General features: G+C 69.3%; 124 protein-coding genes (2 of these 124 cut by a window edge). 12 read left to right on the forward strand and 112 right to left on the reverse strand.

All coding sequences use genetic code 11. The features are described 5' to 3' along the window. The 30 genes from ACZ518_RS23135 to ACZ518_RS23280 form a co-directional block, all read right to left on the reverse strand. Positions 1–422, reverse strand: partial view of a DNA polymerase gene (locus ACZ518_RS23135; RefSeq protein ID WP_469114896.1) — the 5' portion only. The gene continues 1,507 nt to the left of window position 1, outside the view; the window shows 422 of its 1,929 coding nt (coding positions 1–422); the start codon lies at positions 420–422; its stop codon lies off the left edge, out of view. Continuing rightward, a complete protein-coding gene (locus tag ACZ518_RS23140) occupies positions 419–2,917 on the reverse strand; it encodes a phage/plasmid primase, P4 family (protein ID WP_469114897.1) in 2,499 nt (832 codons plus the stop codon). Before ACZ518_RS23140 ends, ACZ518_RS23135 begins: the two co-directional genes overlap by 4 nt. 78 nt (positions 2,918–2,995) lie before the next feature. Then, entirely contained in the window at positions 2,996–3,484 is a 489-nt protein-coding gene (locus ACZ518_RS23145; protein ID WP_469114898.1) for a hypothetical protein, read from the reverse strand. Further along, complete coding sequence (locus ACZ518_RS23150) at positions 3,481–3,855, reverse strand: DUF6915 family protein (RefSeq protein ID WP_469114899.1); 375 nt, start codon at positions 3,853–3,855, stop codon at positions 3,481–3,483. The genes ACZ518_RS23145 and ACZ518_RS23150 overlap by 4 nt, the downstream gene beginning before the upstream one ends. Continuing rightward, positions 3,852–4,259 (reverse strand): hypothetical protein, encoded by a 408-nt coding sequence (locus ACZ518_RS23155; protein WP_469114900.1) that lies wholly within the window; start codon positions 4,257–4,259, stop codon positions 3,852–3,854. The genes ACZ518_RS23150 and ACZ518_RS23155 overlap by 4 nt, the downstream gene beginning before the upstream one ends. Then, positions 4,259–4,459, reverse strand: a complete 201-nt coding sequence (locus ACZ518_RS23160) for a hypothetical protein (RefSeq protein ID WP_469114901.1) — start codon at positions 4,457–4,459, stop codon at positions 4,259–4,261. The genes ACZ518_RS23155 and ACZ518_RS23160 overlap by 1 nt, the downstream gene beginning before the upstream one ends. Positions 4,460–4,727: 268 nt before the next feature. Next, positions 4,728–5,456, reverse strand: coding sequence for a phiSA1p31-related protein (locus ACZ518_RS23165; protein WP_469114902.1), 729 nt, complete (start codon positions 5,454–5,456; stop codon positions 4,728–4,730). After that, positions 5,453–5,725: a hypothetical protein gene (locus tag ACZ518_RS23170; protein WP_469114903.1), complete on the reverse strand. Its 273-nt coding sequence runs from the start codon at positions 5,723–5,725 to the stop codon at positions 5,453–5,455. The genes ACZ518_RS23165 and ACZ518_RS23170 overlap by 4 nt, the downstream gene beginning before the upstream one ends. Next, the gene (locus tag ACZ518_RS23175) at positions 5,718–6,215 is read right to left on the reverse strand and encodes a DNA (cytosine-5-)-methyltransferase (RefSeq protein ID WP_469114904.1); all 498 of its coding nucleotides are present in this window, start codon (positions 6,213–6,215) and stop codon (positions 5,718–5,720) included. The genes ACZ518_RS23170 and ACZ518_RS23175 overlap by 8 nt, the downstream gene beginning before the upstream one ends. Before the next feature lie 61 nt (positions 6,216–6,276). Beyond that, on the reverse strand, positions 6,277–6,780 hold the full coding sequence (locus ACZ518_RS23180) for a DNA cytosine methyltransferase (RefSeq protein ID WP_469114905.1): 504 nt from the start codon (positions 6,778–6,780) through the stop codon (positions 6,277–6,279). 87 nt (positions 6,781–6,867) lie between these two features. Then, complete coding sequence (locus tag ACZ518_RS23185) at positions 6,868–7,608, reverse strand: recombination directionality factor (RefSeq protein WP_469114906.1); 741 nt, start codon at positions 7,606–7,608, stop codon at positions 6,868–6,870. Positions 7,609–7,704: 96 nt separating this feature from the next. After that, on the reverse strand, positions 7,705–8,031 hold the full coding sequence (locus ACZ518_RS23190) for a hypothetical protein (RefSeq protein WP_469114907.1): 327 nt from the start codon (positions 8,029–8,031) through the stop codon (positions 7,705–7,707). Then, positions 8,024–8,464, reverse strand: coding sequence for a hypothetical protein (locus ACZ518_RS23195; RefSeq protein ID WP_469114908.1), 441 nt, complete (start codon positions 8,462–8,464; stop codon positions 8,024–8,026). The genes ACZ518_RS23190 and ACZ518_RS23195 overlap by 8 nt, the downstream gene beginning before the upstream one ends. Beyond that, on the reverse strand, positions 8,461–8,952 hold the full coding sequence (locus ACZ518_RS23200) for a C40 family peptidase (RefSeq protein WP_469114909.1): 492 nt from the start codon (positions 8,950–8,952) through the stop codon (positions 8,461–8,463). The genes ACZ518_RS23195 and ACZ518_RS23200 overlap by 4 nt, the downstream gene beginning before the upstream one ends. Next, positions 8,949–9,158 (reverse strand): hypothetical protein, encoded by a 210-nt coding sequence (locus tag ACZ518_RS23205; RefSeq protein ID WP_469114910.1) that lies wholly within the window; start codon positions 9,156–9,158, stop codon positions 8,949–8,951. The genes ACZ518_RS23200 and ACZ518_RS23205 overlap by 4 nt, the downstream gene beginning before the upstream one ends. A gap of 386 nt (positions 9,159–9,544) precedes the next feature. After that, on the reverse strand, positions 9,545–9,814 hold the full coding sequence (locus tag ACZ518_RS23210) for a hypothetical protein (protein WP_469114911.1): 270 nt from the start codon (positions 9,812–9,814) through the stop codon (positions 9,545–9,547). 8 nt (positions 9,815–9,822) lie between these two features. Further along, complete coding sequence (locus ACZ518_RS23215; protein ID WP_469114912.1) at positions 9,823–10,152, reverse strand: hypothetical protein; 330 nt, start codon at positions 10,150–10,152, stop codon at positions 9,823–9,825. After that, entirely contained in the window at positions 10,152–10,394 is a 243-nt protein-coding gene (locus ACZ518_RS23220) for a hypothetical protein (protein WP_469114913.1), read from the reverse strand. The genes ACZ518_RS23215 and ACZ518_RS23220 overlap by 1 nt, the downstream gene beginning before the upstream one ends. Continuing rightward, positions 10,391–10,573 (reverse strand): hypothetical protein, encoded by a 183-nt coding sequence (locus ACZ518_RS23225; RefSeq protein WP_469114914.1) that lies wholly within the window; start codon positions 10,571–10,573, stop codon positions 10,391–10,393. Before ACZ518_RS23225 ends, ACZ518_RS23220 begins: the two co-directional genes overlap by 4 nt. 85 nt (positions 10,574–10,658) lie before the next feature. Beyond that, positions 10,659–10,826 carry a hypothetical protein gene (locus ACZ518_RS23230; protein ID WP_469114915.1) on the reverse strand — a complete coding sequence of 56 codons (168 nt, stop codon included), beginning with the start codon at positions 10,824–10,826 and terminating at the stop codon, positions 10,659–10,661. Positions 10,827–10,909: 83 nt separating this feature from the next. Next, positions 10,910–11,284 (reverse strand): hypothetical protein, encoded by a 375-nt coding sequence (locus ACZ518_RS23235; RefSeq protein WP_469114916.1) that lies wholly within the window; start codon positions 11,282–11,284, stop codon positions 10,910–10,912. After that, positions 11,281–11,700, reverse strand: a complete 420-nt coding sequence (locus ACZ518_RS23240; protein ID WP_469114917.1) for a DUF7448 domain-containing protein — start codon at positions 11,698–11,700, stop codon at positions 11,281–11,283. The genes ACZ518_RS23235 and ACZ518_RS23240 overlap by 4 nt, the downstream gene beginning before the upstream one ends. A gap of 73 nt (positions 11,701–11,773) precedes the next feature. Further along, on the reverse strand, positions 11,774–12,016 hold the full coding sequence (locus tag ACZ518_RS23245) for a hypothetical protein (protein WP_469114918.1): 243 nt from the start codon (positions 12,014–12,016) through the stop codon (positions 11,774–11,776). Further along, positions 12,013–12,696, reverse strand: a complete 684-nt coding sequence (locus tag ACZ518_RS23250; RefSeq protein WP_469114919.1) for a hypothetical protein — start codon at positions 12,694–12,696, stop codon at positions 12,013–12,015. The genes ACZ518_RS23245 and ACZ518_RS23250 overlap by 4 nt, the downstream gene beginning before the upstream one ends. Continuing rightward, positions 12,693–13,499, reverse strand: coding sequence for a hypothetical protein (locus ACZ518_RS23255; protein ID WP_469114920.1), 807 nt, complete (start codon positions 13,497–13,499; stop codon positions 12,693–12,695). The genes ACZ518_RS23250 and ACZ518_RS23255 overlap by 4 nt, the downstream gene beginning before the upstream one ends. Positions 13,500–13,736: 237 nt before the next feature. After that, complete coding sequence (locus ACZ518_RS23260; RefSeq protein WP_469114921.1) at positions 13,737–14,483, reverse strand: hypothetical protein; 747 nt, start codon at positions 14,481–14,483, stop codon at positions 13,737–13,739. Between the two features lie 77 nt (positions 14,484–14,560). After that, entirely contained in the window at positions 14,561–14,998 is a 438-nt protein-coding gene (locus tag ACZ518_RS23265) for a hypothetical protein (protein ID WP_469114922.1), read from the reverse strand. A gap of 419 nt (positions 14,999–15,417) precedes the next feature. Then, positions 15,418–15,678, reverse strand: a complete 261-nt coding sequence (locus ACZ518_RS23270) for a hypothetical protein (protein ID WP_469114923.1) — start codon at positions 15,676–15,678, stop codon at positions 15,418–15,420. 9 nt (positions 15,679–15,687) lie between these two features. Continuing rightward, positions 15,688–16,290: a deoxynucleotide monophosphate kinase family protein gene (locus tag ACZ518_RS23275; protein ID WP_469114924.1), complete on the reverse strand. Its 603-nt coding sequence runs from the start codon at positions 16,288–16,290 to the stop codon at positions 15,688–15,690. 72 nt (positions 16,291–16,362) lie between these two features. Beyond that, positions 16,363–18,324: an SGNH/GDSL hydrolase family protein gene (locus ACZ518_RS23280; RefSeq protein ID WP_469114925.1), complete on the reverse strand. Its 1,962-nt coding sequence runs from the start codon at positions 18,322–18,324 to the stop codon at positions 16,363–16,365. A gap of 44 nt (positions 18,325–18,368) precedes the next feature. Between ACZ518_RS23280 and ACZ518_RS23285 the strand changes: the two genes are divergently transcribed. Then, positions 18,369–18,530, forward strand: coding sequence for a hypothetical protein (locus ACZ518_RS23285; RefSeq protein ID WP_469114926.1), 162 nt, complete (start codon positions 18,369–18,371; stop codon positions 18,528–18,530). A gap of 80 nt (positions 18,531–18,610) precedes the next feature. Here the strand turns inward: ACZ518_RS23285 and ACZ518_RS23290 are convergent, their stop codons facing one another. The 21 genes from ACZ518_RS23290 to ACZ518_RS23390 form a co-directional block, all read right to left on the reverse strand. Further along, the gene (locus tag ACZ518_RS23290; protein ID WP_469114927.1) at positions 18,611–19,516 is read right to left on the reverse strand and encodes a peptidoglycan-binding protein LysM; all 906 of its coding nucleotides are present in this window, start codon (positions 19,514–19,516) and stop codon (positions 18,611–18,613) included. A 68-nt stretch (positions 19,517–19,584) separates the two neighbouring features. Beyond that, entirely contained in the window at positions 19,585–20,169 is a 585-nt protein-coding gene (locus tag ACZ518_RS23295) for a hypothetical protein (protein WP_469114928.1), read from the reverse strand. A 315-nt stretch (positions 20,170–20,484) separates the two neighbouring features. Further along, complete coding sequence (locus ACZ518_RS23300; protein WP_469114929.1) at positions 20,485–21,591, reverse strand: DUF5047 domain-containing protein; 1,107 nt, start codon at positions 21,589–21,591, stop codon at positions 20,485–20,487. Next, positions 21,591–23,813, reverse strand: coding sequence for a hypothetical protein (locus ACZ518_RS23305; RefSeq protein WP_469114930.1), 2,223 nt, complete (start codon positions 23,811–23,813; stop codon positions 21,591–21,593). The genes ACZ518_RS23300 and ACZ518_RS23305 overlap by 1 nt, the downstream gene beginning before the upstream one ends. 162 nt (positions 23,814–23,975) lie before the next feature. After that, positions 23,976–28,997 (reverse strand): peptidoglycan DD-metalloendopeptidase family protein, encoded by a 5,022-nt coding sequence (locus ACZ518_RS23310; protein ID WP_469114931.1) that lies wholly within the window; start codon positions 28,995–28,997, stop codon positions 23,976–23,978. Positions 28,998–29,400: 403 nt separating this feature from the next. Next, a complete protein-coding gene (locus ACZ518_RS23315; protein ID WP_469114932.1) occupies positions 29,401–29,721 on the reverse strand; it encodes a hypothetical protein in 321 nt (106 codons plus the stop codon). A 111-nt stretch (positions 29,722–29,832) separates the two neighbouring features. Next, complete coding sequence (locus ACZ518_RS23320) at positions 29,833–30,420, reverse strand: phage tail tube protein (protein WP_469114933.1); 588 nt, start codon at positions 30,418–30,420, stop codon at positions 29,833–29,835. Between the two features lie 63 nt (positions 30,421–30,483). Beyond that, entirely contained in the window at positions 30,484–30,852 is a 369-nt protein-coding gene (locus tag ACZ518_RS23325; protein ID WP_469114934.1) for a hypothetical protein, read from the reverse strand. After that, positions 30,842–31,201 (reverse strand): hypothetical protein, encoded by a 360-nt coding sequence (locus ACZ518_RS23330; RefSeq protein WP_469114935.1) that lies wholly within the window; start codon positions 31,199–31,201, stop codon positions 30,842–30,844. The genes ACZ518_RS23325 and ACZ518_RS23330 overlap by 11 nt, the downstream gene beginning before the upstream one ends. Further along, entirely contained in the window at positions 31,201–31,554 is a 354-nt protein-coding gene (locus ACZ518_RS23335) for a hypothetical protein (RefSeq protein ID WP_469114936.1), read from the reverse strand. Before ACZ518_RS23335 ends, ACZ518_RS23330 begins: the two co-directional genes overlap by 1 nt. Next, positions 31,545–31,904, reverse strand: a complete 360-nt coding sequence (locus tag ACZ518_RS23340) for a hypothetical protein (RefSeq protein WP_469114937.1) — start codon at positions 31,902–31,904, stop codon at positions 31,545–31,547. Before ACZ518_RS23340 ends, ACZ518_RS23335 begins: the two co-directional genes overlap by 10 nt. 237 nt (positions 31,905–32,141) lie before the next feature. Further along, complete coding sequence (locus ACZ518_RS23345) at positions 32,142–33,167, reverse strand: major capsid protein (protein ID WP_469114938.1); 1,026 nt, start codon at positions 33,165–33,167, stop codon at positions 32,142–32,144. Positions 33,168–33,182: 15 nt separating this feature from the next. Then, positions 33,183–33,581 carry a head decoration protein gene (locus tag ACZ518_RS23350; protein WP_469114939.1) on the reverse strand — a complete coding sequence of 133 codons (399 nt, stop codon included), beginning with the start codon at positions 33,579–33,581 and terminating at the stop codon, positions 33,183–33,185. A gap of 23 nt (positions 33,582–33,604) precedes the next feature. Further along, a complete protein-coding gene (locus ACZ518_RS23355) occupies positions 33,605–34,228 on the reverse strand; it encodes a hypothetical protein (RefSeq protein ID WP_469114940.1) in 624 nt (207 codons plus the stop codon). 40 nt (positions 34,229–34,268) lie between these two features. Continuing rightward, positions 34,269–35,078 (reverse strand): hypothetical protein, encoded by an 810-nt coding sequence (locus ACZ518_RS23360; RefSeq protein WP_469114941.1) that lies wholly within the window; start codon positions 35,076–35,078, stop codon positions 34,269–34,271. After that, positions 35,059–36,582 (reverse strand): phage portal protein, encoded by a 1,524-nt coding sequence (locus ACZ518_RS23365; RefSeq protein WP_469114942.1) that lies wholly within the window; start codon positions 36,580–36,582, stop codon positions 35,059–35,061. Before ACZ518_RS23365 ends, ACZ518_RS23360 begins: the two co-directional genes overlap by 20 nt. Positions 36,583–36,595: 13 nt before the next feature. Next, positions 36,596–38,248, reverse strand: coding sequence for a terminase (locus tag ACZ518_RS23370; RefSeq protein WP_469114943.1), 1,653 nt, complete (start codon positions 38,246–38,248; stop codon positions 36,596–36,598). Between the two features lie 65 nt (positions 38,249–38,313). Then, the gene (locus tag ACZ518_RS23375; RefSeq protein WP_469114944.1) at positions 38,314–38,778 is read right to left on the reverse strand and encodes a phage terminase small subunit; all 465 of its coding nucleotides are present in this window, start codon (positions 38,776–38,778) and stop codon (positions 38,314–38,316) included. Positions 38,779–38,976: 198 nt separating this feature from the next. After that, positions 38,977–39,576 (reverse strand): bifunctional DNA primase/polymerase, encoded by a 600-nt coding sequence (locus ACZ518_RS23380; protein WP_469114945.1) that lies wholly within the window; start codon positions 39,574–39,576, stop codon positions 38,977–38,979. A 236-nt stretch (positions 39,577–39,812) separates the two neighbouring features. Beyond that, positions 39,813–40,085 carry a hypothetical protein gene (locus ACZ518_RS23385; RefSeq protein ID WP_469114946.1) on the reverse strand — a complete coding sequence of 91 codons (273 nt, stop codon included), beginning with the start codon at positions 40,083–40,085 and terminating at the stop codon, positions 39,813–39,815. Then, positions 40,082–40,798 (reverse strand): spherulation-specific family 4 protein, encoded by a 717-nt coding sequence (locus ACZ518_RS23390; protein ID WP_469114947.1) that lies wholly within the window; start codon positions 40,796–40,798, stop codon positions 40,082–40,084. Before ACZ518_RS23390 ends, ACZ518_RS23385 begins: the two co-directional genes overlap by 4 nt. Positions 40,799–41,119: 321 nt before the next feature. Between ACZ518_RS23390 and ACZ518_RS23395 the strand changes: the two genes are divergently transcribed. Next, complete coding sequence (locus ACZ518_RS23395; protein ID WP_469114948.1) at positions 41,120–41,389, forward strand: hypothetical protein; 270 nt, start codon at positions 41,120–41,122, stop codon at positions 41,387–41,389. Positions 41,390–41,436: 47 nt separating this feature from the next. On the opposite strand, the gene ACZ518_RS23400 is transcribed toward ACZ518_RS23395, so the two are convergent. Together ACZ518_RS23400 and ACZ518_RS23405 are read right to left on the reverse strand one after the other, a co-directional pair. Beyond that, complete coding sequence (locus ACZ518_RS23400) at positions 41,437–42,195, reverse strand: hypothetical protein (protein WP_469114949.1); 759 nt, start codon at positions 42,193–42,195, stop codon at positions 41,437–41,439. Positions 42,196–42,746: 551 nt separating this feature from the next. Continuing rightward, entirely contained in the window at positions 42,747–44,252 is a 1,506-nt protein-coding gene (locus ACZ518_RS23405; RefSeq protein ID WP_469114950.1) for a recombinase family protein, read from the reverse strand. A 327-nt stretch (positions 44,253–44,579) separates the two neighbouring features. Here ACZ518_RS23405 and ACZ518_RS23410 point away from each other — a divergent pair, with 327 nt between their 5' ends. Further along, positions 44,580–44,945, forward strand: coding sequence for a cupin domain-containing protein (locus tag ACZ518_RS23410; protein WP_469114951.1), 366 nt, complete (start codon positions 44,580–44,582; stop codon positions 44,943–44,945). Positions 44,946–45,047: 102 nt separating this feature from the next. Here ACZ518_RS23410 and ACZ518_RS23415 read toward each other — a convergent pair whose 3' ends face one another. The 27 genes from ACZ518_RS23415 to ACZ518_RS23545 all read right to left on the reverse strand — a co-directional run bounded on the left by ACZ518_RS23415 (position 45,048) and on the right by ACZ518_RS23545 (position 70,947). Then, positions 45,048–46,337, reverse strand: coding sequence for an IS701 family transposase (locus ACZ518_RS23415; RefSeq protein WP_469114952.1), 1,290 nt, complete (start codon positions 46,335–46,337; stop codon positions 45,048–45,050). Between the two features lie 73 nt (positions 46,338–46,410). Next, entirely contained in the window at positions 46,411–47,055 is a 645-nt protein-coding gene (locus ACZ518_RS23420; RefSeq protein WP_469114953.1) for a TMEM175 family protein, read from the reverse strand. Between the two features lie 85 nt (positions 47,056–47,140). Beyond that, positions 47,141–47,482: a nuclear transport factor 2 family protein gene (locus ACZ518_RS23425; protein WP_266578305.1), complete on the reverse strand. Its 342-nt coding sequence runs from the start codon at positions 47,480–47,482 to the stop codon at positions 47,141–47,143. A 13-nt stretch (positions 47,483–47,495) separates the two neighbouring features. After that, positions 47,496–48,989, reverse strand: coding sequence for an ATP-binding protein (locus tag ACZ518_RS23430; RefSeq protein WP_469114954.1), 1,494 nt, complete (start codon positions 48,987–48,989; stop codon positions 47,496–47,498). Beyond that, positions 48,986–50,239, reverse strand: a complete 1,254-nt coding sequence (locus ACZ518_RS23435; RefSeq protein ID WP_469114955.1) for an MFS transporter — start codon at positions 50,237–50,239, stop codon at positions 48,986–48,988. The genes ACZ518_RS23430 and ACZ518_RS23435 overlap by 4 nt, the downstream gene beginning before the upstream one ends. Before the next feature lie 38 nt (positions 50,240–50,277). Then, complete coding sequence (locus tag ACZ518_RS23440; RefSeq protein ID WP_469114956.1) at positions 50,278–51,099, reverse strand: FAD binding domain-containing protein; 822 nt, start codon at positions 51,097–51,099, stop codon at positions 50,278–50,280. Further along, complete coding sequence (locus ACZ518_RS23445) at positions 51,096–53,507, reverse strand: xanthine dehydrogenase family protein molybdopterin-binding subunit (protein WP_469114957.1); 2,412 nt, start codon at positions 53,505–53,507, stop codon at positions 51,096–51,098. The genes ACZ518_RS23440 and ACZ518_RS23445 overlap by 4 nt, the downstream gene beginning before the upstream one ends. A gap of 5 nt (positions 53,508–53,512) precedes the next feature. Continuing rightward, a complete protein-coding gene (locus tag ACZ518_RS23450) occupies positions 53,513–54,013 on the reverse strand; it encodes a (2Fe-2S)-binding protein (RefSeq protein WP_469114958.1) in 501 nt (166 codons plus the stop codon). Then, positions 54,004–54,627: an NADPH-dependent F420 reductase gene (locus ACZ518_RS23455; protein ID WP_469114959.1), complete on the reverse strand. Its 624-nt coding sequence runs from the start codon at positions 54,625–54,627 to the stop codon at positions 54,004–54,006. Before ACZ518_RS23455 ends, ACZ518_RS23450 begins: the two co-directional genes overlap by 10 nt. Before the next feature lie 24 nt (positions 54,628–54,651). Next, positions 54,652–56,136 carry an aldehyde dehydrogenase family protein gene (locus ACZ518_RS23460; protein ID WP_469114960.1) on the reverse strand — a complete coding sequence of 495 codons (1,485 nt, stop codon included), beginning with the start codon at positions 56,134–56,136 and terminating at the stop codon, positions 54,652–54,654. Between the two features lie 36 nt (positions 56,137–56,172). After that, a complete protein-coding gene (locus ACZ518_RS23465) occupies positions 56,173–56,913 on the reverse strand; it encodes a type 1 glutamine amidotransferase domain-containing protein (RefSeq protein WP_469114961.1) in 741 nt (246 codons plus the stop codon). Between the two features lie 69 nt (positions 56,914–56,982). Continuing rightward, positions 56,983–57,729 (reverse strand): MinD/ParA family ATP-binding protein, encoded by a 747-nt coding sequence (locus tag ACZ518_RS23470; protein ID WP_469114962.1) that lies wholly within the window; start codon positions 57,727–57,729, stop codon positions 56,983–56,985. Next, positions 57,729–58,988: a PP2C family protein-serine/threonine phosphatase gene (locus ACZ518_RS23475; RefSeq protein WP_469114963.1), complete on the reverse strand. Its 1,260-nt coding sequence runs from the start codon at positions 58,986–58,988 to the stop codon at positions 57,729–57,731. Before ACZ518_RS23475 ends, ACZ518_RS23470 begins: the two co-directional genes overlap by 1 nt. Continuing rightward, positions 58,970–59,428, reverse strand: a complete 459-nt coding sequence (locus ACZ518_RS23480) for an ATP-binding protein (RefSeq protein WP_469115137.1) — start codon at positions 59,426–59,428, stop codon at positions 58,970–58,972. The genes ACZ518_RS23475 and ACZ518_RS23480 overlap by 19 nt, the downstream gene beginning before the upstream one ends. Before the next feature lie 26 nt (positions 59,429–59,454). Continuing rightward, the gene (locus ACZ518_RS23485) at positions 59,455–59,766 is read right to left on the reverse strand and encodes an STAS domain-containing protein (RefSeq protein WP_362468245.1); all 312 of its coding nucleotides are present in this window, start codon (positions 59,764–59,766) and stop codon (positions 59,455–59,457) included. 27 nt (positions 59,767–59,793) lie between these two features. Continuing rightward, positions 59,794–61,938: a glycogen debranching protein GlgX gene (gene glgX / locus ACZ518_RS23490; protein ID WP_469114964.1), complete on the reverse strand. Its 2,145-nt coding sequence runs from the start codon at positions 61,936–61,938 to the stop codon at positions 59,794–59,796. Then, positions 61,935–62,273 (reverse strand): STAS domain-containing protein, encoded by a 339-nt coding sequence (locus ACZ518_RS23495; RefSeq protein ID WP_469114965.1) that lies wholly within the window; start codon positions 62,271–62,273, stop codon positions 61,935–61,937. The genes glgX and ACZ518_RS23495 overlap by 4 nt, the downstream gene beginning before the upstream one ends. Before the next feature lie 41 nt (positions 62,274–62,314). After that, complete coding sequence (locus ACZ518_RS23500) at positions 62,315–64,138, reverse strand: AGE family epimerase/isomerase (RefSeq protein WP_469114966.1); 1,824 nt, start codon at positions 64,136–64,138, stop codon at positions 62,315–62,317. Between the two features lies 1 nt (position 64,139). Continuing rightward, positions 64,140–64,571: a VOC family protein gene (locus tag ACZ518_RS23505; RefSeq protein ID WP_469114967.1), complete on the reverse strand. Its 432-nt coding sequence runs from the start codon at positions 64,569–64,571 to the stop codon at positions 64,140–64,142. Next, positions 64,571–65,182: a DJ-1/PfpI family protein gene (locus ACZ518_RS23510; RefSeq protein WP_469114968.1), complete on the reverse strand. Its 612-nt coding sequence runs from the start codon at positions 65,180–65,182 to the stop codon at positions 64,571–64,573. Before ACZ518_RS23510 ends, ACZ518_RS23505 begins: the two co-directional genes overlap by 1 nt. Then, a complete protein-coding gene (locus ACZ518_RS23515; RefSeq protein ID WP_469114969.1) occupies positions 65,175–66,779 on the reverse strand; it encodes a GMC family oxidoreductase in 1,605 nt (534 codons plus the stop codon). The genes ACZ518_RS23510 and ACZ518_RS23515 overlap by 8 nt, the downstream gene beginning before the upstream one ends. Positions 66,780–66,792: 13 nt before the next feature. Then, entirely contained in the window at positions 66,793–67,188 is a 396-nt protein-coding gene (locus ACZ518_RS23520; protein ID WP_469114970.1) for a nuclear transport factor 2 family protein, read from the reverse strand. Between the two features lie 4 nt (positions 67,189–67,192). Then, positions 67,193–67,648: a nuclear transport factor 2 family protein gene (locus ACZ518_RS23525; RefSeq protein WP_469114971.1), complete on the reverse strand. Its 456-nt coding sequence runs from the start codon at positions 67,646–67,648 to the stop codon at positions 67,193–67,195. A gap of 13 nt (positions 67,649–67,661) precedes the next feature. Then, positions 67,662–68,093 carry a nuclear transport factor 2 family protein gene (locus ACZ518_RS23530; protein WP_125595779.1) on the reverse strand — a complete coding sequence of 144 codons (432 nt, stop codon included), beginning with the start codon at positions 68,091–68,093 and terminating at the stop codon, positions 67,662–67,664. A gap of 66 nt (positions 68,094–68,159) precedes the next feature. Next, on the reverse strand, positions 68,160–69,803 hold the full coding sequence (locus ACZ518_RS23535; protein ID WP_469114972.1) for a thiamine pyrophosphate-binding protein: 1,644 nt from the start codon (positions 69,801–69,803) through the stop codon (positions 68,160–68,162). A 19-nt stretch (positions 69,804–69,822) separates the two neighbouring features. Then, positions 69,823–70,647: a type 1 glutamine amidotransferase domain-containing protein gene (locus ACZ518_RS23540; protein ID WP_469114973.1), complete on the reverse strand. Its 825-nt coding sequence runs from the start codon at positions 70,645–70,647 to the stop codon at positions 69,823–69,825. A gap of 123 nt (positions 70,648–70,770) precedes the next feature. Beyond that, complete coding sequence (locus ACZ518_RS23545) at positions 70,771–70,947, reverse strand: hypothetical protein (protein ID WP_469115145.1); 177 nt, start codon at positions 70,945–70,947, stop codon at positions 70,771–70,773. Here ACZ518_RS23545 and ACZ518_RS23550 point away from each other — a divergent pair. The 6 genes from ACZ518_RS23550 (at position 70,931) to ACZ518_RS23575 (ending at position 75,289) form a co-directional block, all read left to right on the forward strand. Beyond that, positions 70,931–71,197 carry a UBP-type zinc finger domain-containing protein gene (locus ACZ518_RS23550; protein ID WP_469115138.1) on the forward strand — a complete coding sequence of 89 codons (267 nt, stop codon included), beginning with the start codon at positions 70,931–70,933 and terminating at the stop codon, positions 71,195–71,197. The genes ACZ518_RS23545 and ACZ518_RS23550 overlap by 17 nt on opposite strands. 119 nt (positions 71,198–71,316) lie before the next feature. Further along, positions 71,317–72,960, forward strand: a complete 1,644-nt coding sequence (locus ACZ518_RS23555) for an FAD-dependent oxidoreductase (RefSeq protein ID WP_469115139.1) — start codon at positions 71,317–71,319, stop codon at positions 72,958–72,960. A 55-nt stretch (positions 72,961–73,015) separates the two neighbouring features. After that, a complete protein-coding gene (locus ACZ518_RS23560; RefSeq protein WP_469114974.1) occupies positions 73,016–73,507 on the forward strand; it encodes a hypothetical protein in 492 nt (163 codons plus the stop codon). 77 nt (positions 73,508–73,584) lie between these two features. Further along, positions 73,585–73,914: a putative quinol monooxygenase gene (locus ACZ518_RS23565; protein WP_042800626.1), complete on the forward strand. Its 330-nt coding sequence runs from the start codon at positions 73,585–73,587 to the stop codon at positions 73,912–73,914. Next, positions 73,911–74,390, forward strand: coding sequence for a group II truncated hemoglobin (locus ACZ518_RS23570; RefSeq protein WP_469114975.1), 480 nt, complete (start codon positions 73,911–73,913; stop codon positions 74,388–74,390). Before ACZ518_RS23565 ends, ACZ518_RS23570 begins: the two co-directional genes overlap by 4 nt. A gap of 188 nt (positions 74,391–74,578) precedes the next feature. Then, positions 74,579–75,289 (forward strand): DUF4232 domain-containing protein, encoded by a 711-nt coding sequence (locus tag ACZ518_RS23575; protein WP_469114976.1) that lies wholly within the window; start codon positions 74,579–74,581, stop codon positions 75,287–75,289. Between the two features lie 32 nt (positions 75,290–75,321). On the opposite strand, the gene ACZ518_RS23580 is transcribed toward ACZ518_RS23575, so the two are convergent. The 5 genes from ACZ518_RS23580 to rpe form a co-directional block, all read right to left on the reverse strand. Then, positions 75,322–75,693 (reverse strand): barstar family protein, encoded by a 372-nt coding sequence (locus tag ACZ518_RS23580; RefSeq protein ID WP_469114977.1) that lies wholly within the window; start codon positions 75,691–75,693, stop codon positions 75,322–75,324. Continuing rightward, entirely contained in the window at positions 75,690–76,130 is a 441-nt protein-coding gene (locus ACZ518_RS23585; protein ID WP_469114978.1) for a guanyl-specific ribonuclease, read from the reverse strand. Before ACZ518_RS23585 ends, ACZ518_RS23580 begins: the two co-directional genes overlap by 4 nt. Positions 76,131–76,179: 49 nt before the next feature. Next, positions 76,180–76,398 carry a hypothetical protein gene (locus tag ACZ518_RS23590; RefSeq protein WP_469114979.1) on the reverse strand — a complete coding sequence of 73 codons (219 nt, stop codon included), beginning with the start codon at positions 76,396–76,398 and terminating at the stop codon, positions 76,180–76,182. Between the two features lie 127 nt (positions 76,399–76,525). Then, positions 76,526–77,539, reverse strand: coding sequence for a sugar-binding transcriptional regulator (locus tag ACZ518_RS23595; protein WP_042800630.1), 1,014 nt, complete (start codon positions 77,537–77,539; stop codon positions 76,526–76,528). 138 nt (positions 77,540–77,677) lie between these two features. After that, positions 77,678–78,364: a ribulose-phosphate 3-epimerase gene (gene rpe / locus ACZ518_RS23600; protein WP_469114980.1), complete on the reverse strand. Its 687-nt coding sequence runs from the start codon at positions 78,362–78,364 to the stop codon at positions 77,678–77,680. Between the two features lie 134 nt (positions 78,365–78,498). On the opposite strand from rpe, the gene ACZ518_RS23605 reads away from it, so the two are divergent. Continuing rightward, positions 78,499–79,749 carry an MFS transporter gene (locus tag ACZ518_RS23605; RefSeq protein WP_469114981.1) on the forward strand — a complete coding sequence of 417 codons (1,251 nt, stop codon included), beginning with the start codon at positions 78,499–78,501 and terminating at the stop codon, positions 79,747–79,749. 54 nt (positions 79,750–79,803) lie between these two features. Here ACZ518_RS23605 and ACZ518_RS23610 read toward each other — a convergent pair whose 3' ends face one another. Further along, positions 79,804–81,270, reverse strand: a complete 1,467-nt coding sequence (locus ACZ518_RS23610; RefSeq protein ID WP_469114982.1) for an RsmB/NOP family class I SAM-dependent RNA methyltransferase — start codon at positions 81,268–81,270, stop codon at positions 79,804–79,806. A gap of 77 nt (positions 81,271–81,347) precedes the next feature. Next, entirely contained in the window at positions 81,348–82,292 is a 945-nt protein-coding gene (gene fmt / locus ACZ518_RS23615; protein WP_469114983.1) for a methionyl-tRNA formyltransferase, read from the reverse strand. Between the two features lie 247 nt (positions 82,293–82,539). Between fmt and ACZ518_RS23620 the strand changes: the two genes are divergently transcribed. Then, the gene (locus ACZ518_RS23620; protein WP_469114984.1) at positions 82,540–83,061 is read left to right on the forward strand and encodes a hypothetical protein; all 522 of its coding nucleotides are present in this window, start codon (positions 82,540–82,542) and stop codon (positions 83,059–83,061) included. Positions 83,062–83,221: 160 nt separating this feature from the next. On the opposite strand, the gene ACZ518_RS23625 is transcribed toward ACZ518_RS23620, so the two are convergent. From ACZ518_RS23625 to pyrR, 14 genes are all read right to left on the reverse strand, one after another. Then, entirely contained in the window at positions 83,222–85,321 is a 2,100-nt protein-coding gene (locus ACZ518_RS23625; protein WP_469114985.1) for a primosomal protein N', read from the reverse strand. Positions 85,322–85,404: 83 nt separating this feature from the next. Then, positions 85,405–86,613 (reverse strand): methionine adenosyltransferase, encoded by a 1,209-nt coding sequence (gene metK, locus ACZ518_RS23630; protein ID WP_125817760.1) that lies wholly within the window; start codon positions 86,611–86,613, stop codon positions 85,405–85,407. A 194-nt stretch (positions 86,614–86,807) separates the two neighbouring features. Further along, positions 86,808–88,034: a bifunctional phosphopantothenoylcysteine decarboxylase/phosphopantothenate--cysteine ligase CoaBC gene (coaBC, locus tag ACZ518_RS23635; RefSeq protein WP_469114986.1), complete on the reverse strand. Its 1,227-nt coding sequence runs from the start codon at positions 88,032–88,034 to the stop codon at positions 86,808–86,810. Between the two features lie 112 nt (positions 88,035–88,146). Further along, positions 88,147–88,419: a DNA-directed RNA polymerase subunit omega gene (gene rpoZ / locus ACZ518_RS23640; RefSeq protein ID WP_004948662.1), complete on the reverse strand. Its 273-nt coding sequence runs from the start codon at positions 88,417–88,419 to the stop codon at positions 88,147–88,149. Between the two features lie 42 nt (positions 88,420–88,461). After that, positions 88,462–89,025, reverse strand: coding sequence for a guanylate kinase (gmk, locus tag ACZ518_RS23645; RefSeq protein ID WP_266578270.1), 564 nt, complete (start codon positions 89,023–89,025; stop codon positions 88,462–88,464). A 61-nt stretch (positions 89,026–89,086) separates the two neighbouring features. Further along, entirely contained in the window at positions 89,087–89,410 is a 324-nt protein-coding gene (locus tag ACZ518_RS23650) for an integration host factor (protein WP_030234009.1), read from the reverse strand. Positions 89,411–89,693: 283 nt separating this feature from the next. After that, positions 89,694–90,536 carry an orotidine-5'-phosphate decarboxylase gene (gene pyrF / locus ACZ518_RS23655; RefSeq protein ID WP_469114987.1) on the reverse strand — a complete coding sequence of 281 codons (843 nt, stop codon included), beginning with the start codon at positions 90,534–90,536 and terminating at the stop codon, positions 89,694–89,696. After that, positions 90,533–91,657, reverse strand: coding sequence for a quinone-dependent dihydroorotate dehydrogenase (locus tag ACZ518_RS23660; RefSeq protein WP_469114988.1), 1,125 nt, complete (start codon positions 91,655–91,657; stop codon positions 90,533–90,535). Before ACZ518_RS23660 ends, pyrF begins: the two co-directional genes overlap by 4 nt. 87 nt (positions 91,658–91,744) lie before the next feature. Continuing rightward, complete coding sequence (carB, locus tag ACZ518_RS23665) at positions 91,745–95,053, reverse strand: carbamoyl-phosphate synthase large subunit (RefSeq protein ID WP_469114989.1); 3,309 nt, start codon at positions 95,051–95,053, stop codon at positions 91,745–91,747. Beyond that, entirely contained in the window at positions 95,046–96,203 is a 1,158-nt protein-coding gene (gene carA / locus ACZ518_RS23670; RefSeq protein WP_469114990.1) for a glutamine-hydrolyzing carbamoyl-phosphate synthase small subunit, read from the reverse strand. Before carA ends, carB begins: the two co-directional genes overlap by 8 nt. After that, a complete protein-coding gene (locus ACZ518_RS23675; RefSeq protein ID WP_469114991.1) occupies positions 96,200–96,781 on the reverse strand; it encodes a PH-like domain-containing protein in 582 nt (193 codons plus the stop codon). The genes carA and ACZ518_RS23675 overlap by 4 nt, the downstream gene beginning before the upstream one ends. After that, on the reverse strand, positions 96,778–98,064 hold the full coding sequence (locus tag ACZ518_RS23680) for a dihydroorotase (protein WP_469114992.1): 1,287 nt from the start codon (positions 98,062–98,064) through the stop codon (positions 96,778–96,780). Before ACZ518_RS23680 ends, ACZ518_RS23675 begins: the two co-directional genes overlap by 4 nt. 2 nt (positions 98,065–98,066) lie before the next feature. Then, positions 98,067–99,056, reverse strand: coding sequence for an aspartate carbamoyltransferase catalytic subunit (locus ACZ518_RS23685; protein WP_469114993.1), 990 nt, complete (start codon positions 99,054–99,056; stop codon positions 98,067–98,069). 105 nt (positions 99,057–99,161) lie between these two features. Beyond that, a complete protein-coding gene (gene pyrR / locus ACZ518_RS23690) occupies positions 99,162–99,749 on the reverse strand; it encodes a bifunctional pyr operon transcriptional regulator/uracil phosphoribosyltransferase PyrR (RefSeq protein WP_469114994.1) in 588 nt (195 codons plus the stop codon). A 249-nt stretch (positions 99,750–99,998) separates the two neighbouring features. On the opposite strand from pyrR, the gene bldD reads away from it, so the two are divergent. Next, positions 99,999–100,499 carry a transcriptional regulator BldD gene (gene bldD, locus ACZ518_RS23695; RefSeq protein ID WP_007263032.1) on the forward strand — a complete coding sequence of 167 codons (501 nt, stop codon included), beginning with the start codon at positions 99,999–100,001 and terminating at the stop codon, positions 100,497–100,499. Between the two features lie 187 nt (positions 100,500–100,686). Here bldD and nusB read toward each other — a convergent pair whose 3' ends face one another. From nusB to ruvX, 11 genes are all read right to left on the reverse strand, one after another. Beyond that, positions 100,687–101,118, reverse strand: a complete 432-nt coding sequence (gene nusB / locus ACZ518_RS23700) for a transcription antitermination factor NusB (protein ID WP_469114995.1) — start codon at positions 101,116–101,118, stop codon at positions 100,687–100,689. Between the two features lie 2 nt (positions 101,119–101,120). Then, on the reverse strand, positions 101,121–101,687 hold the full coding sequence (gene efp / locus ACZ518_RS23705; protein ID WP_469114996.1) for an elongation factor P: 567 nt from the start codon (positions 101,685–101,687) through the stop codon (positions 101,121–101,123). A 59-nt stretch (positions 101,688–101,746) separates the two neighbouring features. Next, positions 101,747–102,853 carry an aminopeptidase P family protein gene (locus ACZ518_RS23710; RefSeq protein ID WP_469114997.1) on the reverse strand — a complete coding sequence of 369 codons (1,107 nt, stop codon included), beginning with the start codon at positions 102,851–102,853 and terminating at the stop codon, positions 101,747–101,749. A 78-nt stretch (positions 102,854–102,931) separates the two neighbouring features. Then, on the reverse strand, positions 102,932–103,666 hold the full coding sequence (locus tag ACZ518_RS23715) for an AAA family ATPase (protein ID WP_469114998.1): 735 nt from the start codon (positions 103,664–103,666) through the stop codon (positions 102,932–102,934). A 46-nt stretch (positions 103,667–103,712) separates the two neighbouring features. Beyond that, on the reverse strand, positions 103,713–104,153 hold the full coding sequence (gene aroQ, locus ACZ518_RS23720; protein WP_125594202.1) for a type II 3-dehydroquinate dehydratase: 441 nt from the start codon (positions 104,151–104,153) through the stop codon (positions 103,713–103,715). Continuing rightward, positions 104,150–105,241, reverse strand: a complete 1,092-nt coding sequence (gene aroB / locus ACZ518_RS23725; protein ID WP_469114999.1) for a 3-dehydroquinate synthase — start codon at positions 105,239–105,241, stop codon at positions 104,150–104,152. The genes aroQ and aroB overlap by 4 nt, the downstream gene beginning before the upstream one ends. Beyond that, positions 105,238–105,756 (reverse strand): shikimate kinase, encoded by a 519-nt coding sequence (locus ACZ518_RS23730; protein WP_469115000.1) that lies wholly within the window; start codon positions 105,754–105,756, stop codon positions 105,238–105,240. Before ACZ518_RS23730 ends, aroB begins: the two co-directional genes overlap by 4 nt. Continuing rightward, complete coding sequence (gene aroC / locus ACZ518_RS23735) at positions 105,753–106,937, reverse strand: chorismate synthase (protein ID WP_469115001.1); 1,185 nt, start codon at positions 106,935–106,937, stop codon at positions 105,753–105,755. Before aroC ends, ACZ518_RS23730 begins: the two co-directional genes overlap by 4 nt. 187 nt (positions 106,938–107,124) lie before the next feature. Then, positions 107,125–107,952 (reverse strand): shikimate dehydrogenase, encoded by an 828-nt coding sequence (locus tag ACZ518_RS23740; protein WP_469115002.1) that lies wholly within the window; start codon positions 107,950–107,952, stop codon positions 107,125–107,127. Positions 107,953–107,958: 6 nt separating this feature from the next. Then, positions 107,959–109,698, reverse strand: coding sequence for an endolytic transglycosylase MltG (gene mltG / locus ACZ518_RS23745; RefSeq protein WP_469115003.1), 1,740 nt, complete (start codon positions 109,696–109,698; stop codon positions 107,959–107,961). A gap of 128 nt (positions 109,699–109,826) precedes the next feature. Then, a protein-coding gene (ruvX, locus tag ACZ518_RS23750; protein ID WP_030028999.1) for a Holliday junction resolvase RuvX crosses the window boundary here: on the reverse strand, positions 109,827–109,918 show its final stretch. It continues 379 nt past the right edge of the window; 92 of the gene's 471 nt are visible here — the last part of the coding sequence; its start codon lies off the right edge, out of view; it ends in the stop codon at positions 109,827–109,829.

A 109,918-nucleotide genomic window follows, 5' to 3' on the forward strand; every position in this document is an offset into this window, starting at 1 on the left:
CCGCCTTCGTGTCGAGGTCGCGGATCGAACAGGTGAGCGATAATCTTCGAGTCCGTCGTCTTCGGCCCCAGCACTTCCAGTGGGGTCCGCAGGTGCCTGTCCAAGACCAGAAGATCGAAGGTCGCGTTGTGGAAAACGAGGTGCGGCAGCGTCAGAAGTGCCCGCCGTGCGGCGTCCTGAACCGCCGGTCGGCCTTCGACCTGGAGCACCCACGCGTCCCGCGGGTCGCCGAACTGGACGGTCCGCAGGCCGTAGGACGGGCTGAAGGTGTCCAGGCCCGTCGTCTCCGTGTCCGCGCCGACGGTCTCACCCGACCGTGCCTTGCGCTCCACCCAACGGGCGAATGCATCCAGGTCTGCGGACGTCTCAGGCACGTGCGTCAGGGTCTCTTCGCCCGCGACTGTGTACGGGAAGAACTTCATGCTGCTGCCTCCTCTCGTGGCTGCCCGAAGATGTCCGCGGGGCCGGTCCCTTCAGTCCCTGCCGCCGGTACTGCTTCCGCATCCCGCTGTGCCGCCTGCACCTCTGCGTCAGACGCAAGACGGATCCCGTCGAATCCCCACTTCCCGCCGGCTCCAGCACGTCGCTTCGTGAACCCGCGGCTCTCCAACTCCACGCCCAGGGCCCACCCGGACAGCACTTCCTTACGGCTGAGCCCCGCGTCCTCCGTCCACTCCGCGTAAGCCCGTCGGACAGCCATGGGAGCAACTCGCGCATCTGGCTCCTGAACCAGACGCGCGGCGATGAACTCGGCAAGGCGGTCTTCGCTCTCGCGGTAGTCCTGCGTCGCGGTCGACACGGATCCAGGCTCCTGGAGCCCGTGCTCGTACCACTCCTGAGCGCCCCGCACGGCCCATGCGAGGATCCCTTCCGCCTCCGCGCGAAGCTGGGCGGGAAGGGTCTTGTCCGCCTTCGCGCCGCGGAACGTCGCTTCGAACGGCACCAATTTCACGCGTCGCCAGACGCCAAGATCCTGTGACAGAATCGCCGGCTTGTAGTTGCCCGCCACCATCAGCAGGAAGTTCGGAACGTAGGTGAACGGCTGCCCGTACAGCCTCCGCGCCGTCACCGGGTCCCCGCCGGTCAGTTGCTTGACGAGGGCTTCGGCCAGGCGGCTGTACTTCTCCGTCTCGCTCGCCGTCACGAGCCGCGCACCGCGGAGTTCGGCAAGCTCCGGCGAAGCCTGCCCGACGGCTGTGCGCTGCTCGAACGTGCTGAATTCCGTCGACTTCGTGACACCCTTGAAGACGTTGAGGAGCGCATCCAGAAACACGCTCTTCCCGTTCGCCCCCTGCCCATGCATGAAGGCGAAACACTGCTCAGCCGTCGAGCCCGTCACGCCGTAGCCGACGAGACGCCGCATGAACGCGGGCATCTCCGGGTGATGCGGGAAGACCTCCGTGAGGAAGGATTCCCACCTAGTCGCCTGTGCCTCCGGGTGGTAAGCGACGTCGAGGCGCTTCGTGATCATGTCCTCCGGCCGGTGCGGGTGAAGCCGCCCCGTGCGCAGGTCGATGGTTCCGTTCGCGACACTCAGCAGCTCCTCCCGCGCGTCGAAGTCGGCCGCCCGCGCGGGCACTCCGGGAACGGAGGGAAGCTCTTTGATCACTGCCTCGATGCTCTTGTTGGTCAGCGCCTTCAACGCCAGCCGACGGTTCGCTTCCTCGCCGGTCGCGATCAGCTCCGCGCCCATCAGGTGAAGCTGACGCCGTACCTCCGCGTCTCCCGACGCCCAGATGGTGCCGTCCCAGACGAGGAAGCCAAGGCCGTTTGCGTGCCTCACTCCCCCGCCGGAGCGGGCCATGAAGTCGCGAAGGCGGACCGCCAAGCCGACGTCCGTGTTGTCGAACATCTGGCGCGCGCTCTCGCTCATCGTAGAGAGAGCGGCGTCCGTGGCGGGGACGTCAGGGGCGGCCGGCGGTACGGGGAGCTTGGCCTCCAACTCGACGACAGGAGCCGACCGGACCGCACGGTGAAGCTCTGCGGGGAAGGTGTCCGGCGTGCGCTCACGCCAGGCGGTGAGATCCTCCTTGGCGTTGGGGAAGGAGAGGCGCCGTACCGTCTGCCCGTCCGCCATCAGAGCCGCAGCAAAAGCGTTGTTGCCGCGCTCCCCCGCCGTGTCCGGGTCAAACGCCAGAATGACATCTCGCCCACGGAGGCCAACGACGAGTTCAGCAACGAGCGCCGCGTTATTCGCCAGTCCTGCCCCCCGGATGATCAACGCGTCGTACCCGACGCCGACCGACGTCAGGCCGTCTCCCGGCCCCTCCGTGATCAAGATGGTGTCGTATCCCGTACCGGCGGAGAGAACGCCGTACTTGGCCCACACCTTCGTGCCGACATTGGTCAGGCTCATCCACCGGGCCCGGCATCCTCCCGCAATGTCCCGCCCCTGGAGTCCCCGCACGACGCCATCGAACCCAGCGAGCGGCACCGTCAGCCGCGGGTGCCGGTTGAACCCCCGGGACAGCCACGGCTGTGAACGGTCGGCAGGGTGGGCATACCCCACGCCGAGATCCTCCGCCGTCTCCGGGGAGAGTCCGAACCGGTCACTCATGTACGTCCGCGCCGCCGTTGCGCCAGGAGTTTCGCTCATCAGCTGCGCGGCGCACTCGTCGACGAACATCCGCAGCCCGGCAATCTCCGCCACGCCAACGGATTCCACCGGAGCCGACGAAACAGTCCGCGCGCCGTCGCCCTGGACGTCGAAGAGGTCGCCAGGACCGATGCCGGTCTTCCTCAGGATGTCGATCGTCGGGCACCCAGTGCGGCACACCATGAGAAGCCGCCCGTCATCCTTCAGCGTCAGCTTCAGCGACGGGTGCGCACGGTCATTGTGCGCCGGGCAAAGGGCAAGGTAGCCGTCATGGTCCTCCTCCACGCCCTTCAGCCGCGCAAGGATGTCGGTCAGTCGCAAGGCCTCTCCCCTCGTGAGTTGTGCATGTCGAAGGGGCGCCCCGGAGGACGCCCCTTCATGCGGTGTTTGGTTGTGGTGCTAGTCGTGCGAGTAATAGTCGACCGCGATACCGTCCCGGCGGACGATCACCTGTGCATGATCTCCGAACGCGTCCATCAGTACGTTCTCGAATTCTCCGGACTCGACCACACCTCGAAGTGCCTGGACCCGGTCGTATCGTGCCTTGTCCGGCCCTTCGTACGGCAGATACTCCCTGGTCTCCCACTGATAGGGTCGGTATCCGAGGGAGGGATGCGAGCTGTTCTCGGCCTCCAGCTCGTAGAGGTCTTCGACCTCCGCGTCCGCGTCAGTGCGTACCCACAGTCCGTACGCGGAGAATTCGCACGGGTCGCCGTCGTTGAAGTATGGCGTGTACTGCTTCCACCCGAACTCAATAATCGTGGGATCGTCGAGGACAGCCTGTATGACGGGCTGAAGCTCCTCAATCGGCCTCTGAGTCACGCGAGTGCTCGCTTCGGAGTAATCTCCTTCGACGGGAATGCCTAGGAAGTTTCGTGCACTGGTCACGCTGCGCCTCCTTCAGGCGTACTAAGCAGCAGGTGCGAGAGCGGTACGGCCTTGCGGCGGGTTCCGGACATCCACGGAGAGATGGTCATACCAGCGATGTAATCCGTCGGCGAGGGGAGCCAGCCGAGGTCCTCCAGGATGTGCCGTTCGGCGATCAGGCGGACGGGAATCTTCCTTCGCCCAACCGTCAGGGTGTCTCCGAAAATGCGCTGACAAAGGTAGACACCTGCCGTGTGGTGGTACAGCGACCTGTGCCGGACGTCGCCGATTATCTGCTTGGAGCTGTCGATGAACTCCTCTATCGGGAGGTAGTCCTCCGGCGTGCCTCCCCACTTACGGGCGGCTGACTGCGCGTGGTGCCAAGAATTCACGCGGCCTCCCGGTGTTCAGCGTCCATGAGCGCATACGCCGCCGGAGCGACACCCTGAAAGGCCGTCTCCATGGCCCGCAGCCTGTTCATCAGCCGCACGTCGGTCGCAAGGTCCCGCACGACGTACGCGTCCGCGGCCCCCTTCATCCGCCGCTTGACGACCGCGCAGCCGAACGGCTGTCCAGCATGGGCCGCCTCCCGGTTGGCCTGCGCGATGTAGTCGGCGAGTGTGATCGTCTTCTCCGCCTTCGCCTCGACGGCATGAAGGTAGTAGCCGTCTATGTCGCCGATGTCGAGCCGCCCCATCTGTACGTTGCGGCGTGCGGCAGGGTTGTGGTGGTCGCGTAGATAGGCGACGAGGGCGGACTCCCACGTGGTGCCCTTGGCTTTGGAGGGGTTAGCCATCAGACCATCCCCTCTCGGTTCATCACGTGCACGAACGCCCCGCGCTTCAGCGCCACGCCGGCCGCCTCCCAGTAGCGGGGCCAGTCCTTCCGCGACGTGGCGGCTGCGCGGATGTAGATGCAGTCATCGGGCCCGGCGCTGCGGACGTCGCCCAGGGCGGGCGCATCGGCGTCGTCGATCAGGTACAGGGCGCCGCTCACTGTGCGGTCCGCCTAATGTGGATGCCGTGCGACGGCCGCAGCGAGCACCGCCGGCACCGCGTATGCGTCCGAGTCGTCCACGACGGTACGACCTTCACCGGGTCGGCTTCGTGGGGGTCTTCACCTTCAGCGTCGCACCCCGGGCACGAGTCCCGCATAAGACCGTAGCCGTGCGCGCACAACACCTGTTCCATGGTCTCTCCTCCGTGGTCTCCCAACGCCGCAACCCCCGGACCACGTGGGCGCCGGGGGCTGAAGGAAGGGGAAGCTAGACCTTGGTCAGGGGGCCGTACGCGCTGAGGACGTACTCAAGCGAGTCGCTGTCGTCGTGGATCTCCCCGCCCCAACAGATGCCGCGCACCTTGCCGTCGGGCATGCGCTTGAAGCGCCAGGCGTCCCGATCCTTGTCGCGGTACTCGGCGCTGAGGTCGTACGCCACGCCGTCGTGCACATAGGTGCTCGACAACTCCTCGTCGACGAGTTCGACCTTCTGGCAGTACCAGTAGCCGTCACGCTCCCCGTGGCGGCCAGGACCAAACCGAACCTTGAACCGTGTGCAACTACCCTCCATGCCTTCCACGGTGCCGGTAAGACCGACGAAGTCACCGGTCTGGAGGAAGGGGTCGTCCACCACCACGCGCACCCGATCCCCCACCTTGATTTCCCGTGCCCCCACCTTCGACAGCCCGTCTTCGCGCGGCGTCGAGTGGCGTCCGTTCGGCTGCTCGACGATCCAGTAGCGCTCTCCGTCGCCCGTCGCGATGAACGGGCCGGCGACGATGGGCCCGCGGATGCCTATCAGGGCGTTGCGCACCTCGTCGCCGACGGCGAACTTCGGCGTTGCTGAGAGCGCATTCACCGACGCGGACGTCTCACGTCCGCTGTCCAGCCGAATCACGTAGCAGGTCTGTCCGAACGTGTTCTCGTAGGGGCCGTACGTCACTAGCCCCCGTCCCTGGGACTCGTGCTGAACCGTGTCGCCAACCTTGAACGTCACTTGCTCTCCTCCGCGATGCCGATGACGACGACGTGTTCCGCGCTGACTGTCTGCTCCGCCAGCGTCGCGCGGGCGATGAAGCCGGAGTCCCGGCCGGTGGGCTTCACCTTCAGCATCGGGACGATGCGGCCAGCCCGGCGGTCACTCTTCGTCTCCAGGACGACCGCCTCACTGTTCCGCACGCGGTTGCCCTGACGCGTCGGGTAGGCAATCAGGACGCCAGGGCGGATCTCGGCCCCGGTGAAGTCGGTGAGTCTGGCCTTAGCCATTGATGCTCTCCTCCGTGTATGCCTCGTGCTTCATCAGCCACTTGAAGGCGTGGTACGCCTGTTGGGGCACCACGCCATTCCCGATGCGGCCTAGCTGTTCCTTGTGCGTCAGGCCCGGCACGTCGGTGACCCATCCTGGCTCCAGGCCCATCAGCCACTCCGCGAACTTCGGCGCGAGCTTCAGCCCACCGCGCGGACCGCGGACGATGGGCACCGGGGCCGCTGTTCCGCGGATGCACTCCCACCGGTAGATGGCGCGGGCGAAGTCACCCCACCACTCAGCCGGCGAGTGCGGCCCGTCGTCAGGAAGCTCGTCGTCCGGATCGACGTTGAGGAGGAAACAGACCTCGTCCTCCAGCGTCGGCCCGTGCCCGCCCGCCTTGCGCTTGTCCGGATGCTGTGCGGACCCGTTGTGCGCCAGATTTGCCGTGGGGGTCTTGAAGAGCTTTTCCGCCTTCTCCCTGGGGAACAGGCGGCAGACTGCTGTCACGAGGTCATCCCCGCCGGATCCCGGCCGGTCCCGCTTCGCATAGTCCGGTCCGCGGTAGGCGTCAGCGACCGTCGGCGTCGGCAGGTGTGGCAACGCAGAACCAGCGGTCCCGATGATGCGGAGCCCCGATGTCGGAAGCTCGTAGAGTCGTCCACCGCGCGTCATACCCGATGTCGTGAAGCGATGTGAGCACCGACTCTTGTCCCCGATTTCGGAGTGCTCCCACGTTCTCCAGGAAGACGTGTCGCGGTCGAAGTACCCGTATGCCTTCAGCGATGTTGAACCAGATTCCGGAGCGCTCACCCTTGATTCCCTCCCGCTTACCCGCATTGCTGATGTCCTGGCAGGGAAATCCCGCTGTAATTGTGTCGATGCCCTCTTCCAGCAGTGCGCCCCACGACTGGTATCGGACGTCACCGATATTGGGTGCGTCGGGGAATCGGTGTGCCATGACGCGGCAGGCGGCTCCATGTACCTCCGCGACTACGGTGACCTTGTCGCCCGTCAGAGCTTCTACAGCCAGACCCAAGCCGCCGTAGCCGGCGCAAAGTTCGAGGATCGGCATTGTCTCTCCTCTTCGTGTGCGTAGAATCGTGGATGCGCCCGCTCCTCCCGACCGCAATTCGGAAGGAGCGGGCGCAGTTCGTTGCCGTCAGGCGGCGTCGGCCAGCGGCTGAGCGGCCTCGTAAGCGCCGAAGATCCGGATATCCGGCACGTTGTACGAAACCGTCTGACCCGCCCGCGGACCCTTCGACGGAACGTAGGTCACGTTCTTGATCGTGAGTGACGCACGGATCTGCTGCCCGGCGTACTTGTCCAGCTCCTTGAAGAGCTTGGGCAGTTCGTTGACGAGCGACCAGGAGCCGGAGTTGAAGCGCCAGACGCCCAGATCCATCGCCTCCGACAGGCGGAACGTGATGTCGATGGAGGGCTTCGGTCCGCGCATCTTCTGCGCCTCGAACTTCCGCTCCGCCATCAGCGAGGGGCACTTGCACGGCTTGCCCTTGTCCTCTTCCGGGGAGAGGAACTCGAAGCCATCGCAGTGGTGGGTAAGGCCGGCGCCGGGCATGAACATCTTGAACGAGGCATCCACCCCGTCGGGCTCGATGACGATCTGCACCGTGGAGGCATCGGTCAGGATCTGGAGGTTGTCCTCCTTGTCCGTCTCCCAGCTCTCTGGCTCTCCGCCCAGCATCTCCGCGATGCGGTCGGCCACCACGGGGTCCCCCGTCGTCACGCGCCATTCGTTCAGGCTCTCCGGGGTTTCCTTGCCGTTCACCAGGATCAGCCGGCCGGAGCGGAAACGGCCCACAGTGTCGTCAGAGAAGCTCGTCCGCTCCTTCGGAGCTGCGTCGGGGTCGGTGTCCCAGATGCGAGTCAGATTGTTCGCCAAGGCGTGAACCTCCGTGAATATGTGTGTAGGTTGTGAGTCGCTTCCTGCTCACAGGGGAGTTATGGGGGGACGGAGCGCGAAGTCATCACCCGAATTTCACCGCGTTTCGACGCCGGGCTGAGGGGCCGCAACCCAAACGGTTGAGCCGTCGTCGTCCATGCCCATGCAGACGAGACCAGGGGCTCCGTAAGGTGCCTTACGGAGGGCGGCCACCTCCGCCCGAAGCCGTGCGATCTCCTCGTCGCGCAGCGCCAGGGCCTCCGCCCCGTAGACGAAGCTGTCCGCGGCGCGGCGTCGCGCCGACGTCCAGGCCAACCGAAGTCGCGCCGCTTCGTCCTCCGCGTCGACCAGCCGATCCGCCAGCGGTCCCGTAGACCATTCGCAATAGTTGTCGTACCGCTCCTCGCGGGTGCGCTCAGACATCGCTGCACGCCTCTCTCAAGGCCTCTCCGACGGCCATCGACCACGCGTGTACCTGACGCGTCACCGCACGCTCCAGGGCGTCATAGAAGGGCTGCTCGTGCACTGCCAAGGCTTCCCCCGACGTCGGCCCCGTCTTCAGCAGCAGCCGGAACTGAAGCGCGCGGGCGTAGCGCTGGTAGGCGCGCAGCTTCTCCCGGGCCTGCGCCAGCTCCCAGTACGTCCGCTCCGTAAGGATCAGGTGATAGCCGCCTCCCTCACACCGATTGCAGTCCACCGCACGCCCGTGCCACGGCGTCTCGCGGAAGTCCTCCCGGTCCAGTCGGCGCCGGCACCGGGTGCAGAGAAGGGTGCTCTTCCCGTTCGGATGGCGACGCTCGAAGTCGTCGCGGATGGCGTCCGCCAGGGTGTACCGGCGAGGATTGGCGCTGCTCACTTCACCAGCCTCCAAAGGTCCCCCGGCGTCACGTCACCGGGCAGTCGTCCGTCATCGAAGAGGTGCACGCCGGCTCGTCTGTAGACCTCGTCTACGAGCTGGGAACAGATCATGTGCCCTGTCGAGGCAACGAAATCGCGAAGCACTCGCGGACGGATGCGGTAGTGAGCGAGCGCTATCGAGGCGTAGTCCAGGAAGCTGTACGGCGTGCCGACGAGGTTCGTCGCGTCCTCCGCGATGACCACGCGCTGCGCGGCCGTCAGCGGTATCCGCCCTGTCGACCACGCGACGACGGGAGAGGCGTCCTCCAGCCGGATCATCTCCGCGCCGCTCGGCATGGCCTGGACGATGTAGCCGCCCCCGACGTATACAAAGGCGTGGTGCACAGGAGCGCCATCTCCTACAAGGAACTGACCGGCACTGACGAAGGCGCCGGCCAATCCACGTATGCGGGTCAGGGCGAAGTCACCGGGGAGAGGGGAGATCACTGGCGCGGCCCTCCTCCAACCGACGCCAGCACGCCGCACAACCATGTGCCTGCGGCCGTCTCTGCCATCGTCGGAGACCACCCGCGCGACTCCAGTTCGCGGCGCATGCCGTCGGCCGTGTCGTACACCGGGGTAAGGACTCCGGCCATGTCGAGCATGGCGAGCGCCACGCTCTGACGCAGTTCATCAGGTGTCGGTGTGCTCATGCGTCCAGCTCTCCTCTTTGAAGTCTCGGAGCCACGCGCGTTCTTCACGTCGTCGAAGGATGCGGCGAAACCACGGCCCCTTGTCGCCCTCGTCCGCGTAGCGGTGGGGAAGAATCCTGCTTGCGCTCAAAGCGCCGTTCGGTCGGCCGGCTCGGTTCTTCCGGCTGTGCCATCGCCGACGCCCCGTGCGCGGCACTGGAAGGCTCATCAGTCCCTCTCTCCATCCGCCAGAAACTCCGCCACCCGGACGACGTCAACGACGTCCGGCATGTTCCCCCAGTCGCGACCTTGGACGGCCCTGTACGCCGCGTTGAACAAGTCCAGGCGCCTCAGGGCTCCCTCAGTCATTTGCGCGGCTGTGGAGGGCTCTCCAGGGTCGAGATGCGTCATGACGTCCACCCTCCCCGGGCCAAGTTGTCGAGGAACGCCACGGCGTCGTCGCCGTAGCCGGCGCCCTCCATCCGGCGCGCAGTCTCGTGCAGGACCTCCGTAACGTACGCATCCAGCAGCAGCCTGAACCACACGTCGTACTCGGGGCTACCAACACGCTCCGCCTGCCGCTCCAGCTCCTTCCGTGCCGGTCCGGTGCGGTGCGCTGGGCAAGGGCAGGTGGCCACGTCGCCGTCGAGGATGAAGTGCAGGGGATAGCCCGTCACGCGCCCGCTCATTCCGCGACCTCCCGAAGCCCTCGCGCCTTCTCCTCGAAGATGCTGCTGACCGTGCTGCGGATGTCGTCGTCGATGCCTGAGTAGTTGTACGGCGACCACACTTCCTTGGCCATCTCGGCGAGGACGAGGGCCAGTTCCACCCGGATCGCACGGGACGTGGCGGCGCCCGCGTGGGGGTTGACCTCCGACAGGGGGCCGTAATCGGCCTCCACTCTCCACCGCTCCAGACGCGTGCCTAGATGCGTCTCGTAGGCGGCCCGGACGATCACCATCTCCGCGCCCTGGTCCTCCCAGACGTCGCCTTCCTTGTCGCGGTACAGCGTCATCACCTCTCCTCCATCAGCTCTGCCACGGTGTGCATGCCGTCGATGTTCTCCACGTCGCGAAGGGCCTCCCAGACCTCCGACAGGACGTGGGCCCGTAGACGGGCTACATCGCGCACGACCCAATCGACCTTCAGGGCCGTGATCATGGACTTCGCGTCCTTCTCGTTGTACTGGTACGTCCCACCGCGCTGCTTCGTCAGCAGATGCGCCAGCCGGCGGACGAGAAGCTCCTCCGCGGTCACCACGGGAGCGCCTCCTTCGCCTCGGCGACGAGCGCTTGAAGGTCCCAGGTCGACATGACAACCGTCGCGATCGTCTCGCCTCGCGCGTTGCGGGTCTCCAGGTCATAGGCGTGGTTGCCGTGCGGCCGAATGGTGACGGTCGAGCCGTCTGCGGTGTGGATCGTGGATGAGTGGAGCATCGTCTCTCCTCTGCTGTGTGGGTACACGCCGAAAGCCCCCGGCGCCGAAGCAACCGGGGGCTGTGAGGAGCGTGTGTGACTCGCGCTACGAGGCTGAAACCTCCGCAACGTCGATGCGGGCCCACTGCTCTCGGGGCCAGTCGTTCAACTCCAGTCGAGGCAACTCACAGGATCCGTCGTCCAGCTCGTATCCCTCATCCACCGCAGCCTGAATCGCTGCCTCAATGGCGCGGGCGTGCTCTTCGAGGGTCATGCGCTCTCCTCAGTGCGGTGTCGGGCACGAGCCGCGCATGCAGCCGTGCGTCCAGCAGTAGTCGGGGCTGCGCTGGTCATCGCTCAAGCTGCGCACTCCTCGTCGGCCAGTTCGGACGGAATCAGGTACCGATCAGCTCCACCCCCGGGACGGAACATCTCTCCCAGATTGAAACGGGAGATCGTGGCGTACACCCGCCGGGAGGTGTCGTCGGAGCGGGTGGCAACGAAGCCCTGAATCACACGAACGAGCGCCTCATACGCCTCGACTTCGCCGCGCGCCTGCAAGAGGAAACGAGCGCTCTCGCCCTGCTCGCGGGCCACCACGACCGCATCATTCACAGCCTCCGTTGAGAGCCTCTCGTAGAGCCGTGCGGCGTATCCATCGGCCGTATCCCCGTTGGCTCCCGCTCGACGGATCCAGCCCTTCAGCTCCGTCATCGCGGAGGAGTCACTCATGCGGCCTCCCCGCGGGCTGCCGTGTTGCTCAGTTCCCGAACGTTCATGTCAAAGCCGTAGCCGTAGTAGAAGGGGTTCCCGCAGCTCCACCCCACCGACAGCTCTAGGACGTCCCCCATGTCGGCGAAGATCCGCCACGTCTCGTATCCGTCGGATGCCTCGACGCCGATGATGACGTGGTCGACGCGGTCTGGGTGCAGGAGGAAGCTCCGCAGCTCCGTGTACGCGCAACAGTCGGAAGTGTTCTGAAGTTCAACACGCTTGCCGGTGTCCAGCGTGATGACGAGGGCGGCGTGAGCGTCAAACCCCCACTTGTCCGTCGTTGCCTCTCCAGCTTCGGCGCTGACGATGCGGTGACCGACGACCGCGTCTCTCAGCGTCTCGACGTTGGCCGGCATGGTGCCGTCGTCGTACATGCTCTCTCCTCTGCGCATGCGTAGGAGCGGGGCGCCCATGTTGGACCCCCCGCTTTTCCATGAGTGCCTCGTGTTACTGGACCCAACGGAACTTTTCGGTCATGTGCGCCGCCAGGAGAACCGCCAGGACCAGGAGGAAGGCGGGGCCGTAGCCGATGGCCGGAACGGCTTCGAAGGTCGAGTGCAGCCCGCCCATCAGCAGCATGAGGAACCACGCCTCCAGCGGCGCCAGCACAGTGTTCCCGGCGACCGAAGCCACCGTCTCGCTCTCACGGCGCTTGCGGGCTTCGTCAGCGGTCTCCACCAGAATGCTCATTCGCTCTCCCCCTTCAGTCGCGCGATCTCCCGCGCCTGGCTGACGATGACGGACTTCAGCTCGTCGACGAGGGAGCCGACGGGGGCTGTGGCTGCGATCTTGGCCAGCACATCAGCCGTAGCGAGGTCGCTGGACTCCCAATCGTGCTGTTCGGCCGCCGTAGTATGGATCACCATGCGCGCCGGCTCCCGGCGTAGGGCTGCTCGCGCGGCCCGTGCCTCCGCCACGAGCGCCGCGTTCTTCTCGCGCTCCTCGTGCAGCTGTCGACGGAGAGGCCGCACGAGCCGCTCCTCCAGCGTCTCGAACGACTCCTTCCAGACCTCACGCTGGTCCCGCGCCTGGTGGAGTAGCTCGCTCATCTTGTGGAACTCCGCCCGAACCTCGTCCCGCTCCTGCGCCAGGGACTCAGCCGCCCCCACCACCCGCCGCATGTGGTCCGCGTCCCATCGGTGCCCGGGACCGTCGTCGATATCGACGCTGAGGGCCTGAGCCACATCGGCAACGACCTGCCGGGCTTCTCCGCCACGAGCGTTCTCGGCGTGGATAGCCCGCACAGCCACTTCCTCCAGCCGGTCAATGATCGCCAGCTTGTCTCTGCGGGGATCCCCCGTCCCGTCGCCGTAGTGCACGCCCTCACGCTCACGCCGAAGGGCACGGCCGATGTCCGTGAGGCTGCTCATGCTGCCCTCCTCTGGGTGCCCGTGATCAGGGCGCCGCCGGATGCGACGGCCGGCTTGCCGACGACTCCCTTCTTCGCGTCGGCCTCCCAGTCGAAGGTGTGCCGGAGGGACTTGAAGTGCTCGAAGACGTCAGGGCCGCACGCCACCTTGACGAGCTGCCAGCCCTCGGCACGCACGTGGAGGACAGCGCCGCCGGACCACTTCGGCATGGGCACCGATTCACCGGTCTCAGCCAGGATGACGCGGTCCGCATATCGGTAGGCGCTGAGCTGGAGTGCTACGGACTCGTAGACGGCCTTCGACGTCTTCCAGTCGAGACCGACCACTTCCCCGTCAATCTCCGCGATGGCGTCGAAAGAACCGGCGTAGCCGTAAGTGTCGCTCCAGACCGTTTCCTCCAGGTAGAGGAAACGGGGCTGTACCTCGTTCAGGAACTCCTGGAACCAGCGGACGAAGGGCTTCAGATCACCGTGCACGTGGTTCATGTTGATGCGCTCACCGCGCGCCATGCGCTCGAAGAGGTCGTGCGCTTCGCTGCCCAGGTCAGCAGCGGCATGGGATTTCCGTCGGTGCGCGTTCTTCAGGTAGTCGATGGCTCCCTGTGGGTCGCGCTTGCACAGCTCCGAGACGATGTCCCAGTTGTGGACGGCCGCCTCAGCAGCCTCCTTCGCTGCCCAGAACGTCAGGAAGTCCTTCGGGAGCATGCCGACGATGCTCGTCACGCCCGGGACCTTTACGCGCCCGTCGCTCGGGTCGATGTAGAAGCGGGACCCGCCCCGCTTGATCGTGCTCACTCCGGCCATTCGTCCTCCGCCTGTCTCTTGGTGACAGGGGAGTTATGGGGGGACGGAGGCGCAAGTCATCAGCTCGCTTCAAGATTCTTCAGCGCGTCCTCCTTGCCGACAGACTGACGACAGAATGCCGAACCGAACCACTATTTCTACTTTCCCTTGACGCGTGTTAAGAGAAGTGAAAAGTGTGGTCCGGTTCGGCATTCTGACCTGTGCGGAGGGTGCGGACGAGGGCGACGACGAGGCGTCTTAGGCCGCTGAGCTGCGCTTCTTGGCGTGCCGACGCAGCTTTGCAACCACCTTTTGGATGGCCGCTAGTTCATCATCCAGTTTGGCGCGCTGACCATCAGTCATGGAGTCAACAACTGACGGCGACAGCTGCGCCAAGATCGTGTGCGCTCCCCGACCTAGCCTCAGATGGTCACCGACGGCGGACGACGGAGGGGTAGGCGCGGGTGCGGGCGTGCCAGCTTGGTCGGCAGTCGGCTTGGCTTCCGTCTTCTTCATCGACGACGCTGTCAGCTCAGCCCGCGCGGTGTGCACGATCGCATTCCGGGACTGGCGGGCTTCCTTCTCCCGATCTGCCGGCCCCGCCAGCTTCAAGTTGTACGCCGCCAGCTCCTCAGGGGACACCACCGACCGCAGGTGGTTGCCGATGTGCCAGCGCACAGCCGATTGGATGGCATCCTGACTGTCTGACGGAATGCCGGAGCGGGAGTAGAGCGACGCCGCCAGCTGTTTGTACTCGTGACTACGCCCTGGCAAGTCATTGCAACGGCGACGCAGCTCGACTAGGACTACGGCGATGTTCTTCAGCAGCGTTGTCTGCTTGTCCTTGATCGCCTCGTACTCACGCGCGTACGCGGCCCCTCGGGCGAGAAGCTCCTCTTCGGACTGGTGGCGGACGTCGTCGACGGACAGCGACGGGTGTGCGGTCTGCGACGTCGCTGCGGCCGTCCTCTTCCCGCGGGGGAGGGGGAGGGTCGAATTGGACATGCGCTAGCTCCTCACGGTGATCGTAGGCTCACAGTAGCGCGAAGTACGGGGGTGCTGTCTACGGCGCGTTGTGAGCGTCACGTGAAATCCTTCCTGCACACACCGCAAATGACCTGCCCCAGATCCAGCGTCGACTGTGCCGCCCAGATTCGTCGGGGCGGGTCGCATTGACACTGGACGGACGGACGCGCCGCGCGCTTCGCTCCTCCACGTGGGGTGAGGTGCGGGAGCACCGTTGGGATGGACTCACGTAGAGATTGGATGGAGTCGGCGTAGCGCTGAAGGGTATGAGCCGGCATCTCCGGGTGCGGGTAGCCGCGCGTCCGGTCGCGCTCCCTCTCCGCCGACCACTCCAGCCCCACTTCGAGAGCGGCGCGAAGGTAAGCGTCGTTGTGGTAGTAGCCGCGGGTAGCGGTGTCTTTGGTGTTGCGTACCCAGTTGAGGACGTGAGCGGCCTCGTGCAGGAGAAATGTGATCACGTTCTCCGGCCCCGCTTTCAGCACTTCAGCGGGCACTGCGAGCCCCTGTAGCGCTCCATCTACCAGGCTCCATCGCTCCGGTCCGTGGTCAGCGGGCGGGGCAGCTGTACTTACGGTAATGCGCGCGTCTGGTAGATCTGGCACGGCATCGCGAATGCGCTTCCATGTGGCTGTCAGCGTGTCTACCAGGGCGCCGGGTGAGGTCGGCATGATCAAGAGGGTACGCCCGCCCTGTGTGGATTCCGCCCCTCCGTAAGGCGCCTTACGGAGGTCGGCCGATGGTGACCCGTGCATACTGCCCGGCCCTGCCCTCCACCGGGGGCGATAAAACCATCGTGTGCCATAGATCACATCGAGACGAGCCGTCTCGCGACATGTGCGTCAGACCTCCACGCTCCTGCCCGGAAACGCAAAAAGCCCCCGCCCTCCCATCAGGGAGAACGGGGGCTCAGGCCTTACCGATCAAGCGTTGGAGTGACGCGCTTCCGTGTCGACTCGCCGACGATGAGCGGGAGCACGACGGCACCGATTACGGCCGTCTGCTCCAGGTAGCCGGAGACGTCGAGGCCGAGCCACGCGCCGCCCGCGAGAATAACTGACGCAAGTCCCGCTCGGACCCGTACGGGCTCCTGCGCGGCGAAGATCTGGAGCGCGGCGTAGGCGCGAAGGGTGACGTCCGTGACGGCGCTCTTGGCGCGCGTGATCAGCTTCTTCATGGGGTCCTTTCAGGAGAGGGATCGTGCGAAGTGACGGCGCGATTCGGCGGTGTGGATGACGTCCCACACCTCCTTGACGCGCACCTTCAGGTCGTCGAGGGAGCCGTCATTCCGAATGACGAACCCGGCGTCGTCCGCGGTGAGCGCGCCCTCCGACTCGTGGTCCAGGTGCGGAATGCCGGGGCGGTCGATGTAAATCAGGTGGAAGCCAGCCCGTCGCAGGCTCTCCGCTTCGTTGGGGTACCGGACGTCTGTGATCACAGAAGGGCGGCCGGTGGTGCGGTTCACCTCGTCGACGCGGGACAGGCCGGCACGGAGCCAGAAGTCCGGATCGATGGCTCGGATGGACGCGCCCAGCTCCTGGAGGATGCGGCGGACTTCGTGCTCCTCCTTCGCCCTCTCCCAGCCGCCCCACTCAACAACTTCGGACAGTCTTGTGTTCTCGGTCTCGTAGCCGTCAACGGTGAACGAGTAGACGACCGGGTCCAGTCGCAGCGCCGCTTCCTTCAGCGGGTCCGCGAAGGCCACGCGTTCGCAGCCGCCGTGTTCCAGCAGGATCCGGCCGACGGTGTCCTTACCGGCCCGCGCACGGCCAATGAGTCCGATGTTCATGACGTTCCTCTCCCCTGCCCTCTGGCTGACGGAGGAGTTATGGGGGGATCGAGCCGGAAGTCATCAGTGCTCTTAGAGCGGCAGCACCGGCGCCAGGGCGCGCACCATCCAGCGGGCAAGGTCAGCGTGACCTGCGTCCGTCGGGTGGACGCCGTCGACGCCGATGACCGTTGCTGCGTTCGCCGACGTCACAAACGGGTTCTGGGTGCTGACGACCGTTCCTGCGCCGTCACGGGATTCGCCTGTGACGAGGGAGATGAACGGCAGGCCCTCGGCCGTTGCTTCCCCTCGGAGGGTCGTGTCCGTGTTTACGATGCTCGTGGCTGGCGACGCCGTCGGAGCGATCGGTCCCACCACGATGATCTGCGTCGAGGGGAGCGCGCTCCTTGCGGCGGAGTACAGGGAGGCTGCGGCCGTCCCGATGGCGCCCTGAGAGCCGGAGCTGTCGTTGTAGCCGCCCTTGATGATCAAGGCGTCGGGAGCATAGGCCACCACGTCGGCCGTAAGCCGGTCACCAAAAGTGGCGTAGCTGCCAGCGGTGATGTATCCCGTACCTCCCCGGGCCTGAGCCCAGACGTCGGTAACGCCGAGCATGCGCGCGGCCTTGTAGAGCCACGTCCCCACTCCCCCGCCGGCATTCTGCGACGACCCGTCCGTGATGCTGTCACCCAGCACCATCAGCCGCCCGCGCGTCGTCACCGGGCGCCAGAGCGCTGCTGAGGGCCCGAGGTAGATGCCGCCAAAGGGCACGCTGTAGAGGTCAAAGCGGACTCGCCTCACCGCCGACGAGCCGAAGTCGACCTTCAGCATGTGCCCGGACCCGGTCGTTGTCCCGCCCACGCTGACGGGGGTGGCAGTGAGCGGCTTGCCGTCGATGCTCAGCTTGTACGTGGAGGCCGACGAGATGTACTTGAAGCGGAGTTCGAGGACACTGGCGTCAGTGACGAACTCCAGCGCCCACGACCCCTGGCCCGACGCATAGGTGTGCGGGTAACGCGACGTCGGCAGTGCGTAGTTCGTGTCCGGCGACGAGGCGCCAATCTGGAAGTCACTCGCGCCCAGGAAGAGGAAGTCCCCGCGGACGTCGGAGCCGGCCAACGTCACGAGCGGAGGCGCGTACTTGACGGCGCCGGAGATGCTGCTCGTCGTTGTTTGCGCCGTAGTGATCGTCGGTGCCGCGCCGGAGTACAGCGGGTCCGCGAGCGCTAGATCCGGGATGCCTCCGCGCCGGATCGTCTGACGCTTCCGGGCTGCCGTAGCAATCTCGGTGAGGGTGATTCGGTCAGTGGCCGACGCGAGAGCAGACCCCGTCGCATATGCGGCGTTCGCCCGCGTCACTTCCGAGGCCACAGCCTGGTCCGCGTAGCTGTGGGCTTCAGCGATGGCGGCCGTCTGCGCGGATGCTGCCGCTCCTGCGGGGTCGGCGCCCACGTCAGCCGCGTCGAGCACGACGGCGCCGACGGCGCCGTTCACAGACGAGATCAGCGGGTTACCGTCGATCGGGTATCCGGCCGGCCAGCTGCCAGAGGCTTTCGGGCCGTAGATCGTCCACGTGGCGATGTTGATGAAGAAGTCACCATCGACGCCGGTCCCGCTGGAGGGCGCGCTCGTCCCGGAGAGGACTGTCCGCCCGTCGGTGCCGTCCTGACCGTCCGCGCCCGCGGGTCCGACGACCGGGTAGTAGTTGCCCTGTGCTGGGTTGGCCGGCGCGATGTCGGCGAGGTTCACCGTCGGCGTGCCCTGTGGCAGGGGGATGGAGTAGGCCCGGGCGCTGACGTCCTTGAATCGCTCCGTGACCTGGTACAGCCACCCGGTGGGTTGGCTGTTCGCGTTGTCCGTGGCGATCAGGATGACGGAGAACTGCCCGCTAGGGTCGAGCGTCACAGTCACTGCGCCTGCGCTGATCGTGTCCGCGCCGGAGAGCGTCAGGAGCGCCGGCGTTGCGAATGTCACCGTGCCGACGAGGGGGGTTCCGTCCGGGTAGACGTAGCGCCCGTTCAGGGTCACCGTCGCGATGCCCGGGGGCATGCTCATGAGTCACCTCCAGGAGGGCGGCCAAGGAGGAGGTGCTCCGCGTCATGACCGGCCTGCCACTCACGTACGCGGGCGACGTCTTCGCGGACGTCGTCGATGTCGTCACGCACGTCGCCGATGCGGGCGTGAAGGACGGCGCCCATGGCCTCCAAGGCGTCACGAGTAGCTGCTCCGTCTTCCGCCACGGCGACGCGGGTACGCCGTAGCAGGGCGGGGGCCGTCCCCAGCCCAGCGGCGACCACTACGGCCGCCGCTGAGATGAGAGCAATCAGGACTTCCGACCCCATCAGTCGATGACCTCGAAGCCGTGCTTCGTGCCCAGCCGCTTCAGACTGTCCATGCCGGGGATGCCGTCAGCCGCGCCGCCTGGTGCCGTGCTTGCGCCGGGGTACAGCTTGAGCTGCCACTGCGTGTACGCCTTGCGGGTCAGGGTGCCGAAGGACCCGTCCTTGGCGTACGCGGCGGAAAGGAGCCCCTCCGCCTGGAGTGCAGCCTCGACGGGGCGTACGTCGCCCGGGTTCGTCGTCCCGCCCTGCGGGAGGCCGGGGTCCCGCAGGGCCGCAGCGATGAGCCGCGCGAGGGACACACGCGGCTTGGACGGCTGAGGTGTGGAAGGCGTGGAGCCGCCACCGGCCGCCAGCAGTGCCACGCGGTCGATGTTGCCGGGGTCCCAGTGATCATTACCCGGCGCGTTGCAGTGACCATAGTGGCCACCCTGCGTTCGCCACGTGGAGGTCGACCGGTTCGACGCGTCGCTGTACGACTTCGCCAGTTCCCCCGCCGGCCAGACGTCCGGCACGCCCCACGAGCGGATAGCGCGCATGAGCGCACGGAAGTTCTTGCCCGGCTTCCAGTACTCGGTGAAGGGCTTCGCGGCCCGCGCAAGTACTTCAATCTGGATGCACGCGGCGCCCGTGCGGTTCGTCCTCAGGTCCCCCGCGTTCCTCAGTGCCCGTGCGCTCTGGTTCAGCGGGCCGTACTGGGCGAGGCGGTCCGTCGTCGGGTCGTAGAGGATGTGCGGCTCGGAGCTGACGGCGATCAGGTACGCCCCGACACTGTTGAAGGCCGCGTCGCCCGCCCCGCTCTCCGTGGTGTGCCAGACGACGCGCGGGGGAGCGTCGGGCGTGTCCATCGCGCCGCCGATCTTGCCTCCGCCAAGTCGCTCAGCCTCGGGAATCCATATCTCACCCATGTGGGTCTCCTAAATCTGGGCATGGAAAAGGCCCCGACGATGCGGGGCCGAAATTGATGTGCGGTGACTCAGACGAGCGAGTAACGGATTCCGTCGAAGCAGACCCACGAAGCGGCCGTAGTGGTCGACGTCGGGGCCACGATTACGATGATGTCCCCGTCCGGCTCGACCTCCACACGGGCGTAAAGGTCTGCCGCCCATTCCGTCGCAGCGATGTACGTCCGGTACGCCGGCGGGCGCGCGATGGATGGCAAAGTGGCGATGGTAAACGCGACTCCACGGCTGAACGCCGTCTGGCTGACTTTGCGTGCGGAGCCCCGAAGCTCGACGCACTGGTTCACAATGCGGAAAGCCGGACTTCCTCCGCGGGCTTCGTATCCCGACGCGAAGGTGATCGGCACCCAACCGGTTGGGGTAATCGTTACCCACGTCGTCCCGTCGAAGATTTCCTTCCGTTGCTCCGCGATGAGGAAGCACTCCATTCCCGCAACGGGCGACGGAATGGCAGCGGCACGAGCGTTGGCGTCGTCAAAACGCATGTTGAGCTTCGGAACCGCAGCGGAAACGAGGTTCCCGACGGCAGACTCAATGTTCGGCGGGTCACTCAGCAGCGGGTACGGAACATTCTGGTCGAGGTCGTCGACTCCGGGCATGCGCAGGTCTCCCCTAATGGGTATCGGTATTTTTGAAATGGCGTCGACGAGGACGCCTAGATGATTACGGGGCCGTCGCTCCAACGACGAGCCAATTCCCGTCAGCATTGGTAGCCACCATGACTTTGTCCCCGGCTGACACGGATACGTGCCGAAGCCGGCGGACGGAGTAGACGGGGCCCGTCGCCGTCGTGATGTCGAGGGTTCCGTCACCATTCACAATGGTCACCACTGCCATGACCCATGAGGCTCCGCGCTGTGTGACTGCGTCCGCGGCAGTCCGCTGAACTGCGTCGACGAGCCGGTGAGACTGGCTCACGTACTGTCCTCCTTGCCGCCTCGCAGAGTCAGGGTTGACGAGCCAGTAGCCGTCAGGGGGATTGTCAGCGATTGGACGAGAAACAGATTCCGGCGCCCCGCATATCGCAGCCGCACGCAATCTCCCGGCTCCAGCGCGGGGTTCGGGGAAGCGGAAATTGAGGTCTGGATATTCGGTGCGGTGGCATCGAAGAGCATCGACTCCGCCACCGCCAGACACCCCGCGCTCGACGTCATAAGAGCCGATGAATAGAACTTCGGAACCCTGCCAAATGGACCACCCCACCTCGTGGGGCTCGTCGGCTCGTCGTCATACACCACCGCACTAACCGGCGTGCTGTTCGATGCGGTGTTCTCTCCCGATACTTGAACGGCGTTGTAAACGGCCGTTCGGGACATCGTTCGGGAGGCGGCCATTAGCGTTCCACCCTCTCCTTCTGCAATGTCCCAGACGACGTTAGCCAATAGAACGTTGGGAGAGTCCGCGACGATATAGCGGTTCGTTGCGTCGCAGTAGATTTCCGAGTTCATCGCGCGAGCGACTTGCGTAACGGCGTCCCAACGGTCCGACTGCGCGTTCCACGTTGCGACCGGACAAGCAGGGTTTCTGTGGTCTGCTGTTGCGTTGACGATCGTCGCCGATGGGTCGGTTTGGTGGATCAGGTACGTCAGGACGTCCATACACGTTGGATATCCACGCGTCGACGTCGGGGCTAGGAATCGGTCGTCCTGCATCACGACTTCAGCCGACTTACCCGTTAGGGTGATTGGTCCCATCCTGACATTCGCCGACGGCTCGTCAATCCGGAAGGTTCCGAGCGGAACCCATTCCGTGCCTGAGGCGAACGGGATTCCCCGGGACACCACGAGTTCCTGACCGTAGACGGCCAGAGGGTCGGTTGCATTCCAGGGGAGGAGCTTCAGGTCCGGCACCGTCAGGGAAAGCGACCGGCGAACCTTGGATCCGCGGTCGAGGGTGACAGCGCCATCAGCAACCGGGACGTCCGGGAGCACGAGCGCCCCGTTGTAGTACGCGTCCACTCGGACGGCGATCCGGTGTGATGTCGTGAGCGCCTGGCGGAAGGCCGGCGTGATCGTCTGCATCAGCCGGCCTCCCCCGAGTAGACGCCCAGCCACGTGCCGTGGGTAGTCAGGACGTCAAGCCAGTCCGTCTCCGTCGCGACGTCCGCCCACGTGCGGGTGGCCGATCCGACGAGACCGCCGATCGGGCGGTCTACCTCGACGAGCGGTAGTTGCCACGTCCTGTCCTGGTACTTCGCCCACCGGAGGATGTGCGTCTCCGTGACGTCGCCAACCTGGACGTAGACGTCTTGCTCGCCCCACGTCGAAGGCCACTGGATCAAGAGGGTGTTGCCCGACGACAGCAGCCACCACAACCGGGTGATGTCGTCGCGCGTCGCAGTTACGACGGTCAGCGTCCCGGTACGGCTGGTTCGCACGTCCGTGATCACGATGGGCGTCGATCGCCCGGTGATCTGATGCACTCCCTGACGGGCCGCGCGGGTCCAGTCCGGGACCGTGTCGACGGTGAGCGTCGAGGACCGGACCGGCTCCACCGGGTCTTTGACCACGATGTCCGTTACTGGCGGCTCAGGAATCGTCACGGGCCTGGAGGTCGCGCGGAGGTACGCGGACCCGGTGTAGGCGCGCACGCTGTACGTCACTGGGACCCCTAGTGGGGCCTCGTAGTCGGAGGCGACGGCGATGTCCCCAGTGATCGGGACCGCCGTCATGTCCCCGCCTTCACCGCGGACTGCGGTCAGGGCGCCGTCTTCCCGGACCCGCCACACGCCGTAGTGGGTGTGGCCGCCCGTGGTCAGCCCCTGAAGGCTGATAGCGGCTCCATATGCCCCCGGGATCACGTCTGCGATGACGCCGAGACCGCCCAGGGTGACGGCCGCCTCGTCGAGGTAGTACGTTGCTGTCCCTGGAGCCAGGATGCGGAAGCCGACCCTGAGGGACACCGCACTGTCCGGCGCAACGTCAGCACCCATCGGGGTGTACCAGCCGGCGAGCGTACTGGTTTCCCACCGGTAGGTGCCTGTTGTGACCTCGACACCCAGCGCGTCGTACCACGTGAAGAGGACGTCAACGCTGACGTTCGCGGCCGTGGCCCCGTGGTACAGGTACGCCGTCGCCTGATACGCCCGACGAGGAGTCACCGGCACGGCCGCCACCGTTCGTACCGTGGCGTAGGCGGCCCCGGCCGTCGTGATCGCCATCGAGGAGGCGCCCTGAATCTGGGTGGCCGCTGTTCTGGCGATCGTGCAGCCGGAGACTACGCTCCACCCTGATGTGCTGACCTCGAAGGACTGCGTCCCGTAGTCGAGGAGCGTTCCCGCAATCCGCGGTGCTGGCAGCAGCGCCACCATGTCCCAGAGGCATGTTTGCCCTGCGGCCGTTGCCGTGGACTTGAGGGAGACCCGCGCAGTCACGGCACCGGCCGGGGGCGTGCCGATGACCGTCACTCGCGTCCACGCCGTCCCGGGCATCGACAGCCAAGGGCCGTCGCTCCCCGAGACGAAGACGCCGCCGGAGTCGTACCACCGAATCTGGATCTCCACATCCATGGACGCCGTGCCCGGCTTCACCACGGCGTGGGCCACGTACTCCGTGCCCGGCGTGACGGTGTAGAGAAGGCTCGTGTTCATCCTTGTCGCGCCGGCGGCTGTGGCCGTCGAGCGGAGGGCGTACCAGCCTTCCCAAGAGTCGGTAGAGACCCGGTCCGCGGAGCAATTCGTGATCGCAGACCAGCCGGAGGTGTCGCCTTCGACGCTGGCCACGTTGTAGGCGAGCATCGACGAGGCGACGACGTTCGGAACCCCGAGCGTCATCAAGTCGGCCGCCACCACGGCGCCGGCGGACAGGCCCGTCACCGTGATCGTCAGGGATGCATAGGCCGCTCCGGCGGGCGCTGTTGCCGTCACCTGCGGGGGCGGGGTGTTCCAGGACGTCGAGTTGGCTAGGGATGTAGCCGTCCCGACCGACGTCGAGAGGGCGGAGCCGCCCGACGAGCCCGCCCACCACGTGATCGTGACGGATGATGTTCTCCCGGAAGCCGCAGCCACGTTGGCGAAGAAGGCGTAGGCCTGATACTCCGTCCCGGCGACCACCGCGTATCGGGTTGTGGTGGTCGCTGAGACGGTACCGGCAGCCGTCGCAGTCAGCCCCAGGGATTTCGCCCCCTGATAGAAGCGCGTCGAGTGCGACAGTGTGGTGTTGGCGCCCGCTGTCCATCCGCTGGTGGAAATTTCCACGCTCGATGTAGTGATCGGTATCAGGTTCGACGCCAGAGGTACCGTCATCCGCCGTCACCTCCCATCTCACCACGCATTGGGGCCGCGCCGACGTTCGGCGGAGGCTCGACGAGTGGTGCGGTGTAGACGGGGAGGTCCGGCTCCGGCTCCGGCTCCGGGACCGGGACCGGATCTACAAGGGGCGGCCCTTCAGGCTCGTCGTCGGGCAATTCAGTACCGCCTTCCCGTAGTGAGTGCGTCCGCCGCCAGGGCGTCGCGCTGGTTGATGCGGACGTCGACGATGTCCGTGATTTCGCGGTCCCCGACGTAGACGTGAACGTCGGCGTGGAGCTGCGTCGGCCCCATCGACGGGGTCAGCCCGCGCAGGCTCGACGCTTGACGCGCCATAGCGCGGGAGTCCGACGCGCTGTAGACCTGTGTCGGCGAGAGGAAGCGCACCAATTCGGGGCCATGTTCGCCGACCCACGCTAGTTCCCCAATTCCGGGGAATCCACCGTTCGCATATCCGCCCGGCTGGTTGTAAGCACGCGGCAGTGACCCGTATGCGTCCATTGCGTACCGCATCGAGGCGTAGATGTTGGCAAGCGGATCAATCGACACGCCGTACATGAACGGCCCGGTCCCTCGGAATGGACCGGCGTAGCTCTGGAATGTCGGCCGGATCACCTGCATGAGGCCGGTTGACGGGTATCCGGCCCGCGCGTTGATGTCCCAGAGGTTCACCGCGCGCGGGTTGCCGCCGGATTCCTGCGCCATTCGGCGAAGGGTGGTATCGGCGTACCCAAGTGGGTTACCCGTCATCGCCAGAGCCTGGTTTACGACCCCGCGCCACCGTTGAACGTCGGAACCGCCGTTGCCGGACCCGCCTCCGGAGAGATAGGTCATGGGGTCGACAGCGCGGCCATTGATTCGGGCCTCCAGGTGGAGGTGAGGACCGGTAACGTTTCCGCTGTCTCCCACACGTCCGATCACTTGGCCCTGCGAGACGACCTGCCCTACGGAGGTGGCGATTTCAGAAAGGTGGGCATAGAGCGACGACAGCCCGCCACCGTGATTGATCATCACGTGATTTCCGTACGGGCCTCCGCCCGTCGCGATGCTGACTTTACCGCCCGCGACAGCACGGACGATCTCGCCGAAGCCTGCGGGGAAGTCGAGGCCCGTGTGTCGGCCGCTCGCCCACATACCTCCGGATACACCGAATCGTGTTCCGAATCCAGCGTTTACTGGCTTCGCCCAGACGCCGCCATCCCCGCCGAATCCGAACCATTCAAGGGCCTTGTCTTTCAAGTCCCCCAGCAGCCGAAGGGGCACCTTGGTGACCATTGACGCCCACGCATTGTCGTCTGCAATGCTCGACATCTTGCTTTTCGCGCTGCCGATCAGGTCGTCAAAGAGCGCGCCGGGATCCGTCAGGGCCTCCCATCCGCCCTTCAGGACGTCGCCTACACGCCCTGCCTTATCCTTGATCCAACCGACGACTCCGCCGTCTGCGAACGCCGGCGTTCCGGCGGAGATAGCCCGCTGAACACCGCCGATGCCGCCAGAACGCGCCGCCGCGTTCCACGCATTGATCCGGTCCGCCCCGACGGCCCGCGTCCACTCCGGCCGCATGATGGCCTCACCGCCACCGACGGCAATCAACCGATCGTCACGTCCCGGCGAATAGCCGGACATGATGCCGCCAGTGTGGAAGCCCTTGATCGGCTCTATCTTGCTGACGCCCGTGATCTTAGAGACGGCGTTCCAGACAGGGACGATGCCCCCGTTATACACGGTGTCAATGATGAATTTGACTGGTCCCCGCGTAATGTCCTTCAGCTGATCCCACGACCGCTTGATGTCCTCCTTGCAGACCTCAAAGCCCAGCGCGAGGAACTTTAGGGCGTCTTTCAACTTGTCAAGATTGGGCTTGACTCCGTACTCGTACAGCCACCGCGCCTTTTCCGCGATGGAGTCGAGGTGAGGGCGGACGTAAGCATCCCATAGGCGCTTAACGGTCTCTCCGACCTCCACAAGAATTGCCTTGATGTAGCCGAATGTAGGCTTGAGCACCTTCTCCCAAAGCCACATCCCCTTTTCTGCGATCCACTGGAAGGCAGGCTGAACAGCGTGCTCCCAGAGCCACATCACAATGGCTCCGACTATCTTGAAGAGGACGTAGAGAGGCGCGAGGACAATCACCGCTAGGATCTGGAAAAGGATCTTTGCCGCACCCCAGATGAAGCTGAACGCGGGCCCAATCGCCTTCTCCCAAAGCCACATCGCGATTTCTCCGACGCCCTTAATGGCCCACCAGATGAACTCGAAAATGGGCTTCAGGATCGTCGTCCACAGCCATTCGGTCGCGAACTTGATTCCCGCCCAGGCCGTGTCTACTGCCGTACGGAACCACCCGACATTGTTATAGGCCCATACGACGGCGAGAGCGAGCAATCCAACGATGATCACGACTGCTCGAATAAGAGGAACGATCCCCGTCGCACTCAGCGCTGCCGCCCAGCCCGACGTCACGAGGGTGGCGCCGGCCACAGCGATTTCGTAGATGGCCATTGCCGCACCGAAAGCCGCCATTCCGAGCGTTAGCGCCTTCTGAGCGAAGTAGATCCCCCACAGGATCTGAACAAAACCGGGCGCGTTGATCGAAATCCAAGAGATGGCAGTGAATACAGGCCCCAGCCACTCGAACATTGTCGTCGAGAGGGGCGCCAAGGCCTTCCCTACATCGAGAGCGGCGTTAAGGATGTCCTTCAGGAATGTGGCCAGCCCTGGAGACGTCTCCTTTACGTAGGCAAGGAATTTCTCGAACTCAGGAGACCCCTTCAGGCTGGTTCCCCAGCTGGCGAAGCGTCCGGTAATCCGGTCCGAGGCAGCGACAATGCCGTCCATGTGCGGGAGGAAGGCGTCGATCGTGCCCGCCATACCCACGAGGATGTTCCCAAATGCAGTGCCGAGCCCAACGATTGCAGGCTCCGCCGACTCCTGGATATCCTTCTTGAATCCCTGCCAGAATGGTGTCTTCAACTCCGCTGACGCCTTGTCCATCAGCGTGCCAACTGCGCTTGCGGCCGACAGGACCAGCGGTGTCAGGCCCGGGAGTGATCCCTTCATTCCGTCGACGCCGCGCGTAAAGAGCGGAAGTACGGCCGGCTGAAGCTCCTTATGCCATGCCTTGAAAGCGGACGTCAGCCCGGTCGGCCCCGCGATGGCGTCAAAGAGCTGCCGCTGTTCCGGCGAAAGCTTGGCCAGTGCCCGCTGGTACTCATCCGTCTTCGCCGACGACTGCGAGAGTGCACTCAGACCCGACAGGCGAGCGGACTCAACGCCCCGCTCCGCCGCCTCGATGGACTCCGCAGCGCTGATCTGGGCTGCGGAAGCAGCCTCCGCGGCGTCCGCTACTCGACGCTGAGCGTCAGCCACGGCCTGAGCGGACTCGACCTGAGTCCGAGCCGCCGCCTTCTGCGCGTCGGCAACAGCCTTCGTCTGATCCCTGACCGCGCGCTGTGCGTCACCAACCCGCTCCGTGGCAGCGCGGACAGCGTCGGATCCGTCGACGCCGGCCTTTCGCTGCTTTGCTGCGTCCTGCTGGAGTTCCGCGAACTCCCTGCGCTGTTCCTTCGCGGCCTGTACGGCTTGGTCGTAGCGGAGCTGCGCCTCGTCTTGCTCCAGGGCGGAAGCTGCGGCGCCCTTGGCACGAACCTCGTTGAGGTCTTCCTCTGCCTTGCGGACCCGGAGGGCGGCAGCACGCTGGTCAAGGGCACCGTCAGTAAGACGGTCGCTCAACTCCCTGAGCTGCTGCGCAGCGTCGGCGCGGGCCTGCGTGAGGTCTTCCTCCGCGCGCTGCGCATCTCGCTTCGCGCGCACGAGCCCTTCCTCCGCGCGCTCGACAGCTTCCGCGGCCCGGATCCGGTCGTCGGCTGAGCGCTGCGCCGCCTGTGCGACTGCACGTTCAGCGTCCTGGACTCCGCGGTTCGCCTGAGCGATGGAGCGGGCAGCGTTTCGGTGCGCGGCAGAGAGGGCATCTTGTGCGCCAGCCATCTGAAGCGCGCGCTGCGCCGCCTGAGCGGCCGTTGCGGCTCCGTTGTCAGCAGCCTTCGCGGCGTCCTCGTCAGCGGCCTTCTTCGCCTGGAGCGCCGACGTCACGCCCTTGATGGCGGGGACCGCCACAAGCGCCAAGGCTCCAACGCCAGCGGCACCGGCCGTCGCCATGGCAGCGATACCGCCGAGACCCGCGAGGATTGGCGGTGCTGCGGGAAGAGCAAGGAGGATGCCGAACTGGGCTACGAGATGCATCAGCGCCGACGTCGCGCCCGACGTGTCCGCCAGCGCCTGGATCCGGAAAACCTTCGTGTCGTCGGCCATCGCCTGGAGCGCAGCCAACTGCGCGGCAGCTGCCGCCGTGTCCGCGCGGACGTCAATGTCTGCGGCCGTCAGGGAGAGGGTCCTCAGGCGCTCCTGTACCTCATTGATCTGCGCCAGCGCTGCGCCGGCATCGATGTCGATCCCAACGCGCTGATCCGCCAGGGCGTCGAGCTGCGCCCGCAGGGTCTGGATTTCGGCCCGTGCCGGGCTCGTGTCTGCGTCGATGTTGATCTCAGGCAGTGACGTCCGCGCCTGTTCGACGACGGCCCGGAGCCGGGCACCGAAGGTGCCGTCAGTCTCCAGCCTGACCCTGCCGGGCACCGCGCTGATTTCCGCGATTGACTCACGGATCTCCACCAGTGCCGCACGCGCTACAGCGGTATCCGCCCGGACGACCACGTTCGGGTGGGCGGCCCCGAGCCGGCGGAGCTGCTCCTCCAAGGCCTCGACCCGGGCAGACGCGTCCTCCGCGCTGATGTCGACGCCGACGCGCTTGTTGCTGAGCTGTTCAAGCTTCGCCCTGATGCGGGCAAGCTGAGCATCAACGCCGGTGTCCGACAGTGACACGTCGAGCTTCGGCATCGCCTTGAACGCGACTTCGAGCTTCCGCCGGATGCTGCGCGCGAAGGCCCCGCCCGCGTCGTCTCCCTGCTTCCCGGCGGCTCGTACGGCGGCAGCGCCGCCCTTTTGGATTGCCGACGGGATGGCGATCACGATGTTGTCGCTGATCGCCTTTCCCATTCGCTCCCCTGCCTCCTTGCCGACCTTGTCAGCAATGGGCAGGACGAGCGCCTTGAGCTTGTTGTGGAAATTGGGGACGATTGGCACGACGTCGACAGCAACACCGCCGACAATATCCAGGTCCGCCATTACGCCTCCGTCGGCTGGTCTCTCAGCCGCGGGTCAAGGGCGCGGCGCTGCTCATCCGTCATCCCCCTCTGCTGGGCGGACTTCGGGGGCACCCCAGGACGGGGCATCGGACTGAACTCACCCGGCTTCCCGCCGGCAGCCGCTATTGCGACGTGCCGACTAAGGACAACTTCGTCCCGAAGCTGCGCCAGGAGCATTTCCACGGCACTCCACTGACCCAAGTCAGGCCGGTAGTCGCCTGATTCTCGAAGCTCATCGGGGTCTACGCTGTTCCGGATGGCCGTCTTCGTCGCCGACTCCGGCGGAAGATGCTCAATCCAGATCCTCAGCGTCCGCAGGGAGAGAGTTCCTCGGTACACCTCCAGCAGTCTTGTGCCGGGGTAGTACCGTGGGATATCTGCCTCTAGCTCCTCCGCGTGCGCTTCGAGGACGCGGAGGGTCGACCAGACTTTCCCGGGGCCTCACCGACGGATTCCATCGCGGCCGATGTGAATTCGTTGATCTCCTCGAAAGTGGCGTCCAGATCGATGAACTCCTGAACGTCGTCGGCGTGCAGCACGCCAGCCGCCCACGTGTCGTAGTCGGCTTCCCGAAGGGCCCGGAGGTAGGACGGGCGCCAGGCGGTGACAGGCTTGATCCGCAGGTCAACGCCACAGAGCGGGGCAGTACCGTACTCCTCCGTCGCCTCGTTCTCCTGAGCCTGAGCGGGGGTGGTAGCAGACATGCGCGGGTCTCCTAAGTCGTTATGGTTGTGGCTGTGCGCGGGTCTTGTGGAACTGTGTTGGGAATGAGCGGGGCCCGGACCCGCGCAGATACGGGCCCCGCTGGTTTAGGGCTACGCCGGGAAGAAGCCGGAAACGTCGATGCCGCCGTACTTGATCGACCGCTTCACCGCAGCCGCGTTCGAAGCGCCCTTGTAGAACTTGAACGTCATCTGGACGGGCATAACGTCAGCCGTCTGTGGCTGTTCGTCGCCGCGCTCCACAACCTTCCCGTTCGGCATGTAGAGCCGCATCCGCTTTCCGTTGTCCATCGTGTCGAAGATGAACGCGTAGCGAAGGTCCGACGGCTGGTCGGGCATGTTGTACGTCGCGATGTCCGTCGTCGGCTCCAGCGACGCAACCGGCACGTTGTCGTAGAGCGCGCGGACAAGCGGGTTCAGTCCTTCCAGGAACGTGACCTGGACGCTCTTTGTCGACTTGGTCATCAGCGTACGAATCGGCTCCAGGGAGCCGGCCGCTTCGATGTCCTTAGTTTCCTCTTCGAGCTTGAAGAGTCCGCCCTCAGTGGTTACCCACCCGAGATTCGTCCACCCTGTCGCGGGGTCGGTGAATGGGGTCGGGGCCGCCGTATCCTTGGCCGCCATGTAGACGAGGTAGTCGGTTGCGCCGAACGTGAGATCGGCATTGCGGGTATCCGCCATGAGCCCTCCAGGGCATGCGAAAGACCCGAATGCCGACGGCAATCCGGGTCGAAATTTAGGGGGTTATGCGGCGTACAGGCTCACGGTGTACGTGGCTCCGCGCCGATGAATGGCCGGGCTGGCCCATGGCTGACGGGACGGGCCGGCGTCGCATCGAACGTCACGGACGACGGCGCCGCCGACTGGGCCACGCAGGAATAGGAGCGCGTCACTCACGCGAGCGGCCAGGAGCCGCGCCTCGTCCGCCGTGGTCGCGAAGACGTCGACGGCGATGCGGGGGTGATCCGTGAATCGGTCGTCCGGCCCGCCGATCCGCTCCACGCGGACGAAGGGGAGCCGGTCCTCAAGGTCGGGCGGCGTCTCGGCTCCAGCCGTCACGGTGAGCGTTGTCTCTATCCAGGGGGCAACCACCGCTTCGACGTCAGAGGCCATGGGTCGCCTTCACGGTGTCGATGGCACGCTGAAGCGGGGCGTACCGCGGAACCCGCCCGTCCCCGTGCTCTACGCGCCAGGCGTGCGGGGCAACGTTCATGACACGGGCGCCGGCGCGAAGGCGGGGCTTCCCGCGGAAGGGCACGTTCTTGAGGAGCGGCTCAACGACGAAGGACGCCTTGTACAGCCCGGGGTGCCTGTCCTCCGTCGGGTCTCCGACGGGCGCGACCGCCTGTGCAGCCGCCTGGAGCTTCAGTGCCGCAGCCTTGCATGGAGCGTGCAGCCACGGCCGCGACAGCATCGCGCCGATGCCGGAGTAGCGACCGGTGTACGTCGACCGGTAGGCCATCAGCCGGTCACCTCCTCTACCGCCGCTTCGACGCGAGCCAGGGACGTCAAGGGGAAGATCAGCGGCGCCCCAACAACCTCGTACGTCCGGTCGCTACCCGTGATCCGGTCGCCGGCCCGGACGTCGGTTCCGAGGGGCGCCACGAAAACCCGCCTCGTCTCCACCGTTGTCGACGCGTCGTGCGTCTCCGAGGAAGACCCCACCGTCACGCCGTACGGGCTGATCACCGCGCTTAGCGGGACATCGATGTGTACTGGGGGGCCGGGAACGTAGCTCCCAGTCGAGTCGCGAACGGGGGCACCAGGGCGCTCAATGGTCCACGTCTCTGACATCAGCGACGCGATCAGCCCCACGGGGCATCCTGCGGCGTGATGTCCAGCATTGCGGCCCCGGCCGCCATCCCGACCGACCTACGCAGCCGGCGCCGCTCGTCCTCCGAGAGGACCACACCGGTCTGTGCGTCGGCGTACGAGACGAGCATGCCACCCGCCTGTTCACTGCGGACTCCACCGGGGTTCGTCAGGGTCCGAGCCGCGACCGCCAGGGCCACGCTCTTCACGCCGGGCTGCGGGGGATCCGACAGCCGGCTCCCCACTTCGCCATGGAAGGCGTCTAGCGTCAGCTCATGAACTAGATCCCCCTGCGCCTGCGTCAGCGGGCGGCCAAGCAGCGCCGTCAGCTCAGTCGTCGTGAACAGGAGCATCGGCCGCCCCCTTTCGGCGGGCGCTAGCGCGCTTGACCGGGGTGGGCTTCTTCGGTGTCGGCTCCGTAAGGCGCCTTACGGAAGGCGGCTCGTCCCATGCCCGCGGGTTGGTAATACGCGACTCAGCCCACGCAGGGACCTCGTCGGCGGGCCCAAAGACGAAGCTCCGGCCCGACTCATCCACCACGTGGACGATGCTGGCTAGACGCGCCATGCGTGAGTGCCTCGCAATTCTGATCAGGTAAGGACGTCGGCGACGAAGGTCAGGTCCGGAGCCGCCACAACCGGGAGGGCAATAGCCGTTGCTCGGGTCCAAAGCGTCTGCGGATCCTCCGACTTGTACGCGCCGACAGCCACGCCGGCGCCGTCGCCCTGGAGGCCGTACCGTGGGTCGTTCGCCTCCACCGGGACGCCCCACAGGGTCTTACCGGCCGCGTCACCCTGTTCGGGAAGGAAGAGGATCTTATCCTCCGGAGTGACTCGCGTGGCGGTGCCGTCGACCGACACCTTCGCGTCGTAGATCACCGGCGGTGGGATGTCGAAGTCGCCAAGGATGGTGGTCAGATCGTCCTTCGTGAGCACAGTCGGTGCCGACGACGCACCTCGGTAAGCGAGTTCCCGGAGCTGCTTGTTCCGGCGCAGGTAGTTGTAGATCTTCCGGCTCATCAGTGTGTACGCCGGGAGCACGCCGTTCGTGGTGTTGTAGACGTCGAGCCACGCCTGAAGGTCGTCGTACGCGTTGGCGTTCTCCGTGTCACTCCACACCGTCGCGGCCGTCACGGAGTGGGACGCGGAGCGCTGGAAGTCGACCGACGCCTGAATCCGGTTCTCCGCGATGGTGACGCTGCCGTTGAAGAGCGCGTCCCCCCGGGCAAGCTCCAGGCGGGCAGCGATGGCGGACACGAGCCGAACCGCGTCCGACTCCATGGCGTCGCGGATCTCCTCGCCCTGGGTGTCGACGTTCCTCATCTGAATCTGGTCGTACTCCGAGACCGGCATCTTCCGCGAGATGGGCGGAAGTTCGCCGGTCACCCGCGCGCCACCGGGCCGGAAGCCGATGTCCGACTCAGCATCGTATGCTCGGAAGACGGCCGCCTCAACGAGGCCACCACCACCCCGGGTGAAGCGGTAGCTGAGATCGTTGATTGTCGTGTTCGGAAGCCAGCGATTCAGGGAGAACTGGTTCTCCTCACGGTCCCGCAGGGCCGCCCGCGCGTAGCCGGTCAGCTCCGCCGGCGTCGCGTACTCTGCAATGAGCTGCATGTAGTGCTACCTCTCTCAGACGAAGACGACGCGGGCGCCGAGATCGGTCTTGCCGGCGGAGTCGATGGCGACGGGGAGCTTGGACTCCCGAATGAAGCAGTGCAGGAGCATCGAGCCGACGACGGTCGTCGAGGCGACGCCACGCGGACTGATCACGTTCTGGTCGGTGAACAGAAAGCCCACGCAGGTCTCTCGCCCGTCGGAGGCCGCGTTGTCGTACGGGCCGTACTTGCCGGACGCCGTCACCCGGCCGAGCGGAATCCCGCTCTTGATGAATCCAGCCGGGTAGTGGGTGTTCGCGGTGAACTTCGAGACATCGAGGGTGACGCTCACGGGGGCGTCGGTGCCGTGGGCGGACCCCAGCCAATCCCGACGGTCCTGTCCGAAGCTGGCGCTCCGAATGCTGAGGTCCATATGGATTCCTCCAGGTTGATGGGTTACTTGCCGTTCTTCGCGCGGTATCGCTCCGCGCCGGATTCGACGGACTTCGGCGGGTTGACGTCGCCTCCGCGGTCACCTCCGGAGCGGTTGCCGCCCTGCGGTGTGGGAGTGCCGAACGTCGACACGAGGTCGTCAGCGTCCGCTTCCAGCTCCTCCCGGGTAGCGCCCTGGAGTCGTGCCGCTTGCTTGGCGGTGAGCCCCTTGTCCGCGGCCACCTGCATTCGCAGGGACGCAGCCGTCGCCGTCGCCGCCTCAGCCCGAGCCGTCTCCGCAGCCGCAAGGGCGTCGTCACGCTCTTTCTGGAGCCGTTCCGTCTCGGACAGGTCGGCTGCCTTGCGGGTCTTCAGCTCCTCGTCAGCCGCACGCAGCCGCTCCAGTTCCGCAAAGTCCGGCGCAGCAGACGCACGGGCCTCGTGCTTTCGGGACTGGTGCTTCCAGTACGCGGCCTGATGCTCTGCGGTCATCTCCGCAATGGGCGTCGCGTCGGGGTAGCCGTGTTCGTTCACCGTCGAAGCGCCGCCTCCACCTCCCCCACCGCCGGCCGGGTCGGTCTCGTAGAGGGTCCACGGCTGCGCCGCGAAGGTCATGAGGTTCTGGCGCGCGAGGGTGCGTCGAGGCATGCGGGGTCCCCTGTCGGGAGTCGTCGGCCCGTGGCGGGCGTCAGGTCGGAAGGTTGATGTCGTCCGGCCCGGTGAAGCGCTGGCCGGCGAAGCCGAGTACGGGACCGATCTCCCCGTGCTCGCGGGAAATGATGATCTTGCGGTAGTCCAGAGCCCGGCCTCCGCGGTCGAAGTCGCCGAGGGCCGCTTCGACGGCGGAGTGAATGGCCTCTAGCCGCTCCTCATCGACGACCTGGCCCGGATCGTAATCAGCCCGGACCGTCTTGACGAGGCAGTCACAGCCCGGATGAATCGGGGCCAGGTTCCGTTTGTGGTAACGCTGCGTCGAGGCGATCAGGCAGAGAGCGCAGTCGTACTCGCCCTGTAGCTCACGGACCGTGTATTCCACGCCGTCCTGATCTGCGGTCACCTCCCGCACGGTGTGCGTGCGGGCTAGTTGGAGATCAGTCGACGCAATCGTTTCAAGCCTGTGCGCCCCGCGCTCCAGCGCGACGTCAAAGGGTTCGTCGTGAGACAGCGCCGTCCAGACGTCGACGAAGGGCCTGCGGTAGACCTCTGCCGGATCCACGCCGCGAAGTGCGCGGCCGATTACCCGGTCGAGGTCCAGCTCTGCACGCTGCGACTCGTCGGTGATCTCTCGGTAAAGGCGTTCCAGGTAGCTCGTCGTCAGCGTTGCAATCTGGCGCTGACCGGCAAGCATGGCGGGAAGGGCCGTCCGCTGGAAGCGTTCAACGTCTTCTCCGCGCCACGATCCTAGATCGGTCCACGAGCGGCTGACTCGCCCCAATGTCGACGTCCACACACCGCGAACGGCTGTGCCGTACTGACGATCAAGCTGCGTCAGCGCCACGGCCGATCACCGTCCGCGGGTCCTGCTGGGGCTGCTGCTGTCGCTGCTTCGCGTCACGCGCAGCCTGAAGTGAGACGGGCTGCGGCTCCTGCGCCGGCGTCGCGTTCAACGCGTCCGCCGCGCGGTCGACCTCCATGCGTGCAATCTCCGCCGGGGTGTAGCCCATGTCCTCCATGCGCTGACGCCACGGGACGCCGGCAGCTTCCTTCTTCACTGCTGCGTCGGCAAGTTCGGCGATGCTGCGCGACTCGGGGTCACGCCAGACGGTTTCGGCGTCGTACGCCGTCGCGCGCTGCTCGTCGCCGAGTACCTTGAAGGCCAGCCTCATGACTGCCTCCCAGGACTCTCCATAGTTCCGTTGGCGGTCCCTGACCTTGCTGACGAGGCCCGTCTCCGCGGCTTTCAGCGCGTCCCCGGAGACGTTGACAACGGCGCCGATCATGTAGTGGGGCGGGGTGCGGCTGATCGCTGCGAGATCCTGCGCGGCAGCCTCCACGGCACGTACGTACGGCATGAGGTCTGTCGAAGAGAACTCACCGAAACGCACGTCAGGGTCTTCGGTCGTCCACAGCTTCCGTATGTCGAGCTGAAACGGCTGAATCTTCTGCCCAGTGATGGGGTCCTCGTCGACCTCCAGACCGGCCGCGTATCGCTGCCTGAAGGCGCCGTACTTCATGGCGGCAATGAGGTTGATCAGCGACAGGTTGATGCGGTTCTGGATCGTGAGCACGTCTTCGTGCTCCGCGAACCCCTCGGGCCGTCGGTTGCGACGGTTCACGAAGCTCACGAGCGGTACGAGGCCCAGCTCATTCACTCGGCGGCCGTCAGCCTCACCCGGGGTCGCAAGCGCGTCCCACCCGCGGAGTGCAGCGGCCCGGCCTGCGAAGGACGGCGCGTCCGACTTCGTGGTGAACTCGAAGACCTCGTCTGGCGTCCAAAGTGTTGCCCTGGTCTGCCCCGTCCAGTCATCGCGCCAAAGCTTCAGCCCTGCGGCCAGCGTCCGGCGGTTTCCCTGCGCGTGCTCCACGGCCACCTGTCGCGGCGTCTCATGTGTCAGCACGGGTCGGCCGTCGTCGCCCTTCTCGACGAGGACGAAGGCCCGGCGCTGGGACAGGGCACCGTAGTGGACGAGGTCCGAATCCGCGTCCATGCTGTTTTCCTGCCAGATGCGGTTCGCTTCGTCGTCGGCGGTCTTGGCGGACTTACCACCCCGCCCCTTGCCGAAGCGGAATCCGTCGACCCCGAGACGCTCCGCCGGCGAGTCAATGACGAGGCTCGTCCAGTTCGTGCGCGCGTCACGCATCCACTCCTTGACTTCCCGCGGATCAACACCGGGGACGTGAGGGAGCGGCGGCTTTCCCTCCGCGTATCTGCGAAGGGTGTCCAGACCAGGCGTTACCTCACCGTCAGCTTCAGTGACGTCGTCCCGTTCGTCGAGGATCTTCTTCCCAAGACGCTGAAGCCACCAGCCGGGAGACTCGACTACCGATGCGTCGATAGGCACGTACGGACCTCCCTCAGAAGGCAACGAGACGGGACGAGCGCTTCTTGCGCTTCGTGATTCCTGCGGCGACGGCGTCAGCGCGGCACTCGTAGGCCAAGACCGCCGACATTGCGGCGTCGATCTTCTTGGGGCTCTTCGCGTGTTCCTTGCCGATGCCCAAGTGATTCCGGCCCATCGGCCGGCGCCTGGCGTTCTTGACGTGGCGGGAGAGAGTGGCGCCCAGCTTCAGATACCGGCTCTCTTCGTCGGGGTCGAGGGATTCCGCGTGGGACAAGCCCTTGTCCTCCACCGCTTCCATGAAGCGATCGAGCGCCGACTCCATGGCCGTTGGTCTGTTGGTCCACCACTCCAGCGGGCGGGCCTGTGTCGCGCGGACCTGAAGATCGGCGCCGAAGTCGGCCGTCCAGCGGTCCACGTAGTCTTGCCAGTGCGGCGGGTCGGCGTACATGCCGCAGACCTCGTAGCGTTCGAAGGCCCGGTTCACAGCGTTGTCGACGCTCTCGCGGTCGACCTGCCAGCCATCGCCTTCGGGGCCTTCCGGTTTCTCCCAGACGCCCAGCAGCATCAGGTGCCCGTCTGAGACACGGCACGCCGTCAGCGCTGTCGCGTCGTCGCGGATGGAGCCGTCGAAGCCCAGGGCGACGAGTTCGCCGGCGGCTATCTCCTCCGCGCGTCGGCAGAGGGCCCACGCGTCGGGGTCCATCCACGCGTCGGAAGCAACGGTCCGACTATTCAGGAAGTACCTGCGGCCGTCCGCGGAGTCGTTCCGGAGGTCGTAGAAATCATCTACGAGCGACTCCAGATCCATCCACTCCATGGCGTCGCCGTAGGCGTCCAGGAGCGCTGCGCGGAGCTGCTCCTCGTCTTTCAGGTTCTTGCACTCGCCCCAACGGTGGTCGTACATGAGGCGGGCACGGCCGCGCTTCTTCCGGCCGTCGCGGATAGCTTCGGCTTCCTCGTACGTCCGCTCCGCAACGGAGTCCTGACCGGGGGCGAACATCGTGGTCGTTTCGAGGTACCACGTCTGCGCTCCGCGCTTCCTCTTGCGCAGGTTGCGTGTCACGGTCGCGTACATGCGGCGCAGCTCAGGCGTGTTGTAGAGGTGAGTCTCGTCGAAGCAGACCCACGTTTCCTTGCCGCCGTCCTTCGACGAGGACGAGGCGGTAGACGGCATGATCTCTCCGCCGTCCGGAAGGATGATTCGGGTCAGCCCAACGTCAACGTTGGGGACCTGCGACAGGGGCGACGCCTCGTCGGTCAGATTGAAATGGATGGTGTCGAATACGTTGCCGGTCTGGCCTTCCTCCGTCGCCATGATGCGGAGGTAGGGAACCTTAACCGGGCGGCCCATCGGTTCGCCGGCTTCGTAGACGTACTCAAAGCCCAACCCCCACGGGTCACGGTAGACCTCTCCGCCCTCCGCCCAGCCGTCGAAACGGGCGGGACCGAAGGCTTCGAAGAGGCCTATTCGGGCGCCAAGCCCGGACTTGTCACAGCCCTTTGGGCGTGAGAAGAACGCTGAGTCGTAGAGAAGTCGACCCTCGTCGTCATCGACGGCGTAACAGTCCACGACGAAGCCGGTGTATTCGTCTCCGTGCCGTACGGGCTCCCCCTGGACGTCGCCAGGGCCATGTACGACGAAGTACTCCATCCATGCGACCGCCATCCACCCGATTGAGCGGGAGCGGTCGTGACCGGGGGCGCGCACGATAGCGCGCGGCACGCGGTCTCCTAGCTGGTCAGACGAGCGCGACGGCTGTTGATGTCGCTCACGTTGTCGGGGCGCTGTACGGGCGCCTGCCGGGCGTTCGCGGGGTCGTCGACCTTCAGCTTCAGTCGGGCCCTGTCCTCCGGCGTGGCGCCGAACTTGGCTGCTCTGAGGCGTACTTCAGAGGCGAACTCCCAACGCCCCTTCGCCCACATCGTGTGGTGCATCAAGGCCGTGTCAATCAGGAAGAGCCAGTCCGTCGCCACGAACGTCTGCGCCTGCGCCGACGTCCGCCAGGAGTCCCACCAGAGCTGAGTCATGGGGTGCCAAGGGAAGAACTCCCCGGTCTCCTCGTCGACTCCGAGCACGCCTTCCGGAAGCTCCGGCCCGCGCATCTCGTCGTCGGGGGTGATGACTGTCTCGGGTTCCGCGGCGTTGCGCCGGCGACGTCGAGTGGGGTCCTTGGGGGCTGGTCCGCGGCCACCCATCAGGCATCACCCGCGTTCGAGATCCACATAGGCACGTTGATGCGCGCAAGAAACTCAGCGCCAAACAGCCGCTCCCAGTCTCCGTCAGTCCACACGTGCACCTCTTCACCGTCAAAGACGTGCGACGGGTGGGGGCCGTCTCGGCAGTCCTCCATCAGCCCTCCCAGGGTAGGACGGCAGAGCCGCCCATGCCGGGGACTACTGCGTCATCTTGGCAATCACCGCGGAGAGGTCCGCGAGGATGGACGGGCAAAAGCCATGTCGGCGCCCCGTCATTGCGATGTAGCGGCCGGTCCCGTAGATCTCCACGGCCGTACCGTCGGGGCGTCGGATGCGGCGTCCCTGTCGAACGTCCGCGCGGCCCCAGATGTGCAAGCCGTCGCCGGACGGGGACACCTCTACGTAGGTGGCGCCCGCGTCGCGCACGATGGCTGCGGCCCACGGCGCCAGACGGCCCGTGAGCGGGTTCAAGCAGTGGTCCAGGTCGACGCACACAATGTCGTCGTCGTCAGAGAGGACGAAACCAAGACCGACGCCAACCGTCGAAGCGGCGGCGTCCTGGTGCGTGCTCCACGTCCGCGGGTCCGTCGACGAGGCCGGCATGCCACCGGTCGTCAGTGGGACTTTCGTTGCGGATCGCCGGACCCACCTGGCGCGGGTCGTCAGCTCCAACGGAGTCGCATCCTTCTTCGCCGCGCGGTGCGCAGCTACCCGACAGCGAGTCGAGCAGAAGCGCGCGCGGTGCGAGTGCCGCGCGCCCAGATGCTTGCCGCATCGCTCGCAGTTGGGTGTGTTCATGGGGTCCAGTCTAGTGGGCCGTGTAACGGTAGTCCATGGTCTGACCTGCGGATATTTGAAAGCAAGTGAGACCGGATCGCTGTATGCCCGCCTCCCGTTTCGGGGATCAAAGCAGTCCAGTCGACCCCTGGCCGACGCTCCAGCGAGCGCCTGAGGACGCCTTGACGGCATCTCCCAGACCCGTACAGACAGCGAGAACCAGCACCTTGACGGTCGGGCTGTTTTGCCGCCGGGGGTCACCCCCCTGGGGTGGCGCCCACCAATGCAGTGAAGCCGGCGCGGGGCGCCCGACGATCTCCATCAGTCAGGGCTCCTCGTACCTCCAGCCGACTGGGCGCCAGCGTGACCGTCAACGTCGTCACCTGACCGTTGCCGCCCGTGCCAACCTTGATCCTGGGCGTTCCCAGCACCGTGCCGATGTCGACACCGTTGACGATCACGCGCGTTACACGAACGCCGTCTTCGCCTGTGTCGTCTTCCTCCTCTAGCACCACATGTGCGCCGCTCATCGGGGCCACGCATGCGTAGGGCGCGATGGGTAGCGGGTCAGGGCGGCCACCATGCGGGGCCAGTAGTCAGGCAGGGTCGACCATGGGTTGCCGCTGGCAAGGGTGGCTGACGTGGCGTACACGTGGTGGCACCCACGCCTACGTGCCAGGGCCACAGCCTCTACTGCCTCGTCCGCAGTGGCTTCGTAGATCAGGTGGGATGTGCGCTCAGGCTGTAGTGCAGTGAGCCATGCAGGCAGTGCCAACGTGCGGTAGTCAGTCATGCTGCCTTCGAACGTCACCACCACGTCGCCCAGGTCCAGGATCTTGGGGTCAGGCACGGTACCGCAGTTCAGCACCACGTACGTGATGCCCGACTCCCGCAGGTGCAGCACGGTCCGGGCTACGTCCTGCACATTCGAGGACCCTGAAGCCACGCGGTCAATGAAGGCGCCTGTGATCCCGCGGGCCACCCATTCTTCCGCTTGACCCTTCATGGTGAAGTCCAGGACGGCGCCGTAGTTGTGGTCGATGTAGCCGCAGACAACTGCGCCCGAACCCACCGCCTTGGCGGCGGCCGTCAGGACCGTGTCCTCCGGTGAGCCGGGACCGGAGTCCTGGTTCACGACGACCCACGAAACCGGCTGATCATCAGCGGCTAGCGCGGCCCATGAGCGGGCGTTCGTACCGGGGTGCGCGTAGAGCGGGATCCCCGCCTTCATCGTGTCCGCCATCAGTCCTCCAGCGCGGGGTGTGTCGCCGTCGGCCGGCGGGTGAAAATGCGGGTTCGAGCGGCAGCTGCGCCGCCCTCGTTGGCGCTCTTCCGCGCGTGATGCCACGGGCAGAGAAGCTGAAGATTCTCGTCCCGGTGGTCGTCACCGGGGATGATGTGGTCAACGTCCGTCCCGGGCATCTCGCACCGTCGGCCGTCGCTGTAGCGGGCCGTGCAGACCCCGCCATCACGGCGGATGATGCGGCGCCGGATCCGCGGCCAGTCCTTCGGGAGGCGCTGCCGGCGAGTACTCCCGTCCCACGCCATTCCGCTACCTCCCGCCGTGGTCGTCGCCTACGCTCAGCGCATGCTGAAAAAGATCCTGGGGAAGCTTGCCGTCCCGCCGATCGACGTCGCGGCCGACGAAGCGTGGGCGCGCGGAGACACCGTCTTCATCCGGAAGCACTTCGCGGCCCCGGGGAAGCTCGACGCGGACGTTGCCCGGGCGATCCAGGCCGTCACGGCCATCGGATGGCACAGCGCGTCGGTGACCTTCGAGGGTGAAGGTCTCCAGCGGGCCGCGAACCTCGTGTTCACGCGGCCTCAGCCGTAAGGCCGGCAAGCCCCGAGCGAACGACCGGATAAAGCCAGCGTGAATCACTACGGCTTTTTTGGCGCCGGGCAGTCCTTCTGAGCCTTCACCGGGTCATGTGCGCTCAGGTACAGGCAGGAAGCGATGCGAGCGTCTCGTTCGCGACGCTCCTCCGCCTTCTGGCTCCGGTCAAGCTGTCCACTGACCACCGCGATAAGGGCGGCCACGGCAAGGGGAGCGACTCGGAAAGCCAGGCTCCACGCCCGCGCGGAAGTCGTCCGAAAGCTCATCTCACCGCTCGGCTTCGATGGGACCTGGACGTTAAGCAGCCCTGCCGCGTGACACTGAACCTTCCCTTCCGGACCGTCTACAAGCGCTACGATTTTGATCCGCTGGTCCTTGGCAATCATGCTCTTATGCAGATGAACCCTGCTTCCGGCATAGGTGACGCCGGGAGCAATCGCGGAGCTCGGGAAAGTCGAAACATCGACCAGATGGACAATTGGAGCTCCCAGGTCGAAGACCAAGGCGTCCGTGTCATGACTGAACCACCCGGGCTCAATGTCGCGCCGCCCGTTGTTCTTGACCTGAAGATCCACTAGACGGGGTTCACTCACTGGCGTTGCCGCGTGCAGTACTGACAGCGTGCTAACACCGTCAGGAATGATGGCCTCGTTGACGTCGTTTCGCCAGATCAGTCGCTTCTTCGGGTTGGCCACATAGAGAGCCGCCCAAATCGTCCCTGACCCCACCAGAACCGCAGCAAGCACGGTCAGGAAGGTGTTCCAAAAGTCCTTGGACCACAGATAGCCGTCTGCCAGCGTCAACCTAGCCCCCACAACATCAAGATGCAGTGGGCGGATGCTACTAGCATCCCTCCGCTCGGCGCACACCCGCAGGTGACGTACATGACGGCCGGCCAGTCTTGGGACCACCGGCGCCGCTCGACCGCGCTCTACCGGAGGAGAGTTCGGGAGCGCAGGAGCGGCGCCGGCCGTCGGAGGGAGCGGACCGTCCGCCAATCGCGACGGTCGCCGTTCTTCCCTCTACCTTCGTTATGGGGGGACGTCATCACTTTGGCAGCGGACCCAAGTTGGACTGCGGAGAGAGAATGCCGGACTAGACCCTGCTTTCACTTTCTCTCTAACGCGTTACTGTAAAAGTGAAAATGACAGTTGGTTCGCCATTTCACACATCGATCAGGCACATTCATGCACAGACGGTAATCAAGGAAGCCGCAGGGATCACTCTTTGCATCGGAGGCGCTCGGCCGACGAGGTGGAGGGCGACGCCGCAGCCCGCGAACGATGCGAAATTTGGTGCCCAGCGAGCGCGCCGACGATCGCCAGCGCGCCCAGCGATGTTACCAACCCGTCATCTAGTTGGCCATCTCGGAGCGGAGGATGCCCTCCAGCTCGACGGACTCAGGGTCCGGATCAGCCGGTCCGAAGTGCGCCCGGTCACCTACGGTCGCGGCCCGCGTGGTGGCGGGCGCTACCCAGACGTGGATTCCGTACTCCATGAGCAGACGGCCGCGTTCAACGTGGCTAGCCTCTTCCCATACCTCACCCAGCTGACGCCCAGTCTTCTTCATCTCCCAATGGGGTTCTTCGTGCGGGATCTCCTGAAGCGCGTTGCGGCGGGCAATGAGCTTGGTGAGTCGGCTACGGTAGTCCGCTTCATCCTCTTCGCTCTCGTACAGACCCGCGTCCCGGTCATCCCGAAGGCTTCGAATCGACCGGTTCACCTGAGCCAGGTCACGCGTTGCATCGCTCCCCGGGTGCCAAACGCGCTTCACTTCATCCATGCGGCCATACGCACGCGGGAATTCCTCGTTGACCCACGTTACGAGCTTCTGCATGTTGACGTACACGCCCGGCTTGTGAAGTCCGGTCTCGGATACCCCGTTGCACGTGAACGCCTTTACCCCGTCCGGGGATGTTCTCTGCTTCAGGTTCCGGTGGCACTCGGAACAACGAGCAACCCCCGAGAGCCAATGTGTCGCGGCAGGCGCTTTGCGCGGCGCTACGAGTTGGGTGTCCAGGACGCTGTGGAGCGCATCAAATTCGTCCCGGCTGAAGACGGGGGGCCATGCCAGCACCGGCATGCCGTCCTCGTCCATCTCTACACCCCCTGCCGGGTCGGGGCGGTGCCCCAGCATCGTGGGCGACGAGAGGATGAAGCGGAGAGCCCGCGTACGCCACGCTGCGGACTGGGCGCGTTCCCCCTTAGCCGTTGCCCCTCGTTGCCGACTCGTCGGCTCACCCCGCTCGTTCAGCCGGCGGGCACAGTCAGCAAGGGATTCACCCTCCAGCACCCACAGCATTACCTCACGCAGCACTCCGACGGCGTGAGGGTCCCGCACGAGCACGCGGCCCTTGCCGTCGGGGTGCGGTGCCGGGGTGAGCCCGTAGGGCACGCGGCCCCCGTGAAAGCGCTTGTCTTCCTTGGCCTTGCGCATTGAGTCCTTGACGCGCGCTTTGATCATCTCGCGTTCAAGTTCGGCGAAGATGGCGATCATTTGGGCCATCGCGCGGCCGGTGGCCCCGGTCATGTCGATGGGTTCGGTGGCGGAGACGAGCGCCACGCCTTCCTTGTCCAGCTCCCGCACGATGTCCGCGAAGCCAACGAAGGATCTGGCGATACGGTCGATCTTCCACACCATGACGATGTCGACGCCGGCCAGTTCGCTCAGCAGTTGCTTCATGGCGGGGCGCTCCATCGGAGGTTTCGCTCCCGACACCCCTTCGTCCACGTAGGGTTCCCCCACTACGCGGCCCCCGCGGCGCACGACTTCCGCGCGACAGGCTTCGTCTTGCCGTTGGATGGACGTACTTGCGTCCGTGAGTCGAGATAGCCGCTCGTACAGCGCGTACCGGTCCATGAGGACAGGCCCCCTTGTCAGTCGGTACAAGGGAGTCTATGTCATTCGGTGCTTTATGAGAGGTCGTACGGCGGCTTCAGGTCATTGAGGAAACGCACGTGCTGAACATCCCAGTCGATCGAAGGATCTTTCTACGGCCTCGACGGGGCAGCCAGCCGAGGAAACGCACGTACTTCATTCTCCCACGACCTGGCGCGCACGCAGCCCGGGCCGATCGTCCAGGACATTCCGGGCCGCCTGGTCGTTTCCTACGGGACCTCCGTCCGCCGGGCGGGCGCGGACCGCCGGGCGGAGAGTGGGAGGAGGACGATCCCACCGGGAGGAGCCATGGCGAAGACGACGCGGGAAGACACGCCCCTCGAGCTGGGGGGCGACGGCCTGGAGGTACGGCTCAAGGAGATCGGCGGGGACCTCACCGTGGGGTTCTTCCGCCTTCCCGAGGGCACGGACATGAGCGAGCCCCTCAAGGGGATGCCCGAGGACATGTGCCAGTGCCCGCACTGGGGGTACATCCTGAAGGGCCGCCTCAGGATGCGCACCGCGCAGGGGGACGAGGAGTACGCGGCGGGGGACGCCTACTACTGGGGGCCCGGGCACGTTCCGGTGGCGCTGGAGGACACCGAGTTCGTGGAGTTCTCCCCGACCGCCGAGTTCCGCGAGGTCATCGACCACGTGAAGGGCGGGGCGGGGTAGCGTCCGCCCCGTCGGCGGCGGGGTGGCCGGGGCGGCCCGGGCCGCTCGGGCACCGGGCCCGCCCCGGTGGCGCCGCAGGGCGTCAGGGGATGCCGGCGGGCGTCAGGGGATGTAGGCGCGGCGCGCCGACTGCCCGGGGATCAGGGGCCGGGGCGGCAGTACGGACGGCGGCCGGGCGGCGCCGGGGCCCTGGTAGCGGGCGGGGGCGCTACGGGGCACCGGGTCGGGGGTCCGCCCGCCGGTGCCGAGGAGCCTGGCCGCGTGGGCCACGCTGGCGAGGGTGGCGTGGTGGTGCCAGCCGCGGAAGGAGCGGCCCTCGAAGTCACGGATGCCGACGGGTTCGCAGGTCTCGGTGAAGTCCAGCGCGACCCGGTCGGTGAGTTTGGCCAGCAGGAAGAGCTGGGCGAGCGGCCGGTCGCCGATGTTGGTGATCCAGAACTCGGAGGGCAGCAGGGAGGTCTCGGTCCAGGCGCCCATCAGGAGCAGCGGGGTGGGCGGCGCGGGCGCGGGGCGTTCCTCGCCGGGGGTGGCGAGTATGGCGGCCGAGGTGAGCAGGGTCACCGCTCCCTCGGTGCGGCCGTGCCGGGTCCATTCGACGACCCGCCGCTGCGAGCGCAGCGAGTCGATCAGTTCGCGGGCGGGCGCGGTGTACGGCCCGGGCTTGTGGCGGCCGGTGCCGCCGAAGGAGACGGGCAGGGAGCCGTCGACCTTGAGGACGAAGGGGATGTCCTGGAGGGCGAAGGCCTCGATGGTCTGCGGGAGGTCCGTGTTGGAGACCTCCATGACGACCGGGCGGCGCTGGAGCTGCCAGGTCGCGGCGATGCGCTGTACGGCGTGCACGGCGTCCTGTGCGGGGGTGAGGGACCGCGCGGTGTCGGGGATTCCGGCGCGGCGGCGGCGCAGCAGTTCGCCGGTCCACGGGGCGGGGAGGGTGAGGGTCCATTCGACGGGGAAGCTGGCCTCGCTGGAGGCGAGCCAGATTCCGGAGGCCTGCTGACAGTTGGCGGTGCGGCCGAGCTGGGGTACGAACTGCCTGCCGACGCCCACGGAGCGGTCGCCGGCCTTCTCGATGACCATGGGCTGCACCACCCAGGCCAGCGGGCGCTGGGCGGTGCGTTCGAGGTGCTGGGCGAGGGACCGGCGTACGGGGGTCCAGTCCCAGGGCGATTTGCTGATGAACTGCTGGAGGCTCTGCTCGACGGAACTCGCCCCTGTTCCGGCGATGTTTCGGATTGTTTTCTTCCCGGTGGTGCGGACGAGCCCGTTGAGATAAACGCGGGCCCAGTTTCGCTGGTCCCGCCGAGGTAAGGACTCGAAGAAAAGCGAGATCAATACGTCGATCAATTCGGAGATTTCCCTGGTGGAATCCTCCGGCAGCACTGCGCGAACCATCTGGGCCTCCCCCGCGACCAGACTAGATCCTTGACCCTACTGGACCGCGGAGAACGGCCGTAGGGCCCGGCGGCTACTTCCTGAGGTCGCTGGCAGATTCGAGCCGCTCTTCCTCTACCACGAGCGGGATCGGGATTTGGTTCGCTGCGTAGTAGAGCGCGATCAGGAAGTGTGCGACGAGAGTGAGCGGTGCCGAGAAGAAGGACAGAACCACGGTCAAGGGGTAGGCGACCGCGCCGAGCCCGAATCGGACGCGGGTGGCCCGGGCCCCTTCCTTGTCCACCGTTTCGTGGAAGAGGTGCCCGACCTTGGTCACGTACCACCAGAAGGCCAGGAAGGCGAGAGCGTACACGACGGTCCACGCGCTGTAGAGGATTGCGGCCACATTGGCCGATTCCCCGTCCGTGAGGTGTTCGGCGAGCACGTTGGTGGTGTACGGAATCACTGACACCACCATCAGCACCAGGAGATTCAGGAACAACAGTGGCCGGTCGACCCGCTTCAGGTGACTGAAGATCGTGTGGTGGTTCACCCACATGACGCCGATGATGAGGAAACTCACGATATAGGCCGCGTAGTGCGGCCATTGCTCCCAGAGTCCGTGCCACAGCTCCGAACCCTGCTCTTCCGGAACCTTTAACTCCAGCACCAGAATGGTGATCACGATGGCGAATACGCCGTCGCTGAACGCCTCCACCCGGTTGGTTTCCTGCTCCATGGCCTCCCCTTCGCGAAAGTCATTCACGCATACGGGGAGGGCGCGGTCCCCGCCCTCCCCGCTCACGCTACCCACGAAAGGGCCGTCAGCCGCCGAAGCCGGCCGTCTGGCGCCAGATCCGGCCATCGCGGACGACTAGCGTCCCGAACGCGTGCTCCGGCTCGCCGTTCAGGTTCATGATCGCCCGGTAGAAGATGGTGTCCTCGGTCTCGATGTACTCCTGCAGTTCGACCAGCGTGGGCTTCACGGTGAGATAGCCGGTGAACGTCTCGCGAACGGCCTCGATGCCCACCGACGCGCCCTCGAAGCGCAGCAGCACGGCGTCGTCGGTGTAGTTCTTCATCACCGCCTCGATGTCCAGGGCGGCCAGCGCCTCCATCTGGCGGACGAAGACCGGGTGCAGCTTGGCGATGTCGTACTTGGCCATGTTCGACTCCCTTTCAGGGTGTGGAGGTTGTTCCGGCTCCGGCGGGCGGTTCGGCGCAGGCGGCGGCCGCGCTCAGCGGCAGCCGCACGACCATCCGGGTCTCCCCCGGCCTGGAGCGGGCCGTGATCGACCCGCGGTGGCGCTGGGTGACGATGCGGTAGCTCAGGTGCAGGCCGAGGCCCGTCCCCTTGCCGACGTCCTTGGTGGTGTAGAAGGGCTCGAAGATCCGCGGCAGGGAGTCCGCGGGGATCCCGCGGCCGGTGTCCGTGATCTCCACGACCAGGCAGGCCCCCTCGGCGCGCACCCGCAGGGTCAGGGTGCCGGAGCCCTCCATGGCCTCGGCCGCGTTGTCGACCAGGTTGGTCCACACCTGGTTCAACTCGCTCGGATAGCCGTCCAGTTCGGGCAGGCCGGCCTGGTACTCGCGCACGATGGTGATGCCCGGAAGCTTGGAGCGCAGCACGATCAGGGTGTTCTCCAGGCCGTCGGGTACGGAGAACCGCTGCTCGGGGGCCCGGTCGAGGTTGGCGTAGTCCCGGGTGGCCGAGACCAGCTGGGAGATCCGGGGCCCGGCGGCGCGCAGCTCGGCGGCCAGCGAGCGGGCCTCCAGCAGCGCCGCCAGGTGGTCGAGGGCGGTGGGGAGGGCGGCCTCGCCGACCCCCTCCAGCCGCTCCAGCAGCCAGCCGAGCTGCAGCCCGAGGTCGGCGGCGCCGGAGCCGAGCAGCCCGGGGCGTTCGGCGCCGGCCTCCTCGGCCCAGTCGGCGATCTCCTCCTCGGCGTCCGCCTGGGCGAGCGGGTCGGTGGTGTCCGGCGGCGGGAGCTTGTCCAGCTCCTCGGCGAGCCGGTCCAGTACGGAGCGCTCCGCGCCGGAGGCGGCCGCGCCCCACGCGCAGGCGGTGGCGGTGAGCCGGTCCAGGGCGGGCGCCAGCTCCTGCGCGGCGCGGGCGACCGCCGCGGCCGGGTTGTTCAGCTCGTGCGCGAGGCCTGCGGCCAGGGTGCCGAGGGCCTCGACGGTGGCCCGTTTGCGGGCCTGGACCTCGGAGGACTTGATCCGCCAGGCCAGTACCGGGATCAGTACGGCGGCCACCCCGTGGCAGCGGGTCAGCATCTCGAAGAACACCGGCTTCGGGTAGGCGACGACGGTGGTCGCCGGCCCGCTCGCGGACGCGGTGGCCACGTAGGAGCCGTCGGTGAGCAGGGGCAGTTCCCCGGTGAAGCGGTGTGCGGCGGAGGGTTTGCCGTCGTGGTCCTCGGCGGCCGCGCTCTCCTCCTCGGTGGAGTGCCGGGTGAGCACCTCCTCGCGGCCGTCGACGACCTTGGTGACGACGAGTCCGCCGGAGAGCAGGACGTGGAAGCCGGTGGCCTGCTCCCCGTCGCGGAAGAGGACCTCCCCGTCGGCGAGGACCCGCGGATCGGAGACGGAGGCCAGCCAGTCCAGCTGGTCCTCGGTGATCTGCGCGAAGATCTCCAGTCCGCGCAGGGCCGTACGCAGTTCTGCGGTGTTCACGCGGCGCTCCCCTCGGCCCTGGTGCGCGCGGCGAGCCGCAGGGTCGTCAGCAGGGCCAGCGCGCACACCCCGGCGACGGCCGCCATGAAGCCGACCGAGGTGCGCTGCAGGCCGTGGATGTTGGTCAGGAGTCCGGCGAGGACCGCCGGGACGCTCATGGCGAGGTACGCGAAGACGTAGACGGCGGCGGTGAGTTCGCCGCGGTGCGCCGGGTCGGCGAGCGAGCTGAGGGCGCGGAAGGAGCCGAGGAAGGCGGCGCCCCAGCCGGCGCCGAGTACCGCGGTGGCGGCGAGGAACACGGCCGCCGATCCGGTGCCCAGGGAGAGCAGCACCAGGGCGAGCCCGGCGAGCAGCCCGAGCAGGCCGAGTACGGCGGTGCGCAGCGCCTCGGTGCGGCCCAGCAGCAGCTGGGCGGCGGTGGCGGCGCCGGCGAGCAGCGCCACCGTGGCCCCGCCCAGCAGGTAGTTGGTGCTGCGGAACAGGGCGAGGGCCAGGTGCGGCCCGAGCGAGAGGTAGAAGCCGCCGACGGTCCAGACGGCCACCACGGTCAGTACGAGCACGGCGAACCGCCGCCGCACGGCGGCCGGTACCCGGATCCGGTGGGGCACCACCCGCAGCCGCCCGTCGGCGCCGGGGGCGCTCTCGGCCATCCGGGCCACCCCGACCAGCGCGAGCGCGAAGGCGCCGGCCAGCAGGACGTAGCTCAGCACGGTCGGCGCGGGCGCGTACTGGACGAGCAGTCCCGCCCCGAGCCCGCCCAGGCCGATGCCCACGGTGGGCCCGGCGCTGTTGACCTGGGCGCCGAGCGCGGGCCGCGAGCGCGGGCTCAGCTCCAGCAGGGCCCCGCCCATGGCCCCGGTGGCCAGTCCCACCGCCAGCCCCTGTACGGCGCGGGCGGCGAGCAGCAGGCCGAGCCCCCGGGCCCCGGCGAACAGGCCCATGGAGACGATCGCCAGGACCAGTGCGGCGGCCAGGACGGGCCGCCGGCCCAGGGTGTCCGAGAGGGACCCGAACAGCAGCAGGCCGGTGAGCACGGTGACGGCGTACACGGCGAAGACCACCGTGACCACGCCGGAGGACAGCCCCCATTCCTGCTGGTAGAGCACGTACAGGGCGGAGGGCACGGAGGAGGAGAGCATCAGCAGGACGAGGACCGCGCCCACCACCCGGAAGCCGGAGGCCCTCGCCGTGCGGGCGGCGCCCCCGCTCGCGGTGTCTCCCGTGTCCCTCGTCTCGGTCGGTTCGGCCACTCTGGTCAACTCCACTCCCCCCGGCTGCCCTCGGGCCGTCAGGCGGTGATCAGGGCCGCCCGGGCCAGCGCGCGGGCGGTGAGTACGCCCGCGAGGTGGCCCAGGTATTCGGCCGAGGTGCCGCGCCCGGGGACGAACAGCTCCCGGGGCTCGGCTCGGAATGCCGCGAGCACCGCCTCCGTCGTGTACGGCCCCCCGCGCAGCCGGTCCTCGACCCCGCGCAGGCGCAGGGCACGCGGGGTGGCTCCGGTGACCGCGATCCGCGGCCCGTCGGGGGTGATGCGTACGGCGGCGGCGCACAGCGGGTAGCGGGTGGCCCGGTCGGCGGCCTTCTCGAAGGCGGCGGCCGGGCCGGCGGCGGGCACCAGCACGGCGGTGACCACCGATCCGGCGGGCACTCCCGAGGCGGCGAGCCGTTCGGCGCCGACGGTGGTGCGCCCGCCGGGGCCGGCGAGTTCCACCCGGGCGCCGGCGGCCAGGGCCGCCACGGGCAGGTCGGTGGCGCGTCCGGCGGCGGCCAGGTTCCCGCCGGCGGTGCCGAGGTTGCGGACCTGGGGGTCGCCGTTGGCGCGGGCGGCGGCGGCCAGCTCGGGTGCCCCGTCGAGCACCAGCGGGTGCGCGGCGAGTTCGGCGAGGGTGGTCAGGGCCCCGACGCGCAGGGTCCCGCCGGTGCGGGCGACGCCCCGCAGCTCCGCCAGGTGGCGTACGTCGACGAGCAGGCGGGCCCGCTCCGCGCCGGTGCGCAGGCCGGGCAGCAGGCTCTGTCCGCCGGCCAGCACCCGGGCGCCGGGGGTGGCGAGCAGGGTGAGGGCCTCGTCCAGGGCGGCGGGCCGGGCGTAGTCGAAGTCGGTGAGGATCACGGGGCTTCCCCTCTCAGGCGGCGCCAGACCTTCTCGGGGGTGAGCGGCATGTCGATGTGCCGTACGCCCAGGTCGGACAGGGCGTCGACGACGGCGTTGACGACGGCGGCGGCGGGCGGCACGGTGGCGATCTCCCCGGCTCCCTTGGCACCGAGCGGATTGTGCGGGGAGGGCGTGACGGTCCTGCCGAGGGTGAAGAAGGGCGCGTCGGCGGCGCGGGGCAGGGCGTAGTTCTGCAGGTCGGAGGTGATCAGGACGCCGTTCTCGTCGTACTCGGCGGCTTCCATCAGGGCCTGGCCGAGGCCGTGGACGATGCTGCCCTCGATCTGGCCGAGGACCACCTTCGGGTTGCCGATGTGCCCGGCGTCGTCGACGGCGGTGTAGTCGACGACCTCGGTCTCTCCGGTGAGTTCGTCGACCTCGACGACCGCGATGTGCGTACCGAAGGGGTAGTTGAAGTCCGGCGGGTCGAAGTGGGTGGTCTCGTCGAGGGCCGGCTCGATCTCCGGGGGCAGCCCCCAGCCGTACCACATGGCCATGGCCAGTTCGGCGAAGGTCTTCGCGTTCTCCGGGTTGCCGGCCTCGTGGACGCCGCCGTTCTCGTAGACCACCCGCTCCTCGGGGACGCCGAGGAAGACGGCTCCGGCCCGGATCAGTTTCGCCTTGATCTTGCGGGCGGTGAGCGCGATGGCGGGGGCGGCCATGCTGTACGAGCGGGAGCCGTAGGTGCCCTGCCCGTAGGGGGCCTTGAGGGTGTCGCCCTCGTACACCTGGACCTGGCCGGGGTCGATGCCCAGTTCGTCGGCGGCGACCTGCGCGAAGACGGTGCCGTGGCTCTGGCCGGTGGAGGCGGAGCCGACGGTGACGGTGACCTCGCCGGTGGGGTGGACGCGGATGTTGGCGCTCTCCCAGGTGCCGCCGAGCATGCCCTCCTTGGACATCCGGGTGGAGGGGCCGACGCCGCAGACGGCCACGTAGGTGGCGATGCCGACGCCCAGGCGCTTGCCGCGGGCGCGGGCGGCGGCCTTGCGGGCGGGCATCCGGTCGTAGCCGGAGAGTTCGACGGCCCGGTCGAAGTTCAGCCGGTAGTCCCCGGAGTCGTAGGTCCAGCCGAGGCCGTTGTCGTACGGGAACTTCTCCTTGGGCACCAGGTTCCGGCGGCGCACCTCCGCCGGGTCCATGCCGATCTCGGCGGCGTAGCGGTCGACGAGCCGTTCCATCAGGAAGGCGGCCTCGGCGCGCCCGCTGCCGCGCTGGGCGCCGAGCGGGACGGTGTTGGTGAAGGCGGCGTAGACCTCGCAGAAGGCGGCGGGGATGTCGTACATGCCGCTGATGGAGCGTCCCATCAGGGCGGTGGCGACTCCGGGGCCGATGGTGGAGGGGTAGGCGCCGAGGTTGGCGTAGCTGGTGCAGCGCACGGCGGTGATGCGGCCGTCGCGGGTGCCGGCAAGGGTGACGTGCTGGCGGTGGTCGCGGCCCTGGACGGTGGAGTTCATCAGGCCGGTGCGGGTGTCGACCCATTTGACGGGGCGGCCGCCGAGGTCTTTGGACAGCAGCAGGACCAGCGCCATGTCCGGGTAGAGGTAGCCCTTGGTGCCGAAGCTGCCGCCGACGGTCGGGGCGATCACCCGGAGCTTGTTGAAGGGGATGCCGAGGACCAGCGCGGCGAGCAGGAAGCGGTGGTTGTGCGGGCCCTGGGTGGAGGCGTGGAGGGTGTACTCGCCGGTGGCCGGGTCGTACACGCCGACGGCTCCGCGCGGCTCGATGGGGCTGTTGATGGTGCGCTGGTTGACGAGGTCCAGCTCGACGGTGACCTCGGCGGCGGCGATGGCCGCGTCGGTGCGCTCCTCGTCGCCGCAGGTCCAGTACGCGTTCAGGTTGCCGGGGACGGCCTCGTGGAGCTGGGGCGCGCCTTCGGCGAGGGCGTGGTCGGCGCGGGTGACGACGGGCAGCGGCTCGTACTCGACGGTGATCGCGGCGAGCGCGGCGGCGGCCTGGCGCGGGGTCTCGGCGACCACGACGGCGATCGGGTCGCCGACGTGGCGGACGGTGTCGCCGGTGAGCACCGGGCGGGCGCCGGGGAGGCCGTAGGGGTGGGGCGGGAAGTGGCTCTCGACCCCGCCGGGTATCCAGATGCAGGGCAGCGGCATCACGTCGGGGAAGTCGGCGGCGGTGGCCACCTTCAGTACGCCCGGGAGCTGCTCGGCGGCCTTGGTCCCGATGGACAGGATCCTGGCGTGGGCCACGGGGCTGCCCAGGATGGCCATGTGGGCGGTTCCCGGCAGGTCGATGTCGGCGACGTACACGGCTTCGCCGCGCAGCAGCCCCGGGTCCTCGCGGCTGTCCAGGGGGCGGCCGAGGACGCCGCCCCGTGCCTGTTCTTCCTGTTCCGGCTGGACGGTGGTCATCGCGGTCACCGCCCTTCGGGTTCGGCGGGGGCGCAGGCGCGCTGCACGCCCCGGACCACGCTGTGGTAGCCGGTGCAGCGGCACAGGTTGCCGGTGAGCCATTCGCGGATCTCGGGCTCGGAGGGGGGCGGGCCGCCGGAAGCGCAGTCGACGAGCTCGCCGAGGGCCATCACCATGCCGGGCGTGCAGAAGCCGCACTGGGTGCCGTGCTCCTGGCGCAGTGCCTCCTGGAGGCCGGTCAGCTCCCCGCCGGGGGCGGTGACGCCCTCGATGGTGGTGACCTCGGAGCCCGCGGCGGAGGCGGTGAGGATCAGGCAGCTCTTGACGGACCTGCCGTCCAGGCGGACCACGCAGGTCCCGCACTGGCCGGTGTCGCAGCCCACCTTGGTGCCGGTGAGCCCGAGTCCGTCGCGGAGCCGTTCCACGAGGAGTTCGCTCGGCGGGGCCGCGAACTCCTCGGGTCTTCCGTTCACGTGCAGGGTGAGTTCGATGCGCGTCAGATCCATGCGAGCGCCTGCGCTTCCGTGAGCGACCGGTTGAAGAGGGGACCGCCGGGCTGCTGGAGAATTCCTCCGGAGTGCAGCGGGCCGGTGTCGACGGGGGCGTATCCCAGGTCGGTGATGATTCCGGCGACCATTTCCTTCGCCTTCGTGTCATCGCCCGCCGTGTAATGGGCGAGGCGCTCCGATGCCGTGCGGCCGGAGGCGGTACCGGCGGCGGCGAGGGTTTCGAAATGCATGGTGTTCAGGGATTTCACGACCCGGGCGCCGGGGTACCACTCGGCGACGAGTTCGCTGGAGCCGCGCCCGCCGAGGTCGGCGGGGGTGCCGGGGCCGCTGAACGCGTTGGTGGCGTCCACCAGCACCTTGTCCTGCACGACGTGCGGGGGCAGCAGCCCGCGCACGCCGGCGAAGGGCACCATCAGCACCAGCAGGTCGGCCTCGCCCGCCGCCTCGACGGGGTGCGCCGCCGCCGTGGCGCCGGGGCCGAGTTCGGCCAGGAGCGGGGCGAGTGAGCCCGGCCCGGTGGCGTTGGCGAGGACGACCGGATGGCCGGCCGCCACCAGGATCCTCGCGAGGGTCGAGCCGATCCGGCCGGTGCCGATGATGCCTGTCCGCATGAGTGGCTCCTCGATGGTGTGGTGTCAGTCCATGCCGATCCAGACCGACTTGGTCTGGGTGTAGCTCTCAAGGGATTCCGGTCCGCACTCGCGCCCGTAGCCGGAGGCCTTGTAGCCGCCGTAGGGCACGGAGGGGTCGTACTGGTTGTAGCAATTGACCCAGACCGTCCCGGCCTTGATCTGGGAGGCGACCCGGTGGGCCCGCCGCAGGTCCTTGGTGTGGACCCCGGCTGCGAGGCCGTACGCGCTGTCGTTGGCGATGCGTACGGCGTCCTCCTCGGTGTCGAAGGGGATGACCGACAGGACCGGGCCGAAGATCTCCTCCTGGGCGATCCGCATGCCGTTGTCGACGCCGGTGAAGACGGTGGGCAGGAAGTACAGGCCCTGGGTGGAGGCTCCTTCGGGGGTCCAGCCGGCGCCTCCGGTGCGCAGCAGGGCGCCTTCCTTCTCGCCGACCTCGATGTAGGAGCTGACCTTGTCGAACTGGGCGCGGTGGGCGAGCGGTCCGAAGAGGGTCTCCGGGTCGCGCGGGTCCCCGGGCTTGAGGGCGGCGGCCCGGCGGACCAGGCGTTCGACCATCTCGTCGTGGACGGGTCGGTGCAGCAGGAGCCGGGAGCCGGCGGTGCAGATCTCGCCCTTGTTGTAGTAGATGCCGAAGAAGGCGAGTTCCTCGGCGGCGTCGAGGTCGGCGTCGGCGAAGACGATGTTGGCGGACTTGCCGCCGAGTTCCATCGTCACCTTCTTCAGGGTGCCCGCGGACTTGCGGATGATCGACTGGCCGACCGCGGTGGAGCCGGTGAAGGCGATCTTGTCGATGTCGGGGTGGCCGGTGAGGGTCTCCCCCAGCTCGACTCCGGGGCCGGTGACGACGTTGAGGACACCGTCGGGGATCTCCGCCTCCTGGAAGAGTTCGGCGATCTTCAGGGCGGTGAGCGGGGTGGCCGGGGAGGGTTTGTGGACGACCGTGTTCCCGGCCGCGAGGGCCGGGGCGATCTTGGTCATCGACAGCAGGAGCGGGAAGTTGAAGGGGGTGATGGCGCAGACCACCCCCAGGGGTTCGCGCAGGGTGTAGGCGAGCTGTCCGCCGGCGGGGGCCCGGGAGGAGCCGTCGACCCGGGTGACCGCGCCGGCGTAGTAGTGCATCAGCTGGGCGGCCATGGGTGCGTCGACGGTGCTGGAGAAGGCGAACGGCTTGCCCATGTCCACCGTTTCCAGCAGGGCTATCTCCTCCAGGTCCCGTTCGATCAGTTCACCGACGCGGTTCAGCCGCAGCGCGCGCTCCTGGGCGGACAGCCGGCTCCACGGGCCTTCCTCGTACGCAGCGCGGGCGGCCGCGACGGCGGCGTCCGCGTCGGTCGCGGCGGCCTGGGCCACCGGCACGATCTCCTGGCCGTCGATCGGGCTGATGTCCGGCTCCGTGCGGCCGTCCCGGGCGGGGACCCATTGGCCGCCGATGAACAGCTTCCCGGGGTTGGCCAGGGGGTGGTCGCTGAGCACGCGCTTGGTCATGGCTGCACCTTCCGGTGTCGCGGGGGCGGGCACCCCCTAGGCCTCGCCGAGCTGCCGCAGGAAGGTCTCGGCGAGGGCCTTGGAGGAGTAGGGGTTCTGACCGGTCGTGAGCCTGCGGTCCACGACGACGTGCGAGTCCCAGATCACGTCGGCCTTCTCGTACCGGGCGCCGAGTCTGGTCAGCTCGGCCTCCAGGATCAGCGGGAGCCGGCCTGCCATGTTGGTGACCAGTTCCTCGCTGTGCGAGAAGGCGGTCATCCGGTATCCCTCGAAGGGCCAGTGGCCCTCGCCGTCCCGCAGGGACAGCAGTGCGGTGTGGCCGTGGCAGACGGTGGCGATCGGCTTGTCCTGTCCGATGGCCCAGCGCAGCAGCTGCGCCAGCTCGTCGGACTTGGGCAGGTCGCCGATGGCTCCGTGGCCGCCGCTGATGTAGATGCCGTCGTACTCGGCGATGTCCTTCTCGCCGAGGGACTCCACCGCGAGGGGCGCTTCGAGCTGGGGGGTCTGCTCGATGACCCGGACGTACTCGGCGGCGTTGGCCGCGTCCTGGTCCGGGGAGCCCTCGGGGCGGACCCACCGCAGGAAGCCGGGGTCGATGCTGGTCGGGTCGACCGTGGGGACCTCGCCCCCGATCGTCGCCACGTCGACGGTGTGGCCGGCTGCTCGGAAGAGGGTATAGGGAACGGCGAATTCCTCGGCCCAGAATCCCGAGGGGTGCTGTTCCCCGTCCAGCAGATGGAGGGTGGCCTTTGCCGTCAAGACGACGAGAATCCTCATGATTCTCTCCTTGTTCTGGATCGCTGCCGATTCAACACGCCCCTTCGTGAGGGGCGTAAGGGGACGGCGTCAGGCCCGCGATACTTCGTCACGTGCGTCCAACGCCGTGAGGATCGTGCGGAATTCACCGACCAGGGGGTGGTCGGGAAGGGCTTCCGCGAATATGCGCTCTCCGTGGAGGGCCGCCATTCCCGGAACGTACGGGAGAATTCCGGCCAGGGGGGCGCCGTATACCTCCTCGGCCCTGCGGGCCACCTCCTGCCGGTCCACGCCCTCGGGTGCCATGCTCAGCACCAGGGCCCGCCGGCAGGCCAGCCGCCCGGCCAGGGCGATGGTCTCCTCCGCTCCGGAGAGGTCGACCCGGTCGGCCCTCGCCATGATCAGTACGATGTCGGCGCTGCCCATGGCGGTCACCGACTCGTTGTTGAGCCCGGCGTGCGTGTCGAGCAGCAGGAAGTCGAGCGCGTGGCTCTCCGCCAGCCGGTCGAAGCCCTCCGGGAGCATCCCCACGTCGTACCCGGTGGTCATCAGCTCCCGCAGGGCCGCCGTCCCGGTCCGGGCCGGTACGACGTACAGCCCGGGCACGGCGGTGCTCCGGGCCGCGGTCTCGATCTCGCAGCGGCCGAGCAGGTAGTCGGCCAGCGAGCCGGTGCCGGGACCGAGCCGGAACAGCAGGTCCAGGGTGGGCGACTGGAGGTCGGTGTCGACCACCCCCACCCGGCGTCCCGCGGCCGCCAGCAGCAGCGCGAGGTTCGCCAGCACCGAGGACTTCCCGGTGCCGCCGCGGTGCGAGTGCACCACGATGGTCCGGGTCATCACGCCACCACCCGGTAGCCGGTGTCGTCCGCGTGCGGCCCCCGCGCCGCACGCGGCCGGTGCACGGCCAGCATGGTGACGTCGTCGTGCTGTTCGGCGGTGCCCGTGTGCTCGCGCACCGCCCGGTCCATCAGGTCGACCACGTCCCTGCCGCTCGCCGGGGGGCCGGCGAGCAGTTCCAGCATCCTCTCGTCACCGAGGAAGCTGCCTTCGGGGCAGCGGGCCTCGGGCACTCCGTCGGTGAACACGAAGAGGGTGTCGCCGGGGTTCAGCTGGGCGTAGCCGAGGGTGAAGACGCAGTCGGGCAGTACCCCGACCGCCGGCCCCGTGACCTCCAGGGCCCGGGGTACGGAGCCGTCGCCGGAGAGCAGCAGGGGCGGGTTGTGGCCGCCGTTGATGTAGACGAGGCTGCCGGTCAGCGGGTCCAGGACGCCGAAGAACAGGGTGGCGAAGTAGCCCTGCCGCAGGTGGTTGCGGGTGAGGTAGCCGTTGGTGGCGGTGACCGCGTTGAGCAGCGGGGTGGCGCCGACGACCGGGGTGCGGCGGCTGCCGCCCGTGCGGCCGGCGGCCATCAGGTGCTGGAGTCCGCTGTTCTCGGCGGTGTGGCGCAGCAGGGAGCGGATGAGGGCCATGAAGAGGGCCGCGCCGACCCCCTTGTCGCAGACGTCGGCGACGACCACCGCGAGGCGCCGGCCCCGGGAGATCTCGAAGACGTCGTAGAAGTCCCCGGCGACCTGCCGGGCGGGCCGGAAGCGCACGTCGATCTCCCAGCCGTCGGGGACGGGCAGCGCCTCGGGCAGGAAGCCGGCCTGGATCTCGCGGCCGATCTCCAGTTCCTTCTCGTACCCCATGAGTTCGGCGCGGGCGTCGGCCTCGCGCAGGGTGCGGCCGAGTCCGGCCCGTTCGGTGCAGCTGTGCAGCCGGGCTCCGACGAGGGCGGGCAGGAAGGGCGGGACGAGGTAGTCGTGGCCGAGGCGGACGTGCCGCTCCAGGGCGGCGAACTCCCGGACGGTCCAGACGACGACGATGGGCGCTCCGGCCCAGCGCCGCAGCCGGCGCACGGCGCTGCGCACGGTCTCCCCGTCGGCTTCGGCGGGGGCGAGCAGCACGTCGGCGACGGGCAGCAGTTCGAGGCGGCCGCGCAGCAGTTCCCCCAGGGTGCGGGGGACGAGTTCGGCGTCCATCCGCCGCAGCGCGTCCAGCAGTTCGACGGGCGGCGGCGGGTACACGTCCAGGATGATCACGGTCGTGGAGGGCATGCGTCCGTCCCCTCATCGGCCTTCACGGTCAGCGTGCTGATGTTCCGGCCGTCCCTGCGGGCATAGGCGTACGAGTCCACGCTGGTCAGGGCCAGGTGGATGCCGAGGCCGCCGACCCGGCGCCGTTCCGGGGGGATCCCGGGGGCGGGGGGCAGGCGGCCGGCGACGGGATCGAACGCGGGGGCGGTGTCCTCGATGACGATCCGCACCCCGTCGGGACCGGGACGGCCGCGGACGGTGATCCGTCCGCCGCCGCCCCGGTACCCGTGCATCACGATGTTGGTGGCCAGCTCGTCCACGGCCAGCCGGATCCGGTACGTGGCCCCTTTGCCGAGGCCCGCCCGGGCGGCCAGCCGCAGGACGAACGCGGCGATCTCGCCCAGTGCCCCCACCGTCGCGGGCACGTCCAGTACGGCGGGCTTCCTCGCCAGTTCCACCATCTCAGTCACCGTTCCGGGCGTCGTGCTCAGTCATCGGAGAGGACGATGCTGCGGTCGAGCCCGGCCGTACGGATGGTCCGGGCGACGGGCTCGATGGCGCCGGTCACCTTGATGGTGACCTCGCCCCCCACCTTCTGCTGGGCGAAGACCAGGGAGCGCAGGCCGGCGCTGGCCATGTAGCCGACCCCTGCCATGCGGATCTCGACGGTGCCGGTGCCGTGCCCGGCGGCCTTCTCGATCGTCTGGTGGAAATCCGGGGCGGTCTTGGCGTCCAGCTCGCCCGTCAGCTCGATCACGGTGGTGTCGCCCTCGATGCTCAGGGACACGGAAAGCGGCATGTCAGGGTCTCCTTCGGTCTGGTCGGGTCAGTCGCCCCGGGGCTCGGGGCCGTTCGCGCGGCCGACCAGGATCACGACCGAGCGCGGGCCGATCAGGTACTTGCCCGCGTTGTCGAGCTCCTGTTCCGCCCCCGGGGTGCGGATGTCGTGCGGCGCCTCGGCGCCGGTGTCGGCGAACAGGTGCCAGCTGCGGCCGCCGGGCAGTGCGGGCAGTTCGAGGTCGTGCGCCTCCCAGTGGGAGTTCATGGCCACGTACACCACGTCCTGGTCGCCGGTGCCGCAGCGGGCCACCGCCAGCAGCCGGCTGTCCGCCGACCAGTCGGGCTGCCAGGCCCGCTCCCCGTGCCAGCTGATGTCGGGCAGGCCGAGGCCCTCCCGGAGCCGTCCGGTGGGGTGCGAGGTGGAGCGCAGCTCGCGGTGGTGCCCCCGGAAGGCGATCATCTGGCGGGTGAACCGGAGCAGTTCGCCGTTCTCGTCGACCTGGCCCCAGTCGAACCAGGAGAGCTCGTTGTCCTGGCAGTACGTGTTGTTGTTGCCCTGCTGGGTCCGGGCGACCTCGTCCCCGGACAGCAGCATCGGGATGCCCTGGCTGGTGAGGAGGATCGCGAGGGCGTTCTTCATCTGGCGCACCCGCAGGGCGTTGACCTCGGGGTCGTCGGTGGGTCCCTCGGCGCCGCAGTTCCAGCTGTTGTTGTCGTTGGCGCCGTCGCCGTTGCCCTCCCCGTTGGCCTCGTTGTGCTTGTCGTTGTACGAGACCAGGTCGGCCAGGGTGAAGCCGTCGTGGGCCGTCAGGAAGTTGACGGAGGCCGAGGTCCCGCGGCCGGAGTAGAGGTCGGGCGAGCCCGCCACGCGGGCGGCCAGTTCACCGGTGACCCCGGGGTCGCCCTTGAGGAAGCGGCGGACGGTGTCGCGGTACTTGCCGTTCCACTCGGCCCAGCGCCCGTACGCCGGGAAGTTGCCGACCTCGTAGAGGCCGCCCGCGTCCCACGCCTCGGCGATGAGCTTGGTGTGCCGCAGCACCGGGTCGAAGGCGAGCATCTCCAGCAGCGGCGGGTTGGGCAGCGGGGTGCCGTCCAGGTCCCGGCCGAGGATGGCCGCGAGGTCGAAGCGGAAGCCGTCGATGTGGTAGTCGGCGACCCAGTGGCGCAGGCAGTCCAGGACGTAGTTGCGGACCACGGGGTGGTTGCAGTTGACCGTGTTGCCGGTGCCGCTGAAGTTGAAGTAGTACCCCTCGGGCGTGAGCATGTAGTACGTGGCGTTGTCCAGGCCCTTGAAGGAGATGGTGGGGCCCTGCTCGTTGCCCTCGGCGGTGTGGTTGAAGACGACGTCGAGGATGACCTCGATTCCGGCCGCGTGCAGGTCCTTGATCAGGGTGCGGAACTCGTCGCCCTGCATCCCGTAGCGTCCGGTGGCCGCGTAGCCGGCCTTCGGCGCGAAGAAGGAGACGGTGTTGTAGCCCCAGTAGTCGTAGAGCTTCTCGCCGGTCTCGGGGTTGGTGCGCGGGTTGTCGCTCTCGTCGAACTCGAAGACGGGCAGCAGCTCGATGCAGTTGATCCCGAGCTCCTTCAGGTACGGGATCTTCTCCCGCAGCCCCGCGAACGTGCCCGGGGCCGTGACCTGCGAGGAGGGGTGCCGGGTGAACCCGCGCACGTGGGCCTCGTAGACGACGAGGTCCTCGGCGGGGATCCGCAGCGGGGTGTCGTCGCCCCAGTCGAAGTCCTGGAGGCAGACCCGCGAGCGGTACTGGTAGCCGCGGCTGCGGTCCGGTTCCACGCCCCACACGTCGCGGCCGGCGATCAGCCGGGCGTAGGGGTCGGAGAGGACCTGCCGGGCGTCGAAGCGGTGGCCGGTGGCCGGGTCGTAGGGGCCGTCGGCACGGTACCCGTACTCGATGTTCTCGTGGTCGAGGCCGAAGACCGTCATGGCGAAGACGCTGCCGGTGCGGAACTCCTCGGGGAATTCCAGCTCGGCCATCGGCTCGGGCTCTCCGCGCTTGTAGATGACCAGCGTCATGGAGGTCGCCTGGTCGGAGAAGACGGAGAAACTGACCCCGCCGGGGACCACGTTGGCCCCGAAGGGGAACGGTTTGCCCGCGCGGACGCGGTACCCGCCCACCTCGTGGGTCGGGTACGCGTCCACGCGCAGCACCTGCTCGGAGCGGGCCTCGCTCATCGCGCGGCCTTGGCCCTGGCGGCGGCCGCCTCGCCGGTCTCGAAGAAGTCGAGGAAGCCGGTGGCCGACATGACGAACCGGACTTCCTCGCTCACCCCGTACAGGGTGACCGCGACCCCGGCGTGCTGCGCCTCGCGGTAGACGACGAGCAGCGTGCGCAGCCCGGCGCTGGAGACGTAGGTCACGGCGGTCAGGTCGATGCGCAGCGGCCGGCCCTCGCGGACCAGCGGCAGCAGGGACTCCAGCAGGGTGCCGGAGGTCTCGCTGTTGATCTCGCCGGTGGCGACGAGCACGGTGGCCGTCTTGTTCCGGCGTTCCTTCACGGTCAGACTCATTTCCTGCATTCCCCTCTTGTTGGGGCGCCCCCCGTTGGGCACTACTGCTTGTTCACCGGCCGGAGCCGGACCTTGACCTTGACCCGGCCCTGGACGTCGGGGAGGTGGACGGTCAGCGCCTCGGCGTCGAACTCCTCGTAGGGCTTCTCGTCGATCTCCACGGACGCGATCCGCACCGAGCCCGCGGGCAGCAGGTCGGGCGAGACGCGCAGGATCCGGTCGGGCAGGTCGGTCGGGTCGGGCTGGAAGTGGAAGTCCATCTCCCGGCCGTTGACGAGAAGGTTGTTGTAGACGGCGGCCAGGTAGCAGAGCTCCGCCGAGTGGTACATGGACATCGAGTGGCTGCCCTTGAGCCGCTCCGTGCCGAGCAGGTACGGCGTACCGCTGGCGAGCACGTTGAAGTAGACCGCTCCCTCGTCGTGGTCGAGGAAGAAGGTGTTGTAGAAGGCCTGGGCCTGGCGCGCCTCGCGCAGGTTCGCGTCGCCGCCGACCGTGCCGTTCAGGATGAGGTAGGCGAGGATCGCCTGCTCCTGCTGCCACCAGGCCTTGCGGTCGTGCCAGGCGAACCGGTACGTCTCCTGGTCGCCCTCCTTCACGCGTTCCACGACGTCGTACCACCCGCCGCGCTGCCGGTCGCTGCCGACGGCCGGCATGATCTCGCCGATCTTCCTGGCGAGCTGCTCGTAGGCGGGCTTGGCCTTCAGCGAGTTCATCCGCATCAGGTTCCAGGCGATCTTCAGGTTGTGCCCGACGACCGCGCGGTTCTGCTGCCAGCTGTGCGCGGTGTCGTGCGACCAGTCGCGGAAGAAGCGCTCCTGGACGAACGGGCTGTTCTTGTAGTCCGGGAACCTGTCCGCGATGGTGTCGAAGGTGTACTCCAGGAAGTCGGCGTACTTCTGCTCGCCGGTCGCCAGGTACAGGTTGATGAGGTAGGCGGGCGCGTGGTCGCCGACCGAGTTCCAGTTCTTGCGCTCGGCGTTCTCGCCGAGGGACTCGTGGTCGGCGCTGAAGAGGATCGGGTCGATGTGCGAGTAGTAGCCGCCCTGCTCCTCGTCCTTGAAGAACTTGTCGAAGAGCCGGATGGTGGCGTCGGCGTCGTTCCTGATCCGGACGTCGCCGGTGATCCGGTAGGTCTGGACCGGGCCGGCCAGCGCGTAGATCTGCTCGTACATCGGGATCGCGTCGTAGTCGTCGGAGAACTCCGAGGTGAAGAGCTTGCGCTCGCTGTCGCCGTCGACGCTGATGCCGTGGTACCAGAAGACCACGTCCTCCTCGCTGTCCACGACCCGCATGTGCTTGCGCAGGTACTCGGTGCCGCGCTCGGCGATCTCCAGGTACTCGTCCTTGCCGGTGAGCAGGTAGGCCGAGGCCATGCCGTAGACCAGGCGGGAGATGGTGTCGGTCTCCTGGACGTGGCTGGCGGTCTTGTCGCCGCCGAGGCGGATCTCGGTGCGGTACTCGGTGAAGTCCACCGGGCCGTCGCCGAACTGGGCGCGCTTGTAGAAGTCGGCCAGCGACTCGATCTGCCGGATCCACCAGCCGGCCTCCTCGAAGCGGTAGTCCTCGGCGCCGCGGCCCAGGAACACCAGCCGCTTGGCGTCGAAGCGACCGCCCTGCTCGGGGTAGTGGACGCCGTAGGCGAAGAGGAACCGGCCCGGGGAGAGCATCTCGTCGACGTGCCCGGAGGCGTCGACGTACGGCTCGTCGAGGTTGCGCACCAGCTCGGCGCTGGGGCCGGAGGCGAGGGAGACCTCGAACTCGCGGTCGTCGGTGGTCTTCAGCCGCAGCAGCCGGGACGAGGAGTCGAAGCGGACGACGTAGCCCGCGATCGTGTCGGAGAAGGAGAAGTTCAGCGAGCCCGCCATGTCATGCACCGTCCTTGTCGTGTGAGCGGTCGTCCTCGTACCCCTGGCTGACCTCGACGATCACCCCGTCGGGATCGCGCACCCAGACGGTCCGCCAGCCGCAGATGAAGTCGTCGAAGTCGAGCGGGCCCAGGGTCACCTCGGCCGCGTCGCCGAGTTCCGCGAGGAACGCGTCGACGCTGTCGGTCTGGAAGGCCAGGTGGCGTATCCGGCCGGGGGCCGGCGGGCCGTCTTCGTGCGCGGTGCGGGCCGGCTCGGCCGCCGCCGCGAAGAGCTCCAGGTACGCGTCCCCCTTGCGCAGGAAGACGATCTGCGTGCCGCCGAGGTCGACGACCCGGGCCCGGGCGAAGCCGAAGTACCGGGTGTAGAACTCCTCGGTGGTCTTCTGGTCGGCGCAGTTGAGGCCCACGTGCGACCAGGCCATCGCGCCCATCAGGCGCTCCCCCGGCCCCGGCCCGCCGCGACCAGTTCGATGATCCGGCGGGCGAAGAGGTGGTGGTGGGCGCCGGTGCGGCCGGTGACCAGGTCCCCGTCCACCACCACGTCCTCGTCGACGTACTGGGCGCCCATGTTGCGGACGTCCCCGATGAGGTTGTTGTGGCAGACCACCTTGCGTCCGCGCACCTTGTCCGGGATGGAGGAGGCCAGCCACATGCCGTGGCAGATGATCCCCTTGAGCACGGCCGGCTCCTCGAAGGCCCGGCGCAGCAGTTCGGTCGCCGGGGCGAGGACGTCCACGTCCTCGGTGTAGCGCAGCCGGTCGGCCACCATCCCGGAGGGCACGATGACCGCCGCGTAGCGGCGCAGCTCCTCGTCGTCCAGCCCCTCCAGGGACTTGGCCGCGGTGAAGGGCGCCCGGTACTCGTGCCCGGTGAAGGTGATGGAGTCGTTGCCCCACAGCCGGGTCAGGAAGTCGACCTCGGCGCCCTCCTCGGCGAACCGGCGCTGGTAGTAGAAGATCTCCGGTTCGTAGAAGTCGCTCTCGACCAGGACGGCGATCCTGGTCCCGGTCAGCGCCCCCTCGCGCAGGACCACGTCAGGCACGGGAGATCCCCCTCAGGAAGTCCGCCGCGCGCTCGGCGATCATCGCGATGGCGGTGTGGCAGTTGCCCGACGGGACGGCGGGCATCACGCTGGCGTCGACGACGCGCAGGTTCCGTACGCCGTGCACCCGCAGTTCGGGGTCGACGACCGCGAGGTCGTCGACGCCCATGCGGCAGGAGCCGGCCTGGTGGTGGTAGCTCTCCGACTTCTGCCGTACGAAGGTCCGCAGCTCCTCGTCGGAGGCGAAGCCGGGGCCGGGCTGGAGCTCCTGCTTGTACCAGGGCGAGAAGGCGGAGGTCGCGAAGAGCTCCCGGGCGAGTTTGACGCCCTGCACCATCCGTTCCAGGTCCCACCGGTCGCCCAGGTAGTTCGGGTTGATCAGCGGGTGGGCCAGCGGATCGGCGCTCGCGAGCCTGATCCAGCCGCGCGAGACCGGGCGTACGACGCCGGGCAGGATGGAGACGGTGTTCGGGTGGTCCCTGCCGATGATCACGTCGAACGGGACGTGGACGAAGGCGATCTGGAGGTCCGGGGCGGGCAGTCCGGGCCGGGAGGACAGGAACAGTGCGCTCTCCGACAGGTTCTGCGCCGGCGGCGGGAGTTCCTGGGTGACCTCGGCCATCAGCCCGGTCAGGACGTGGTTGTGGAAGTTCTCCCCGACCCCGGGCAGGGCCGCGGTGACCGCGATGCCGTGTTCGCGCAGCCGCTCGGGGTGCCCGATGCCGGAGAGCAGCAGCAGCTTCGGGGACTCGATGGCCCCGGCCGCGACGATCACCTCGCGCCGGGCCCGTACGGTGTGCGTTCCGGGAGCCGCGGTGGAGCTGTGGCCGTCGCGTACCGTGCGGCCCGGGACGTCGGCGGGGGGCTGGAGCTGGGCGTACTCGACGCCCGTGCAGGTGTCGCCCTCGAAGAGCAGCCGGGTGGACTGGGCGCTGGTGCGCAGGGTCAGGTTCGGGCGGACGAGCGCGGGCTCCAGGTAGGCGGCCAGGGTGCCCTGGCGGCGGCCGTCGGCGACGTCGATGTGGTGCCAGCCGGTGCCGAAGAGGCCGCGCCGGGGGCCGTCGGTGTTGAAGTCGGCGATCTCCTGGTGGCCCAGCTCGACGGCGGCGTCGATGAAGGCGCGGGAGACGGGGTTGGGGCCGTGCCGTCCGGCGTTGGTGATCCGCTGCGGTCCGGTCGTGCCGGTGGTGGCGGCGGTGGCGTCCTCCTGGCCCTCCAGCAGGGCGAAGTACGGCAGGACGTCCTCGTACGCCCAGCCGGCCGCGCCCTGGTAGGCCCAGTTGTCGAAGTCCGAGGCGTGGCCCCGGATGTGCATCATGATGTACAGGTTGCTGCTGCCGCCGGGGGCCTTGCCGCGCGGTTCGTACGTACGGCGGCCGCCGAGGCCCGGCTGCGGGACGCTGGTGTAGCCCCAGTCGACGGGCCCGCCGAGCAGCTTGTACCAGGAGGACGGGTCGTCCACCTCGGGCGGGATGCGGGGGCCGCCGGCCTCCAGGACCAGGACGGAGACGTCCGGGTCCGCGGAGAGGCGGTTCGCGAGGACGCTGCCGGCGGTGCCGGAGCCGACGATCACGTAGTCGTACTGTTCCGTGGCCACGAGTCCGGTCCCCTCAGTCCTGGCCCAGCACCTGGAAGGGAACGGTGTCGTGGTAGTTCGCCATGTAGGCGATCCGTCCGTCCACGATCTCGAAGAAGTTCATCACCTCGGCCTCGATGGCCTCGCCGGAGGCGCTGACGGCGCTGAGGTGGGATACGGCCGCGGCCTTGGTCCCGTCGACCAGGAAGTGCACGGGCTCGTTGCGGAAGACCCGGTACATGGTCCCCATGCCCTTCATCATCGAGCGCAGGGTCTCCAGGCCCTCGATGTGTCCGGCGAGCTGCTCGTCCATGACCTGGTCCTCGGCGAACAGGTCGCACCAGCGGTCCCAGTCCCCGGCGTTGGCGTACTCGTAATACTTCCGAAGGACTTCGGTCATGCTCTCTCGGGCGTCCATCGCGTCTCTCATCCCCCTATCGGTCCCTGCGGGTGCCGTCCGGCGCGAACGGTGCCCAGAACTGGCTGAAGGCGGCCGCCGTGTCCCCGAAGAGCCCGTCGCGCCCCTCGGTGACCCGGCCGTCCCGCCACCGCATGAAGTGGAAGACCTGGTAGTCCATCCGCTCGTACGGGGAGCCGCTCGCCGGGTCCGCGCCGTCGCGCAGCGCGGTGTTGCGGCACACGTCGGCACTGCAGTCCTCCCCGACGAGGACCGCCTCCAGGTCCATCCGGAAGGTGCCGCCGGTGAGCTTGTGGGTCTGGCCCATCAGTTCCAGGAAGGCGTCCAGGCCCTCGTACCAGCCGGCGAGCGGGTGGTTGCCCGGCACCAGCCAGCGCAGGTCCTCCGAGTAGTACTCCAGGATCCGGGCGCGGTCGCCGGAGCCCAGCGCCCGGTAGGCGGCCTCGACCCGCTCGCGTGTCACTCCGGTCATCGCCGCCGCCCCCTCAGAGCGAGCCCGAACCGGGCATCGGCGCCAGTTCGTTGACGGTGTACTGCTTGATCAGCGGTCCGTCGTCGCCGGCCACGAGCGTCCAGGTCTGGTCGGCGTCGAAGCCCAGCCACTGGCTGCGGGCGGCCGGCGGGTCCCAGATCTTGGCCTGCCAGTTGACGAGGACCCGGACGATGGCGCGGTCTCCCTCGATGACCGGCTCCACCTTGGTGACCGTGTGCACCTCGTCGAAGAACCGGTGGGTGACGGCGTCGTACCAGCGGCCGAAGCCCTGGTGCCCGAGGAAGGTGTCCTCGGGGACCTTGAACTCCAGGTCCTCGGTGATGAGGGCGAGGACCTGCTCCAGCGGGAGGTGCCGGTCCAGGGCCACGTACCAGTTCTCGGCGAAGGCGCGGATCGCGTCCTCGGTCAGCCGCTCGGCGGGCATGCGGTCTCCTCCTGTCCGTCGGTGTGTCGCGTGGTGTGCCCCGGCCGGGCCGGGGGCGGGCACTGTTCAGACCTGGACGTCGACCAGGTACGGGCCGGGGTGGGCCAGCATCCGGGTGACGGCGGCCGCGGCCTCGTCGGGCTTCTCCACCCGGGTTCCCCCGGCGCCCAGCGCCCGGGCCAGGCCGGCGAAGTCGATCTCGGGGCGGGAGAGGTCGAAGGAGCCCGGGAAGGGGTGCTCCGCGATGTCCCGCTCCCGCCAGTACTGGGCGATGTTGTCGTCGAGCAGCCGGTACTTGCGGTTGTTGCAGACCACGAACTTCGCGGCGATGCCGTGCCGGACCGCCGTCCACAGCGCCTGGTAGGTGTACATCGCCCCGCCGTCGCCCGCGAAGCCGACGACGAGCCGGTCCGGGTGGGCGAGCTTGGCGCCGACCGCCCCCGGGAAGCCGACGCCGAGCGAGCCGCCGCGGGTGAGGTGGTAGTCGCCCGGCCGCTCGGGCGGCAGGTGGCGGGTGACCAGCGGGGAGGTGGTGAGCGCCTCGTCGAAGACGATCAGGTCCCCGCCGGTGCGTTCGGCGAGCGTCCGCAGGAAGACGGCCATCGGCGTGTCGTCGTCCGTCCGCTCCAGGGCGGCCCGGGCCCGCTCGCGGGTCCGTACGTCCAGCCGCGCGGCCGCAGCCGCCCGCCGGGCCGGGGTCAGCCGCTGTTCCAGTACGCCGGCCAGCGCGCGCAGCGCGTGCCGCGGGTCGGCGGCCAGGCCCAGGTCCACGGGGTGGTTCTTGGCGATCTCGTAGGCGTTGAGGTCGATGTGCACGACCTTGGCGCCGGGCCGGAAGGGGTTCTCCAGTTCGGGGAACACCTCGGGGAAGACGTAGGTGCCGACGATCAGCACCCCGTCCGCCCGGCCGACCAGCTCCTTGCTGTGCGGGCCGAACATGTGGCCCGTCTGGCCGCGGCGCAGCGGGTGCGAGGCGGCGATGTTCACCTCGGACGAGTCGACCTCGTACACGTCGGCGCCCAGCAGCTCGGCGACGGCGGCGAGTTCGGCCTGCGCTCCGGAGAGCGCGACCCCGTCCCCGACGAGGACCACCGGGTGCTCGGCGCCGGCGAGCAGCTCGGCCGCCCGTCCGACGGAGGCCGGGGAGGGCGCCACGTCGGTGAGCGGCACCGTGGCGGGCAGCACGGGCTCGGAGTTGAGCTCGTCCAGCACGTCCATCGGCAGGGCCACGAACACCGGGCCGCGCGGCGGGGTCAGGGCGATCTTGACGGCCCGCCGGACGGTGCGGAGCACGGACCGGGGGTCGGTGACCCGGGTCGCGTACTTGGTGACGGGCTTGGCCATGGCCACCAGGTCGCAGGCCATCTGGGCGTCCATGGCGTCGTAGCGGACCCCGGCGTCGCCGGCGACCACCACGAGCGGGGTGTGGCCGCGCAGCGACTGGTAGAGCATGCCGATGCCGTTGCCCAGGCCCACACCGGAGTGCAGCTGGAGCAGGGCCGCGCCGCCGGTGGCGCGGGCATAGCCGTCGGCGATGCCCGCGGCCACGGTCTCCTGGAGTGCGAGGACGTACTGGAAGTCCGCCGCCGCGTCCACCGCGTCGAGGAATCCCTGTTCCACCGTTCCCGGATTTCCGAACATGACGTTCAGGCCGTCGGCCTTGAACTGTTCGATGAGCCTTTCCCGTCCGGGAGTGGCTTCGGTATTCATCGGACTCCCCCTTTTTCCCCTACCACCCGTAGCGGGTGAGACCGTCCTCCAGGACTTCCACGATCTTCTGCCCCGTGAGGTACGAATCGGGGGTGGAGCGGCCGGTCACGAAGGGATAGTCGACTATCACCGAAAGGGGGTGGCCGAAATTCCCGTGATAGGCGCCGCGCGGGCCGGTCGCATCGCGCAGGATGTACTCCAGCGGATACGGGGGCGGGCCCATGTTGAAGTCGGTGCCGAGGAATCCGGTGCCGTCCTTGTAGTCGTACTCCTTGCAGTGGCCGGTGACGTGCTTGCCCCAGATGATGCTCTTGCGGTCGTCCCAGTCCCGGGCGAAGGCCAGGCAGGCGACGCCGTAGCACTCGGCGGCGACGACCTTGCCGGCCTTCTTGAAGGCCAGGATCAGGGCGTGCACCCGCTCGTTGTTGGCGAGGTCGGCGATCGGGCCGCTGCCGCCGACGATGAGGATCGCGTCGTACTCCGCGATGTCGGCGTCGATCTTGTCCAGATCCCGGTGGTACTGCTCCAGCTTGCGCAGGTATCCCCCGTCGCTCGTGTACGGGCGTTCGGGGACCCACGCCTCGATGTCGAGCGGTGAGTCGAGCCGGTTCGACTGCTCGAACTCGCGGCCCAGCCGGGCGTTCTCCTCGGTGGTCACCGAGCGGCCCAGCGGGGGGTCCACGTAGTTCGCGTCGAGGCTCGGCGGAAGTGCGTGCGCTCGCTTTCCGGTCGGCGTGGCGAATACGATCTCGTAGCCCCGCTCGTCGAACTTGGAAACGGGACCGATCAGTTCCTCGGACCAGTAGCCGTGTTCGGAGACAATGACCAGAATCTTTCTGCTCACAGATTCCTCCAGGCGCCGCCTGTTGTCGTTTGCGTCCCCCACACTGCGTGCGCCCGGGGCCCTCGTCAAAGAGCGTGAATGCGACTTCGTGAGGTAGCGGGCAAGGTAGTGGCACCACCTCACCTAGTCGCCCGCCGAGGTCAGGAAGTACCCGCCGGACTTCCTGACCTCGGCCGGATCGGTGAACCGTTCCGGGGTCCCCGATTTATGGTCTGGACGCGCCGTGATGGACGGGCGCGACGGGGCGTACGAATGCGCGAGGAGAGGGACGGGGACGATGACGATGGAGTTGTTGTGCACACACATCGACCGGATACGTCCGGTGAAGCCATCCGCGGAGGGCTGTGAGGAGTGCCTCCGGCTGGGTGACGGCTGGGTGCACCTGCGGATGTGCCTGAGCTGCGGACACGTCGGATGCTGCGACTCGTCGAAGAACCGCCACGCCACCCGGCACTACCGGGCGACCGCCCACCCGATCGCGGCCTCGCACGAGCCCGGCGAGGACTGGGCCTGGTGCTACGCCGACCAGCTGATGCTGGACCCGGCGTGAGCGCGGCCCCGGAGGGCGCGGCCGCCCCCGCCACGACCCCGGCCGTCACGGCGCAGACGACCGCCGCGGCCACCGCCGCCGGCACTGCCGAGCGCGCCGAGAGCCGCAAGCCCGTCATCCTGGCCGTGGACGACGACCCGCAGGTGCTGCGGGCCGTCCGCCGTGACCTGCGCAGCGCCTACGGCGACCGCTACCGGGTGCTCGGCGCCTCCTCGGCCGCCGACGCGCTGAAGATCCTGGACTCCCTCGACGAGCGCGGCCACGACCCCGCGCTGTTCCTCGTCGACCAGCGGATGCCCGACGTCACCGGGGTGGAGTTCCTGCTGGAGGCCGTCAGCCGCTTCCCGGACGCCCGCCGGGTCCTGCTGACGGCGTACGCGGAGACGGACGCGGCCATCACCGCCATCAACCGGGTGCGGCTGGACTACTACCTGCTCAAGCCCTGGGACCCGCCGCACGAGCGGCTCTTCCCGGTGCTGGACGACCTGCTCTCCGACTGGCTGGCCACCTACCGGCCGGCCTACGACGGGATCATCGTCGCGGGCCACCTGGTCTCCCCCGGCACCCACGCCGTGCGGGACTTCTTCACCCGCAACGGGCAGCCGTTCCGGTTCCTGAACGTCGAGCGGGACCCCGAGGCCCTGACGGTGATCGCCGCCGCGGCCGCCGACGCGGCGCTCCCGCTGGTCCGCTTCCCGGACGGCTCGGTGCTGGCCGCCCCGACGGACACGGAACTCGCCCAGCGGCTGGGCCTGGCCACCACCGCCTCCCGCCCGCACTACGAGTGCGTCATCGTCGGCGCCGGCCCGGCGGGACTCGCCGCCGGGGTGTACTCGGCCTCCGAGGGCCTGTCCACGCTGATGCTGGACTCCCGCGCGCCCGGCGGCCAGGCCGGCACCTCCAGCCTGATCGAGAACTACCTGGGCTTCCCCTCGGGCCTCTCCGGCGGGGACCTGACCCGCCGGGCCACCATCCAGGCCTCCCGGTTCGGTGCCGAGATCCTGCACCCGGTCGAGGTGGTCTCCCTGACCCGCGACGACCCGGCGAAGATCCTGACCCTGGCCGACGGGACGGAGATCAGCGCGGAGACGGTGCTGCTGGCGACCGGGGTCTCGTACAACCGGCTCGACGCGCCGGGCGCGGACCGCTTCGAGGGCGCCGGGCTGTACTACGGCGCGGCGACCACGGAGAGCTCGGCCTGCATCTCCCAGCACGTGTTCATCGTGGGCGGCGCCAACTCGGCCGGGCAGGCGGCGGTCCACTTCGCCAAGTACGCGGCCCGGGTGACGATCCTGGTGCGCGCGGCCTCCCTGGACGCCAGCATGTCCCGCTACCTGATCGACGAGATCGACCGCACGCCCAACATCGAGGTGAAGGTCCGCACCACCGTCACCGCCCTGCACGGCGGGGAGCACCTGGAGCGGATCACCCTGCACGACGCCGACACGGGCGGGGACCGCGAGGTCCCGGCGCGGTTCATGTTCACCTTCATCGGCGCCCGCCCGCACACGGACTGGCTGGCCGGGGTGGTGGAGCGCGACGAGTACGGCTTCGTCCTCACGGGCTCCGACCTGATCGCCAACGGCGGTGAGCTCCCTGCGGAATGGAGCCTGGAGCGCGCCCCGTACCCGCTGGAGACCAGCGTCCCCGGCGTCTTCGCGGCGGGCGACGTGCGCGCCCACTCGGTCAAGCGGGTCGCCTCGGGCGTGGGCGAGGGCGCGATGGCGGTCTCCCTGATCCACCGCTACCGGTCGATGGGCTGAGAGCGAACGGGAGAACCCTTGCGATCAAGAGGAGAGCGGATGCAACGTTGATTACATGATTACAGCCGAACAGAGCGAGAAGCTCCGTGCGTGGTTCGCCGAGCGCCTGCCGGTGGACGTCTACGAGTCACTCGTCTCGGTCACCGTCGACCGGGAGGAGATCACCGTCGTCGGCAAGGTCCCGGCGTCCGAGTCGGTCAAGGAGTTCCGCGAGCGCACCCGCGAGCAGCGGATGGAGGTGGCCCGCGAGGCGGAGGAGCTCTACCGCCGCAAGGTCGCCTGGGGCGTACGGTCGGGCGAGGAGACGGTCCTCTTCACCCACCTCGCCGTCCCCGTCATGACCCGGCTGCGCCAGTCCGAGCGCCAGGTGCTCGACACCCTGGTCGCCGGCGGCGTGGCGCGCAGCCGGGCGGACGCCCTGGCCTGGTGCGTACGCCTCGTCGGGGACAACGCCGACTCCTGGCTCGCCGAGCTGCGGGACTCCCTCGACAAGGTGCGGCAGGTGCGCGCCCAGGGCCCGGACCTCCAGAAGTCTGGGTCCGAGTGACGGAAAACCTGTCCGGGTACGCATGATCCCGGAAAGGTAGCCGGGACGACCTGACCCCAGGGAGAGGCACGCAATCCATGACCACCACCGTCGAGTACATCCGCTACCGGATCGCCTCGCAGGACCAGCAGGCGTTCGAGGACGCGTACGCGAGGGCCGCCGAGGCCCTGGCCGCGTCGCCCGAGTGCATCGACTACGAGCTGGCCCACAACACGGACGACACCGAGCGGTACATCCTCCGCATCCGCTGGACCTCGGTGGACGCCCACCTCAACGGCTTCCGCAAGGGTGAGCACTTCCCGGCGTTCTTCAGCGCGATCCGCCCGTACGTGACGAACATCGAAGAGATGCAGCACTACTCCGTCACCGGTGTGGTGGGTCCGGGAAAGGCCGCCGGACAGTCATGAGCACGACTCCCACGATCTACGAGTGGATGGGCGGGGCACAGGCCCTGAAGAAGCTCACCGACGCCTTCTACGCCCATGCGCTGCGCGACGAGATCCTGGCCCCCGTCTTCGCGGGAATGGACTCGGAACACCCCCAGCACGTCGCGGTCTGGCTGGCGGAGGTCTTCGGTGGCCCCGCCGACTACTCGGCGCACCACGGCGGCCACCAGCACATGGCCACCAAGCACCTGGGGCGCGGCATCACCGAGCGGCAGCGCCGCCGCTGGGTGGACCTGCTGCTGGACACGGCCGACGAGGTCGGCCTGCCGACGGACCCGGAGTTCCGGGCGGTGTTCGTCTACTACATCGAGTGGGGCACCCGGATGGCCCTGATCTACTCGGGCCCGAACCCGCCGCCGGTGGACGCGGCGAAGATCCCGGTCTGGTCCTGGGGCCAGACCCCGCCCTGGCAGCCGCAGGCGGCGAAGGCGGAGTGACACCCGGTCGGGGGCCGGTCCGGGCCGGCCCCCGACCGGACGCGCCCATGCCATTTGGACGGAACGGTGACGTCCCGTCATGAGTCGGCAACAGTGCGCCGCCGGAGGGACTCCGGGGATTCCGCGGGGGGCATGACCGGGAGGTCGGCAACACCTCTCGAACCATGCGAAGCACACGGGGGCCCGTCATGAGCACCGCCCGCAACAGATGGCAGACCTACGCCCTGGGAGCGGCGACCGTCGCCGCGCTCCTCACCTCCACCGCCTGTGACTCCGGCAAGGACGACGGCAAGAGCGCCGCCTCCCCCGCCGCCTCCGCCCCTGCCTCCCCCGGCGCGAGCGCCGCCCCGGGCACGAGCCCGTCCGCCTCCGCGAGCACGCCCTCGGGCGGCGAGCCGAGCCCCTCGCCGAGCGCCACCACCGCCCCCACCGCCGGCGGCAAGGCGGCCACCAGGGCCTGCAGCCACGACGACCTCTCGATCACCCCGTCGCTCTGGCGGCAGGACTCCGGCCAGAACCTCCTCATCACGGCCGCCAACATCACCGACAAGCCCTGCACCCTCTACCACTACCCGTACCTCGGTTTCGGCACGGTGATCGAGGGCCCGCTCGCCCCGATGGGCTCCGCGCCGCGGGCGCTCGCCACTCTCGGGCCGAAGGAGAAGGCGTACGCGGGCGTGTACCTCTTCCGCGGGGGCGAGCAGACGGTCGCCGTCACGGCGCTGTCCATGGGCTACCAGGACCGCGCGCCCGGCAGCAACAAGGACTCGGCGTGGCTCGAACAGGGCCTGGCCGCCCGGACCGGCGACCTGAACGTCGGACGCGGCGCCAAGGTGACGTACTGGAACCTCGACCTCGGCGCGGTCGAGGACCAGCTGTTCAGGCCGGGCAAGGGCTAGGACCAGAGCCAGGACCAGGGCCAGGGCCAGGACTAGGCGGACAGCAGTACCGTCAGCGGGGGCGCGGCGTCGCGCTCCCGCTGCTCCCGCCAGAAGTCCGCGGCCCCCTCCAGGACCTCCGTCAGGGTGTCCCAGTCGTCCGGCCGCTCGGCCGCGTAGCCGCGCCACGAGGTGACCGCCAGCAGCCTCCCGGGGGCCTCGGGCAGCCAGGACAGGTCGGCCAGCACGTCGGCCAGCGCGTCCCAGTTCCCGCCGAACCACTCCGGCGCCCGCAGGGCCCGCGCGCACCGCCGCATCAGCGCCGCCTTGCTGCGCACGCCGTCCAGGTCCAGCCGTACGACGCTCCAGCCGGCCTCCTCGGCGGCGGCCAGGGCGGCGGCGAGCGGCTGCGGGTCGAGGGTCATCGGAGAACCGCCTTGAAGGTCGCGTAGTGGTCGTCCGTGTAGTAGAACTCCCCGCCCCCGCCCGTCACGATCCGCCGGGCCCCGCGGTCGCGCTCTCCCGGCGTCCGCACGGTGAACTCGTGGTAGTAGCCGCGCTTCTGCTTGGGCAGGACCTTCTCGAAGTTCCCGAAGACGGTCCCGTCCTGCCGGTACGGGTACGGCCCGCCCTTGTCGATCAGGGCGAGCACCTCCCGCGCCTGCGGGGGCAGCGCGTCCGCCCGTACGGTGGCCATCCCCTTCGCCCACCCGGGAGCGGGCGCGGCGGTGCTCGCGGCGGACGACGGGCGCGCCGGGGCGGCCCCGCCACCGCAGCCCGCCAGGGCAGCGGTCAGCGCGGCGCACAGGAACAGGGCCCCGAGCACGCGTGACAACGACCGGGGCATGTTCCTGAGGATCATGCCCCGATCGTGTCAAATATCCGATTCGGTCGCGAATCGCCCGGCAGTGTCAGAGGACGGACATCTTGCTGTAGGGGCTCAGGATGCGCTTCTGTACGGAACCGAAGTCGACGAGGACGGCTTCTTCCTCGACCCCGACGACACGGCCGAGGCCGTGCTGGTCGTGGCTGACCCGGTCGCCGACGTCGAACCGCCTCACAGGCGGTTCTACGGGCGCCCTGAACGGACTGGACGGCAAATGGCGGCGGGGTACTGCTGACTTGGTCATTGGAATCAGTATGCGCCCGCGAGGCCGCCCCGCGGTCCATTCCGACGGTCTCGATTGCGGCACCATTCACCCCGGACGCCTCCGGAGCACCTCCGCGGGGAGGGCCCGGGGCGCCGGGCGGGGCCGGTCAGTCGTCCGGGTCGGCGCGGTCCAGCGCCGGCCGCAGCCCGGGCTCGGACTCGGTCAGCAGGTAGTCGGCGACCGCCGTGTCCGTCACGAGGCTGGTCACCAGCCCGGAGCGGAGCACCGCGCCGATCGCCGAGGCCTTGCGCAGCCCGCCCGCGATCGCGACGACCTCCGGGATCCGGCGCAGCCGGTCGGCCTCGACGGTGATGCAGCGCTCGCCCAGGTCGCGGCCGACCCGGCGGCCCTCCTTGTCGAAGAGGTGGGCGGACATCTCCGCCGCGACGCCGAGGGAGGCGTAGTGCGCCCGCTCCTCGTCGGTCAGCATGTCGTGGACGGTCGAGATCCCCGGCTCCCAGGAGCCGATGGACACGGCGGCGACGGTGACCTTGTCGAAGTACTCGAAGGCCCGCGCGATGCCGGTCTGGCTGCGCAGCGCGGCCGCGGTCGCCGGGTCCGGGAGCAGCATCGGGGCGTAGATGGGGTGCGCGTCCCCGCCGGAGACCTGCGCGGCCCGGCGTACGGCCTCCACGGAGCCGCGCTCGGCGGTGCCCGCGTCGTACACGCCGGTCAGCTGGACGACGGTGCACGGCGGCAGCCGGTGCAGGGAGGCGGCCATGTGGATGGTCGACCGTCCCCAGGCCAGCCCGAGCACGTCGCCCTCGTTGACCAGTTCGCCGAGCAGGTCGGCCGCGACCGCTCCGAGGTTCTCCGGGTCCGGGGCGTCCTCGCTCGCGTCGGCCGGCGACTCCACCACGACGGCGTGCCGCAGCCCGTACCGGGCGCGGAGCGCGTCGGAGCGCTCCGCGTCCAGTTCCGCCGGTACCCGGATCTCGATGCGGACGAGGTCCCGTTCGAGGGCGGTCTCCAGGACCCGGGCCACCTTGAAGCGGCTCACGCCGAACTCCTCGGCGATCTGGATCTTGGACTTGCCCTCCAGGTAGAAGCGGCGCGCCATGGCCGCCGCCTGAACCAGCTCCGCGGGTCCCATCCGCAGGGCTGACCGTCCCGCCGACATTGCAGACACCGCGCTCTCCTCACTGCTGTTCACACTGTCGTGTTCACACTCTCGACTCGCCGTTCATCCTGTCAGATCCAACGGCCATTGATCAGCCTGGACGGCTTCCGTTCACCGAGCCGTCCCCTGGCGCCCGCTTCAGTGGTCGCAGGCCCACGGAGCGGCGGCGATCGCCGCGCCCGCCTGGTCGCGCAGGGTGCGGACCGCGGCGGCCGGATCGACCGCCCCGTAGATGGCGCTGCCGGCCACGAAGACGTCGGCGCCGGCCTCCGCCACCCGCTCGATCGTGGTGGCCGAGACCCCGCCGTCGACCTGGAGCCAGAGGTCCAGCCCGTGCTTGGCGATCAGCTCCCGGGTACGGCGGACCTTGGGCAGCACGATGTCCAGGAAGGACTGGCCCCCGAAGCCGGGCTCGACCGTCATGATCAGCACCATGTCGAGCTCGGGGAGGATGTCCTCGTACTGCTCGATCGGGGTGCCGGGCTTGAGGGCCATGGCCGCCCGGGCGCCCTTGGCCCGGATCTCCCGCGCGAGGCGCACCGGTGCGGCGGCGGCCTCGGCGTGGAAGGTGACCGATCCGGCCCCGGCCTCCACGTACTGCGGCGCCCAGCGGTCCGGGTCCTCGATCATCAGATGCAGGTCCAGCGGGATGTCCGTGGCCCGGCTGAGGGATTCCACGATCGGCACGCCGAGGGTGAGGTTCGGGACGAAGTGGTTGTCCATGACGTCGACGTGCAGCCAGTCGGCGCCCTCGACGGCCTTCGCCTCCTCGGCGAGACGGGCGAAGTCTGCGGACAGGATGCTGGGATTGATCTGAACGGCCATGCCCCAAGCCTGCCATGCCAGCGGGCACTTCCGGCCACGGCCCCGGAACTCGGGGTTCTCGTAGCGGAGCTTAATTGATCATGGCACGGATACTCGCTTGTCCTTCGCGGTGAACTGCGACCACCGTTACGTACATGACAACTGCCACCCCGACCGGTTCACCCGCCGCTCCCCCGGCCGAAGCCGGCCCCTGGCGCAACCCCGACTTCCGCGCGCTGTTCGGCGCCACGACCCTGAGCCAGTTCGCGGCCAACACCGGCTACATCGCCGTCCCGCTGCTCGCCCTGACCTCCCTCGACGCGAGCCCCGCCCAGGTCGGCGCCCTCGCGGCCCTGTCCACCGCCGCCTTCCTGCTCATCGGCCTCCCGGCCGGCGCCTGGGTGGACCGCATGCGCACCCGCCGGGTCCTGATCGCCGCCGACCTCTCCCGCGCCGTCCTCATCGGCTCCCTGCCGCTCGCCTGGTGGCTGGACCTGCTCACCCTGCCCCAGCTGTACGCCGTCGTCCTCTTGTCCGGCTGCGCCGCCGTGTTCGGGGAGGTCGGCTCCCAGAGCGTGCTGCCGCGGCTCGTCGGCCGGGACGGCCTGGTCCGGGCCAACGCCGCCATGGTGACGCTGACGGCCGTCGCGAACATCGCCGGGCGGGGCGCGGGCGGCGCCCTGATCGCCCTCCTGACGGCCCCCGCGGCCCTCGCCTGCGCCGCCCTCGGCCACCTCGGCTCGGCCCTGCGGATGCTGGGCGTCCGGCCGGTCCCCAAGCCGCCCGCCGCCGCGGAGCGGACCCGGCTGCGCACCCAGGTCGCGGAGGGGCTGAGGCACGTACTGGGCCACCCGGAGCTGCGCGCCCTCGTGCTGAGGGCGAGCATGATCAACCTGGGCGGCGCCGTGATCAACGCCATGCTGCCCGTGCTCTTCGTCAGCGAGCTGGGCCTGTCCGCCACGGCACTCGGCCTGTTCTGGGCCGCCGGCGGGGTGGGACTGCTGTGCGGGGCCCGGCTGGCCCGGCCCTTCGCGGCCCGGGTGGGCTACGGCCGCGCCCTGGCCCTGAGCCTGGCCCCGGCGGCCCTGCTGGTCCCGGCGGCGGACCACGGGCCCTGGCTGTGGGTGGCCGCGGCGGGCTGGATGGTGTCCACGGTGACCGTCGGCTCCGGCAACGTCCTCGGCGTCAGCCTGCGCCAGCAGCTGACCCCGGACCCGCTGCTCGGCCGCATGAACGCCACCTTCCGGTTCATGCTGACCGGGGCCATCGCCCTGGGCTCCGCCGCGTCGGGCCTGCTCGCCGAGGTCATCAGCGTGCGCGCCGCCCTCTGGACCGGCGCGGCGGTCGTGGCGCTCTCCTTCGTACCGACCATGCTGTCGCCGGTCCGCACCCGGATCACCGCGTGACGACGACGGTCCCCACGGCTCCCCGGAGGACTGGACACGCCGCCGGCCGACCCCCTACGCGGTGCGCCGCAGCAGGGCCAGGTACATGGCGTCCGTACCGTGCAGGTGCGGCCACAGCTGGACGTCCGGGCCGTCGCCCAGCGCCGGTACGCCCTCCATGTACGGGCGGGCGTCGACCAGTTCGGCCGCCACCGGGGAGTTGCCCGCACCCCGGCCCTTGAGCACGTCCTCCACGACCACCCGGGTCTCCGCCAGGTGCGGGGAGCAGGTCGCGTACCCCACGACACCGCCCACGCGCACCGCGGACAGGGCCTCGCGCAGCAGCGCCCGCTGGAGCGGCGCGAAGCCCTCCAGGTCCTCCGGGCGACGCCGCCACCGGGCCTCCGGACGGCGCCGCAGCGCCCCGAGGCCCGAGCAGGGGACGTCCATCAGGACCCGGTCGAAGGAGCCCGGCAGCCAGGCCGGGCGGGTGCCGTCGGCCGCGATGACCTGGTACGGGCCCGGGTTCCCGGACAGCGACTTCTCGACCAGGCGCGCCCGGTGCGGCTGCTTCTCCGAGGCCAGCAGGAAGGCCCCGCGCCGCGCCGCCAGCGCGCCCAGCAGCGCCGCCTTGCCGCCCGGGCCCGCGCAGCCGTCCAGCCACCGCTCGTCGCGGCCCTCGACCGGGACCGCCGCCAGGGCCATGGCCACCAGCTGGCTGCCCTCGTCCTGCACACCGGCCCGCCCGTCGCGGACCGCCTCCAGTGCGCCCGGCTCGCCGCCTTCGGCCATCCGGACGGCGTACGGGGACCAGCGCCCCGGCAGCGCCGACTCCTCGCCGAGCGCCTCGACCAGTTCCTCGGGCGTGGACCGGCCGGGACGGGCGACCAGCGTCACCTCGGGCCGCTCGTTGTCGGCCTCCAGCAGGTCCTCGATGCCGGCGCGGCCGCCGCCCAGCGCGTCCCACAGGGCGCTGACCACCCAGCGGGGGTGCGAGTGGTAGACCGCCAGGTGCTCCTCGGCGTCCTCCTCGTACGGCGGCGCGACCCGCTCCAGCCAGCCGTCCAGATCGTGCGCGGCGATCTTGCGCAGCACGGCGTTGACGAACTTCGCCCGCCCGTCGCCGAGCACCACGCGGGCCAGCTCCACGCTGGCGGAGACCGCCGCGTGGGTGGGGATGCGGGTCCCCAGGAGCTGGTGCGCACCGAGCGAGAGCACGTCCAGCACCGGCGGGTCCACCTCGCGCAGCGGCCGGTCCACGCAGGCGGCGATGACCGCGTCGTAGGTGCCCTGCCGGCGCAGCGTCCCGTAGACCAGCTCGGTCGCCAGGGCCGCGTCCCGCGCCTGGAACCGCTCGTCCTGCCGGGCCTTCTTCAGCAGCGGGGGCAGGACCAGGTTCGCGTACGCGTCGCGTTCGTCCACCGCCCGCAGCACCTCGAAGGCCAGCATCCGGACGGGGTCCTTCTGCGGCCGGCGGTAGGGCTTGGCCTGCTTGCCGTTGCCCGTCTTGGGGGCGGGACGACGACGGGGCTGTTCGCTCACGTGAAAGGTGCTCCGGAGTTACGAGGTGCGGTGAGGTGCGGTGAGGTGCGGTGCGGCTGCGTGGGGGCTGCTCGGGATCAGCCTACGTCGGCGGCGCCCAGGCGCTCGCCGGGAGCGATGCGCACCCCGCGGGCCCAGTCGGCGCCCTTCATCGGCTTCTTGCCCTGCGGCTGCACCCAGAGCAGCTCGACGGCGTGCGAGCCGGTGCCCACGTACACGTTGTTCTTGGCCGGGGCCAGCACCCCAGGGGCGAGGTCCGTACGGTCGGGGACCAGCCCGACGGAGATCAGCTTCAGGCGCTCGCCGCGGAAGACGGTCCAGGCGCCCGGGGCCGGGGTGCAGCCGCGCACCACGCGGTCGGCGCGCAGCGCGGGGGCGTTCCAGTCGACGCGGGCGTCCTCGACGGTGATCTTCGGCGCGAGGGAGACCCCGTCGGCGGGCTGCTCCATGGCGCGCAGGCTGCCCTCCTCGATCCCGTCCATGGTCGCGGACAGCAGTCCGGACCCGGCGAAGGCGAGGCGGGTCAGCAGGTCGCCGCTGGTGTCGGTCGGGCGGATCTCCTCGGTGAGGACCCCGAAGACCGGGCCGGTGTCGAGGCCCTCCTCGATGCGGAAGGTGGAGGCGCCGGTGACCTGGTCGCCCGCCATGATCGAGTGCTGCACGGGAGCCGCGCCGCGCCAGGACGGCAGCAGCGAGAAGTGCAGGTTGACCCATCCGTGGCGGGGGATGTCGAGCGCGCTCCTGGGGATCAGCGCCCCGTACGCGACGACGGGGCAGCAGTCCGGGGCGATCTCCCGCAGCCGGGCCTGGAACTCCTCGTCGCGGGGCCGAACGGGCTTGAGGACCTCGATCCCGGCCTCCTCCGCGCGCTCGGCGACGGGGCTGGCGACCAGCCGGCGGCCGCGCCCCGCGGGGGCGTCGGGCCGGGTGATGACGGCGGCGACCTCGTGGCGCCCGGAGGCGATCAGGGCGTCCAGGGCGGGTACGGCGACCTCGGGGGTGCCTGCGAAGACCAGCTTCACTGGGTCCTACCTCGCTATCTCGGCTGTCAGCAGCACACCAGTCTATGGGACGGCCACCCCGGCCCACCTGCGGTGTCGGGGGGCGTACGCACACACACGCGCCTCTCGCATATGCCGACACGCCCCCAATGCGTGACCAACGCGCCACGTGGCGCGTTGGTCAAAAGAGATTGACCGAAACGGGCCGCGATCAAGACGGTGTCTGCGGCCCGATCCGCTCTCCAGCACCGGTTCGAGAGGCTTCTCCATGGCCGACCACGCCACCCATGACGCCCAAGCACGGGCCAGCCTGCACCTCCTGGTGCGGGACATCGAGCGGGTTCGCCGACAGGTGGACGCACTGCGTACGCTCACGGCCCAGCTCGGCAACGTGTACCGCCCTCGCCGCTCCGGGCCCTCCACGGGCTTCGTCGTCTACGGCAGGGCCCCCGCCCCCACCGTCCGGCTCGCCCAGGAACTGAGGGACAGCGTCGAGACGCTGGTCACCGCGGCGGTGGACTTCGACCGCTCCCTCGGCTTCTCCTGGGACGCCGTCGGTTCGGCGCTCGGCGTCACCAAGCAGGCCGTGCACCGCCGCTACGGCGCACGCCGCGCGCAGGCCGCCGAGGCCGCGGAGCCGCTGGCCGAGGGCACCACGACCCGGACGCTGGGCCCGCTGCCCACGATCCCGGCGGCGCGCTCGGTACCGCCGCAGCCCGTCCGCGAAGAGGCCCAGGCCGGTGCCCCGGCGGCCCGCCAGTCGGCCTTCCCCGGCCCCCGCAACGGCTGACCCCATCCCCCACCCCCGCCGCCGGGCCGCCGACTCCCGACGGCATGCCCCGTGGGCCCGCCGCTGTCTCCCCCCGGGGGTGGCGGCGGCCCCGCGGGGCTGTCCCCTGCCCGCCCTTCCACCGTTCCCGCGGGTCCGGGCAGCGCCACCGGGTACCCGCTCAGCCGATGTCCGGCGGGTCGATCCGGATCCGGATCGGATCCCCCGCCTGCGCGCCCCGCGCCATGCGCGCGGCCTGCGCGGCCTTGAGCGCCGCGGCCAGCGCGGCCCCGCTCCCCGGAGGGACCCGCACCAGCGCCCGCTCCCCCGCCGACGGCTCCCCCCGCCGCCCGGGCAGCGGTACGGGCCCCAGCACCTCGGCGTCCGCCGGCAGCTCGACCGCTTCGAGGAAGGCCTCCAGGGCGTCCCCGCGCCCGGCCACCGCCGCCATCCGGGACACCGGCGGGAAGCCCAGCTGGGCCCGCTCGGCCAGCTCCCGCACCGCGTGCCCGACCGGGTCCCAGCGCACCAGGGCCTGCACGGGCCGCAGCGTCGGCTCGGCGATCACCACCACCTGCCCGTCGGCGCGGACGAGCGAGGCGGCGGCGATCCAGCGGCGCAGGGCGTCCTCCCCGGCCCGCAGGTCGGGCCTGCCGAGCATCGCCCAGCCGTCCAGCAGCAGCGCGGCCGCGTACCCGGCGCCCGCCGCGACCGGCTCGGCACCCGGGGTGCACACCACCAGCGCCGGCCGGTCGGACACTTCGTCCAGCACGTGGTCCCGCCCGGAGGTGCGCACCGGTACGGCCGGGAAGGCCCGGCCCAGCTCCTCGGCGGTCCGCCGCGCGCCCACCACCTGGGCCCGCAGCCGGAACGAGCCGCACTCCTCGCAGTGCCAGGCGCTCTCGGCCCGCCCGCACCACCCGCAGTGCAGCTCCCGCTCGTCGGGGGCCTCCAGCGGCCCGGCGCACACCGTGCAGCGGGCCGGCGTCCGGCAGCGCTCGCACGCCAGCCGGGGCACGTACCCGCGCCGGGGCACCTGGACCAGGACGGGCCCGCTCTTCAGGCCCTCCCGGACGGTCTCCCAGGCCAGGCTCGGCAGCCGCGCCGCGCGGGCCGCCCCGTCGCGGGCCAGCAGCTCGTCCCCGACGGTGCGGATGCGGGGCGCGGTGGCCCGTACGGTCTCCCGGTCCGCGACGAGCGGCCGGGCCCAGCCGGACTCCACCAGCTGGGCGGCCTCCACGGTGCAGCTGGTGCTCCCGGCCAGGAAGCCGCAGCCGTCGCTGACGGCACGCAGCTCCAGCACCTCCCGCACGTGCGGGAACGGGGCGTGGTCGTCGCCGTGGCTGGAGTCGCCGTCGTCCCACACCGCCACGAGCCCGAGGTCGCGTACGGGGGCGAACATGGCCGCCCGGGTGCCGACCACGGCGCGGACCGAGCCCCGGCTCACCGCGAGCCACTGCCGGTAGCGCTTCTCGGGGCCGGAGTCGGCGGTCAGCAGCGCGTGGCGGCCCTCGCCCAGCAGCGCGGTGAGGGCCGCGTCGACCCGGGCGGCGGTGCGCCCGTCGGGCACCACGGCGAGGGCCCCGCGGCCGGAGGAGAGGGTGGCGGCCACGGCCCGCGCGAGCTCGTCCGCCCAGCCGGGACCGGGCAGCGCCGTCCACACCGCGCGGGGGGTGCCGCCGGTGGCCAGGGCGCGCAGGAAGGCGGGCCCGGCCCCGTAGCGCGTCCAGCCGCCGGGCTCGGGCGCGGCGGGCGGGGGCAGCGGTTCGGGCGAGGGCTTGGCCTCGGCGCGGGCGCTGCGCGGGGGCAGGGCCAGCTGGAGCACGTCGGCGAGGCTGCCCGCGTACCGGTCGGCGACGGCCCGGGCGAGGGCCAGCATGCGGGGCCCGAGGACCACCTCGGGCGAGACGACCTGGGCGAGGGCGGCCAGGGCGCCGTTGTAGTCGGACTCGGCGCGCCGTTCCACGATGAAGCCGTCGATCAGCCCGCCGCCCTCGCGGCGGCCGCCGTGCACCCGGTGCCCGCCCGCGCCGAAGCGGACCCGGACGCGCACGCCGGGCTGGGCGGCCTCGGACAGCTCGGCGGGTACGGCGTAGTCGAAGAGCCGGTCGAGGTGGAGCACGCCCTTGTTCACGAGGACCCGGGCGACGGGCAGCTCCTCGGCCACGGCGGCCCCGCGCCAGGTGCGCGGCTTGGCCTTGGGCGCCTTGGCCTTCGCCTCGGCGACCATCTCCCGGATCAGGGCGAGCTGTTCCGGCTGGGACTCGTTGGCGCTGCTCACACAGGCATTCTGGCAAACCCCACTGACAGCGAACGGCCCCGGACCGTGGTGGTCCGGGGCCGTTCGCGTCACTTCCCTACGGCTTACAGGCCGGCGGCGGCACGCAGCGCGTCGACGCGGTCGGTGCGCTCCCAGGTGAAGTCCGGCAGCTCGCGGCCGAAGTGGCCGTAGGCGGCGGTCTGGGCGTAGATCGGGCGCAGCAGGTCGAGGTCGCGGATGATCGCGGCCGGGCGGAGGTCGAAGACCTCGGCGATGGCGTCCTCGATCTTCTGGACGTCGACCTTGGCGGTGCCGAAGGTCTCGACGAAGAGGCCGACGGGCTCGGCCTTGCCGATGGCGTAGGCGACCTGGACCTCGCAGCGCGCGGCCAGGCCGGCGGCGACCACGTTCTTGGCGACCCAGCGCATCGCGTACGCGGCCGAGCGGTCCACCTTCGACGGGTCCTTGCCGGAGAAGGCACCGCCGCCGTGGCGGGCCATGCCGCCGTACGTGTCGATGATGATCTTGCGGCCGGTCAGGCCGGCGTCGCCCATCGGGCCGCCGATCTCGAAACGGCCGGTCGGGTTCACCAGCAGGCGGTAGCCCTCGGTGTCCAGCTTGATGCCGTCCTCGACGAGCTGCGCGAGCACGTGCTCGACGACGAACTCGCGGATGTCGGGCGCGAGGAGCGAGTCGAGGTCGATGTCGGCGGCGTGCTGCGAGGACACGACGACCGTGTCGAGGCGGACCGGCTTGTCGCCGTCGTACTCGATGGTGACCTGGGTCTTGCCGTCGGGGCGCAGGTACGGGATGGTGCCGTTCTTGCGGACCTCGGACAGGCGGCGCGAGAGGCGGTGCGCGATGTGGATCGGCAGCGGCATCAGCTCGGGCGTCTCGTCCGTGGCGTAGCCGAACATCAGGCCCTGGTCGCCCGCACCCTGCTTGTCGAGCTCGTCCTCGTCGCCCTCGACCCGGGACTCGTAGGCCGTGTCCACGCCCTGAGCGATGTCGGGGGACTGGGCACCGATGGACACCGACACGCCGCAGGAGGCGCCGTCGAAGCCCTTCTTGGACGAGTCGTAGCCGATCTCGAGGATCTTGTCGCGGACGAGCTGGGCGATCGGCGCGTAGGCCTTGGTCGTCACCTCGCCCGCGATGTGCACGAGACCGGTCGTGATGAGAGTCTCCACGGCCACACGCGAGGTCGGGTCCTCGGTGAGGAGCGCGTCGAGGATCGTGTCGCTGATCTGGTCAGCGATCTTGTCGGGGTGACCCTCGGTCACGGACTCCGAGGTGAACAGGCGACGGGACACAACGCTCCCTGGGGTTGCAGCGGCTGCTGGCTGATCATTTGGCGGAACCACACCGGGGGCTGCGCCCGATCACGTTCCAAGTGCAGTTTATCGGTCGCCACCGTCCGCCGGACCACCCGTCTCGCCCTGTGGGAGCCGTGTGACCTGCGGCACTCCATTCTTACCCACGGAGCTACCCGCGAGAAGGGAAACGCTCAGGCGCGGTGAAGATCACGTCGGGGCGCCAGTCGCGGGGCGACCTGGTCCCAGATGACTTCCGCCAGGGCTTCCTTCGGACCATAGGGTACGGGAGTCTCCGCTCCGTCCGAAGCGAGGATCACTGCCTCGTTCTCCTCGGAACCGAAGGTCTTGGACTCGCCGACCTCGTTGACCACGAGAAGGTCGCACCCCTTGCGCAGGAGCTTCGCCCGGCCGTTGGCGAGCACGTCGTCCGTCTCGGCGGCGAAGCCGACGACGATCTGACCCTGCCGGGCCCGCTCGGCGGAGACCTCCGCGAGGACGTCGGGGTTCCGCACCAGGGCCACGGGCTCGGGGTCCTGGCCGTCCTTCTTCTTGATCTTGCCGTCGGCGTACTTGGCGGGGCGGAAGTCGGCCACCGCGGCGGCCATCACCACGGCGTCGGCGTCCGCGGCCGCCTTGAGCACCGCCTCGCGCAGCTGGAGGGCCGTGCCCACCCGTACGACGTCCACCCCGGCCGGGTCCGGCAGCGCGGTGTTGGCGGCGACCAGGGTGACCCTGGCCCCGCGCGCGGCCGCGGTGCGGGCGAGGGCGTAGCCCTGCTTGCCGGAGGAGCGGTTGCCGAGGAAGCGGACCGGGTCCAGCGGTTCGCGGGTGCCGCCGGCGCTGACCACCACGTGGCGGCCGGCGAGGTCGGGCTCCGCGGCACCCCGGGCCAGGACCCTGCGGCAGACCTCGAAGATCTCCTCCGGGTCGGGAAGCCGGCCCTTGCCGGTGTCCTTGCCGGTCAGCCGGCCGACGGCCGGCTCGATGACGACCGCGCCGCGGCGGCGCAGCGTGGCCACGTTCTCCTGGGTGGCGGGGTGCTCCCACATCTCGGTGTGCATCGCGGGCGCGAAGACCACCGGGCAGCGGGCCGTGAGCAGGGTGTTCGTGAGGAGGTCGTCGGCCAGCCCGTGGGCGGCCTTGGCCAGCATGTCGGCGGTGGCCGGGGCGACGACGACGAGGTCGGCCCCCTGGCCGATGCGCACGTGGGGCACCTCGTGGACGGTCTCCCACACCTCGGTGGAGGCCGGGTTCCCGGAGAGCGCGGCCCAGGTGGCCTCGCCGACGAAGTTCAGGGAGGCCGCCGTGGGCACCACCCGTACGTCGTGCCCGGACTCGGTCAGCCGGCGCAGCAGCTCACAGGCCTTGTAGGCGGCGATGCCGCCACTGACGCCCAGCACGACCTTCGGCTTGTCCACCACGTACTCCCCATCGACGATTCGCGTACGACACCTAATGACACACCACAGGCCCGGCAGATGTTCTGCCGGGCCTGTGGTGAAGCATTCTCAAGCTGTGCTCCGAGCGGCCTTACTGGGCCGGGGCCTCGATGGCCTCGGAGGTCAGCAGACCCGCGTTGATCTCGCGCAGCGCGATCGAAAGCGGCTTCTCGTGGACGTGGGTGTCCACGAGAGGGCCGACGTACTCGAGCAGGCCCTCACCGAGCTGCGAGTAGTACGCGTTGATCTGACGCGCGCGCTTGGCCGCGTAGATCACGAGGCTGTACTTCGAGTCCGTGGCCTCGAGCAGCTCGTCGATCGGCGGGTTGATGATGCCCTCGGGCGCGGTGATGGAAGAGGACACGCTCTACCTTCCGAAGATGGGTGAAGATCGAAATGAAAACGATCAAACAACTTTCATCAAGGCTAGCAGCTCACGCGCCACGTCCTCGACGGAGGTGTTCACCAGGGTGGTGTCGAACTCGGACTCGGCAGCCAGTTCGATCTTGGCACTTTCCAGCCGGCGCTCGATGACCTCGGGCGACTCGGTGCCGCGGCCGGTGAGGCGGCGGACCAGTTCGTCCCAGCTCGGCGGGGCCAGGAAGACCAGCTGTGCGTCGGGCTTGGACTCGCGGACGAGCCGGGCGCCCTGGAGGTCGATCTCCAGCAGCACCGGTTCGCCGTTGTCCAGGCGTTCCAGTACCGCGCCGCGCGGTGTGCCGTAGCGGTTGCCCGCGAACTCGGCCCACTCCAGCAGCTCGCCGTTGGCGATCAGCTTGTCGAACTCGTCGTCGTTGACGAAGAAGTAATGGACTCCGTGTCGCTCACCGGGCCGCGGCTTGCGGGTGGTGGCCGACACCGAGAGCCATACCTCGGGATGGACCTTGCGCATATGCGCGACGACCGTGCTCTTGCCGACCCCCGAGGGGCCGGAGAGCACGGTCAGCCGCGGACGAACCTCTGCTGCCATAGAGCGATTATCCAGGTTCTCGGGACTGCCTGAGAACGCCGGGAGAACTTCGGGCGACGCCTCAGGCGCCGCTACCGCCGAACTCACGCTCCAGAGAGGCGATCTGGTTGGAGCCGAGACCTCGGACACGCCGGGACTCGGAGATGCCGAGGCGCTCCATGATCTGCTTGGCGCGGACCTTGCCGACGCCGGGCAGCGACTCGAGAAGGGCGGAGACCTTCATCTTTCCGATGACGTCGTTCTCCTGACCCGTCTTGATGACGTCGTGGAGGGAGGCGCCGGAGTGCTTGAGTCGATTCTTCACCTCGGCCCGCTCCCGGCGAGCCGCGGCGGCCTTTTCGAGCGCTGCTGCGCGCTGTTCAGGGGTAAGGGGCGGAAGAGCCACGCCTACGTCACCTCGGATGTCGAACTGTCGGATACGGACCGGCGGGGAGCCCGTGGGCACCACGCCAGGCGAGGTCCCGAACAGCGATGCAATTCGCTCGCTGCTCGTTCACTCTGGTCGGAGACTAGCGGCCAAGGCCGCTCCAGTCAGCGAGAACGGACGAAAAGTCCTGGTCAGCCTCCACTGAACCGTACATCACAGACATATCACCCCGGTTTTGTCCGGGGAAAGACGTTCGATTTTCGAGATCCCGTGTGCACGCGCCGGTCCGGCACCCCGCGGATCAGCCCGCGACGGCCTCGCGCACCTCGTCGGCGAAGCGCTGCGCGGAGGCACGCAGGGCGGCGGCGTCCGGACCGTGCTTCAGGACCCCCCGGGAGACGTTCGGGACCACGTTGGCGACCGCGGCGCCGAAGACCGCGGGGAGGTCGGCCGCGGTCGCGCCCTGCGCACCGATGCCCGGGGCCAGCAGCGGGCCGTTGATGTCCAGGTCGAAGGAGGACAGGTCGCCCAGCGTGGCACCCACCACCGCGCCGAAGGAGCCCATGGGCTCGGCGCCCGCGTTCTCCGCCGCCAGGTGGGCCAGCATGGTCGCGCCGATCGAACGGCCGTCCTCGCGGACCGCGCGCTGCACCTCCGCGCCCTCCGGGTTGGAGGTCAGGGCCAGGACGAAGAGGCCGGCGCCCGATTCCCGGGCCAGCTCCACGGCCGGGGCGAGCGAGCCGTAGCCGAGGTACGGGGAGACCGTCAGGGCGTCCGAGAACAGCGGGGAGGACGGGTCCAGGAAGGCCGAGGCGTACGCGGCCATCGTGGAGCCGATGTCGCCGCGCTTGGCGTCCATGACCACCAGGGTCCCGGCGGCGCGGGCGTCGGCGACGGTCCGCTCCAGCACCGCGATGCCCTTCGAGCCGAACCGCTCGAAGAAGGCGGCCTGCGGCTTGAAGACGGCGACGGAGTCGGCCAGGGCCTCGACCACCGTGCGGGAGAACCGCTCCAGGCCGGCGATGTCGTCCGCCAGGCCCCAGGAGGCCAGCAGGGCTGCGTGCGGGTCGATCCCCACGCACAGGGGCCCCCGGGCGTCCATGGCGGCGCGCAGACGCGTTCCGAAGGGGGTCACAGGGCTCACAGCGCGGCCTTTCGGGTCTCGGCGCCCACGGCCTCGGCCAGGGTCGCGTACGGGCTGGCGGCCAGGCGTGCGGCCAGGCCCTTGTGGATGGCGCGGGCGTAGAACGGGCCCTCGTAGATGAAGGCGCTGTAGCCCTGGATCAGGGTGGCGCCCGCCAGGATGCGCTGCCAGGCGTCCTCGGCGTTCTCGATGCCCCCGACGCCCACCAGGACGAGGCGGTCGCCGACGCGCGCGTACAGGCGGCGCAGGACCTCCAGGGACCGCTCCTTGACCGGGGCGCCGGACAGTCCGCCGGTCTCCGCGACCAGGGCCGGATCGGACTTCAGGCCCAGGCCCTCGCGGGCGATGGTGGTGTTGGTGGCGATGATGCCGTCCAGGCCCAGTTCGAGGGCGAGGTCGGCGACCGCGTCGACGTCCTCGTCCGCCAGGTCCGGGGCGATCTTGACCAGCAGCGGGACGCGGCGGTCGGTGACCGAGCGGTCCGCGGCCTCGCGCACGGCGGTCAGCAGCGGCCGCAGGGACTCCGTGGCCTGGAGGTTGCGCAGGCCCGGGGTGTTCGGCGAGGAGACGTTGACGACCAGGTAGTCGGCGTGGCGGGCCAGCCGCTCGGTGGAGACCACGTAGTCGGCGGCGGCCTCGGCCTCCGGCACGACCTTGGTCTTGCCGATGTTGACGCCCACGACGGTCCTGCCCCGCGTCTTCTTCTGGCCGAGGTTGCGGGCGGCCAGGCGGGCGGCGACGGCGGCCGAGCCCTCGTTGTTGAAGCCCATGCGGTTGATCAGCGCCCGGTCGGGGACCAGGCGGAAGAGCCGCTTCTTGGGATTGCCGGGCTGCGCCTGGCCGGTGACCGTGCCGATCTCGACGTGGTCGAAGCCGAGCATCGACATGCCGTCGATGGCGACGGCGTTCTTGTCGAAGCCGGCCGCGAGCCCGAAGGGGCCGTGCATCCGCAGGCCGAGGGCCTCCGTGCGCAGGGACTCGTGGCGCGGCGCCAGGGCGGCCGCGACGAAGGTGCGCAGCACCGGCGTGCGGGCGGCGAGGCGGATCCACCGGAAGGCCGTGTAGTGGGCCTGCTCGGGGTCCATCCGCTTGAAGACCAGGTTGAAGAACAGTTTGTACATCGTCCGAAAAGTCCCTTCTGCGCTCACGAAGAGGGGGACACCCGGCGCGGTTCGCGCGTCCGGTGTCCCCCTCTCGCTTACGGGCTGCTAGTCGCGGGCGGCGTTCAGGTGCTCCGCGTGCTCCTGGAGGGAGCGCACGCCGACGTCACCGCGGTTGAGCGCGTCGATGCCCTGGACGGCGGCGGCGAGCGCCTGGACCGTGGTCAGGCACGGGACGCTGCGCGCCACGGCGGCCGTACGGATCTCGTAGCCGTCGAGGCGGCCGCCGGTGCCGTACGGGGTGTTGACGATCAGGTCGACCTGGCCGTCGTGGATGAGCTGGACGACGGTCCTCTCGCCGTCCGGGCCCTCGCCCTCGCTGAGCTTGCGCACGACGGTGGCGTTGATGCCGTTGCGGCGCAGCACCTCGGCCGTGCCGGAGGTGGCGAGCAGCTCGAAGCCGTGGGCGACGAGCTCGCGGGCCGGGAAGATCATCGAGCGCTTGTCGCGGTTGGCGACGGAGATGAACGCGCGGCCCTTGGTCGGCAGCGGGCCGTAGGCGCCGGCCTGCGACTTGGCGTACGCCGTGCCGAAGACCGAGTCGATGCCCATGACCTCGCCGGTGGAGCGCATCTCCGGGCCGAGGACGGTGTCCACGCCGCGGCCGTGGATGTCGCGGAAGCGCGACCACGGCATGACGGCCTCCTTGACGGAGATCGGCGCGTCCAGCGGCAGGGTGCCGCCGTCGCCGGCCTTGGGCAGCATGCCCTCGGCGCGCAGCTCGGCGATGGTGGCGCCGAGCGAGATGCGGGCGGCGGCCTTCGCGAGCGGGACGGCGGTCGCCTTCGAGGTGAAGGGGACGGTCCGGGAGGCGCGCGGGTTGGCCTCCAGGACGTAGAGGATGTCGCCCGCCATCGCGAACTGGATGTTGATCAGGCCGCGGACGCCGACGCCCTTGGCGATGGCCTCGGTGGAGGCGCGCAGGCGCTTGATGTCGAAGCCGCCGAGGGTGATCGGGGGCAGGGCGCAGGCCGAGTCGCCGGAGTGGATGCCGGCCTCCTCGATGTGCTCCATGACGCCGCCGAGGTAGAGCTCGGAGCCGTCGTAGAGGGCGTCGACGTCGATCTCGATCGCGTCGTCGAGGAAGCGGTCGACCAGCACGGGGCGGGTCGGCGAGATCTCCGTGGACTCCGCGATGTACGACTCCAGGCGGGTCTCGTCGTAGACGATCTCCATGCCGCGGCCGCCGAGCACGTAGGACGGGCGGACGAGGACCGGGTAGCCGATCTCGTCGGCGATCGCCTTCGCACCCGCGAAGGTGGTGGCGGTGCCGTGCTTGGGCGCGGGCAGGCCGGCGTCGGCGAGGACCTGGCCGAAGGCGCCGCGGTCCTCGGCGGCGTGGATGGCCTCCGGGGAGGTGCCGACCACGGGCACGCCGTTGTCCTTGAGCGCCTGGGCGAGACCGAGGGGGGTCTGGCCGCCGAGCTGGACCACGACACCGGCGATGGGGCCGGCGAGCGACTCGGCGTGGACGATCTCCAGCACGTCCTCGAGCGTCAGCGGCTCGAAGTACAGGCGGTCGGAGGTGTCGTAGTCCGTCGAGACGGTCTCGGGGTTGCAGTTGACCATCACGGTCTCGTAGCCGGCGTCGCTGAGGGCGAAGGAGGCGTGGACGCAGGAGTAGTCGAACTCGATGCCCTGGCCGATGCGGTTCGGACCGGAGCCCAGGATGATCACCGCGGGCTTGGTGCGCGGGGCGACCTCGGACTCCTCGTCGTAGGACGAGTAGAAGTACGGGGTCTTCGCGGCGAACTCGGCGGCGCAGGTGTCGACCGTCTTGTAGACCGGGCGGACGCCGAGGGCGTGGCGCACCTCGCGGACGACGTCCTCGCGCAGGCCGCGGATCTCGGCGATCTGGGCGTCGGAGAAGCCGTGGCGCTTGGCCTCGGCGAGCAGCTCGGGGTGGAGCTTCTCGGCGGCGGCGAGCTCGTCCGCGATCTCCTTGATCAGGAAGAGCTGGTCGACGAACCAGGGGTCGATCTTCGTCGACTCGAAGACCTCCTCCTGCGTGGCGCCGGCGCGGATGGCCTGCATGACGGTGTTGATCCGGCCGTCGGTCGGGCGGACCGCGGTGGCCAGCAGCTCTTCCTTGTCGCCGGGCTCGCCGACGAAGGTGAACTGGGAGCCCTTCTTCTCCAGGGAGCGCAGGGCCTTCTGGAGGGCCTCGGTGAAGTTGCGCCCGATGGCCATGGCCTCGCCCACCGACTTCATGGTGGTGGTGAGGGTGGCGTCGGCGGCCGGGAACTTCTCGAAGGCGAAGCGCGGGGCCTTGACGACGACGTAGTCGAGGGTCGGCTCGAAGGAGGCCGGCGTCTTCTCGGTGATGTCGTTCGGGACCTCGTCCAGCGTGTAGCCGATGGCCAGCTTGGCGGCGATCTTGGCGATCGGGAAGCCGGTGGCCTTCGAGGCGAGCGCGGAGGAGCGGGAGACGCGCGGGTTCATCTCGATGACGATGACGCGGCCGTCGACCGGGTCGATCGCGAACTGGATGTTGCAGCCGCCGGTGTCGACGCCGACCTCGCGGATGATCGCGATGCCGATGTCGCGCAGCCGCTGGTACTCGCGGTCGGTGAGGGTCATCGCCGGGGCGACGGTGATCGAGTCACCGGTGTGCACGCCCATCGGGTCGAAGTTCTCGATGGAGCAGACGACGACCACGTTGTCCTTGGTGTCGCGCATCAGCTCCAGCTCGTACTCCTTCCAGCCGAGGATGGACTCCTCCAGGAGCACCTCGGTGGTCGGGGAGAGCGTGAGGCCCTGACCGGCGATGCGGCGCAGCTCTTCCTCGTCGTGGGCGAAGCCGGAGCCGGCGCCGCCCATGGTGAAGGAGGGGCGCACGACGACGGGGTAGCCGCCGAGGGTGTCGACGCCCTTGAGGACGTCGTCCATCGAGTGGCAGATGACCGAGCGGGCGGACTCGCCGTAGCCGATCTTGGCCTTGACGGCCTCGACGACGCCCTTGAAGAGGTCGCGGTCCTCGCCCTTGTTGATGGCCTCGACGTTGGCGCCGATGAGCTCGACGCCGTACTTCTCCAGCACACCCTGCTCGTGCATGGAGATGGCGGTGTTGAGCGCCGTCTGACCGCCGAGGGTGGGGAGCAGCGCGTCGGGGCGCTCCTTGGCGATGATCTTCTCGACGAACTCGGGGGTGATCGGCTCGACGTACGTGGCGTCGGCGATCTCCGGGTCGGTCATGATCGTCGCGGGGTTGGAGTTCACCAGGATGACCCGCAGGCCCTCGGCCTTGAGGATCCGGCAGGCCTGGGTGCCGGAGTAGTCGAACTCCGCGGCCTGGCCGATGACGATCGGGCCGGAGCCGATGACCAGGACGGACTGGATATCGGTGCGCTTAGGCACGCTCGGCCTCCATCAGAACAGTTTCCATCAAAGACGTGAAGCGGTCGAAGAGGTACGCGGCGTCGTGCGGGCCGGCGGCCGCCTCGGGGTGGTACTGGACGGAGAAGGCCGGCTGGTCGAGCAGCTGGAGGCCTTCCACGACGTTGTCGTTCAGGCAGACGTGGGAGACCTCGGCGCGGCCGTAGGGGGTCTCGGACACCTTGTCGAGGGGCGCGTCCACGGCGAAGCCGTGGTTGTGCGCGGTGATCTCGACCTTGCCGGTGGTGCGGTCCTGGACGGGCTGGTTGATGCCCCGGTGGCCGTACTTCAGCTTGTAGGTGCCGAAGCCGAGGGCGCGGCCGAGGATCTGGTTGCCGAAGCAGATGCCGAAGAGCGGCGTCTTGCGGGCGAGGACGCCCTGCATGACGGAGACCGCGTGGTCGGCGGTGGCCGGGTCGCCCGGGCCGTTGGAGAAGAAGACGCCGTCCGGGTTCACCGCGTAGACGTCCTCGACGGTGGCGGTGGCGGGCAGCACGTGCACCTCGATGCCGCGCTCGGCCATCCGGTGCGGGGTCATGCCCTTGATGCCGAGGTCCACGGCGGCGACGGTGAACTTCTTCTCACCGATAGCGGGGACGACGTACGCCTCCTTGGTGGCGACCTCGGCGGAGAGGTTGGCGCCCTTCATCTGGGGGGCCTCCTGGACGCGGGCCAGCAGGGCCGCGTCGTCGGCGATGGCCTCGCCCGAGAAGATGCCGACGCGCATGGCGCCGCGCTCGCGCAGGTGGCGGGTCAGGGCGCGGGTGTCGATGCCGCTGATCCCGACGACGCCCTGCTTGACGAGCTCCTCGTCCAGCGAGCGCTGCGAGCGCCAGTTGGAGGGGACGCGGGCGGGGTCGCGGACGACGTAGCCGGAGACCCAGATGCGGGAGGACTCGGGGTCCTCGTCGTTGACGCCGGTGTTGCCCACGTGGGGGGCGGTCATCACGACGACCTGGCGGTGGTACGACGGGTCGGTGAGGGTCTCCTGGTAGCCGGTCATGCCGGTGGAGAACACGGCTTCGCCGAAGGTCTCCCCCACTGCGCCGTAGGCGCGGCCGCGGAAGATCCGGCCGTCCTCCAGGACGAGTACGGCGGGAGCTTTGGCTGCTCCCCTGGTGGAGGTCGTCATCGTTCGGCGCCTTCCGTCGTGATGGATTGGTTCATGGAGTTGATCGCTTCCACCCAGGCCGCGTGTTCGGCGGCCCGGTCGGAGCGGAATCCGGAGTCGATCAGCTTGTCGCCGTGCGCCCATGTGACGACGAGCAGACCGCCCTCGGTGAGTACCTTGCCCGCGATTCCCTTGTCGAGGCGGGCGCCGCGCAGCTGCGCGGCCGGTACGAAGAAGTCGGTTGCCCCCGGACGGACCACGTCGAGGCCCGCGTCGGTGAGCGTGAGCTCGACCCGGCTGCGGACTCCGAGCCCGTGGGCGACGATCCGGTCGAGCCACTGCCCGGCGGTGGTGGACCCGTGGTACCGGCCGGTCAGGGCCAGCCGGTGCTCGGGGAGACCGCCGGGGGCGGCGGGCAGCTCGGGCAGATCACTCTGCAGAGCGCCGCGCCATTTCCAGCCCTGCCGCATCAGCCAGTACACGAACGCGATGAAGACGAGCAGACCGATCACCCACGCGACGCGGGCGCCCCAGTCCGTCACCTCCGCCGACTGTCGTTCGGCGGCCTCGGCGGCCAGTTGGATTACTGCAGGTGTCACGCGAGTTTCCCGTCCACGACCGTTGCCCGGCCCCGCAGGAAGGTGTGAGTGACGCGCCCCGGCAGCTCACGGCCCTCGTAAGGCGTGTTGCGGCTGCGGGAGGCGAAGTGTGCGGGGTCCACGACACCACGGTACGAGGTCTCGACCAAGGTCAGGTTCGCGGGTTCACCTGCCGAGACGGGCCGGCCGTGCCCCGCGAGGCTGCCGATGCGCGCGGGAGCGTGCGACATCCGCTCCGCGACGCCCGCCCAGTCGAGCAGTCCGGTCTCCACCATCGTCTGCTGGACGACGGAGAGCGCGGTCTCCAGGCCCACCATGCCCATGGCGGCGGCGGCCCACTCGCAGTCCTTGTCCTCGTGCGGGTGGGGGGCGTGGTCGGTGGCGACGATGTCGATCGTGCCGTCGGCGAGCGCCTCGCGCAGGGCCATCACGTCGCGCTCGGTGCGCAGCGGCGGGTTGACCTTGTAGACCGGGTTGTACGAGCGCACCAGCTCGTCGGTGAGGAGCAGGTGGTGCGGGGTGACCTCGGCGGTGACGTCGATGCCGCGGGACTTGGCCCAGCGGACGATCTCGACGGAGCCCGCGGTGGAGAGGTGGCAGATGTGCACGCGGGAGCCGACGTGCTCGGCGAGGAGGACGTCGCGGGCGATGATCGACTCCTCGGCGACGGCCGGCCAGCCGCCCAGGCCCAGCTCGGCCGAGACGATGCCCTCGTTCATCTGGGCGCCCTCGGTGAGGCGGGGCTCCTGGGCGTGCTGGGCGACGACGCCGCCGAAGGCCTTCACGTACTCCAGGGCGCGGCGCATGATCACGGCGTCGTCCACGCACTTGCCGTCGTCGGAGAAGACGGTGACGCGGGCGGCGGACTCGTGCATGGCGCCCAGCTCGGAGAGCTTCTTGCCCTCCAGGCCCACGGTGACGGCGCCGATGGGCTGCACGTCGCAGTAGCCGGACTCCTTGCCCAGGCGCCAGACCTGCTCGACGACGCCGGCGGTGTCGGCGACCGGGAAGGTGTTGGCCATGGCGAAGACGGCCGTGTAGCCGCCGGAGGCGGCGGCGCGGGTGCCGGTGAGGACGGTCTCGGAGTCCTCGCGGCCGGGCTCGCGCAGGTGGGTGTGGAGGTCGACGAGGCCGGGGAGGAGGACCTGGCCCTCGGCCTCGATCACCTGGGCGCCCTCGGCGGACAGCCCGGTGCCGACCTCGGCGATGGTCTCGCCGTCGATCAGGACGTCCTGCACGTCGCCGCCGAGGACCTTCGCGCCGCGGATAAGGATCTTGCTCATGGTTACTTGGTCTCCTCGGTGCGGGCGTGGGTGCTGGTGGTGACGGCGGGCTCGGAGCCTCCGAGCAGCAGGTAGAGGACGGCCATGCGGATCGAGACGCCGTTGGCGACCTGCTCGACGACCGTGCAGCGGTCGGAGTCGGCGACCTCGGCGGTGATCTCCATACCGCGGACCATGGGGCCGGGGTGCATGACGATGGCGTGCTCGGGCATCCTCGCCATGCGGGCGGCGTCCAGGCCGTAGCGGCGGGAGTACTCGCGCTCGGTCGGGAAGAAGGCGGCGTTCATCCGCTCTCGCTGCACACGCAGCATCATCACCGCGTCGGACTTCGGCAGCACCTCGTCGAGGCTGTACGAGATCTCGCAGGGCCACGTCTCGACGCCGACCGGCACCAGGGTCGGCGGGGCCACCAGGGTGACCTCGGCGCCGAGCGTGTGCAGCAGGTCGACGTTGGAGCGGGCCACGCGGCTGTGCAGGACGTCGCCGACGAGGGTGATCCGGCGGCCGTCGAGGCCCTTGCCGAGCCCGGCGTCCCGGCCGACCAGGCGGCGGCGCATGGTGAACGCGTCGAGCAGGGCCTGGGTGGGGTGCTGGTGGGTGCCGTCGCCGGCGTTGATCACCGGGGCGTCGATCCAGCCGGAGTTGGCGAGCCGGTAGGGGGCTCCGGAGGCGTGGTGGCGGATGACCACGGCGTCCACGCCCATGGCCTCCAGGGTCTGGGCGGTGTCCTTGAGGGACTCGCCCTTGGAGACGCTGGAGCCCTTCGCGGCGAAGTTGATGACGTCGGCGGAGAGGCGCTTCTCGGCGGCTTCGAAGGAGATCCGGGTACGGGTCGAGTCCTCGAAGAACAGGTTGCAGATGGTCAGGCCGCGCAGGGTGGGCAGCTTCTTTATCGGCCGGTCGGCGACGCGGGCCATCTCCTCGGCGGTGTCGAGGATCAGGACGGCGTCGTCGCGCGTGAGGTCGGCGGCCGAGATGAGGTGGCGCTTCATCTGGGTGCTCCGTAAGTCGGGAGGGCAGGCAGGCGGGGCTGACGGGTATGCGGGCAGGGCAGACCTCGGCACGGGCCCCCGCGAGGGGTCCCGTACGCGCGGGGGTTACCGCCCTGCGGCCTGGACGGTCCGCTGGCCGAGCAGCACGGCGTCGCGGCCGTCCTCCTCCTGGAGCTGGACCTTGACGGTCTCGCGCAGCGAGGTGGGCAGGTTCTTGCCCACGTAGTCGGCGCGGATCGGGAGTTCGCGGTGGCCGCGGTCGACGAGGACCGCGAGCTGGACGGCGCGGGGGCGGCCGATGTCGCCGAGCGCGTCGAGCGCGGCGCGGATGGTGCGGCCGGAGAAGAGGACGTCGTCGAGGAGGATCACCAGGCGGCCGTCGATGCCGTCGCCGGGGATCTCGGTGCGGCCGATCGCCCGGGCGGGCTTCAGGCGCAGGTCGTCGCGGTACATGGTGATGTCGAGGGAGCCGACCGGGATCTTCGTCCCGGTGATCTCCTCCAGCTTGGCGGCCAGCCGGCGGGCCAGGTACACACCGCGGGTGGGGATGCCGAGGAGCACCACGTCGTCGGCGCCCTTGGCGCGTTCGACGATCTCGTGGGCGATACGCGTCAGGACCCGGGCGATGTCCTGCGCCTCCAGAACGGGGCGCATTTCCTCGTCGGCCGAGACCTGGGAAGTCTTGCTGTCCATGAAAAGGACCTCCTTCTCCGCCTCACGGGACGGACCTTAAAGGACGTCTGATGTACGCCGTCCACGGTACCAGGAGCGGACGGGGACCCTCGCACCGGGGCCCGGCGGCACCCCTCGTAAGAGGGCGTGGAAGAGCATTCGGCTTGACGCATCCAAGTAACGCTGCGTAACCTCACAGTGAGTTACCAGCCGCGCGGCGGAGCCGCATGGTCTCCATGTAGTCACAGCGTCACAGCGTCCGGGAGCGTTATGTCCAGCGAATACGCCAAACAGCTCGGGGCCAAGCTCCGCGCCATCCGCACCCAGCAGGGCCTCTCCCTCCACGGTGTCGAGGAGAAGTCCCAGGGCCGTTGGAAGGCCGTGGTGGTCGGTTCCTACGAGCGCGGGGACCGCGCCGTGACCGTCCAGCGCCTCGCCGAGCTGGCGGACTTCTACGGGGTTCCGGTCCAGGAACTGCTGCCGGGCACGACCCCCGGCGGTGCGGCCGAGCCGCCGCCGAAGCTGCGCCTCGACCTGGAGCGCCTGGCGGGCGTCCCCGCCGAGAAGGCCGGCCCGCTCCAGCGCTACGCGGCCACGATCCAGAGCCAGCGCGGCGACTACAACGGCAAGGTGCTGTCGATCCGCCAGGACGACCTGCGCACCCTGGCCGTCATCTACGACCAGTCCCCCTCGGTCCTGACCGAGCAGCTCATCAGCTGGGGCGTCCTGGACGCCGACGCGCGTCGCGCCGTGGCCCACGAGGACATCTAGTCCCAGGGGATCCGTCCCGGCTCAGCAGAAACGTTACCGGCGGGTGCCGGTGCCCCAGGGCGCCGGCACCCGCCGGTTTTTCGTCGGCCGGCAGAAGTCCCCGTGGGACCGCACGGCGGCCGAAAACGGCGGAGGGCCCGTGGCGCGATCGCGCCGCGGGCCCTCCGCTCAGCCGTCCTGCTCCGGGCTATTCGCCCCGGCGCAGACTCGGCTTCAGGTCCTTGAAGCGGGCCAGCAGGCCGTTCACGAACGCGGGCGAGTCTTCCGTGGAGAACTCCTTGGCCAGCTGCACGGCCTCGTCGATCGCCACGATGTCCGGGGTCTCGTCGACCCAGATCAGCTCGTAGGCACCCAGCCGCAGGATGTTCCGGTCGGCGACCGGCATGCGGTCGAGCTCCCAGTCCACGGCGTAGGTGATGATCAGGTCGTCGATGCGGTTCACCTTGTCGGCGTAGCCCTCGACGAGGTCCATCGTGAAGGCGCTGACCGGCGGCTGCCGGTCGTCCGACCGCGAGTGGCGGATCCAGTCCGCGAGGACCTCGCGCACGGGCACGCCGCGCTGGTCGGCCTCGAAGAGGATCTGGAAGGCGCGCTTGCGCGCGTTGCTCCGGGCAGCCACGGTTAGCTGTTCACCCGGCCGAGGTAGGCGCTGGTGCGGGTGTCGACCTTGATCTTCTCGCCGGTGGTGACGAAGAGCGGGACCTGGATCTCGTGGCCGGTCTCCAGCTTGGCGGGCTTGGTGCCACCGGTGGAGCGGTCGCCCTGGACACCCGGGTCCGTGTGCTCGATCGTCAGCTCGACGGCGGCCGGGAGCTCGACGTAGAGCACCTCGCCCTCGTGCTGGGCGACGGAGGCGGTGAAGCCCTCGATCAGGAAGTTGGCGGCGTCGCCGACGGCCTTCCTGTCGACCATCAGCTGGTCGTAGGTGCTCATGTCCATGAAGACGAAGTACTCGCCGTCCATGTACGAGAACTGCATGTCACGCCGGTCGATCGTGGCGGTCTCGACCTTCGTGCCGGCGTTGAAGGTCTTGTCGACGACCTTGCCGGAGAGCACGTGCTTGAGCTTGGTGCGCACGAAGGCCGGGCCCTTGCCGGGCTTGACGTGCTGGAACTCGACGACGGACCAGAGCTGGTCACCGTCGAGCTTGAGCACCATGCCGTTCTTGAGGTCGTTCGTGGAAGCCACGGTTGCGGAATCTCCTGCACTGGAAGACCACGGATGCGCGCACGGTCCGGCGTCGCGGACTAGAGCGCGAGCAGCTCCTTGGTCGTAATGGTGAGTAGCTCGGGACCGCCGTCCGCCTCGGGGCGTACGACGAGCGTGTCATCGATCCGGACACCTCCCCGGCCGGGGAGGTGAACCCCCGGTTCGACGGTGACCGGCACGCAAGCGTCCAGTTTACCCATTGCCGTAGGTGCAAGCTGCGGGTCCTCGTCGATTTCGAGACCGACCCCGTGTCCCATCCATCCCGCCAGGGCCTCACCGTGCCCGGCGGAGTCCAGTACGGACCGTGCCGCGTGGTCCACGTCGCGGTACGCGGCACCGGGCACCAGGGCCTGCCGGCCGGCCCGCTGGGCGGCGAAGACCAGGTCGTACAGCTCGATCTGCCAGTCGGCCGGAGTGGTGCCGATCACGAAGGTACGGCCGATCTCGCAGCGGTAGCCCCGGTAGTTGGCGCCGAGGCAGACGGAGAGGAAGTCGCCCTCCTCCACCCGCCGGTCGGAGGGCCGGTGCCGGGAGCGGCCCGAGTGCGGGCCGGTGCCCACACAGGTCGGGAACGCCGGACCGTCCGCGCCGTGGTCGACGAGCCGGCGCTCCAGCTCCAGTGCCAGGTGGCGTTCGGTCCGGCCGACGAGGATCGACTCCAGCAGCTCGCCGAGGGCCTGGTCGGCGATCTCGGCGGCGATCCGCAGGCAGGCGATCTCCTCCTCGTCCTTGACCAGCCGCTGCTGCTCCACCGCCGTGCCGAGGTCGGCCAGCCGCAGCCGGGGCGCGACCGACTGCACGGCCCGGTGCCGGCCCACGGTGAGGTGGTGCTCCTCGACGGCGAGGGAGTCGGCCCGGCAGGAGGCGGCCAGGTCGGCGGCGGCCACGGCCGGATCGGCGCCGGGGGCGGGCAGTACGGAGAGCCGCAGCCCCTGGTCGAGGCGCCCCTCCTCCGCCTCGCCGGTGGGCGCCCCGGGGCAGAACAGCACGTCCTCGGCGGGCCCGACCAGCAGGACGGCGCCCAGCGGGGACGCCCCGGCGAGGTAACGGACGTTCGCCGGACGCGTGACCAGGGCGGCGGAGTTGCCCGCGGCGGCGCAGCGCTCGCGGAGCAGGCCCCTGCGGGCCTCGTACACGTCTGACATGTCTTCGAGCCTACGAGCGCCCCGCGCATCCGGCCCGGCGAGCGCGTCCGGACGGGGCCGGCGTACCGCTGTGGTGCCCTACCAGCGGGGCGGGCTCGTCAGCGCCCGCGCGAGGGCCTCGTCCAGGGCCCGCGCGGTGCCCTCGACGTCGAGGTGGGAGTTGTCGATGATCGGCAGCCCGGAGCCGTACCAGCCCGCCATCCGGCCGTGGATGCGGGCGACCTCCTCGTCGGAGAGCCGGCGGTTGCCGGAGCGGGCCGCGTTGCGGTCGAGGACGACGTCCAGGCCGGGCAGCAGCACGACCGGCAGCAGCGCGGGCCCCACATGGCGCTTCCAGCCGCCCAGGCCCACCACGGGCCGGTCCGGGAAGACGGCGTCGTCGAGGATGCAGGAGATCCCGTTCGCCAGGAAGTTGCGGGCGGCGAAGCCGCAGGTGCGGCGGGCCAGGCGGTACTGGGCCTCGGAGTGCTCGTTCCAGCCGGCCTGCGGGTCCGCGAAGCCCGAGCAGACCCATTCGCGGACGTCGTCCAGGCTGACGTGGGCGGTCGGCACCGGGCGGCTGGCCGCCCAGTGCCGGGCCACGGTCGTCTTGCCCGCGCCGGCCGGTCCGATGAGCAGGACGGCGAGGACGGCCCCGCCGGTGCCGGGCGCGGGCGGCACCGGCACGGGGGCCGCGGCGGGAGGCAGCGGGATGTGCCCCGTCGCGTCGGGGACCGGCGCCACCGGCCAGCCCTGCGCAGGGGGTATCGGCGGCTGCGGGGGAACCGCCGGGTGCTGTCCCGGCGGACCCCAGCCCCCCACCTCGTGCTGCATCCGCGCCACTCCGTCTCGTTCAGGCGACTGATGCGAGAACGTTATCTCAGGCCGTGACCTCTTCCGCCAGCGCACGCAGCGCCAGCCGGTAGGAGCCCAGCCCGAAGCCGGCGACGGTACCGGTCGCCACGGCCGCGATGACCGAGGTGTGCCGGAACTCCTCCCGGGCGTACGGGTTGGAGATGTGCACCTCGATCAGCGGCGCGGTGCGCTGCGCGGCGGCGTCCCGCATGGCGTACGAGTAGTGCGTGAAGGCGCCCGGGTTGATGACGACCGGGATCCTGCCGTCCGCCGCCTCGTGCAGCCAGCGCACCAGCTCGCCCTCGTCGTTGGTCTCGCGGACCTCCACGTCGAAGCCGAGTTCCGCGCCCAGGGTGCGGCAGCTCTCCACGAGTCCCGCGTACGAGGTGGCCCCGTACACGTCGGGCTCGCGGGACCCGAGCCGGCCCAGGTTCGGGCCGTTCAGGACCAGCACCCGGCGGCTCACGCGGAGACCTCGCCGTACGCGGCGACCAGGTGCGCCGGGTCCGGGCCCTCCAGCACGGTGGGCTTGGCCAGGCCGTCCAGGACGATGAAGCGCAGCAGGTTGCCGCGGGACTTCTTGTCGACCTGCATGGTCTGGAGCAGCTTGGTCCACTGGTCGCCGCGGTAGGTCAGCGGCAGGCCCACCGAGGCCAGCACCGCCTTGTGGCGGTCGGCGGTGGCGTCGTCCAGCCGTCCGGCCAGCCGGCCGAGCTCGGCCGCGAAGACCATGCCGACGGAGACCGCCGCGCCGTGGCGCCACTTGTAGCGCTCGTTCTTCTCGATGGCGTGCGCGAGGGTGTGGCCGTAGTTGAGGATCTCCCGCAGCCCCGACTCCTTGAGGTCGCTGGAGACCACGTCGGCCTTGACCTGGATGGAGCGGCAGATCAGCTCGGCCGTGTGCGGGCCCGCGGGCGTGCGGGCCGCCGCCGGGTCCTCCTCGATGAGGTCGAGGATCACCGGGTCGGAGATGAACCCGGCCTTGATGATCTCGGCGAGGCCGCTGACGTAGTCGTTGACCGGCAGCGACTCCAGCGCGGCCAGGTCGCAGAGCACCCCGGCCGGCGGGTGGAAGGCGCCGACGAGGTTCTTGCCCTCGGCGGTGTTGATGCCGGTCTTGCCGCCGACGGCCGCGTCCACCATGGCGAGGACGGTGGTGGGGACGGCGATCCAGCGCACCCCGCGCAGCCAGCTGGCCGCGACGAAGCCCGCCAGGTCGGTGGTGGCGCCGCCGCCCACGCCGACGATGACGTCGGTGCGGGTGAAGTTCGACTGGCCGAGCGCCTTCCAGCAGTACGCGGCCACCTCGACGGTCTTGGCCTCCTCGGCGTTCGGCACCTGGATGGCGATCGCCTCGTAGCCCTGCTCCGCCAGGTCCGCGCGCAGCGCCTCGCCGGTGTCGGCCAGCGCCTCGGGGTGGATCACGGCGACCCGCTGGGCCTTCGTGCCGATCAGGCCGCCCAGCTCGCCGAGCAGCTGCCGGCCGACCAGCACGTCGTACGCGTCGTGTCCGGCGCTGGCGCCGACGTTGATCCGCGTCACCTGGTCTGTCATACGTCCTTCAACTCCAGAGCGTCGAGGACCGCCTGGGCGACCTCTTCGGGGGTGCGGTCGTCGGTGGCCACGACGACGCGCGCGACTTCGGTGTACAGGTGGCGCCTGGCCTCCATCAGCTCGCGCCACTGGCGGCGCGGGTTGACGGCGAGCAGCGGGCGGGCGGCGCCGAGCCCGACGCGGCGCACGGCCTCCTCGACGTCCATCGACAGGTAGGCGACGGGCAGTCCGGTCAGCAGGGCGCGGGTGCCCTCGTCGAGGACGGCACCGCCGCCGAGGGCGAGGACTCCGGTGTGCTCGGCGACGGCGGCCGCGACGGCCGCGCGCTCCAGCTCACGGAAGTACGGCTCGCCCTCGTCGACGAAGATGTCGGAGATCTCCCGGCCCTGGGCCGCGACGATGTCCGCGTCGGTGTCCCGGTAGGGGACGCCGAGCCGGCGGGCGAGCACGCCGCCCACCGTGGACTTGCCGGAACCCATGGGTCCGACGAGTACGACCAGGGGGCCGCCCGTCACCGGATCTGCAGGTTGTCGAGGTAGGCCCGCACGTTGCGGCGGGTTTCGGGGACCGAGTCCCCGCCGAACTTCTCGACCACGGCGTCGGCCAGCACGAGCGCGACCATGGCCTCGGCGACGATGCCCGCGGCGGGCACGGCGCAGACGTCGGAGCGCTGGTGGTGGGCCACGGTGGCCTCGCCGGTGGCGACGTCGACGGTGGCCAGGGCGCGCGGCACGGTCGCGATGGGCTTCATCGCGGCGCGGACGCGCAGCAGTTCGCCGGTGGTCAGGCCGCCCTCGGTGCCGCCGGAGCGGCCGGAGGTGCGCTTGAGGCCCTCGGGGGTGGAGACGATCTCGTCGTGCGCCTTGGAGCCGGGCACGCGGGCCAGCTCGAAGCCGTCGCCGACCTCGACGCCCTTGATGGCCTGGATGCCCATGAGCGCGGCGGCGAGGCGGGCGTCGAGGCGGCGGTCCCAGTGGACGTGGGAGCCGAGGCCGACGGGCACGCCGTACGCGAGGACCTCGACGACGCCGCCGAGGGTGTCGCCGTCCTTGTGGGCCTGGTCGATCTCCGCGACCATCGCCTTCGACGCGTCGGCGTCGAGGCAGCGCACCGGGTCGGCGTCGAGCTTGTCGACGTCGGCGGGGGTCGGGTAGACGCCGTAGGGGGCCTTGGCCGAGGCCAGCTCCACCACGTGGGAGACGATCTCGATGCCGGCGACCTCCTTGATGAAGGAGCGGGCGACGGCGCCGAGGGCGACGCGGGCGGCGGTCTCACGGGCGCTGGCGCGCTCCAGGATCGGCCGGGCCTCGTCGAAGCCGTACTTCTGCATGCCCGCGAGGTCGGCGTGGCCGGGGCGGGGGCGGGTCAGCGGCGCGTTGCGGCCGGTCTCCTTGAGCAGCGAGGGGTCGACCGGGTCGGCCGACATGACCGTCTCCCACTTGGGCCACTCGGTGTTGCCGATCATGACCGCGACCGGGGAGCCCTGGGACAGGCCGTGGCGGACGCCGCCGAGGAAGGTGATCTCGTCCTGCTCGAACTTCATGCGGGCACCGCGGCCATAGCCGAGCCGGCGCCTCGCCAGGTGGTCGGCCACCAGCTCGGTGGTGACCGGGACGCCGGCGGGAAGACCCTCCAGCGTCGCGACCAGTGCCGGTCCGTGCGACTCTCCTGCGGTCAGCCAACGCAACCTGCTCAACGATGCTCCTCATGCTCGCGCCTGGCACTGCGACGACGCGTCCGGCTGCGCGGACCGGACGGCCGTACCCGAATCCTCCCACGTCCGGGCCGTCCTGCGGATCTCGGTCCAGCTGACGGACGACGCGGACGGCCGGGACGTACGCGAGGGTGCCGGGCAGGGCTATCGGCTTCCTACGCGCGGGGCGTCAGTGGCGGGCGCGCAGGGCCGCTTCGCCCGCGGCCCGCATGGCGGCCAGGGGGCCGGGGGTGCGGCCGGTCATCTGCTCGACCTGGAGCACGGCCTGGTGGACGAGCAGGTCGAGGCCGCCGAGGAGGGTGCCGCCGTGCCCGGACCAGGCGGCGGCCAGGGCGGTGGGCCAGGGGTCGTAGAGGACGTCGAAGAGGGTGCCGGGCGCGTCCGGGACGGCGGCGGCGAGCTCGTCCGTGGCGCCGGCCGGGGTGGTGGCGATGACCAGCGGCGCCTCCAGCGCCCGCGCCGCCTCCGACCAGTCGGCCGTGCGGACGTCCACGCCGAGCCGCTCGCCCCACTGGCGCATCTCGTCCGCGCGGGCTGCCGAGCGGACGTACGCGGTGACCTCGCCGGTGCAGATCCGGGCGAGGGCGGCGAGCGCCGAGGAGGCGGTGGCCCCCGCCCCGAGGATCGCGGCGGCGGGCACCTTCTCGACGCCGCGCTCGTGCAGGGCGGCGACGAGCCCCGGAATGTCGGTGTTGTCGCCGATGCGGCGGCCGTCCTCGGTGAGCACCACCGTGTTGACGGCCTCCACGGAGGCGGCGGTGTCGCTGATCCCGTCGAGCAGCGGGATGATCGCCCGCTTGAGCGGCATGGTCAGCGACAGCCCGGCCCACTCGGGGCCGAGGTCCGCCACGAACGCGGGCAGGGCGGCCTCGTCGATCTCGAACCGGTCGTAGGACCAGTCGTCGAGGCCGAGCTCCCGGTACGCGGCGCGGTGCAGCACCGGTGAGAGGGAGTGCTCGATGGGCGAACCCAGCACCGCGGCCCGTATCCGTGACATGTCCTGCTACCCGCCGTTCTTCTGCTTCTGGCGCTCCTGGAACTCCGCGACGAGCTTCAGGTGCTCGTCGTAGGTCTTGGTGAAGGTCGTCTTGTTGCCGTCGACCGACACGAAGAACATCCAGCCGCCGTGGTCGGGGTTGAGCGTAGCGTTCACGGCGTCCGCACCGGGGTTGCCGATCGGGCCGGGGGGCAGTCCCTTGACGAAGTGCGTGTTGTAGGGGTTGTCGAACTTCTGGGCTTCCTTGAGGTTGAAGTTGATCTCGCTCTGGTTCTTGACGTAGTTGTACGTCGAGTCGAACTCGATCTTCTGGTTCGTGACGTCGTTGGTCTTCTTGAGGCGGTTGTAGACCACCTCGGACATCTTGCGGAAGTCGTCGTGGTTGCGGCCCTCGGCGTTGACGAGGCTGGCCACGGTGATCACCTGGAGGGGGTTCTCCAGGCCCAGCTCCTTGGCCTTGCCCTCGACGCCCATCTCCAGGTACTTGTCCGACGCCTGCTTGACCATCTGGCGGAGCAGGGACTCGGGGGTGCTGTCCTTGCTGAGGTCGTAGCGCATCGGGAACAGGAAGCCTTCGAGCGGGTCGATGGCCTTCGGGTTGGCGGCGGCCCAGGCGGGCAGGCCGAGGTTCTTGGCCTCGCGCAGGGCGACGTCCTTGGTGGTGCCGTCCGGCTTGCCGAGCTTCTTGTCGATCGCCTCGTACACCTTGGAGTTGCGCATGCCCTCGGTGACGGTGAGCACGTTCAGCTTGGTGGGGTCGATCATCACCGCGACGGCGGCCGCGGCGGACATCTTCTTCTTCAGGGGGTAGACGCCGGGCTGGATCGACTGGCCCTTGGGGTTCGCCTTGGCCGCGTCGACGAAGGCCTGGGCGCTGGCGACCACGCCGGCTTCCTTGAGGATGCGGCCCATCTGGCCCAGGCCCGCGTTCTTGGGGATCTCGACCTCGACGGTCTCGCCGCTGCCCTCGCCGGCGAAGTCCTCGGCCGGGGCGAAGCGGTCGTGGAGGTAGTTGTAGCCGTAGTAGCCGCCACCGCCGACGACACCGATGATCACCACGGCGGCGATCAGGCATGCGGTGCCGCTGCGCTTCTTCTGTTTGCCGCCCTTGCCGCCCTTGGCGCGACCGCCCGTGCGGCGCCCGGCTGAGAGCGGCTCGTCACCGTCGTCGGCGCTCCGGCCGCCGGCGGGCAGGAGCCCCTCGTCGGGCTCCTCCTCGTCGAGCGGCTCCTCGACCGGTTCCGGTTCCAGGTGGCGCAGACCGGGCGGCTGCGGCGGCGGGTAGGCCTCGGGGGTGGTGTACAGGTCGGGGGCCTCGCCGGGGTAGGCCCCGACGGTCTGCTGCGCGTACGGGTCGGCGCCCGCGTACGCGTCGACCTGTACGGCCGCGGCAGCGTACTGGCCCTGGCCGGTGTCCCAGCCCTGGCCGTTGCCGCCGTCGTACACCGGCTGGGGGGCCATGGGCTGAGGGGCCATCTGCTGGGCCGCCATCTGCTGGGCCATCTGCTGCTGGGCCATCTGCTGGTACTGGAGCTGCTGCGCGTACGCCTGCTCGTCGTACTGCTGCTGGTACTGGCCCGCGTACTGCTGCTGGTACTGCGGCTCCTGCGGGTACTGCTGCTGAGGGTCCCCGCCGTAGGGCACCTGCGCCTGCTGCGTCTGGTGCGCGGTCCACCCCTGGTCCCCGTAGAGGGGGTCCTGGGGGTTCCACGGTTCGGAGCCGTGGCCCCGGCCATAGTCAGTCATCGGTCCCCTAGAGCCGCGAGACGAAGGCCACGGCTTCTTTCGGCCACGACACCCGGTTCCGCCTCTTTGGTGGTGAGCGACGGCTGTTCGAATGCCGTCTCATCGCGCGGAACGTTACCGTATCGCGATCAGACAACCACTTCGACGCACTCACCGGGCGGATTACCTGATACCCGTTCGGTCTCAAGAGCGTTCTGGAGGATAACCACAGCGGCTGCCT

Source organism: Streptomyces sp. NPDC033966 (assembly GCF_055575955.1).

Bases quoted from the DNA above. Each gene is read 5' to 3' on its own strand.
- ACZ518_RS23155 (WP_469114900.1), bottom strand. From the start codon at position 4,259: ATGGCTAACCCCTCCAAAGCCAAGGGCACCACGTGGGAGTCCGCCCTC.
- ACZ518_RS23170 (WP_469114903.1), bottom strand. From the start codon at position 5,725: ATGGCTAAGGCCAGACTCACCGACTTCACCGGGGCCGAGATCCGCCCT.
- ACZ518_RS23180 (WP_469114905.1), bottom strand. From the start codon at position 6,780: ATGCCGATCCTCGAACTTTGCGCCGGCTACGGCGGCTTGGGTCTGGCT.
- ACZ518_RS23190 (WP_469114907.1), bottom strand. From the start codon at position 8,031: ATGTCTGAGCGCACCCGCGAGGAGCGGTACGACAACTATTGCGAATGG.
- ACZ518_RS23205 (WP_469114910.1), bottom strand. From the start codon at position 9,158: ATGAGCACACCGACACCTGATGAACTGCGTCAGAGCGTGGCGCTCGCC.
- ACZ518_RS23215 (WP_469114912.1), bottom strand. From the start codon at position 10,152: ATGACGCTGTACCGCGACAAGGAAGGCGACGTCTGGGAGGACCAGGGC.
- ACZ518_RS23225 (WP_469114914.1), bottom strand. From the start codon at position 10,573: ATGCTCCACTCATCCACGATCCACACCGCAGACGGCTCGACCGTCACC.
- ACZ518_RS23230 (WP_469114915.1), bottom strand. From the start codon at position 10,826: ATGACCCTCGAAGAGCACGCCCGCGCCATTGAGGCAGCGATTCAGGCT.
- ACZ518_RS23235 (WP_469114916.1), bottom strand. From the start codon at position 11,284: ATGAGTGACTCCTCCGCGATGACGGAGCTGAAGGGCTGGATCCGTCGA.
- ACZ518_RS23240 (WP_469114917.1), bottom strand. From the start codon at position 11,700: ATGTACGACGACGGCACCATGCCGGCCAACGTCGAGACGCTGAGAGAC.
- ACZ518_RS23245 (WP_469114918.1), bottom strand. From the start codon at position 12,016: ATGAGCATTCTGGTGGAGACCGCTGACGAAGCCCGCAAGCGCCGTGAG.
- ACZ518_RS23250 (WP_469114919.1), bottom strand. From the start codon at position 12,696: ATGAGCAGCCTCACGGACATCGGCCGTGCCCTTCGGCGTGAGCGTGAG.
- ACZ518_RS23255 (WP_469114920.1), bottom strand. From the start codon at position 13,499: ATGGCCGGAGTGAGCACGATCAAGCGGGGCGGGTCCCGCTTCTACATC.
- ACZ518_RS23260 (WP_469114921.1), bottom strand. From the start codon at position 14,483: ATGTCCAATTCGACCCTCCCCCTCCCCCGCGGGAAGAGGACGGCCGCA.
- ACZ518_RS23270 (WP_469114923.1), bottom strand. From the start codon at position 15,678: ATGAAGAAGCTGATCACGCGCGCCAAGAGCGCCGTCACGGACGTCACC.
- ACZ518_RS23275 (WP_469114924.1), bottom strand. From the start codon at position 16,290: ATGAACATCGGACTCATTGGCCGTGCGCGGGCCGGTAAGGACACCGTC.
- ACZ518_RS23280 (WP_469114925.1), bottom strand. From the start codon at position 18,324: ATGAGCATGCCCCCGGGCATCGCGACGGTGACCCTGAACGGGCGCTAC.
- ACZ518_RS23285 (WP_469114926.1), top strand. From the start codon at position 18,369: ATGACCGGCCTGCCACTCACGTACGCGGGCGACGTCTTCGCGGACGTC.
- ACZ518_RS23290 (WP_469114927.1), bottom strand. From the start codon at position 19,516: ATGGGTGAGATATGGATTCCCGAGGCTGAGCGACTTGGCGGAGGCAAG.
- ACZ518_RS23295 (WP_469114928.1), bottom strand. From the start codon at position 20,169: ATGCCCGGAGTCGACGACCTCGACCAGAATGTTCCGTACCCGCTGCTG.
- ACZ518_RS23300 (WP_469114929.1), bottom strand. From the start codon at position 21,591: ATGCAGACGATCACGCCGGCCTTCCGCCAGGCGCTCACGACATCACAC.
- ACZ518_RS23305 (WP_469114930.1), bottom strand. From the start codon at position 23,813: ATGACGGTACCTCTGGCGTCGAACCTGATACCGATCACTACATCGAGC.
- ACZ518_RS23310 (WP_469114931.1), bottom strand. From the start codon at position 28,997: ATGGCGGACCTGGATATTGTCGGCGGTGTTGCTGTCGACGTCGTGCCA.
- ACZ518_RS23315 (WP_469114932.1), bottom strand. From the start codon at position 29,721: ATGTCTGCTACCACCCCCGCTCAGGCTCAGGAGAACGAGGCGACGGAG.
- ACZ518_RS23320 (WP_469114933.1), bottom strand. From the start codon at position 30,420: ATGGCGGATACCCGCAATGCCGATCTCACGTTCGGCGCAACCGACTAC.
- ACZ518_RS23325 (WP_469114934.1), bottom strand. From the start codon at position 30,852: ATGGCCTCTGACGTCGAAGCGGTGGTTGCCCCCTGGATAGAGACAACG.
- ACZ518_RS23330 (WP_469114935.1), bottom strand. From the start codon at position 31,201: ATGGCCTACCGGTCGACGTACACCGGTCGCTACTCCGGCATCGGCGCG.
- ACZ518_RS23340 (WP_469114937.1), bottom strand. From the start codon at position 31,904: ATGCTCCTGTTCACGACGACTGAGCTGACGGCGCTGCTTGGCCGCCCG.
- ACZ518_RS23345 (WP_469114938.1), bottom strand. From the start codon at position 33,167: ATGCAGCTCATTGCAGAGTACGCGACGCCGGCGGAGCTGACCGGCTAC.
- ACZ518_RS23350 (WP_469114939.1), bottom strand. From the start codon at position 33,581: ATGGACCTCAGCATTCGGAGCGCCAGCTTCGGACAGGACCGTCGGGAT.
- ACZ518_RS23355 (WP_469114940.1), bottom strand. From the start codon at position 34,228: ATGCCTCGACGCACCCTCGCGCGCCAGAACCTCATGACCTTCGCGGCG.
- ACZ518_RS23370 (WP_469114943.1), bottom strand. From the start codon at position 38,248: ATGGCGGTCGCATGGATGGAGTACTTCGTCGTACATGGCCCTGGCGAC.
- ACZ518_RS23375 (WP_469114944.1), bottom strand. From the start codon at position 38,778: ATGGGTGGCCGCGGACCAGCCCCCAAGGACCCCACTCGACGTCGCCGG.
- ACZ518_RS23380 (WP_469114945.1), bottom strand. From the start codon at position 39,576: ATGAACACACCCAACTGCGAGCGATGCGGCAAGCATCTGGGCGCGCGG.
- ACZ518_RS23385 (WP_469114946.1), bottom strand. From the start codon at position 40,085: ATGAGCGGCGCACATGTGGTGCTAGAGGAGGAAGACGACACAGGCGAA.
- ACZ518_RS23390 (WP_469114947.1), bottom strand. From the start codon at position 40,798: ATGGCGGACACGATGAAGGCGGGGATCCCGCTCTACGCGCACCCCGGT.
- ACZ518_RS23405 (WP_469114950.1), bottom strand. From the start codon at position 44,252: ATGGACCGGTACGCGCTGTACGAGCGGCTATCTCGACTCACGGACGCA.
- ACZ518_RS23410 (WP_469114951.1), top strand. From the start codon at position 44,580: ATGGCGAAGACGACGCGGGAAGACACGCCCCTCGAGCTGGGGGGCGAC.
- ACZ518_RS23415 (WP_469114952.1), bottom strand. From the start codon at position 46,337: ATGGTTCGCGCAGTGCTGCCGGAGGATTCCACCAGGGAAATCTCCGAA.
- ACZ518_RS23420 (WP_469114953.1), bottom strand. From the start codon at position 47,055: ATGGAGCAGGAAACCAACCGGGTGGAGGCGTTCAGCGACGGCGTATTC.
- ACZ518_RS23425 (WP_266578305.1), bottom strand. From the start codon at position 47,482: ATGGCCAAGTACGACATCGCCAAGCTGCACCCGGTCTTCGTCCGCCAG.
- ACZ518_RS23445 (WP_469114957.1), bottom strand. From the start codon at position 53,507: ATGACCACCGTCCAGCCGGAACAGGAAGAACAGGCACGGGGCGGCGTC.
- ACZ518_RS23450 (WP_469114958.1), bottom strand. From the start codon at position 54,013: ATGGATCTGACGCGCATCGAACTCACCCTGCACGTGAACGGAAGACCC.
- ACZ518_RS23455 (WP_469114959.1), bottom strand. From the start codon at position 54,627: ATGCGGACAGGCATCATCGGCACCGGCCGGATCGGCTCGACCCTCGCG.
- ACZ518_RS23460 (WP_469114960.1), bottom strand. From the start codon at position 56,136: ATGACCAAGCGCGTGCTCAGCGACCACCCCCTGGCCAACCCCGGGAAG.
- ACZ518_RS23465 (WP_469114961.1), bottom strand. From the start codon at position 56,913: ATGAGGATTCTCGTCGTCTTGACGGCAAAGGCCACCCTCCATCTGCTG.
- ACZ518_RS23470 (WP_469114962.1), bottom strand. From the start codon at position 57,729: ATGACCCGGACCATCGTGGTGCACTCGCACCGCGGCGGCACCGGGAAG.
- ACZ518_RS23475 (WP_469114963.1), bottom strand. From the start codon at position 58,988: ATGCCCTCCACGACCGTGATCATCCTGGACGTGTACCCGCCGCCGCCC.
- ACZ518_RS23480 (WP_469115137.1), bottom strand. From the start codon at position 59,428: ATGGTGGAACTGGCGAGGAAGCCCGCCGTACTGGACGTGCCCGCGACG.
- ACZ518_RS23485 (WP_362468245.1), bottom strand. From the start codon at position 59,766: ATGCCGCTTTCCGTGTCCCTGAGCATCGAGGGCGACACCACCGTGATC.
- glgX (WP_469114964.1), bottom strand. From the start codon at position 61,938: ATGAGCGAGGCCCGCTCCGAGCAGGTGCTGCGCGTGGACGCGTACCCG.
- ACZ518_RS23495 (WP_469114965.1), bottom strand. From the start codon at position 62,273: ATGAGTCTGACCGTGAAGGAACGCCGGAACAAGACGGCCACCGTGCTC.
- ACZ518_RS23500 (WP_469114966.1), bottom strand. From the start codon at position 64,138: ATGGCGGGCTCGCTGAACTTCTCCTTCTCCGACACGATCGCGGGCTAC.
- ACZ518_RS23505 (WP_469114967.1), bottom strand. From the start codon at position 64,571: ATGGGCGCGATGGCCTGGTCGCACGTGGGCCTCAACTGCGCCGACCAG.
- ACZ518_RS23520 (WP_469114970.1), bottom strand. From the start codon at position 67,188: ATGAGAGACGCGATGGACGCCCGAGAGAGCATGACCGAAGTCCTTCGG.
- ACZ518_RS23525 (WP_469114971.1), bottom strand. From the start codon at position 67,648: ATGACCGGAGTGACACGCGAGCGGGTCGAGGCCGCCTACCGGGCGCTG.
- ACZ518_RS23530 (WP_125595779.1), bottom strand. From the start codon at position 68,093: ATGCCCGCCGAGCGGCTGACCGAGGACGCGATCCGCGCCTTCGCCGAG.
- ACZ518_RS23535 (WP_469114972.1), bottom strand. From the start codon at position 69,803: ATGAATACCGAAGCCACTCCCGGACGGGAAAGGCTCATCGAACAGTTC.
- ACZ518_RS23550 (WP_469115138.1), top strand. From the start codon at position 70,931: ATGGAGTTGTTGTGCACACACATCGACCGGATACGTCCGGTGAAGCCA.
- ACZ518_RS23560 (WP_469114974.1), top strand. From the start codon at position 73,016: ATGATTACAGCCGAACAGAGCGAGAAGCTCCGTGCGTGGTTCGCCGAG.
- ACZ518_RS23565 (WP_042800626.1), top strand. From the start codon at position 73,585: ATGACCACCACCGTCGAGTACATCCGCTACCGGATCGCCTCGCAGGAC.
- ACZ518_RS23570 (WP_469114975.1), top strand. From the start codon at position 73,911: ATGAGCACGACTCCCACGATCTACGAGTGGATGGGCGGGGCACAGGCC.
- ACZ518_RS23575 (WP_469114976.1), top strand. From the start codon at position 74,579: ATGAGCACCGCCCGCAACAGATGGCAGACCTACGCCCTGGGAGCGGCG.
- ACZ518_RS23580 (WP_469114977.1), bottom strand. From the start codon at position 75,693: ATGACCCTCGACCCGCAGCCGCTCGCCGCCGCCCTGGCCGCCGCCGAG.
- ACZ518_RS23585 (WP_469114978.1), bottom strand. From the start codon at position 76,130: ATGATCCTCAGGAACATGCCCCGGTCGTTGTCACGCGTGCTCGGGGCC.
- ACZ518_RS23590 (WP_469114979.1), bottom strand. From the start codon at position 76,398: ATGACCAAGTCAGCAGTACCCCGCCGCCATTTGCCGTCCAGTCCGTTC.
- ACZ518_RS23595 (WP_042800630.1), bottom strand. From the start codon at position 77,539: ATGTCGGCGGGACGGTCAGCCCTGCGGATGGGACCCGCGGAGCTGGTT.
- rpe (WP_469114980.1), bottom strand. From the start codon at position 78,364: ATGGCCGTTCAGATCAATCCCAGCATCCTGTCCGCAGACTTCGCCCGT.
- ACZ518_RS23605 (WP_469114981.1), top strand. From the start codon at position 78,499: ATGACAACTGCCACCCCGACCGGTTCACCCGCCGCTCCCCCGGCCGAA.
- ACZ518_RS23620 (WP_469114984.1), top strand. From the start codon at position 82,540: ATGGCCGACCACGCCACCCATGACGCCCAAGCACGGGCCAGCCTGCAC.
- gmk (WP_266578270.1), bottom strand. From the start codon at position 89,025: ATGGCAGCAGAGGTTCGTCCGCGGCTGACCGTGCTCTCCGGCCCCTCG.
- ACZ518_RS23660 (WP_469114988.1), bottom strand. From the start codon at position 91,657: ATGTACAAACTGTTCTTCAACCTGGTCTTCAAGCGGATGGACCCCGAG.
- carA (WP_469114990.1), bottom strand. From the start codon at position 96,203: ATGACGACCTCCACCAGGGGAGCAGCCAAAGCTCCCGCCGTACTCGTC.
- ACZ518_RS23680 (WP_469114992.1), bottom strand. From the start codon at position 98,064: ATGAGCAAGATCCTTATCCGCGGCGCGAAGGTCCTCGGCGGCGACGTG.
- ACZ518_RS23685 (WP_469114993.1), bottom strand. From the start codon at position 99,056: ATGAAGCGCCACCTCATCTCGGCCGCCGACCTCACGCGCGACGACGCC.
- pyrR (WP_469114994.1), bottom strand. From the start codon at position 99,749: ATGGACAGCAAGACTTCCCAGGTCTCGGCCGACGAGGAAATGCGCCCC.
- bldD (WP_007263032.1), top strand. From the start codon at position 99,999: ATGTCCAGCGAATACGCCAAACAGCTCGGGGCCAAGCTCCGCGCCATC.
- ACZ518_RS23710 (WP_469114997.1), bottom strand. From the start codon at position 102,853: ATGTCAGACGTGTACGAGGCCCGCAGGGGCCTGCTCCGCGAGCGCTGC.
- ACZ518_RS23715 (WP_469114998.1), bottom strand. From the start codon at position 103,666: ATGCAGCACGAGGTGGGGGGCTGGGGTCCGCCGGGACAGCACCCGGCG.
- aroB (WP_469114999.1), bottom strand. From the start codon at position 105,241: ATGACAGACCAGGTGACGCGGATCAACGTCGGCGCCAGCGCCGGACAC.
- ACZ518_RS23740 (WP_469115002.1), bottom strand. From the start codon at position 107,952: ATGTCACGGATACGGGCCGCGGTGCTGGGTTCGCCCATCGAGCACTCC.
- mltG (WP_469115003.1), bottom strand. From the start codon at position 109,698: ATGACTGACTATGGCCGGGGCCACGGCTCCGAACCGTGGAACCCCCAG.